Below are 115343 nucleotides of genomic sequence, written 5' to 3' on the forward strand. Positions count from 1 at the left end.
GCGGTCATCTCTTCTCCTCCGTGGTTCGGGTGCCTGCCATGACCTCAGCGATGGTGTCGGCGTCGACGCCCGCGCCCTGCAGGACCTCGACGGTGTGCTCGCCGAGGTCGGGCCCGAGGTGGTCGATGTCGACCGACCGGCCGTCGAGGACCGGGGTGATGCCCGGGAATGCGACTTCGCGCACCACCTCGGCGCCGGTGTCGACGTCGAAGTGCTGGAGCATGTTGCGGGCCCGGTACTGCTCGTCGGCGAGGATGTCCTCGGCAGTGTAGATCGGTCCGGCCGGCACCTCAGCGGCCTCGAGCGCTGCCAGCGCCTCCTCGGGACTGCGCCTGCGGGTCCATGCGGAGATCGCCTCGTCGAGCTCGTCGCGGCGCTCCCAGCGCTGCTGATTCGTCTGCAGGCCGGGGTCCGCGGCGAGGTCGGAGCGGCCGATGACCGCCATGTAGCGGCGGAAGATGCCGTCGCCGTTGCCCGCGATGACGATCGACTTCCCGCCCAGGCACGGATAGGCGTTGGACGGCGCGATGCCCTGGGTGCGCCCGCCGGTGCGCGTCCGGCGCACGCCGAACGCCGAGTAGTCGGGGATCAGCGATTCCATGACGGAGAACATCGCTTCGTGGAGCGCCACGTCGACCGTGCGCCCGGAACGCGGATCGAGGTTCGAACCGGCAGCGGCGCCGGACCCCGCGGCAGCGGTCCGGCTGCGCTCACGGTCGAACAGCAGCATGCACGCGCCGAATGCCGCCTGCATCCCCGCGATCGAGTCGCCGATCGACACGCCGACCCTGCTCGGCGGGCGGTCGGGATCGCCGACGAGTTCGCGGAAGCCGCCGTACGCCTCGGCGACGGCCGCGAAACCGGGACGGACCGAGAGCGGGCCGGTCTGTCCGAAGGCGGAGATGCGGACCAGGATGACCTCGGGGTTGAGCTGCTCGAGCACCTCGGGGCCCAGACCCCACTTCTCCAGAGTGCCCGGCCGGAAGTTCTCCAGCACGATGTCGGAGGCGGCGACCAGCTGCCTGGCCGCGCGCAGGCCGGCCGCGGAGCGCAGATCGAGGGCCACCGACTTCTTGTTGCGGTTGATCGTGCGGTACAGCATCGAGGTGGTGCCGCTGTGCAGGCGCCAGCCGCGCAGCTCGTCACCGGTGCCGGGCCGTTCGACCTTGACGACCTCAGCACCGAAATCGGCCAGCATCCGGCCGGCGGTGGGGGCTGCGATGTAGTTGCCGAGCTCGAGGACTCGGATCCCGGCAAGCGGGAGAGACGAGCGGTCAGTCATGTCGGCAGTGTGGCACAGGTCTCCGCGACCTGCTCGCGCGTCTCAGCCATCGGCCGGGTCGGCGTCCGACAGCACGCGGCCGGGCCGGCGCCCGAGGGCATCCGGCGGCAGGTGCGCCGGTGATAAGGTCCGATGGGATCATCGAGTCACTAGGAGAAGCCCTCATGCCCCTGCGGATGTCGACGCTGTTCGTGCGCACCCTCAAGGAAGACCCGGTCGACGCCGAGGTCGCCAGCCACAGGCTGCTGCACCGCGCCGGATACATCCGCCGCTCGGCTCCCGGCATCTACACGTGGCTGCCCCTGGGTCTGACCGTGCTGCGCCGGATCGAGAACATCATCCGCGAGGAGATGAACGCCGCCGGTTCGCAGGAAGTCCACTTCCCGGCGCTGCTGCCGGCGGAGCCCTACCAGACGACCGGCCGCTGGGTCGACTACGGCGACGACATGTTCCGCCTCAAGGACCGCCGCGACAACGACTACATCCTGGCACCCACCCACGAGGAGGTGTTCACGCTGCTGGTCAAGGACCTGTACTCCTCGTACAAGGATCTGCCGCTGTCGATCTACCAGATCCAGACCAAGTACCGGGATGAGGCGCGGCCCCGAGCGGGCATCCTGCGCGGACGCGAATTCATCATGAAGGACGCCTACTCCTTCGACATCGACGACGCCGGGCTCAAAGCCTCCTACGAGACGATGCGCCAGGCCTACATCCGCATCTTCGACCGGCTCGGGCTGGAATACCTCACCGTGAAGGCGACGGCCGGAGCGATGGGCGGTTCCGAGACCGAGGAGTTCCTCCATCCGTCCGAGGTCGGCGAGGACACCTTCGTCCGCTCCCCGGGCGGCTACACCGCCAATGTCGAAGCGGTGACGACCCCGACTCCCGAACCGCTCGACTGCTCCGACGTGCCGCCGGCGCGGGTCGAGGACACCCCCGACACTCCGACGATCGCGACCCTGGTCGACGCCGCCAACGCGCGGCACCCGCGCGCGGACCGCCCGTGGACGGCGGCCGACACGCTCAAGAACGTGATCGTCACGGTCGCGCACCCCAACGGTGAGCGCGAGCTCGTCGTCATCGGGCTGCCCGGTGACAGGGAGGTCGACCTCGACCGGGCCGCCGGCTCCGGAGCGCTGGGAGCCGGCGAGATCGAGGTCGCCCCTGCCACCGATGCGGAGATCGCAGCCCATCCGGGCCTGGTCAAGGGCTATGTCGGGCCGGGTAACTCCATCGACGCGCCCGTGCTCGGGCTGCAGGGCTCGACCGGCATCAGGTTTCTACTGGACCCGCGGGTGGCCCTCGGCTCCCGCTGGATCACCGGCTCCAATCAGCCCGGCCGGCACGTCTTCGACCTCGTCCACGGCCGCGACTTCACCGCTGACGGCACGGTGGAGGCCGCCGAGGTGCGTGCCGGGGATCCCGCACCGGACGGCTCCGGGCCGCTGGAGCTGGCGCGCGGAGTGGAGATCGGGCAGATCTTCCAGCTCGGTCGACGCTACGCCGAGGCGCTCGGCCTGCAGGTGCTGGATCCGAACGGCAAGCGCACCGTGGTGACCATGGGCTCCTACGGCATCGGGGTCACCCGCGTGATGGCCTGCATCGCCGAGGGCAATCACGACGATCGCGGACTGATCTGGCCCCAGCATCTGGCGCCCGCCGACGTCCATATCGTCGCGACCGGCAAGGGGGAGGAGATCCTCGCCAAGGCCGAGGAGCTCACCGCGGCGCTCGAGGACAGGGGCGTCCGCGTCCTCCTCGACGACCGGCCCAAGACTTCGCCGGGGGTGAAGTTCGGCGACGCGGAACTCCTCGGAGTCCCCACCATCCTCGTGGTCGGCCGTGGCCTGGCCGAGGGCACGGTGGAGCTGCGGGACCGGCGCACCGGACAGAGCCGGGACCTTCCGGTCGCCGACGCGGTCGCGGAGACGATCTCCTTCGTGGACGCCCGCTACTCCGAGCTCGGGGCGCAGCGGACCGGACGGTGACCGAGGTCGCGGCCCTCGTTCCGTTCGCCGCCCTCGACCTCGGCACGGTCGCCGGTGCCGCGACGTCGATCCTGCTGGTCCTGTTCGCCGCGGGGCTGCTCGCCGGCTGGATCGACGCGGTCGTCGGCGGGGGCGGTCTGATCCAGCTTCCCGTCCTGCTTCTGGTGCCCGGTGTCACGCCGCTGCAGGCGGTGGCGACGAACAAGATCGGGTCCATCGCCGGCACCGGGGTGTCGGCGGTGACCTATCTGCGGCGCATTCCCCCTGATCTCTCGGCGCTGCTGCCGGCGGCGGTCTTCGCCTTCTGCGGAGCGGTGCTGGGCGCCGTGCTCGCCGCCTCGGTCCCGCCGGAGCTGTTCACCCCGATCATCCTCGGCGCACTGATCCTGGTGGCCGGATTCACCATCCTCAAGCCCAGCCTCGGGACCGAGGCCCAGCTGCGCTTCCATGAGCAGAGCCGTCGCTATCATGCCTACTCCTGGCTGATCGGCCTGGTGATCGGAATCTACGACGGAATGCTCGGCCCGGGGACCGGCTCCTTCCTCGTCATCGCCTTCGTCTCCGTGATCGGACTGAGCTTCCTGCGCGCCTCGGCCCAGGCCAAGGTCATCAACCTCGCGACCAACATCGGGGCGCTGGCCTTCTTCATCCCGCAGGGTCACGTGGTGTGGCAGTACGGTCTCGCCCTGGCCGCTGGGAATGTGATCGGCGGGTGGACCGGCTCCCGCACCGCCCTGCGGCGGGGCAGCGGCTTCGTCCGGATCGTGTTCCTGATCGTGGTCAGTGCGCTGATCGTCCGGCTCGCCGTTCAGCTCGCATTCGGGGTGTGAGGCGTCGCCCGGGCGATGGGCAATCCCGCGCCGAGTGCCGGGTGCCGCCGTGCGCTCAGCCGAGGCGCTTGAGGGAGTGGGCGTTGACGCCCTGCACGCTGAGCCCGCACAGCGCCCGGCACACCCAGAGGGAGCGAGCGGCGTCGCCGAAGGCCTTGGCCGTCCCGCCGTACGCGGAGCGCAGATACCAGAACATGTTCTCGACCTCACGGGCGACTGCCGTGCCGATCCCGTAGGCCGCGTCGATATCGGCGTGAGAGCACAGGTCCGTCGCGAAGTCCCGCAGCCACTGGGCCTGGTCCTCCGGCGTGATCCCCGGCAGCTCGAACAGGCGGTTCCACAGCACCGGGGCCACCAGGTAGGCAGTCGGCCCGGTCAGCGGCTGCGGATCGATCGCCTTCCAGGTGGCGACCCCGTTGAGGTCCGGGTTGCCCGCCAGGATGTTGTAGTAGTGCAAGTCGGCGTGCAGGAGCCAGTTCTCCTCCGAGCGGGAAAGCCGCTCGATCCAGGCGCGAGCCGTGTCGAGCACGGCCCGGTCCTGGGTGAGGAACTGCGGGAAGTCCGCGACCAGCGCGGTGTCGGCGGCGTACTTCTCCAGCCAGCCGGCCGCGATGTCCTGGACCCGGACGAAGCCGGGTGCCCCGGGCACCGTGAGGGAGCGGGCGAGCTGTCCCCAGATCGGGGCCACCGTCTCCAGCGGCTCGCTCGACAGATTGACGTCGGTGCGCAGCCGCTCCTGCAAGGTCGCGCGGAACGAGGAATCGTCGCGGATCACCCGCACCGCGCCGTGGCCGCCCCATGCTCTGAGCGCCCGCAGCACCTGCAGATGGACATTCGGATTGTCCGTGTTCGGCCAGGCGAAGCGGATCACCGCCTGGTAGCCCTCCGCGGTCAGCACCGGGATCACCAGGCTCTCGGCACCTGCCCAGGGCGAGGACGGGAGCGGATCAGGGGTGACGTGCCACCGGTCGACGAGCTCGAACAGCATGAAGTCGAGCGCGTCCGCCCACGCCTGCGCGCGCGGCGCGCCGATGATCTCGGCCGCCGAATTGAACAGGACGGGTGGGACCTGCATCAGGACTCCGCACCCGGCCCGGCGGTGGGGCTCTCGGCTGCCAGGTCGTGGATCTGATAGCGCAGGGTCTGCGGCTGCCCGGCCTCGGCGCGGGCGCGGGCGGATCTCCACAGCTGGTCGACGGCCAGGTATTCGGCCGCCAGCGCGCTGAACAGACCGAGGACGGCGGCCGCCACCTGGTCCTCGAGAGCACGTGCCGTCTCCAGCGCCGAAGCGGCGTCGACGGGTTCCGGCTCGATCGCCCAGGCGGGGCGATTCGAGACCGAAGCAGCGGAATGCGTGCTGAGCAGCTCGTTGCCGAGGGTGGCGGCCTGATCGAGCTCGGTGACGCGATCGCGCGCGAAGGCGCCGTACGGGGAATCGGATTCGTGGAAGACCGCGAGCCGCTCATAGCCGTAGGCGGCCTGGTAGCACGTCAGCACGAAGTCCTCGACCAGCGCGGTCCCGAGCGCGGGGTCCTCCGGGTCGTCGGCCCGGTCCGGGCCCGTTCCGTCCTCGGCGTCCGGGACCGCGCCGCCTGCGCCGGGTCCGCCGTCGCCCGACCCCGCAGCCGGAGTGCTCGGTGCCGCCGAGGCGCCCGCGGGTTCGGCGAACCTGTCTCCGAGCGCGGCCGCGCGGCCCGCGTCGACCCGGGAGAGCGCCAGGGTGCAGCCGATCGCGACATCGACCAGCGCCGCGAGCCCGCTGCCCGGAAAGTCCTCGGACTTGGCGGCGACGAGCGAGCCGAGGCGGTCGAGCACGAGCTCCGCCGCGGCGGCCAGGCCGTCCTCGTAGTCATAGGAGGAGGGGCTGGGAGTCGCGGTCGGAGTGACCAGCTCCGTGGGCGGTGCCCATTCCGGGCCGACTGCCGCACGCAGCTCGGCGAGCAGCTCCGTCTGCGCGTCGGAGGACCGGGTGCTGCCCAGAATGCTGGCGAGTTCGCTGCGCGTCGCATCGGCGGCAGACGGCTGGGGCACCTCGGGCGGCAGATCGAGCCGCAGAGAGCAGGCGGAGAGGATGCTCAGACCGCCGGCGAGCCCCAATCCCAGAAGCGCTCGACGTCCGACGAGGGGACGGCTGCGGGCGGACTGCATGAGGACCATCGTAGCGTGGACTACCCTGGTCACAGACCCGAACCGCATCGAAGGAGGACCGCGTGGCACAGGATGTCGGCCCCGTCATCGAGGCCATCTCGGAGCCCTTGGAGGCCCGCGGAATCCTCGTCGAGGATGTCAGGGCGGTGGAGGCGGGCGTCCACCGCACCCTCACCGTGGTGATCGACCTGGCAGCCGACACCTCGGACCCGGTCTCCCTCGACCACATCGCGGAGGCGACCCGCATCATCTCCGAGGTGCTGGACCCGCTGCCGCTCTTCAAGGACCACCCGTACAGTCTTGAGGTGACCTCCCCGGGAGCCGATCGCCCGCTGACCGAGCCCCGTCATTTCCGGCGGGTGCGCGGGCGGACGATCGCCGTCCGGACCGCCGTCGACAAGCACCAGGGCGAGCTCGTGGAGGTCGAGGACTCGGCGATCACGATCCGCGATGCGAAGTCGCAGCAGGACCTGCGGCTCGAGCTGGCACAGGTCGAGCACGCCGAGGTGGTGCTCCGGTTCCGGTAGCGCACCCGCCGTTTACTATGGTGGTTCATCCACAGATCCATATTCGACAAGTGAACAGCTCGGCGGATCATCCGCTGCCGCAGTAAGGACAGGCAATGGACATCGATCTCAGCGCGCTTCGCCTGATCGAGCACGAGAAGGGCATCCCCTTCGACACGCTCGTGGAGCTCATCGAGCAGGCCCTGCTGGTCGCCTATCACCGCACCGAGGGTGCGTGGCCGGACGCCCGCGCCCAGCTCGACACCAAGACCGGCAAGGCTGCGATCCTCGCGGTCGAGTTCGATGACGACGACAACCCGATCGGCGAGTTCGACGACACCCCCGACGGCTTCGGGCGGATCGCCGCGATGACCGCGCGCAATGTCATCCATCAGCGGCTGAGGGACGTCGAGGACGAATCGGTCCTCGGCTCATTCAAGAACCGGGAAGGCGAGATCGTCTCCGGCATCGTGCAGCAGGGTCGCGACGAGCGCATGGTGCAGATCGACCTCGGCGAGGTCGAGGGTGTGCTCCCGCCGCACGAGCAGGTGCCGGGTGAGGAGTACGAGCACGGCAGCCGGATGCGGGTCTATGTCACCGATGTCCACAAAGGCCTCAAAGGCCCCTCCGTCACGGTCTCGCGTTCGCACCCCAACCTCGTGCGCAAGCTGTTCGCCCACGAATCCCCGGAGATCTCCGATGGCACCGTGGAGATTGTGTCGCTGGCCCGCGAAGCCGGCCACCGGACGAAGATGGCCGTGCGCGCCACCGTGCCGGGCGTCAACGCCAAGGGCGCCTGCATCGGCGAGCTGGGTTCGCGGGTGCGCTCGGTGATGGCCGAGCTCGGGCAGGAGAAGATCGACATCGTCGACTACAGCGAGGATCCGGCGAAGTTCGTCGCCAGCGCGCTCTCGCCCGCCCGTGCCCAGCGAGTCGAGGTCATCGATCCCGAGCTCCGGGTCGCGCGCGCCTGGGTCCCCGCCGATCAGCTGTCGCTGGCGATCGGCAAGGAGGGGCAGAATGCCCGCCTGGCGGCAAAGCTCACCGGCTGGAAGATCGACATCGTCTCCGACTCCTGAGGCGGGCGCGCGGGTGGCGTCGGCCGTGATGTAGAATAGAGCTCGTGCCGAACGCAGCTGATCCCATCCGGATGTGCATTGCGTGCCGGCGCCGCGAGTCGCAATCCTCCCTGCAGCGCCTGGTCGTGACAGAGGATGGCGGCACGCGCATCGTCGTGGACAGCAGTCGCAGCCTCCCCGGCAGGGGAGCCTGGATTCATCCTGCTGAGGAATGCTGGTCCGCGGCATACAAGAAGAATGCATTCGCAAGGGCATTCCGGGGGGCTCCAGCGGAGCCGCCGGATTCGCCGTGTCGGATCCACCATTCAGAGAAAAGCGGGTAAACCGAATGGAAACCAAGCAGTGAGTGCTCAGAAATGAGACTCCCAACAGACGGTCGTGAGCAGTGAGATGAACTCTGCTCGCCCCTAAGTGAGGTTCCTCCCTGTCCGGGATGGAGCCCGGACAGGAGAAACGTGGCAAAGCCCCGTGTCCATGAGCTCGCCAAGGAGCTCGGCACAACAAGCAAGGACGTGCTGGAGAAGCTGCAGAACATGGGCGAATTCGTTCGCTCGGCTTCCTCCACCGTCGAGGCCCCGGTCGTTCGCAAGCTGAAGGAAGCGTACGCGGACGGCGGCGGCAGCAATGACACCAAGCCGAAGCCTGCACCCAAGAAGGCCTCGCCCGCCGGTGCCGCCCGCTCGGGTTCGCGCACCGCCCCCAAGCCGGGTGCGAAGCCCGCTGCACCTGCTGCGCAGGAGGCATCGCCAGCACCGTCGAAGCCGGCCCCCAAGCCGGGAACGGCTGCCAAGCCCGCGCCGAAGAGCGACCCGAAACCGCGCCCGGCCGCACCCGAGTCGACTCTCAACGCGACCCCCGAGGCGCCCGAGCCCGCGGCTCGGACCTCTGCTGCGCGGCCCGGTCCGGCCGCCGCTGCGCAGCCCGGCCCGGCCGCGCCCAAACCCGGTTCCGAGCGACCGGCTGCCGGCAAGCCGGCTCCGAAGCCCGGAGCGGCTGCTCCCAAGCCGCGTGGCGGTGCTCGTCCGGGCAACAATCCCTTCGCTCCGGCGCAGGGAATGCCCAAGCCCGGTGGCAAGCCCGGTCCGAAGCCGCGTGGCGGTGCTCGTCCGGGCAACAATCCCTTCGCTCCGTCACAGGGAATGCCCAAGCCCGGTGGCAAGCCCGGTCCCAGGCCCGGTCCCGCCGACGCCTCGCGTCCGGGCGGTCCGAAACCCGCTCCCCGCCCGGGCGGAGCCAAGCCCGCTCCGCGGCCAGGCGCGCCTCGGCCCAATCCGGGACTGCTGAAGAACTCCGCACTGGCCAAGCCCGCGCCCTCGCGCGGCGGTGGCCGGGGAGCTCCCGGCGGCGCTCCCGGAGGTGCCGGCGCTCCCGGCGCCCCGGGTGGTCAGCGCGGCGGAGCCCGTCCCGGTGGTCCCCGCGGCTCCGGTCGGGGTCGCGGCGGCACCCAGGGTGCCTTCGGCCGTGGCGGCGGACGTGCGAGGGGACGCAAGTCCAAGCGCGCCAAGCGCCAGGAGCTCGAGCAGATGCAGGCGCCGTCAGTCGGCGGAGTCAAGGTTCCGCGCGGTGACGGGAACACCCCGCTGCGCCTGCGCCGTGGCTCGTCGCTGGCCGATTTCGCCGAGAAGATCAACACTGATCCGACGAATCTGGTGACCATCCTGTTCCACCTCGGTGAGATGGCGACGATCACCCAGTCCCTCGACGAGGACACCTTCCAGATCCTGGCGGAGGAGCTCGGCTACAAGCTGCAGATCGTGTCGCCGGAGGACGAGGACCGCGAGCTGCTGGAGAGCTTCGCCATCGACCTCGAAGCCGAAGAGGCGGAAGAGGACGACGAGAACCGTGTTGCGCGGCCGCCGGTCGTGACCGTGATGGGCCACGTCGACCACGGCAAGACCAAGCTGCTCGACGCCGTCCGCTCCGCGAACGTGGTGTCGAAGGAGGCCGGCGGCATCACCCAGCACATCGGCGCCTACCAGGTGCCGGTCGAGCACGAGGGCGAAGAGCGCCGCATCACCTTCCTCGACACCCCGGGCCACGAGGCGTTCACCGCCATGCGTGCCCGTGGTGCGGAAGTCACCGACGTCGCGATCCTCGTGGTCGCGGCCGACGACGGCGTGATGCCGCAGACGATCGAAGCGCTCAATCACGCGCAGGCCGCCGATGTGCCGATCGTGGTGGCGGTCAACAAGATCGACAAGGACACCGCAAACCCGGCCAAGGTCATGCAGCAGCTCACCGAGTACAACCTGGTGGCCGAGGAATACGGCGGCGACACCATGTTCGTGCCGATCTCCGCGCTCAAGGGCACAGGCATCGAAGACCTTCTCGAAGCCGTGCTGCTGACCGCCGATGCCGCTCTCGACCTGCGGGCGAACCCCGACAAGGCGGCGCGCGGCATCGCGATCGAGGCCAAGCTGGACAAGGGCCGCGGCGCGGTCGCCAGCGTTCTCGTCGAGTCCGGGACCCTCCGGCAGGGCGACGCGATCGTGTGCGGCACCGCGCACGGGCGTGTCCGCGCCATGTTCGACGAGAACGGCGATCAGGTCGAGGAGGCCGGACCCTCGCGGCCGGTTCAGGTGCTGGGCCTGTCGTCGGTTCCACGGGCGGGCGATTCGTTCCTCGCGACCGATGACGACCGGACGGCTCGGCAGATCGCGGAGAAGCGCGACGCCATCGAGCGCAACGCCGCTCAGGCACGCGGTCGCAAGCGGATCAGCCTCGAGGACTTCACCAAGGCGCTCGAAGAGGGCAAGGTCGACACGCTCAACCTCATCCTCAAGGGCGACGTGTCCGGTGCCGTCGAGGCGCTGGAGGACTCGCTGCTCAAGATCGACGTGGGCGCCGAGGTCGGTCTGCGGATCATCCACCGCGGAGTCGGTGCGATCACGGAGAACGACATCAACCTCGCGACGGTCGACAACGCGATCGTGATCGGGTTCAATGTTCGGCCGGAGTCCAAGGCGCGCGACGCCGCCGAGCGCGAAGGCGTCGATGTCCGGTACTACTCGGTGATCTACGACGCGATCGACGACATCGAGAGCTCGCTCAAGGGCATGCTCAAGCCCGAGTACGAGGAAGTCCACACCGGCTCCGCGGAGATTCGCGAGATCTTCCGCTCGTCGAAGTTCGGCAACATCGCCGGCTGTCTGGTCAGGGACGGGGTCATCAGGCGCAATGCCAAGGCCCGTGTCACCCGCGACGGCGTGGTGGTCGGAGACAACATCGCGATCGAGTCGCTGCGACGGTTCAAGGACGATGCCACGGAGGTCCGGGAGGGCTTCGAGTGCGGTATCGGACTCGGCAAGTTCAACGACATCCGTGAGGGCGACCTGATCGAGACCTTCGAAATGCAGGAGAAGCCGCGCGACTGATCGCACGGCCTCGCCCGAATTCGGCGCGGACAGTATGTGCTGTCCGCGCCGAATCGCTCTGAGGAAAGGACCACTCATGGCCGATTCCACACGCGCCCGCAAGGTCGCCGATCGCATCAAGGTGATCGTGGCTGAGACGCTCGAGAAGCGGGTCAAGGACCCGCGGCTGGGCTTCGTCACCATCACCGAGGTGCGCGTGACCGGGGACCTGCAGAATGCGACTGTCTTCTACACCGTCTTCGGTGACGATGATCAGCTGCAGGCGACCAAGTCTGCACTGAACTCCGCGAAGGGCCTGCTGCGCTCCGCGGTGGGCAGGGGCCTGCAGATCCGGCTGACGCCCACCCTGGAGTTCGTCGCTGATCAGGTCCCCGCTGCTGCCGCGGAGCTCGACGAGCTGCTGGCCCAGGCAGCCGCGCGCGACGCAGAGGTGGCGGCCCTGGCCGCGGGAGCAGCGCCGGCCGGGGATCCCGATCCCTACCGCAAGCCGAGGTCGGAGGAACCCGTGGGCGGGATGCTCCGGCATGGCGATGAGGACTCGGAGGTCGGCCCGGAAGAGCGCTGATCGCCTCTCGCTCCGATTCTGCTCTGCCCCGTTCCGCCGTGCCTGACCTGGTACGGAGGGACGGGGCAGAACTGTGTCCGAATGTCACGGAACGGTGTGAGGACAAACACCGTCGTTACCGTTTTGTCATAATCGCTCCCGCCACTACACTCGGAAAGGATTACGGAACGATTACAACTTTGTTAAGGGAAATTCGAATTGGGTAAGCACACGGATCCGCAGCCGAACTGGGGCGCGAACGCACGCACACTGCTGCGCGACCTCTCCAACGTCGGACGCAAGTCCTCCGGACGCCACAGCCAGGAGCCGAATACCGCGACAGGTGTTCTCAAGACCGTCCGCCGCCGCCCGATGGTCGCAGCGATCGCGCTGCCGGCTGCGGCGACCACTGCAATCGTGGCCTCCTCCATCGCCTTCGCGCCGAGCCAGAACGAGGGCGTCGTCAAGGCCGAGAACCAGACGAGCAGCGCGAGCGCCGAACCCGGCGCCGAGGACAGCCCGACGCAGAGCGAGGAGGCACTCGAAGAGGAGCGCCAGAAGGCCGCAGAGGAGTACTGGGACTCCCTCAAGGACGATCCCAAGTACACGTCGAAGTCCGAGGCCAAGGCAGCACTGCCCGAGCCCGAGCCGTCCGAGTCGGAGGACACCTCCGGCTCCGGTGCGGGCAAGTCCGGCGACAGCAAGTCCGGTGAGGGCAAGTCCGGCGAGGGCAAGTCCGACAAGGGCAGCGCCTCGGGAGAGGACGGCACCTCCGACCGGGGCAGCAAGTCCTCCCGGTCGGAAGCACGCGGCTCCGGTGGCTCCGGCGGAGTGTCGAACGAGCCGTGCTCGGTGTCCAGCTCGATCGAGTCCGGAATCTCGGCGAACGCCACGAAGGGATACCGCGCCGTGTGCGCCGAGTTCCCCGAGGTGAACTCCTACGGGGGACTGCGTGGCGGTTCGGGCTCCTCCGACCACCACAGCGGCAACGCCGTCGACATCATGATCACCGGCTCGACCGGGGACCGGATCACCGACTTCCTGATCAAGCACAAGTCCGAGCTCAACGTGAAGTACGTGATCTGGGAGCAGAAGATCTTCGCGCCGTACACCGGCTGGGAAGGTCGAGCGATGGAGGACCGCGGTTCGGCCACCGCCAACCACTACGACCACGTGCACGTCTCCTTCAACTGATCCGCCCGTCCTCGGGTCCGATTCGCAACCGCTGCGCTGATACTGTCGGCGCAGCGGTTGTCGCATTCACAGGAGAGCATTGAACGCAGGACGGATATGACCACGCCAACGGGAATCCTCGTCATCGACAAACCCACGGGCCTGACGAGCCACGATGTGGTGTCACGGGTGCGCAAATGGTTCGGCACCAAGAAGGTGGGACACGCCGGGACCCTGGATCCGATGGCCACCGGAGTCCTCGTCCTCGGACTGGGACGCGGCACCAAGCTGCTGACGTATCTGGTCGGGCTCGACAAGACCTACACGGCCACGATCCGCCTCGGCTCCTCGACCCCCACCGACGACGCCGATTCGGAACCGGACGTCTTCGCCGCCGAGGATGAGCTCCGCGAGGTCACGGACGCGCAGATCCGTTCGGGGATCGACGCACTGACCGGCGAGATCCAGCAGGTGCCCAGCTCCGTGTCGGCCATCAAGGTCGACGGCCGTCGTTCGTATGCGCGGGTCAGGGCCGGAGAGCAGGTCGAGCTGAAGCCGCGCCGGGTCACCATCGCTGAGTTCACCGCCGGTGAGATCCGTCGAGGCGCGGCCGATATCGACGTCGACGTCACCGTCACCTGCTCCTCGGGCACCTATGTCCGGGCACTCGCCCGCGACCTCGGCCGATCGCTCGGGATCCAGGGGCATCTCACGGCGCTGCGCCGGCTGCGGGTGGGGCCCTTCGACATCGGCAGATCTCACCGGCTTGCCGAGGACTTCGCGCAGGACGAGCGGCCCGAGCTCATCACCCTCGCCGCGGCGGCGGCCGAGGTGATGCCCGTCGTCGCGCTCGATGCGGCGCAGCGTCAGGCGGTGATGCAGGGCAGGTTCATCGAACCGGAGGCCGTTCCACCTGCGCCGGGGGGATTCTGGGCCGGAGTCAGCGAGGACGAGCTCATCGCGGTGCTGGAGCGCCGCGAGAGCCGGCTCAAGGCGGCCACCGGGATCGCGGTGAACGCGTGAGGAATAGTTCGAACCGTACTGTAATCTGTAGCGGGTACTGACGCAGGAAGGACGCACGTGGAGATTTTCTGGGAGCTCGATCGCATCCCGCCGGAGTTCGGTCCGACGGCTGTGACGCTTGGGAATTTCGACGGAGTCCACCGCGGTCACCGCGAGGTTCTCGGGGAGCTCGCGCAGCTGGCCCGTCGGCGCTCGCTCAGATCGCTGGCCGTCACCTTCGACCCGCACCCCCGGTCGGTCCATCAGCCGGATTCGCCGGTCGAGCTGATCACAGGTCTGACCGATCGGCTCGCACGAATGGCCGAGACCGGCATCGATGCGGTTCTCGTGCAGCACTACACGCTCGACTTCGCCGAGCAGTCGGCTGAGGAGTTTGTGCTGGACTACCTGATGGGCGGACTCGGCGCGCAGCTGATCGCCGTCGGCCACGACGTGCGGTTCGGCAAGGACAACAGCGGAAGCCTGGAGACGCTGCTGACGCTGGGGAGGAGCGCGGGCTTCGAAGTCGTGACCATCGACGACGTCGGCGTGCGGTGCCGCTACTCCTCGACAGCAGTGCGATCCCACCTGGGCCGCGGTGACGTCGCGGCGGCCGCGGACATGCTCGGGACCGCGCACACCGTGCGTGGCACGGTCGTCCACGGTGATGCGCGAGGCCGCGAGATGGGCTTCCCCACCGCGAACCTCGGCGGGACGATGGAGGGCCTGATCCCCGCGGACGGAGTCTATGCCGGCTGGGCCGCATTCGACGCCGACCCGGAGCGCTTCCCGGCGGCGATCTCCATCGGCACCAACCCGACGTTCCACGGAGACGAGCGCCGGGTCGAAGCGCATCTCATCGACGTCGAGTTCGGCAGCCTGAACGCGTACGATTCCACGATGACCCTGGAGTTCATCGGCCGGATCCGCGGGCAGGAGACCTACGCGGGAATGGACGAGCTCATCGCTCAGATGCACCTCGATGTCGACCGTGCGCGCGCTGTGCTAGGCTAGCGGATGCCGTTTTTTTGCCGGCCGCGGTTTCACAGTGCTTCGACAGCAGGTCGGGGCGCCGCGCAACGACCCCCGGAGGACATCCATGGCTCTTGATCCCAAGGTCAAGCAGGACATCATCAAGGAATACGCTATCCACGAAGGCGACACGGGTTCTCCCGAGGTCCAGGTCGCGGTGCTCACTCGCCGAATCAAGGACCTGACCGAGCACTTCAAGGAGCACAAGCACGACCACCACTCGCGTCGTGGCCTCCTGCTGCTCGTCGGCCAGCGCCGCCGGCTGCTCGGGTACCTGCAGCAGGTCGACATCGAGCGCTACCGTGCGCTGATCGCGCGGCTCGGCCTGCGCCGCTGACAAGCAGCTAGCCTGAATCGGGGTCGTCGCATTCGCGGCGGCCCCGGTCTGCATTCATGACGCTGGCGGATATCTGACGCTGGTGGATGCGGTCGGTCGCTGGTGGCGGATGCCGGACGCCGACCGATGGGATGCGGTTCGTCGCTGGTGGCGGAGCTGGACGCCGCCGATCTGCGATCCCCGGCGATCTTGGTAGACTGGTGCCGTCCATGGACCGCCCCCGGCAGGCCGGTGATCGGTAGTGGCCTCCGCAGACGAACGAATGCGTGGGCCTCGATCGATGACCGGGCCGGATCCCAGACCCCGGCGAACTCTTTCGCCTGGCGGTCCTCCACACGCGCGAACATCTTCGCGCAGCACGAATGGAGCTCACTTGGGACTCAATCCCGAATCAGCTGTTGCACATATCGACAACGGGCGCTTCGGCTCCCACACCATCCGCTTCGAGACCGGACGCCTTGCCCAGCAGGCCGCGGGTGCGGCCGTCGCGGTCCTTGATGACGAGACGATGCTGCTCTCAGCGACGACCGTCGGCAAGAACCCGAAGGAGCACTTCGACTTCTTCCCGCTGACGGTCGACGTCGAGGAGCGGATGTATGCCGCCGGTCGAATCCCCGGTTCGTTCTTCCGCCGCGAGGGCCGGCCGTCGACGGACGCCATCCTCACCTGTCGCCTCATCGACCGGCCCCTGCGCCCGTCCTTCGTGAAGGGACTGCGCAACGAGGTCCAGGTCGTCGTCACGGTGATGTCGATCCACCCCGACCACATCTACGACGCACTGGCCATCAACGCCGCCTCGATGTCGACTCAGCTGTCGGGTCTGCCGTTCTCCGGTCCGATCGGAGGTGTGCGGATCGCGCTCATCGACGATCAGTGGGTCGCGTTCCCGAACTACTCGCAGCTGGGGGACGCCGTCTTCGACATGGTGGTGGCCGGCCGAGTCGTCGGTGACGACGTCGCCATCATGATGGTCGAGGCCGAAGCGACCGAGCACGCGATGGACCTCATCGGCAGCGGTGCCGGCGCGCCGACGGAGGAGGCCGTCGCAGGCGGACTCGAGGCGGCCAAGCCGTTCATCCGCGAACTCGTCCGCGCTCAGCAGGAGCTCGCGGACCGCGCGGCCAAGCCCACCGCCGAGTTCCCCGTCTTCCGTGACTACGAGGACGATGTCTATGCGGCCGTGGAGGAGCTCGCTCTCGAACAGCAGACCAAGAACTTCCAGATCGCGGACAAGCAGGAGCGGGCCGCCGCCGGCGACGTGCTCCTGGACAGGCTCTTCGCGGACCTCGGCGAGCGATTCGAGGGGCGTGAGAAGGAGATCGCGGCCGCGCTCAACGCGCTCACCAAGCAGGTGGTGCGCAAGCGGATCCTCACCGAGCAGGTGCGGATCGACGGCCGCGGACTCAAGGACATCCGGCCGCTGACCGCGGAGACCGGAGTGGTTCCGCGCGTCCACGGCTCTGCGATCTTCGAGCGCGGTGAGACCCAGATCCTGGGAGTCACCACGCTGAACATGCTCAAGATGGAGCAGCAGATCGACTCGCTGGCCCCGGAGACGAGAAAGCGCTACCTGCACCACTACAACTTCCCGCCGTACTCCACCGGCGAGACCGGTCGAGTCGGCAGCCCGAAGCGCCGCGAGATCGGACATGGAGCGCTGGCGGAGCGGGCCATCGTTCCGGTACTGCCATCGCGCGAGGAGTTCCCCTACGCGATCCGCCAGGTCTCCGAGGCGCTGAGCTCGAACGGCTCGACGTCCATGGGCTCGGTCTGCGCCTCGACGCTGGCCATGCTCGACGCAGGCGTGCCGCTGCGCGCCCCGGTTGCCGGCATCGCGATGGGTCTGGTCTCGGATGTCATCGAGACCGACAGCGGCCCGCAGACCGCCTATGCGGCTCTCACCGACATCCTCGGTGCAGAGGACGCGTTCGGCGACATGGACTTCAAGGTGGCGGGCACCTCGGAGTTCATCACGGCGATTCAGCTCGACACCAAGCTCGACGGCATTCCCGCATCCGTGCTCGCGGCCGCCCTCAAGCAGGCGAAGGAAGCCCGTCAGGTCATCCTCGATGTCCTCACCGGCGCCATCGACGCCCCTGCTGAGCTCGCACCCACCGCTCCGCGCATCATCTCCGTGCAGATCCCGGTCGACAAGATCGGCGAGGTCATCGGCCCCAAGGGCAAGATGATCAACCAGATCCAGGAGGACACGGGCGCGGAGATCAGCATCGAGGACGACGGCACGGTGCTCATCGGCGCCACCGACGGGCCCGCCGCAGAAGCCGCCCGCAGCGCGGTCAACGCGATTGCCAACCCGCAGGTCCCGGAGGTGGGCGAACGCTACCTGGGCACCGTCGTCAAGGCGATGTCCTTCGGAGCCTTCGTGTCGCTGAGCCCGGGCAAGGACGGACTCCTCCACATCTCGGAGCTGCGCAAGCTCAACGACGGCAAGCGAGTCGAGGATGTCGAGGACGTCGTGTCGGTCGGGCAGAAGATCCAGGTCGAGATCACCAAGATCGACGATCGCGGCAAGCTCTCGCTGGTCCCCGTGATGGACGACGCGGATGCGGCGGACTCCGCTGACTCCGCCGACTTCGGCGACGAGGAGTAAGCAGGCGGTTGAACACCGAATATCTCATGGGGGAGGGCAGCAGCGCACAGCGCTCTGTCCTCCCCAATGGCATCCGGGTGATCACGGAGACGATGCCCGCGCTGGAATCGGAGACCGTGGGAATCTGGGTCGACTCGGGTTCGCGCGACGAAGCTCAGCCGGCCGCGGGTTCGACCCATTTCCTCGAGCACATGCTGTTCAAGGGGACGCCCACGCGCAGCGCACGCCAGATCGCGGAGGCATTCGACCGCACCGGCGGCGACTCCAATGCGGTGACCTCCAAGGAATACACCTGCTACTACTCGCGGTGCCTGGTGGACGACGTTCCGATGATCACTGAGCTCCTCTGGGACATGGTCCTGCGCTCGAAGCTGGATGAGTCGGAGTTCGAGCGGGAGCGGGGCGTCATCGTCGAGGAGCTCGCGATGGCAGCCGACGACCCCGTCGACGTGCTCTACGAGGCCTTCGACGCACTGGTGTACCGCGACCACCCGCTGGGCCGGCCGGTGGGAGCGACGAGGGAGCAGATCCGCGCCCTCGAGCACAGCACGCTGCTCGACCACTATTCCCACGATTACGTCGGTCCGCGGCTGGTGTTCGCCGCTGCCGGCGGTGCGTCCCACGACGAAGTCGTTTCTCTGGTGGACCGTGCAACCCGGCAGCTGCCGGAGGTCGGACCGGACAGCGGCAGGCAGCTGCGCCCCCACCGAGCGGTGCCCGAGTTCGCCGGGGGAGTGGAGACGATCCGGAAGGACACGGAGCAGCAGGGAATCATCTTCGGCGTGCCCGGGCTGCCGGAAGGCCACCCGGACCGCTTTGTGCTCACGGTGCTGTTCGCACTGCTCGGCGGCGGCATGTCGTCCCGGCTGTTCCAGACGATCCGCGAGGAGCGGGGACTCGCGTACACCGTGCACAGCATTGCCGGCAGATATACGGACTCCGGTCAGTTCGGGATCTACGCTGGAACCTCACCGGGGTCAGCGCAGCAGGTGGTGGATCTGGTGATCGACGAGTTCGCGCTGGTCGCCTCCGAGGTCCCCGGCGAAGCGGAGATCGCCGACATCGTCGCCCAGGTCGCCGGAGCGACGATCCTCGGACTCGAGAGCTCTGCCGCGCGAATGAACCGGCTAGCGCATGCGGAGCTGTCGAGGATTCCGCTCGAGTCCCCGCACGACCTGCTGCAGCAGGTCAGGAACGTCACTCCCGAACACGTGACGAAGCTCGCCGCGCGACTGTTCTCCGGCCCGCATGCCCTGGCCACCGTGGGTCCGAGCACTTCCCTGGTGCTTCCGGGCTGATCCGGGCACGCAGACGGCGGCCGACACTAATGCGGTGCCGGCCGCCGTTGTGCTTTCATCGGCGCATCATCGCGGAGCTCAGCCGCGCAGCTCCTCGAGAGCGCGCTGGGCGCCCGGATGCAGCTCGATCGGCTCCGTCTGGTCGGCTCGCTCAAGATCGATCTCGGCGGCGGCCGCATGCACCGATTCCAGGTCCGATTTCTTGTCGTAGATCAGCTTCGTGATCGCGCATGCCGTGCCCTCATCCATGTCCGAACGCACCATGAGGACGTTCGGCGTCACGAGGGTGTCGACGTCTGCGTCGGTGCCGTAGGTGTCGGCCGGGATGGTGGCGGTCTCGTACACCTCGTTGATCTCCTTCATCGGCGCCTCGAGATCGGTGATGTCGAGGATCTCGACATCGTTCGCCGAGGTGGTGAACAGATCGGTGATGCCGGCCGTCGGCAGGCCGCCGGACCACACCATGCCGTCGATCGAGCCGTCCTTCATCGATTCGACCGTCTTCGACAGGTCGATGCGTTGGGCGTTGACGTCCTCAGGGCTGAGTCCGGCGGCTTCGATGAGGCGGCCTGCGATCACCTCGGTACCGGACTTGGGGGAGCCCGTGGAGATCGTCTTGCCTGCGAAGTCCTCTATGGTCTCGATGCCGGCGTCCTTGCGGACGATGACGTGAGTGAAGTTGTCGTACAGGCGGGTGAGCGCGACGGTGTCCTGTGGCTGCTCGAATGATCCCTGTCCGGTGACTGCGTCTGCGGCTGTGTCGGCCAGGGAGAACGCGATGTCGTAGTCGCCGGACTCGAGCTGCTGCATGTTCTGGACGGATGCACCGGTCTCCGCCGCGGTCGCCTTGATGTCCGTGTTGTCGGAGATCAGCTGGGCGATGCCGCCTCCCATCACGTAGTAGACACCGGTCGAGTTGCCGGTGGCGATCGTCATCTGGCCCGAGGCGGCGGTGCACTCTGCCCCGCCCTCGCCCTCGGCGGCCGGAGTGGGTTCGCGCTTGCCGCCGCACCCGCTCAGCGCGAGCACGGAAGCCAGGGCGATTGCGGAGACGGAGCGAAGAGGTCTCTTCATCTGTTTTCAGCCTTTCAGGTCACCGGCTGCGGTGCCGGGTTCTTCTGGGTGGGGGTGACGAGATGGACGATGACGGCCAGCACCAGAGCGCTGAACCCGATGATCATGGACAGCGGCTGCAGATAGAGCAGAGCGGCGGCGGCGATGAGGCACAGGACCCGTTCCGGCCAGCGCGCGCGGTGGACGAGCCAGCCGCCGGCTCCGGCGGCCAGCGCGGCCACGGCGACGGCGGAGACGGCGAAGGTCCAGAGTCCGCCGAGGAACCCGTTCTGTGCGACCAGTCCCGCGCCCTCCGGCGTGAAGGTGAAGGCCAGCGGCACGAAGAACGCGGGGATGGCGTACTTGCAGGCCTGCCACATGGTGGGGATCACGCGCCCTCCGGTGATTGCCGAGGACGCCACCGCAGCCAGTGCCGTGGGTGGCGAGACCTCCGAGACCACCGCGTAGTAGAAGATGAACATCGCCGCCGCGGCAGCGGGGATTCCCAACTCGATGAGGGCCGGCCCGATGATGACCCAGGCGATGATGAACGACGCGGTGACGGGCACTGCGAGTCCGAGGATGGTCACCGCGATCGCCGACATGATGCACGACAGGATGATGATGACCGTCTCATTGGACGACAGCGCTGTCGCGATGCCGATGAGCATGTCCGCCAGCACCTGGCCGAGCCCGGTCTTGGTGATCGTGGAGACGATGATTCCCGCGGCAGCGCAGACGCTGACAACCGGAAGGACCGATCGGATGCCCGTGGACAGCGCGCCGAAGATCACCGACCAGAACTCGCGGACTGCGCCGGAGAGATCGGTGCGATGCTGTCGGAAGATCTCGATGAGGCCGAAGGCGATGCCGACCGCGGTGGCGTAGACGACAGCCTTGAACGGCGGGATCCCCAGCGCCAGGAACACCACGATGATGGCCAGGGAGATGAAGTGGTAGTAGCCCCGCTTGAAGATGGGCCAGGTCCTCATCACCGGCGGTGCGACCGGCTCGACGTCGATCTTGCGCGAATCGATCTCGATGGCCAGAAAGATGCCCAGGTAGTAGAGGAGCGTGGGGATGACTGCCCAGAGCAGGACGACCGCATAGGAGACGTTGAGCAGCTCCGCGATGATGAATGCGGCGGCCCCCAGCGTGGGCGGTGAGAGGATCGCGCCGATCCCGGAGGCGGCGAGCATGCCGCCGGCGTTCTCCCTCGGATATCCGGCCTTCTTCAGCACCGGCCACGTGACTGCGCCCAGCGAGACGGCGGTCGCTGTGCCCGAGCCGGAGACGGTTCCGAGCAGGAAGCCGGAGAGCGCAACCGTGCGCCCGGGAGCAGCCTTCGACTTCTTGAAGATCGAGAAGCTCAGGTCGATGAAGAACTCGGCGGCGCCGGTCCGGTCGAGCACGGCGCCGTAGATGGTGAACAGCACGATGTACGTGGCGGCGACGTCCAGCGGGATGCCGTAGAAGCCGCTGGCGTCGTTGTAGAACGCGTTGATGATCTGGTCGAAGTTCTGCCCCGCGTGAGAGCCGGGCCAGCTCACCGGGATATAGCTGCCGTAGTAGCTGTAGAGGAAGAAGAACAGACACACCGCCGGCAGGATCAGCCCAGTGGTCCGGCGAGTGGCCTCGAGGATCAGGATGGTCAGCAGAGCACCCATGACGACGTCCAGGGTGTTCAGCTGTCCCTGGCGGTCAAGGAATTCGTTGAAGCCGCCCGACAGGAAGGGCACGATCGGATACAGGCAGGTGACGAACGTGAGGGCGGTGAGCGCCCAGTCGAATACCGAGGGATCGTCCCTCTCTGTGGCCATCTGCGTGCCTGTGCGCCGGCGAGCGCTCGGTCGATAGCAGATGAAGACCAGCGGCAGCACCAGGGCCAGGAACCACATGAGGTAGTACTGGTTCCCACTGGTGAGCGGGAAGAACACCTGATTGAGGACGAACAGCGAGATGATGAAGCAGACGATAGCGACGCCCAGATCCAGTCTGTGCGAGAGCCGCCGCTGCGGGAGCTCCTCGTCGAACTCCGCGATCAGCGCATCGACGTCCGCTGTCTGCCGGTCGTCGTCCGCTGGTGCTGCCGGGCGGGACGTGGACATGGATTCCTCTCTGTGGCGCATCTCCGTCGATGCGTGATTCACCCCACAGAGCGTACGCCGCCGGCGGCTCCGGGGATCCGCATCCCGGGGCGCCTTTACCGATTCGTTATCCGCGGTCGGCGGTCGATGAAGAGATCGCCGTGGGGTGATGCCCCCACGGGTGAGGCGGCGCAGGACGTGGCCGGCCATGCCCACCATGAGCAGCCGGAATAAGGCCTCGACAATGCTCGTTGTCTGGAATAGGGCCCTGGGATAGGGTCGAATTCAGCGGCGGCAGTCAGCCGCCGGACTTGGATGTGATGTCCACATTAGGAGGAAACTCATGGTTGAGCAGTACACGCTCCCGGAACTGCCTTACGACTACGCGGCACTCGAGCCGCACATCTCCGCGAAGATCATGGAGCTGCACCACGACAAGCACCATGCAACCTACGTGAAGGGCGCCAACACCGCTCTTGACCAGATGGCAGAAGCCCGCGAGAAGGGCGACTTCGGCACCATCGGCAAGCTCTCCAAGGACCTGGCGTTCAACCTCGGCGGACACGTGAACCACTCGGTGTTCTGGAACAACCTGTCGCCCGAGGGCGGCGACAAGCCGACCGGTGAGCTCGCTTCCGTGATCGACGATCAGTTCGGCTCCTTCGACGCCTTCCGCGGACAGTTCGACGGCACCGCGACCTCGATCCAGGGCTCCGGCTGGGCTGTGCTCGCCTGGGACACCCTCGGTCAGCGGCTGGTCCTCGAGCAGCTCTACGATCAGCAGGGCAATGTGCAGCTCGGCGCGATCCCGCTGCTGCAGCTCGACATGTGGGAGCACGCGTACTACCTCGACTACACCAATGTGAAGGCCGACTACGTCAAGGCCTTCTGGAACATCGTCAACTGGGCCGACGTGCAGGCTCGCTTCGAGCGCGCACGCACCCAGACCGAAGGCCTGATCACCGGAAAGTGACCTGCCTGCGGCATCTGCCCTGAAGCGATCAGCGGGGCTCGGTTCGCCGGGCCCCGCTGTCGTGCCCGAGCGACTAGAATCGAGCGGGTTGACGAAAGGACATCGGATGAGTGATATCAGGGTTGCCGTGATCGGCGCCTCCGGGCGGATGGGCAGCGCAGCAGTCGAGGCGATCAGAGCCGCGGACGGGCTCGAGCTCGTCGCGGCGCTCGGCAGTTCCGACAGCCTGGGAGCCGTGATCGCCTCGGAGGCTGACGTCGCTGTCGAACTCACAGTGCCGAAGGCCACCGAGGACAACGTGCGGTTCCTCGTCGAGCGCGGAGTCGACACCGTGGTCGGAACCACTGGGTGGGATGCTGACCGGCTTGCGCGCCTGGCAGACCTGCTCGCCCAGCAGCCAGGCACCGCAGCGCTGATCGCTCCGAATTTCTCCATCGGCGCAGTGCTGGCCATGCACTTCGCCGAGCTCGCGGCCAGATACTTCGACTCGGCCGAAGTCGTCGAGATCCACCACCCGCGCAAGCTCGACGCTCCGTCCGGCACTGCGCTGCACACGGCTCAGAGGATCGCCCGAGCACGCGCCGAGGCCGGCTGGGAGGCGGTGCCGGATGCGACGGAGGCCGACCCTCACGGAGCTCGCGGGGCCGTGATCGACGGGATCCACGTCCACGCCATCCGACAGCTGGGGATGAACGCCAGCGAGGAGATCCACTTCGGCACCTCCGGAGAGGCCCTGACGATCCGGACCGACACCTTCTCCACGAGCGCGTTCATGCCGGGGATCATCACCGCCGTCAAGGAGATCGGCAGTCGCAGCGGCCTGGCTGTCGGCCTTGAGAATTACCTGACGCTCTGATGTCGAAGGCGAAGATCGGCGCGCTGGTGATCGCCGTGCTGCTTGCTGTGTACCTGGTCTTCACACTGCAGCGCGGATGGATCATGATCACCGACGAGAGCCCGGTGGCGAAGTTCCTGGGCATCGCCCTCATCGCGCTTCCGGTGATCGGAGCATGGGCGCTGATCTCGGAGCTGCTGTTCGGCACCAGGATGCAGCGGCTCGGCGGAATGCTCGAGGCTGAGGGCGGGCTGCCCGAGGACAACCTCCCGCGAACTCCGGGCGGTCGGGTCGACCGCACCGCCGCGGACGCGGAATTCGCCCGGTACCGAGCGGAGACCGAGGCGGCGCCGGAGGATTGGCGCAGCTGGTTCAGGCTCTCCTGCGCCTATGACGTCGCCGGCGACCGCCGCCGCGCCCGGCAGACGATGCGCAGGGCGATCTCCCTGGAGCGCACCGGCCGCTGACGCGACGCCAGGGCCGTGAGTCAGCGGGACTCGACGACGTCGCGCAGCACGGTCTTCTGAATCTTGCCGATGCCGGACCTCGGGAACGCTTCCACGATCCGCACGTCCTTCGGATGCTTGTACGAGGCCAGCCGGTCCTTCAGATAGGCGCGCACCGACTGGAGGTCGGGCGGACTCGTGGGATCCTTCGGCACGATGCAGGCGACCGGGACTTCGCCCCACTTCTCGTCGGGGCGGCCGACGATGCTGACTTCGGCGATGTCGGGATGCCATGCCAGGGCATTCTCGATCTCCGCGCAGTAGATGTTCTCCCCACCGGAGATGATCATGTCCTTGAGGCGGTCGACAACGTAGATGAATCCCTCATCGTCCCGCCGCACGAGATCTCCGGAATGGAACCAGCCGCCCCGGAAGGCCTCGGCCGTGGCGTCGGGATTCCTCCAGTAGCGGCTCATCACGCCGACGCCGCGATAGACGATCTCCCCGACTTCGCCCACCGCGACGTCGTTCATCTCGGCGTCGACCACCCGGACCGCCATGTCGTCGGCGGGCTTGCCGACCGAGCCGGGCTTGCGCAGCGAGTCCTCGAACTCGAGTCCCACACCGTAGCCGGTGGTCTCTGTCTGGCCGAATGACGCCTTGACCTCGGTGCTCGGCATGCAGACCTTCATGCGCTCCAGGAGCTTCTCACTCGCCGGAGCTCCACCCCAGTTCGCGTGCGTGAGGGCGAGGCCCTCAGCTCCTGTGCGCTCGATCTCCTCGCACAGCAGCTGCCACTGCTGGGGCACCATGAATGCGGCGGTCACTGCGAAGCGCTTCATCGTCTGCAGGGTCTCCGCAGGGTCGAAGCCGGCGCTCGGGATCACCAGCGAGGTCGCCCCGCCGGCGATCGCCCCGTGGCAGGCGAGGAAGGTGCCGATGTGGAACAGCGGAGGCGCGAGCATGACGACGCCGTCGCCGCTGGAAAGGGCCCAGCGGTTGGCCACCTGCGCCGAGCACGCGAAGATTCCGCCGTGGGTGATGACGGCGCCCTTGGGGTTCCCGGTCGTGCCCGAGGTGTGGATGATCGCGTAGTCGTCGCCCGCCTCGGGGACGAAGCACTCGTCATCGCCGAGCTCGCCGTCCGGATACTCGGAGACCGTGAGGAGGTCCACGTCATCACAGTCGATCACCACGGGGGAGCTCTGCGCATCCTGCACCGCGGCCGCGGCGAGGTCGCGGGCGCCGTGCTCGGTGAACAGGATCTCCGGCGAGACGTTGTCGATGATGTAGGCGACCTCGCCGCGGGTCAGGCGGAAGTTGATCGGAACGGAAATGGCCCCGAGCGCGGCTGCTGCGGCGGTGAGGACGAGGAATTCGGGTCGATTCGTCAGCAGGATTGCGACCCGGTCCCCGCGGCCCACGCCGCGGCGCTGCAGGTCGCGTGCGGAGCAGCGCACAAGCGAGCCGAACTCCTGCCAGCTGAAGGTCCTGTCACGGAAGCTCACCGCCGTCTCACCAGGCACCTCATGGGCGTGACGGAAGATCTTTGCTGTGATGGCGGGGGACCGGCTCAGGTCGAGCGCGGTGCTTCCGGTGAAAGTCGTCATCGACGTTCTCCTGCGGGTATTCAATCATGACTGATCGTTCGATTGGCTCTAATGAATGTAGGTCACGGATGTCTTAATGTCACGCTCCACCGGGGAATTTCGCGCAGCGGGTCGGCGAGGACGGATCAGGGTCACCGTGTGGGCTCTCCCTGTGCCTCCCGGTCGCGCTGAACTGCCTCCCGCGCGGAGGAGACTGCAGACGACACGAGCCCCTCCAGCGGGCCGCGGGGCGAGACTGTCAGCTTCCATACGATCGCGAATACGATCGCGAACACGATGTGGGTGATGAGATCGACCCCCGCGCTGAAGGGTGACAGCGCTGTGAACTCGAGGAAGACGATGTGACCGGCGTAGATCGTCAGCGGCATCGAGCCCGGGGCGCTCAACGGCGACAGGGCTGCGGAGCGGCGGCCGAGCACCATCGCCGCCAGGGTGCAGGCGCCGATCACTGCGACCGCCACACCCGAGGTATGGAGCAGGTCGAAAGGCGTCGCCGAGTGGGGGCCGGCGATCGCGAGCCACCACCAGGAATCGTTCGGCGTGACCCCGTAGCTGCCGGTGTGCAGCGCCTCCTCCAGCGAACCGCGATCGAAGGGCGCCACGGGGCCGATCACCGCCTCGAGTGCGCCGCGGCCGCCGGCGGTGAGCAGGAGCGAGGACACAGCCTTCGACAGCACTGCGGTGCCCAATCCGATGAGCACTGCGATGGCTGCCGCGGCCGCAGAGCGCCAGGGCAGTCGGGCCAGGAACATCCCGAGGAAGAGGTATCCCAGCCACGGCAGCACCGGGTAGTAGCCAGTCAGGACAAGATCGGTGAGCAGTGGGCCCGGGCTCAGCAGGTCACCGGGCGTCGGGACGATGTAGTTCGGATGCAGATCGAACGCCCGGCGCAGCCACATGCTGATCACCGGGGCGGCGATCATCCAGGTCGGGGCCAGGAGTCCGAGGGCGAGTGTCGGCAGCCGGAGGAACAGCGGAGCCAGGCAGAACATCAGGCCGTAGAAGACGAGGATCACCGCGATCGACGAAGTGATCACGCCAAGCAGCAGGCCGATGACGCTGATGAGCAGGCCGCGGACGACGAGGCCCAGACTTGCCGCTGCCCACCGGCGCTCTCCGCTGCCGGTGAGAATCCGGTCGGTGCTGAGGACCACGGAGAACCCGGCGAGGACGGCGAACAGGGCCGAGGAGCGGCCTGCGAACCAGACGGAGGGCAGAAGCTCGTCGCCGGGGCCGAGGAACGGCACGATATGCGTCACCATCATCCCGAACAGCGCGAGACCGCGGGCGGTGTCGATGCCCAGATTGCGCCCCGGCGGCGCCAGGCGCTGCGCTGGACTGCTGCTGTGGTCCATCCGACCTCCCGGGAAGTGCGCCAGATCGCTGGTGATGATTCTCGCACAGACCTGGGCCGGACCGGCGCCTGTCGGCGCTGGGACAGTGGCCCCACGCGTTAGACTTGGCGGCATGGCACTGATGACTGATGCTGCCGCAGCGCCTGCCCGCGAGGCGTTCGGCACCAACGGAACGGCGATGATCACGCCGTTCACCCGCGACGGCGCTGTCGACTACGCGGCCGTCGAAGCGACCGCCGCCCACCTGGTCGACCTGGGCAACGACATGCTGGTGGTCTCCGGCACCACCGGGGAGTCTCCGACCACCTCGGACGCGGAGAAGAAGCGGCTCATCGAAGTCGTTCTGTCCGCGGTCGGCGACCGCGCTCGCGTCGTCGCAGGTGCCGGCAACAACGACACCGCCCACACGCTCGAGATCGCCAAGCAGGCGGCCGCCGCCGGTGCGCACGGCCTGCTGGTCGTCTCCCCCTACTACTCGAAGCCTCCGCAGTCGGGCATTCAGGCGCACCTGAGAACGGTCGCCGACGCCACGGACCTCCCGGTGATGCTCTACGACATCCCCGGGCGCACCGGGGTCCCGATCGCCAGCGAGACCCTCATCGAGCTGTCGAGCCACCCCAACATCCTGGCGGTCAAGGACGCGAAGGGGGACCTGGCCGAATCCATGAGGGTGATGAGCGAATCCTCACTCGTCTACTACTCGGGCGAGGACGCGCTCAATCTGCCGCTGCTGGCCGCCGGAGCGATCGGCGTCGTCTCCGTCGTCGGTCATGTGTGTGCAGACCGGTTCGCCTCGATGGTGGCCGCGGTCGAGGCAAATGACCTCGACACCGCCCGCCGGGTCGCCCACGAGGTCCTGCCCGTGGTCGATGCGGTCATGAACCACATGCCCGGAGCCGTGTCGGCGAAGGCCGTGCTGGAGCTCCAGGGAGTGATCCCCACCCGCGCGACCCGCATGCCGCTGCTGCCCGCGGCCGACGACCAGGTGGAGTTCCTGCGCGATCGATTGAGAAGGAGCGGTTACCTCCAGTGACCACATTGCCTGTCGAACCCGGTGAGCCACCTGCAGTCGACTCCGAAGCGCTGCGCATCGTCGCCCTCGGCGGACTCGGCGAGGTCGGCCGCAACATGACGGTGTTCGAGTACCGCGGCAAGATCCTCATCGTCGACTGCGGTGTTCTCTTCCCCGAGGAGGAGCAGCCCGGTGTCGACCTTATCCTGCCGGATTTCAGCTACCTCGAAGGACGATTCGACGACATCGTCGGCATCGTGCTCACGCACGGGCACGAGGACCACATCGGTGCCGTCCCCTACCTGCTGAGACGACGCGCGAACATCCCGCTCCTCGGCTCTACGCTGACGCTGGCGCTGATCGAGGCCAAGCTCAAGGAGCATCGGATCCGTGCCACGACCCGAGTCGTCAGAGAGGACGACGTCGACCGGCTCGGTCCCTTCGACCTTGAGTTCGTCGCCGTCAACCACTCGATCCCCGATGCGCTCGCGGTGTTCATCCGCACCGGTGCTGGCAACGTGCTCCACACGGGCGATTTCAAGATGGACCAGCTGCCCCTGGACCGGCGGATCACCGACCTCCGCGCCTTCGCCCGGTTGGGCGAGGAGGGCGTCGACCTCTTCCTCACTGATTCGACCAACGCGGACGTGCCGGGATTCACTGCTCCGGAGAAGGGCATCGGCCCGGTCCTTGAGACACTGTTCGGCACGGCCGACCGACGGATCATCGTCGCCTCCTTCGCCTCGCACGTGCACCGGGTGCAGCAGGTGCTCGAGGCGGCCAGCGCCCATGGCCGCAAGGTGGCTCTGGTCGGACGGTCGATGGTGCGCAATATGAAGATCGCGCAGGACCTCGGGTACCTTCACGTTCCGCGCAATGTGCTGATCGACCTGCGCGAGGTCGACAAGCTGCCCGACGACCAGGTCGTGCTCATGTGCACAGGCTCTCAGGGTGAGCCGATGGCGGCGCTGTCGCGCATGGCCAGCGGAGACCATCGCATCGAGGTCGGCGAGGGGGACACCGTCATCCTCGCCTCGTCGCTCATCCCCGGCAACGAGAACGCGGTGTTCCGCGTCATCAACGGTCTGATGCGGCTCGGGGCGAACGTCATCCACAAGGGCACTGCCAAAGTCCACGTCTCCGGGCACGCCTCTGCGGGAGAGCTGCTGTACTGCTACAACATCGTCCGGCCCCGAGGCGTGATGCCTGTGCACGGCGAATGGCGTCATCTGCTCGCGAACGCCCAGCTGGCTGTCGACACCGGAGTGCCGGAGGACAGCGTCGTCCTCGCCGAGAACGGCTGGGTGGTCGATCTGAAGTCCGGGCGGGCAGAAGTCGTCGGTGCGGTCGACTGCGACTACATCTTCGTCGACGGCTCATCGGTCGGCGAGATCACCGAGGACGACCTCAAGGACCGTCGGATCCTTGCCGGGGAGGGCTTCGTGTCGATCTTCACGACAGTGGATGCGAAGCGCCGCGAGATCGTCGCCGGACCGGTGATCCACGCTCGCGGAGTAGCGGAGGACGACTCGGTCTTCGACTCGATCAGGCCGAAGATCGCCTCTGCGGTGCAGGAGGCGCTGGAGAACGGCACGCAGGACGAGCACAGGCTGCAGCAGGTGATTCGCCGCACGATCGGCCGCTGGGTGTCCTCGAAGCTGCGCCGCCGCCCGATGATCGTCCCCATGGTCGTCGTCGTCTGAGCAGCATGCTCGGCGTCTCAGGCGGCTGGAGCGGCTGCCCGTCAGCCGGCCCTCCGCCAGCCGTCGGCGAGATTCGCCGCCGTCGACCGCAGAGCCTGCGCCACCTCGGCGAAGGAATCCGGCACGAGCCGGGAGGTGGGCCCGGACACCGACAGGCCCGCAGGCGCCGGCCCACCCTCGACTGCCACGGCCAGGCACCGGACTCCGATCTCCTGCTCCTCGTCGTCGACGGCGTATCCGCGTTCTCGGGCCCGAGCGATCTCCGCGAGGACTGCGGGCACATCCGGCTTCGGCGCTGATCCTGGGGCGGGCTGGGAGAGAAGCGCGCGGACCTCGTCGTCGGGAAACGTCGCCAGCACGGCCTTTCCCACTCCCGTGTTGTAGAGCGGGACCCGCCTGCCCACTTCCGTGAACATCCGCATCGAGCGGGCCGCCTCGGCCTGGGCGACGTAGGTCATCGAATCCCGTGTGAAGAAGGCCAGGTTCACCGTCTCGCCCAGTGTCTCGGCGAGCTCGGCCAGCACCGGCTGCGCTTCGGATCCCACCTGGTGTGCGGCGACAGCGCCGAGGCGCACCAGGCGGGGGCCGAGCGAATAGCTCCGATCCGCCAGCTGCAGGACGAGCCCGCGCGCCGTCAGCGTGGTGAGGATCCGGTGCACGGTCGCGATCGGGAGTTCGATCGTCGCGGCCAGATCCTTGGTGCGGGCGGCTCCGCCCGCGTCCGCCAGTGCCTCGAGCACATCCACGGTGCGGTCGACTGACTGGACGCGGTGCGGAGAGGCCATAGGGCGATTATCGCTCAGTGACCGACTCGCCTGCCGCAGGCGGTCGCTGTCCGGCGCGCGTGCCGGTGCCGGCGGCCCTCGACGAGGCGTTGGTGCCTGCCGAGGAGGCGTCGGTCGTCGAGCCCGCTGAAGTCGAGCTGTCCGATTCGGGTGCGACGACCTCGACGGCCAGGGGAGCGGTGGCTGCCAGGGCGGCCTCCTGCTCGGGGTCGACCGGCGCGAGGTCGTGGTTGTCCTTGCCGGGAGAGCGCGAGATCGCGAATGCCAGGACCGCCAGCCCGACGACCAGGAGAACGAAGATCACCGTGCCCGCATTGAAGCCGATGCCGAAGATCATCATGTAGGCGATCGCGCCGGCACCCAGGCAGTACACGAGGGCGGGGATGATGGTCTTGCGGATGATGTCGCCCTCCCTGCCGAGGAGACCGACGGTGGCTGCGGCTGCGACGACGTTGTGCACGGCGATCATGTTGCCGGCAGCACCGCCGACAGCCTGTGCTGCGACGACGGTTTCGGGGGTCGATGCGCCGATGTTCACACCGGTCGAGAACTGGAACTGCGCGAACATGATGTTGGAGACCGTGTTGGAGCCCGCGACGAAGGCGCCGAGCGCTCCGACGAACGGCGCGACGAGCGGCCAATTCTGGCCCACGGACTCCGCGGCGGCGGCCGCGAGCGTGACCGGCATGGAGTCGAGGCCGGAGTCGTTGAAGTCCGGTCCGCTGTTGATGAACACGCGCACCATCGGCACCGAGCACAGCAGCGCGACAGCCGCGCCGGCGATCTGGCCGCCGGCAAGCTGCCACGATGCCGCGATCTGGCTGCCGCTCATCCGATGCAGCGCGTAGGTCGCGACGCTGGCAAGGATGAAGAGCGCGCCGGGCGAGTACAGCAGATCCATGTTCTGGTTGATCGGCGTGCCGAATATGCCCTCGACCTTGATCACGGCCGGCCCGGTGAGGAACGCCTTGATCGCCGGGATGTTGCGCGTGAGCAGCAGGAGCGCGACGACGATGAGGTACGGCGCCCATGCCTGGATCAGCGGCATCCGCTTGCGCAGATGGGCGGCCTCCTCCGCAGGGCTGACAGAACCCATCCAGCGCTCCGGCCAGCGGTAGCGCGGGGCGAATTCCCAGGTGTCCTTCGGAACGAGGAAGCCGGCTCGGGCGGCGGGGACGACGATGAGCAGGCCGATGAGCCCACCGATCATCGAGGGGAACTCCGGCCCGAGGAGGAACGCGACGAGCAGGTAGGGAACGATCATCGCGAGGGCGGCGAAGATCGCGAACGGCGCGACTGCCAGGCCGTCGGCGAAGCGGCGGCGAGCACCGAAGAAGCCGGTCATGAAGCAGCACAGGAGCAGCGGGATGAGGATTCCGCAGATGGCGTGGATCATCGCGACCTGGGTGGCGGTATGAGCGACGAAGCCGAGCTGGTCGAGACCCAGGGCTGAGGCCCGCTGGGCGACATCGGCCGACATCTGGCCCGTCTCGTCCGCCAGGCCGGTGCCGAGTCCCGTGAGCATCGGCGTGCCGACGGCGCCGAAGCTCACCGGGGTGGACTGGATGATGAGGCCGAAGAGCACCGCTGCGATTGCAGGGAATCCGAGCGCGAGCATGAGAGGGGCGACCACCGCGGCCGGCGTGCCGAAGCCCGCCGCGCCTTCGATGAAGCTGCCGAACAGCCACGCGACGATGACGACCTGGACGCGGCGGTCGGCGGACACCGAGATGAAGCCGGCACGGATGGTGTCGATGGCTCCCGACTTGGTCACCGTGGCGAGCATGAGCAGCGCGCCGAAGACGATCCACAGGAGGCCGATGGCGACGAGCGCTCCCTGGACGATCGAAGCGCCGATGGTGATGAGATCGACCTGCCAGGCGAAGAACGACACGGCTGCTGCGACGACGAGGCTGATAGGCATGGCGAGAGCGGCCGGCATCCGGAAGCCGAGCAGGAGCACACCTGCGACCAGGATCGGCAGCAGCGCGAGGAAGGCTGCGAGGAAGATGTTGTCCATGAAGGTTTCCTGTCTGGGGGAGCTGCGGAGCCGCGCCGAGGCACCGGCTTGAGGTGCGGCTTCAACGCCGCCGGCCCAAGCTGTGACTTTGATCACGGCAAGATTAGAGGATGCTGAGTGACGACGCAACCGAGGAGTAACCAAAAGATTTCGCTGTGTGGAATTTAGTTTCCATTATAGTTGTCAGTGACAGTCATCACCACATGCATTTCCGTTCGCGCCGTCGGGCCGCAGGGCGGATGCACCGGAAGGACCAACCGTGCCCACTGCGCAGACCCTCGACGAACTGGCAGCCCAGCTCCCGGACGGCGCCCTCATCACCGACCCGGTCAAGATGGAGGCCTACCGCTGGGACCGTGCCAACGACCCGGATGCCGGCGTCCCGCTGGCTGTCGTGCGCGCCGGCTGTGCCGATGACGTGCAGGCGACCGTGCGCTTCGCCGCCGCAACCGACACCCCGATCATCCCGCGCGGTGCCGGCTCCGGCCTGTCCGGCGGGAGTACCGCTCAGAACGGGGCGATCGTCCTCTCTGTCGAGCGGATGCGTGAGATCACCATCGACCCGGTGACGCTGACCGCGGTCGTCCAGCCCGGCGCGTTCAATGGTGAGGTCAAGGCAGCCGCCGCCCAGCACGGCCTGTGGTACCCGCCGGACCCCGCCTCGTTCGAGTTCTGCTCGATCGGCGGCAACATCGCCACCAACGCCGGTGGGCTGTGCTGCGTCAAGTACGGCGTGACCACGGACTACGTGCTCGGCATGAAAGTCGTGCTGTCGGATGGACGACTGGTCACCCTCGGCGGCCCGCGCCTCAAGGACGTCGCCGGCTTCTCGCTGACCAAGCTGTTCGTGGGAAGTGAGGGCCTGCTCGGAGTGATCACCGAAGTGACGCTGCGACTGGTGCATGCCCAGCGGCGCCCCTCCACACTGGTGGCGACCTTCAAATCCCTCGAAGCAGCCACGAACTCCGTGCTCGGCATCACCCAGAAGCTGCGGCCGTCGATGCTGGAATTCATGGACAACCCGACCATCAACGCAGTGGAGGACGAGACCCGCATGGGCCTCGACCGGGAGGCGGCGGCGATGCTCATCGTCCAGTCCGACGAACCCGCAGGGTTCGCCCAACACGAGATCGAGACGATCGCCGAGATCTGCACCGCCGGTGGAGCGACCGAATGCTACCACACCGACGACCCCGATGAGGGCGAGGCATTCATCGCCGCCCGTCGGATCGCGATCCCCGCGGTGGAGAAGAAGGGCACGATCCTGCTCGAGGACGTCGGCGTGCCACTACCCCACCTCGGCCGCCTCGTCGAGGGGATCGAGGAGATCAGCCGGCGGCGTGAGGTCCTGGTCGCCGTGATGGCCCACGCCGGCGACGGAAACACCCACCCACTGGTGGTATTCGACCCGACCGACGACGGACAGCGCGAGCGCGCTCACCTCGCCTACGGAGAGATCATCGATCTGGCAGTCTCGCTCGGCGGCACGATCACCGGGGAGCACGGCGTCGGGCGGCTCAAGCGGCCCTGGCTGGCCGACTACCTCGGCCCCGACGTCCTCGAACTCAACCACCGCATCAAGCGGGCACTCGATCCCCAGGGCATCTTCAATCCCGGATCGGTGCTCGAAATCCCGGAAGGCAGCTGAATGACCACCCACATCCACGTCCCCACCATCACCTACGCGACCGCAGCCCAGGCGGTGTCTCTCACCATCGAGGAAGGAGAGAAGGCCGGCGTCAAGGCGTGCGCGACCGTCGTCGACCCGGCCCTCGGGCTCGTCGCCTACGGACGCGCCGACGGCATGACCCCGCACAGCGTCGAGACCAGCAGGCGCAAGGCCGGCACTGCCGCCTCGACCCGACGGCCGAGCGCGCTGATGAATCCCGACCTCGCCCAGAAGCTGGAGCACGGCACCGGCGGGCTGCTGACCAGCATCGCCGGGGGTGTGCCGATCGTCTTCGACGGCGTCCTGGTGGGCGGTCTCGGCGTGGCCGGCGGCAAGCCGGACGACGATGCCAGGATCGCCGCGGCGGTCCTCGACCGGCTGGGCGCCGAACCCCCGGCCTCCGCCTGAAGCTCACCCGAACCCACCTGCACGTGAACCGGATGCACGAGAACCCGTCGTTCACGAGCGCCCGTCCCGCATCCGAACCACCCGCGCCACGCGCACTCACACAAGGAGAGATTTCATGGATTCGACCGCACTCGATCTGCCCGAAGGGCTGGAGATCACCGCTGAGATCACGCCCGAGTTCACCTCGGTCCTGACCCGCGAAGCCCTCGAACTCATCGTCTCCCTGCACCGGAAGTTCGAGCCGGTCCGGCAGGAGAGGCTGGCCGCCCGCAAGGAGCGGCAGACCCGCCTCGACGCCGGCGAGGAGCTCGACTTCCTCGAGGAGACCCGTGCGATCCGCGAGGACGACTCGTGGCAGGTCGCACCGCCCGCTCCCGGACTTGAGGACCGGCGCGTCGAGGTCACCGGACCGACCTACCGCAAGATGACGATCAACGCGCTCAACTCCGGCGCCAAGGTCTGGCTGGCCGATCAGGAGGACGCCAACACTCCGGCCTGGGACTCGGTCGTCGGCGGTCAGGTCAACCTCCTCGACTCGCTCAAGCGTGAGATCGACTTCGTCTCCGAGCAGGGCAAGGAGTACAGGCTGCGCCCCGACGAGGAGCTTCCCACCATCGTCGTGCGCCCCCGCGGGTGGCACATGGTCGAGAAGCACATGCTCGTCGACGGCGAGGTCGTTTCGGGTTCGCTGGTCGACTTCGCGCTCTACCTCACCACAGCCGGTCGCCTCCAGATCGAGAAGGGACGCGGTCCCTACTTCTACCTGCCGAAGATGGAGTCGCACCTCGAGGCACGCCTCTGGAACGACGTGTTCGTGCACGCGCAGGAGGCACTCGACATCCCACGCGGCACCATCCGCGCCACCTGCCTGATCGAGACCTACCCGGCGGCGTTCGAAATGGAGGAGATCCTCTACGAGCTGCGAGAGCACTCCGCCGGACTCAATGCCGGCCGCTGGGACTACATCTTCTCGGTCATCAAGACCCACCGCTCCAAGGGCGAGGACTGGATCCTGCCGGACCGCTCCCAGGTGACCATGACCGTGCCCTTCATGCGCGCCTACACCGAGCTGCTCGTCCGCACCTGCCACAAGCGCGGTGCCCACGCCATCGGCGGCATGAGCGCCTTCATCCCGTCGAAGGACGAGACGGCAAACGAGAAGGCGTTCGATCAGGTGCGGAGCGACAAGTCGCGCGAGGCCGGAGACGGCTTCGACGGCTCGTGGGTCGCCCACCCGGGCATGGTGGACCTCTGCCGGGAGATGTTCACCGAGGTGCTCGGTGACCAGCCCAACCAGATCGACAACAAGCGCGAGGACGTGCAGGTCGGGGCCGAGCAGCTGCTCGATGTCAAGTCGACGCCCGGCCAGGTCACCGAAGCAGGGCTGCGCGCCAACGTCTCCGTGGGCATCCAGTACGTCGCCTCATGGCTCGGCGGCAACGGCGCGGCCGCGATCAACGGCCTGATGGAGGACGCCGCGACCGCGGAGATCTCGCGCTCGCAGGTCTGGCAGTGGCTGCACTTCGGCGTCATCCTCGACGACACCGGCGAGAAGGTGACCAAGGAGCTCGTCGACCGGGTGATCGAGGAGGAGGTCGCCAAGCTGCCCGGCGAGGCCGCCGACTGGGAGACCTCGCGGAAGCTGTTCACCGAGATGGCCACCGCCGATGAATACCAGGACTTCCTCACCATCCCGGCCTACGAGCTGCTGGGCTGAGCCGAGGGCTCACGACACCGGCGTCCTGTCGTCGCCGGTGACCGTTGAAGGTCTGCAGGGGCCGTCCGATGCGAAGGCGTCGGACGGCCCCTGTGCTGTGCCCGGGCGGATGGACGGGCATCCTGCGGGCGGCGGGTCCAGGAGGCGCGGGCTCACGGGACACAGAGGCGCCGAAATCCCGGGTTCTCGACCGTGCCGGCCGTACGATGGTCATCATGGCGACCAGTACGACTTCCCCCGCTGCTGGCTCCGGCACCAGGCGACGTGGACGCAAGGCCACTTCCGACCGCACCGGCGTTGCGGGGGCACACGAGGTGGGCTCCGGCGGCGTGATGACCGGGGCATGGATAGGAGTGGCACACATGGCAGGCAACCGCACGCGCAGAGTGCTCACCGACAATTCGGACGATGACAATCCCATCAGGCGCGACGGCACCGCCTTCTTCCTCATCGGACTGGCGATCGTCGTCGCCGCCTTCGAGTGGTGGAACATCCCCGGCGCCTTCGGCAACGGTGTGCGTGCGGTCGTGGAGGGCACCATGGGCCGGGTCGCCCTGGCACTGCCGATCCTCCTCGTGGGCTACGCGGTGCGCCTCTTCCTGCACGGCGAGGACACCCGCGGCAACAACCGCATTCTGATCGGACTGCTCGCCTTCATCGCCGCCGCCGCCGGTCTCGCCCACGTCGCCGCCGGCAACCCGGGCTTCGTCAACTCCCGGGAGGCGATGGCCAACGGGGGCGGAGCGCTGGGCTTCGTCATCGCATCACCGCTGATCGCGGCCACCACCGTCTATGTCACCGTTCCGCTGCTGGTGCTCCTGGGGCTGTTCTCCGTGCTCGTGATGACCGCAACCCCCGTCAACGCCATTCCGGGTCGGGTGTACTCCCTCTACTGCCTGCTCGTCGGCAGGCGGGCCGATGACGGAGCCGACGGAGCCGACGCCGACTCCTCGCCCGACCTCGTGCGGGAGAACCGCACGACGAGCACCCTCAAGCCGATGGGCTCCAAGCGCCGCTCCCGGAAGAAGAAGGACGAGGCGCCGGAGTACGAGAAGGAGGATGAGAAGGCCTACGACAAGGCCTACATCCACGAACGTGACGTTCAGCCCGGATCCAAGCCCGCGCCGGAGTCCGAGCCCGAGCTGTACGACGTCTTCGCCGACGACGAGCCCAAGCCGCGCCCGGGCGAGCGCCGTCCGACCAAGGCCGAGAAGCACGCCGCCAAGCTCAAGAAGGACCTCGGAATGGAGGAGGCCACCCGGGTGATCGGCACTCCGGTCGACGAGGCGGCCGGCGCCGCTGCTGCCGCTACCGCCTCGCCGGCGGTGCCCGCTGCTGCTCCCGACCCGGAAGCGGCGGTGCCCGCCGTCTCCACCCCGGCACCGCAGGCCACCGGCGAGCTTCCGCAGCGCGTCGAGCAGCTGACCCTGGCCGGCGACGTCACCTACACTCTCCCGCAGTCGGACTACCTGCTCGCAGGCCCGCCGGCCAAGGAGCGCTCCGAGGCCAACGACCGGGTCGTCGAGGCGCTGCGCGACGTGCTCGACCAATTCAACATCGACGCCGAGGTCACCGGCTTCTCGCGCGGCCCGACTGTCACGCGCTACGAGGTCGAACTCGGAGCCGGCACCAAGGTCGAGAAGGTCACGGCGCTGAGCAAGAACATCGCCTATGCGGTCGCGAGCGCCGACGTCCGGATCCTCTCTCCGATCCCGGGCAAGAAGGCCATCGGCATCGAGATCCCCAACATGGACCGGGAAACCGTCGCCCTCGGCGACGTGCTGCGCTCGCAGGCGGCCCGCAAGACCGACCATCCCATGGTCGTCGGTGTCGGCAAGGACGTCGAGGGCGGGTTCGTGGTCGCCGATCTGTCGAAGATGCCGCACCTGCTCGTGGCCGGTGCGACCGGATCCGGCAAGTCGAGCTTCATCAACTCGATGATCACCTCGATCATGATGCGCGCCACACCGGACGAGGTCCGGATGATCCTGGTCGACCCCAAGCGGGTCGAGCTCACGGTCTACGAGGGCATCCCGCATCTCATCACCCCCATCATCACGAACCCGAAGAAGGCCGCCGAGGCGCTCGAATGGGTGGTTCGCGAGATGGACGCCCGCTACGACGACCTCGCGATGTTCGGCTTCAAGCACGTCAAGGAGTTCAACAAGGCCGTCCGCGAGGGACGCGTGCAGGTCCCGCCGGGCTCCGAGCGGGTGCTCCACCCCTACCCGTATCTGCTTGTCGTCGTCGACGAGCTCGCCGACCTCATGATGGTGGCGCCCCGCGACGTCGAGGCTTCGATCCAGCGCATCACGCAGCTCGCCCGTGCCGCGGGCATCCACCTGGTGCTGGCGACCCAGCGCCCCAGCGTCGACGTGGTCACCGGCCTCATCAAGGCCAATGTGCCGTCCCGCCTCGCGTTCGCGACCTCGTCGCTGGCCGACTCACGGGTCGTTCTCGACCAGCCCGGCGCCGAGAAGCTCATCGGCCAGGGTGACGCGCTGTTCCTCCCGATGGGCGCGGCCAAGCCGATGCGCGTGCAGGGCGCCTGGATCAATGAGAGCGAGATCGAGAAGGTCGTCGACCATGTCAAGGGGCAGCTGACCCCTGTCTACCGCGAAGACGTCGCGGTGGAGAAGCCCAAGAAGCAGATCGACGAGGAGATCGGCGACGATCTCGACCTGCTGCTGCAGGCGGCGGAGCTGGTCGTCACCACCCAGTTCGGCTCCACCTCGATGCTGCAGCGCAAGCTGCGCGTGGGCTTCGCCAAGGCCGGCCGGCTGATGGACCTCATGGAGTCGCGCGGCATCGTCGGACCGTCTGAGGGGTCGAAGGCTCGCGACGTGCTCGTCACGCCCGAGGACCTGCCTGCGACGCTGGCCGTCATCAGGGGCGAGGAACCACCGGCGGCTGCTGACGCCTCGGCGGGTGCCGGGAACACCAGTGGCGAGTACGACGAGGGGACCGGGCTGGAAGTGGTCGAGGCCGAGAGCGAAGACGCCTGGGAGCTCACCGGCAGGTAGTCTGGATCGGTGATGAATGAGCACTCCCAGCCCAGTCCCTGGAATCTGCCGAACGCGCTGACGATCCTGCGGATCCTGCTCGTCCCGGTGTTCCTGGTTCTGCTGCTGGGTCACGGGGGAGAGGACCCGGTGTGGCGACTGTGGGCCTTCATCGTGTTCGGGCTGGCGATGCTGACCGACAAGATCGACGGGGACCTGGCCCGGCGCTGGGGCCTGGTCACCGACTTCGGCAAGATCGCTGATCCCATCGCCGACAAATCCCTCATGGCCGCCGCGCTCATCGGCCTGTGGCTGATCGAGGTTCTGCCCTGGTGGATTCCGGTCATCATCCTCGTCAGAGAGTTCGGCATCACCGTCCTGCGGCTCGTCATCATCCGCTGGGTGGTGCTGCCGGCGTCCAAGGGCGGAAAGCTCAAGACGTTGCTGCAGACCCTTGCCATCGGGCTCTTCATCGTCCTGCTGCCGCTCGCCGGCGTCGTGCCCGAGCCGGTGATCGTCGGCCTCGTCATCACGGCCTGGGTCGTGATGACGGCGGCCGTGGTGGTCACACTCGTCACCGGCGTCGACTATTGCGTGAAGTCCTACCGGCTGGTGAGGCAGACCAGAAGGACCACTCCGTGAGCTCCGCGACGGTGCCGGCCGTGACGGAGATCGTCCACCGGCTTGCGGCTCACGGGCTCACGGTGGCGACAGCGGAGTCGCTCACGGCCGGCCTGATCGTGTCCACGCTGGTGACCGTCCCCGGCGCCTCTGCTGTCGTGCGGGGCGGGCTGGTGACCTACGCGACCGATCTCAAGGCCGAGCTCGCCGGAGTGGACCGGGAGCTGCTGGCGCGTTCGGGCGCCGTCGATCCTGAGGTGGCGCGACAGATGGCTCTCGGGGCCGCTCGGGTGTGCCGCGCCGATGTGGGGGTGTCCTGCACCGGCGTCGCAGGTCCCGATCCCCAGGACGGCAAGCCGGTCGGGCTGGTGTACCTCGGGCTCGCGAGCCCGGACGGCGTTGTCGTCCAGGAGCGCCGATTCGAGGGTGATCGAGCGGCGATCCGCTTGGCAACGGTCAACGCCGCGATCGACCTCCTGGGACGCGGGGCAGGGGAGCCGGCGTGAGGGGAAGGGTTGGGAGCGCGCGGTCCGGTCACAATTCGCTGTCAATCGCCCTCGGGCCCAGCCGGCCGATGGATGTCGGTAAGGCGACGCGCTACCCTAGGGGAACAAATTCGCTCAACGTTCGGTTGCTCAGGGTGTATGAGTAGGATTGCTGTTCACACTCCATCGGCACAGGGAGGATTCGGATGACGCTTCTGCGCATTGAGATCGGCGACTCCCTGCGTGCGGCGCGCCTCCGGCAGAATCGCACTCTCCGCGACGTCTCCACCGGAGCCAGTGTTTCGCTGGGGTACCTCAGCGAGATCGAGCGAGGTCAGAAGGAGGCTTCCTCCGAGCTGATCTCGGCCATCTGCGAGGAACTGGAGCTCCCGGTCTCGCTCCTGCTGCGCGAGGTCAGCGACCGGGTCGCGCTGAGCGAGGGCGTCGCGATTCCCGACACTGTTCCGCCAGAGATGTCCGAGCGCGTGCTGGCCGGCGAACAGGCGATGGCCGGAAACTCCTGAATGCGCCACACGCTCTACTGGACCCTCATGGCCGACGAGTTCGGGCGGGCACGTGCGGAGTCCCTGCACACCGACCTGGCTCTCAGCGGACTCGGATCCAGGACACCGGCCGAAGCCTTCGCCGCGGGCTTCGAGCCTCGTGAGGTCTGGCTCGCCGTCTGCGATGCGACCGGAGTTCCCGAGGAGAGGCGACTGGGCAGGGACAAGCCCCGTGCCACTCCGTTCTGAGTGCCTGCTCCGTCCGCGTGCCGATGCATCCGCGCTCAGGCCCGCAGTCATCGACGCGCGCGGTGCGGTAGGTGTGGACGACGGGAGTTCTCGCCACACCCGTGGTCAGTGCATGTGGACGACACGCCGCGTGTTTTCGAACAGGTGTTCCCATGGTCGGCTAGACTCGCTTCCAAGCCCACTGGACTGTGACCCGGCGAACGCGAAAGCCGCTCGCCGTCCCCAGACAGCCGGGCACAACCGGAACCGTGTCCGTGCTGCGTCCTAGAGTGCAGACTGACGGATCACACACAGGAGGAACCATGGCAGGCAGGACTCCGCGCTCGGCGCAGAACGCCGCGGACAACAAGGCGAAGGCGCTCGACGCCGCGCTCGGCCAGATCGACCGCCAGTACGGCAAGGGCGCCATCATGCGGCTCGGCGACGAAGCCCGTGCCCCCATCGAATACATCCCGACCGGCTCGATCGCGCTCGACATCGCGCTGGGCATCGGCGGCCTGCCGCGCGGCCGCGTCGTCGAGATCTACGGCCCGGAATCCTCGGGCAAGACGACGGTCGCCCTGCATGCTGTGGCCAACGCCCAGGCGGCCGGGGGGATCGCAGGATTCATCGACGCTGAGCATGCGCTGGACCCGGAGTACGCGAAGGCTCTCGGCGTGGACACCGACCAGCTCCTGGTGTCACAGCCGGACACCGGAGAGCAAGCGCTCGAGATCGCCGACATGCTCATCCGGTCCGGGGCCCTGGACATCATCGTGATCGACTCGGTCGCGGCCCTGGTGCCCAAAGCGGAGATCGAAGGCGAGATGGGCGATTCGCACGTCGGACTGCAGGCGCGCCTGATGTCCCAGGCGCTGCGGAAGATCACCGGCGCGCTCGCGCACTCGAAGACCACCGCGATCTTCATCAACCAGCTGCGCGAGAAGGTCGGAGTGTTCTTCGGCTCGCCGGAGACGACCTCGGGCGGCAAGGCGCTGAAGTTCTATGCCTCGGTGCGACTGGACGTCCGTCGGATCGAAACCCTCAAGGAGGCAGGTGAGGCAGTCGGCAACCGCACCCGCGTCAAGGTGGTGAAGAACAAGGTCGCCCCGCCGTTCAAGCAGGCCGAGTTCGACATGATCTACGGACACGGCATCTCCCGTGAGGGCAGCCTGATCGATATGGGCGTCGACAACGGCATCATCCGGAAGTCCGGCTCGTGGTTCACCTATGACGGGGACCAGCTGGGGCAGGGCAAGGAGAATGTGCGCAACTTCCTGCGCGACAACCCGGGCCTGGCCGAGGAGATCGAGCTGAAGATCAAGCACAAGCTCGGCCTCATCAAGGGCGAGGACGAGGAGGCCGCTCCGGCCGACGGTGCGGGTGCAGCCTCCGACGCCCCGGCGGCCCCGGCCTCCACGACCAAGACAGCGGCGCCTCCTGCTGGAGCGGCGAAGGCGAGCGGCGCGGCGAAGACTCAGGGTCCCGCGAAGTCCGCGCCTCCGACTCCGGCAGCAGGCGGAGTCGGTGCCGCCAGTGGGGCGCCGTCGGAAAAGAACAATGTCGACTTCTGACCGACAGGCTGAGGACCGCCCCCGACGGGCGGTCCTCGCCTCCCTCCAGCAGGCCGTCGATTCGATCACGCTCCATCCCGGAGGCTCTGCGCCCGGCGCGGGGATGCAAGTCTCATACGAGCGGCAAAGCCTGCCACTGCGGGAGGATTCCGCCGGCGCCGGCGCTGATGACATCGGTGCGGAGGACCCGGAATACCGGAAGGCCAAGAAGCGTGCACTGAACATGCTCGCCTCTCGGGATCATTCGTCGGCGGAACTGCGAGAGAAGCTGCTCAGAAGGGAGCATCCATCGGAGGTCGTCGATCGTCTGGTCGAGAAGCTGCAGGCATCGAAGCTGCTCGACGACAGCGCGTTCGCGGAGGCCTTCGTCCGATCGCAGCGCAGCAGTCGAGGCCTGTCGAAAAGTGCGCTGCGCCGCGAGCTCAGCAAGAAGGGCGTCCCGGAAGAAGCAGTGGAACCTGCGGTGGAAGCCGTGGACGACGAGTTCGGCGTGGCATACGAGGTCGCGCTCAAGAAGGCGCGAACTTCGGCGAACCTGCCGCGGGAGACCCGGATGCGCCGGATCCTCGGAATGCTCTCCCGGCGCGGCTTTCCACCGGGAGTCTCGATGGCGGCGGCGCAGCGTGCCCTCGATGACGTCTGACGCTCGGGGGCCTGCGCGACATCAGCGCGAGCCGTTCCGGCTGCCGGGAGCAGCAGTTCGGCGCTGGTGCGGATGCCTCGCTACACTTGAGGCCTCATGACTGATACTGCCGCCCGCCCCCTTCAGATCGGGGACTCCGACCACAGCGCCCGAACCTACGAGGTCAAGACCTACGGGTGCCAGATGAACGTCCACGATTCCGAACGTCTCTCGGGTCTGCTCGATGAGGCCGGCTACTCCCCGGCGCCGATCGGTGAGCAGGCCGATATCGTCGTCTTCAACACCTGTGCGGTGCGTGAGAACGCCGACAATCGCCTCTACGGCAATCTCGGACGACTGGCGCAGGTCAAGAGGGAGCGCCCCGGCATGCAGATCGCGGTCGGCGGCTGCATGGCACAGAAGGACCGCGAGACCATCGTCGAGCGCGCCCCGTGGGTCGACGTCGTCTTCGGCACCCACAACATGGGCTCGCTGCCGGCGCTGCTCGCCCGGGCGCGCCACAATGCGGAAGCCCAGGTCGAGATCCTCGAAAGCCTCGACGTCTTCCCCTCCACCCTGCCCACCCGACGGGAATCGACGCATTCGGGGTGGGTATCGATCTCGGTCGGCTGCAACAACACCTGCACGTTCTGCATCGTCCCCGCGCTGCGCGGAAAGGAGAAGGACCGCCGTCCGGGCGACATCCTGGCCGAGGTCGAGGCACTTGCGGCCGACGGTGTCATCGAAGTGACCCTGCTCGGCCAGAACGTCAACTCCTATGGTGCCGAATTCAGGGACCGCGGAGCGTTCGCCAAGCTGCTCCGAGCGGTCGGGAAGGTCGAGGGCATTGAACGGGTGCGCTTCACCAGTCCCCACCCGGCGGCGTTCTCCGACGATGTGATCCACGCGATGGCGGAGACGCCCACGGTGATGCCTCAGCTCCATATGCCGCTGCAGTCCGGATCGGACAGAATCCTCAAGGCCATGCGGCGGTCCTACCGGACGAGCCGTTTCATGGGCATCCTCGAGCGTGTCCGCAACCGCATTCCGGATGCGGCGATCACCACCGACATCATCGTCGGATTCCCCGGAGAGACCGAGGAGGACTTCGTGGGCACGCTGGAGATCGTGCGGCAGGCGCGGTTCGCCCAGGCGTTCACCTTCCAATACTCCAAGCGGCCCGGCACGCCGGCGGCTGCCATGCCTGACCAACTGCCCAAGGAAGTCGTACAGGAGCGGTTCGAGAGACTCGTCGCCCTGCAGGACCAGATCGCGTGGGAGGAGAATCAGGCGCACATCGGCAAGCAGGTGAACGTACTCGTCACCAGCCTGCCGGACTCCGAGCACGGTCGCGCCAGCGGCCGCGCGGCGGACAACCGGCTCGTCCATGTGGGTGCCGCCGGCACCACAGGACTGCTTCGCCCCGGCGATATCGTTGCCTGCACGGTCTCCGAGGCGAAGCCGTACTTCCTCATCGCCGACGGTCCTGCCGCAATCATCCCGACCCGCGCGGGCGACGCGTGGGAACGATCGCAGGCGGACAGCTGCGGTGCCGGCCCTGCACCTGTCGAGGGAGGGCCCACCCTGCTCGGCATGCCGACCATCCGCACCCGGAGCTGAGGTGCCCGACTCTCCGGGTGCGGATACGGTGATGGTGAGCCGACCGGTGATCAATCTCGTCGGAGCGACCGCGACTGGAAAATCCGACCTGGCGATCGGCCTCGCCCAGCGCCTCGACGGAGAGATCATCAACGCCGACGCCATGCAGTTCTACCGCGGCATGGACATCGGCACGGCGAAGCTCCCGCCCGAGGACCGCGGAGGGATCCCACATCACCTCATCGACATCCTCGATGTGGTCGATGACGCCTCCGTCGCGGAATTCCAATCGGCGGCCCGGCGGCTCATCCGCGAGATCGATGCACGCGGACACGTTCCGATCCTGGTCGGCGGTTCGGGGCTCTACGTCAGGGCCGCGACCGACGCGCTCTCCTTCCCTGGGACGGACCCGGTCGTGCGAGCTCGACTGGAAGTGGAAGCGGAAGAGCTCGGCTCCCCTCGCCTCCACGAACGTCTGCGCGGCATGGACCCCGCCGCCGGCGCGAAGATCTCCCCGGGCGACACCCGTCGCATCGTCCGGGCGCTCGAGGTCATCGAACTCATGGGGAAGCCCTTCTCCGCTCACCTGCCCCGGTACGAATACGTGGTCCCCACGGTCCAGATCGGTCTCCGGCTCGGGAGAGCAGAGCTGCATGAGCGGATCGCTGCGCGGGTGCAGCGGATGTGGCAGGCGGGCTGGACAGCGGAAGTCGAACGCCTCCTCGAGCAGGGGCTGGCCGCGGGGCGCACTGCCCGTCAGGCCATCGGCTACTCGCAGATCATCGAACTGCTCGCGGGCCGGATGGACCAGGCCACCGCCGTGGAGTCCACGATCACGCGCACCCGGCAGTTCGCCAAGCGGCAGGACACCTGGTTCCGACGCGACCACCGGATCCAATGGCTCGATGCTCCCGGCGGGGAGTCTTCAGATCACGGCGAGCTGATCTCCCGCGCCCAGCGAATGTATCGATCCGCCACCGGACTCTAGGTCGGGCGGTGCGCGCCGATAGACTGGCCGGGTGATGGGACGCGAACTGACCAAAGGACACGGCACTGCCAATGACTTCGTGCTTCTCCTGGACCCGAACGGGGACGTCGAGGTCTCGGCCGCCGAGGTCGCACTCCTGTGCGACCGGCGGCGCGGGATCGGCGGCGACGGCTTCATCCGAGTGGTGCGCACCTCGCATGCGAGAATCCCGGAAGCGCCCGCGGCTGCCGAAGCCGGCGCAGAGTGGTTCATGGACTACCGCAACGGCGATGGTTCCATCGCCGAGATGTGCGGCAACGGAGTGCGGGTGTTCGTCCACTTCCTCGCCGTGCGCGGTCTGGTCGACGTCGACTCCGAGGTCTCGGTGGGCACTCGCGCCGGCGTGAAAAGCGTGACTCGGATCGCAGACCCACTCGGGGGAAGCGCGCCCTGGTACCGCGTGGACATGGGACCGTGGCGCTTCCCTGCGCCGATCGCGGGCGGTGCCGACTCCCTCGTCACCACTGCCGGCATCGACGTGGCCAGGCCCGGCCTGAGTGTCGATCTCGGCAATCCGCACACTGTGGTCGCGCTGGCAGGTGCTGCCGACCTCGCAGCGGCCGACCTCACCCGGCGCCCTCAGGTCGAACCCGTCCCGGGCAATGGCACGAATGTCGAGTACATCGTCATCGAGCCCGACCATGACGGAGATCCCTCGACCGGCCGCCTGAGCATGCGGGTCCACGAACGGGGTGTGGGGGAGACCCAGTCGTGCGGGACCGGGGCATGCGCGGCCGCGCTGGCTGCCCGCTACTGGGCAGGGGACGCGGGGCCGAGCACCTGGTTCGTCAGCCTTCCCGGCGGAATCGTGCGCATCGAGATCACCGATGACGATGTCGCTCTGTCCGGGCCTGCTGTCCTGGTCGCCGACATCGCCCTCGAGCAGGAGTTCAGCCGGATTCTCGCCTGAGCCCGGGGCGGAACCCGAGGCGGAACCCGAGGCGGAACCGGAGCGTGACCGCGAGCCACTCAGGCTTCCCGGCGAATCAGGATGACTCGGAAGCCCTTGGCCGAAGAGTGCTTGGTCGCCGTGAATGCGTCGCCCAGGGTCTCCTCGATCCACTTCCGCAGTGAATCCGCGCCCAGGTTCTTCGAGACCACGAGCCATGCCTCCCCGCCGCGCCGGAGTCGCGGCAGCCAGGTCGTCAGGAGATCGTGGAGCACCTCCTTCCCGACTCGAATGGGAGGGTTGGACCAGATCGCGTCGAATTCGAGGTTTTCAGGCACCTGATCCGGCGTGACCGGTCGGATCGAGTCGAGACCGAGAGCGTGCGCGTTCTCCTCCGTCAACCCCAGAGAACGCCGATTGACGTCGAGGGCCCAGATTCGCACACCGACGCCCGCATCCTGGGCTTCGAGTCCGGCCTGCAGGGCGATCGGCCCCCACCCGGAGCCCAGATCCAGCAGATCGCCCGGCGGCGGGGCCGGCACTGCTCGCAGCAGCACCTGCGTGCCGAGATCGAGCCGGCCGGGGGAGAACACTCCCGAGGCGGTCGTCACCTCGACGTCGCGCCCGGCCAGGCGGACGGTGATGCGCCGCGGCTGCGCCTCGACGTCCGGCATCTCCGAGAAGTAGTGATCGGTCATCGGATCCATGGTAGTCGCGCGCCGCCCCACGCGCGCGACAGGACTCATCGCCTCACCATGGTGCTCTTTGCGCACCCTGCTCGGATGCCCCCGGAGACTTGCCTCGGGTGGCCTCCCCACACCCACCCGGATGTGGGAGAATGGAAGACCGACCGAGAGAGAAAGCGCCTGATGCCTGTGAACGAATCCGACCCGGATTCACCGATGCCCGAGAACCAGCCCGAGTCCGAACCGTCCAAGGACGAACGTCGCCGTGCCATGGTCGACCGAGTCCTCTCGCGGGCCGGCACCGCCCTGACCGACGACGAGCTCGTCCACGAGTCCGGCGCACAGGCGGATGTCCTCGACAGACAGGCGCTGCGCCGGATCGACGGGCTGTCGACCGAACTCGAGGATGTCACCGAGGTCGAGTACCGGCAGCTGCGGCTGGAGAAGGTCGTGCTTGCCGGCCTGTACTCGACGGGCACCGCTGCGGAGGCCGAAGCCTCTCTGCGGGAGCTCGCAGCACTCGCGGAGACCGCCGGGTCCACGGTGCTCGACGGGATGCTGCAACGTCGTGAGAACCCGGATCCGGGCACGTTCTTCGGCCGCGGCAAGGCGCAGGAGCTCGCCGAGGTCGTCGCCGCAGTGGGCGCCGACACCGTGATCGTCGACTCCGAACTCGCTCCGGGCCAGCGGCGCGGACTCGAGGACGTCGTCAAGGTCAAAGTCATCGACCGCGTCGCGCTCATCCTCGACATCTTCGCCCAGCACGCCAAGAGCCGCGAGGGCAAGGCGCAGGTCGAGCTCGCCCAGCTGGAGTACCTGCTTCCGCGGCTGCGCGGCTGGGGCGAGTCGATGTCCCGGCAGGCAGGCGGCCGGGTGGCCGGCGGCGAGGGCATCGGCTCCCGCGGTCCCGGTGAGACGAAGATCGAGCTGGACCGGCGACGAATCCGCACGCGGATGGCCAAGCTGCGCAAGCAGATCGCCGGGATGGAGCCGGCCCGGGAGACCAAGCGCGCCAACCGCACCCGCAACCATGTGCCGAGCGTCGCGATCGTCGGCTACACCAACGCGGGCAAGTCCTCGCTGCTCAACCGCCTCACCGACGCCGGGGTGATGGTTCAGAACGTGCTGTTCGCCACGCTCGACCCGACCGTGCGGCAGGCGGAGACCGAGGACGGTCGCACCTTCACCTACACGGACACGGTCGGATTCGTCCGGAACCTTCCCCACCAGCTCGTCGAAGCCTTCCGCTCGACGCTGGAGGAGGCGTCGTTCTCCGACGTCCTCCTGCACGTCGTCGACGCCTCGCATCCGGATCCCACGGGGCAGGTGGCGGCAGTGCGCGAGGTGCTCGCTGATGTCGACACCGCCGACATCCCGGAGCTCATCGTCTTCAACAAGGCTGACATCGCGGACTCCGTCGAACTCTCGGCCCTGCTGCAGCGCTACCCGGGCTCGATCGCGGTCTCTGCCGCGACGGGCGCGGGGTTCGAGGAGCTGCAGACGCGGATCGGCGAGCTGCTGCCCGTGCCGGCCCACGAGGTGACGGTGCTCGTGCCCTACGATCGCGGCGACCTCGTCTCCCGGATCCACGACGAGGGCACCGTCGTCGAGGAGAAGCACCTGCCGGACGGCACGGCGCTGCAGGCACGGGTGGACCCCGAACTCCTCAGCGAGCTGGAGGACTACCGCAAACCGGATATGTTCTCCGGCGGAACCGCTTGAGCCGCACGTCAGAGCTCCTCTCCACCGCTGTCACCTCCCTCGGAGGACAGCCGCGCGAGGGGCAGGAGACCATGGCCGAGGCGGTCGCCGGGGCGCTCGATTCCGGCACCCACCTGCTCGTCCAGGCCGGCACTGGCACCGGCAAGTCCTTGGCCTACCTGGTTCCAGCGGTCGAGTATGCCGTGCGCACCGGCGAGCGCGTCGTCGTGTCGACGGCGACCCTGGCGCTGCAGGCGCAGATCATCGACCGCGACCTGCCGCGGCTGCTGGGGTCGGTGAAGTCCGACCTCACCCAGAAGCCGCAGGCGGCGGTGCTCAAGGGCCGAAGGAACTACGTGTGCAAGCACAAGCTGGCAGGCGGTTACCCCGACGATTCCATGAGCATGCTGTTCGACCTCGGAGCCGACGATGCCGCCGGCCGCGGGGACGCGCAGAGCTCCGGCCTCGGCGAGGAGATCAGCAGGGTCCGCAGCTGGGAGCGGATCACTGAGACCGGAGACCGCGACGATCTGATCCCGGGGGTCTCCGACCGCGCCTGGGCGCAGGTGTCGGTCAACGCCTTCGACTGCCTCGGATCCCATTGCCCGCTGTACGAGGAGTGCTTCGCCGAGCGGGCTCGGATCAAGGCCTCGGAGGCCGACATCGTGGTCACCAACCACGCGCTCCTGGCCATCGACGCGTTCGGAGACAGCACTGTCCTACCCGAGCACGCGGCAGTGGTCGTCGATGAGGCCCACGAGCTGCGCGACCGAGTGACCAATGCGCTGTCGGGGTCCCTGACGACCACGATGATCAACGCCGCAGCACAGTCCGCCCGCAGGCACACCCAGGTTCAGGACGGAGTGATCGGTCTGCTGGAGACGGCGGCCTCTGCGTTCGACAAGGCTCTGGACGCGACGCCCGAGGGCCTGCTCGAGAAGTGGCCCGACGCCCTGGCCGACGCGGTCGTCGCGGTGCGGGACGCGGCTCGCCAGATCACCGCGGATTCGGGTCAGAGCCGCGAGGCGAAAGAAGCCGACGCCGGCCGCCAGATGGCGCGGGCGAGGCTGCAGGAGGTCTTCGAACTGGCCGAGCGGATGGCTGAGTCTGCCGAGAACGACGTGGTCTGGGTCAGCAGGTCGAGGTTCCGGGAGACGGAGACCGTTTCACTCGTCGTCGCCCCGTTGAGCGTTGCCGGCACCATGCGCAGCGGCCTGTTCGCCGATTCCACCGTGATCGCCACCTCGGCGACGCTGGCGCTGGGCGGACGCTTCGAACCGGTGGCCGCATCCCTGGGCCTCGCCGGGCCGGAGGCGCCCCGGTATGACGCCATCGACGTCGGCTCGCCCTTCGCCTACGAGCGGCAGGGAATCCTCTACGTCGCGTCGCGGCTTCCCAAGCCCGCCCGGAGCGGACTCACGGAGGAGGCGATCGAGGAGCTGCGTGAGCTGATCACTGCCTCCCGCGGCGGAGCGCTGGGTCTGTTCTCCTCCAAGTTCGCGGCCGTGCAGGCGGCCGAGGCCCTGCGGGACGTCGTCGACACGCCGATCCTGCTGCAGGGTGAGGACTCCCTCGGAGCGCTCGTGGCCCGATTCTCCGCGGAGGACGAATGCTCCCTGTTCGGGACCATGTCGCTGTGGCAGGGAGTCGATGTCCCCGGGCGGACGTGCCGGCTCGTCGTCATCGACCGGATTCCGTTCCCGCGTCCCGACGATCCCTTGGTCAAGGCTCGCACCCACGCGGCCGAACGCAACAGGGCCAATGGCTTCATGACCGTCAGCGCCACCCACGCGGCACTCCGCCTGGCCCAGGGGGCCGGCCGGCTCATCCGCTCCACGGCTGACCGGGGAGTCGTCGCGATTCTCGATTCCCGCCTCCGCACCGCCCGCTACGCCGGCTTCCTGCTGGGCTCGCTGCCGCCGATGTGGAAGACGGAGAACGGTGCGGCTGTCCGCGGAGCGCTCGCGCGGCTGGCACAGGACGGGCCCGCGGACTGACGTCCACGGGCCCGTACTGGTACCGCTCAGCCGCATGGCTCAGACGCGGCGGATCACCGCTACCACGATGCCCATGATGGTGGCCCGGTCGCCGTCGATCGGCTCGTAGAGGTCGTTCTGCGGGAGCAGCCACTGCTTGCCGTCCTTGCGGCGCAGCGTCTTGACCGTCGCCTCTTCGTCGAGGAGCGCCGCAACGATCTCCCCGTTCTCCGCCGCGTTCTGCCGACGGACCACAACCCAGTCGCCGTCGCAGATGGCGGCATCGATCATCGAGTCGCCGGCGACTCGAAGCAGGAACAGGTCGCCCGACCCGACGATCTGCTTCGGCAGCGCGAATACGTCGTCCACCGCCTGCTCCGCGGTGATGGGTCCGCCGGCTGCGATCCTGCCGAGCACCGGGACCATCGTGGTGTTCGCTGACTCCGGAACCGAGTGCGCCGTCTGCGCTGCCTCTTCTGCCGGGTTGACGATCTCGATCGCCCGGGGCCGCTTCGGATCCCGGCGCAGATAGCCCAGCCGCTCCAGCTGGGACAGCTGATGGGCCACGCTCGACAGGGAGGCCAGCCCGACAGCCTTGCCGATCTCGCGCATGCTCGGGGGATAGCCGTTGGTGTAGACGGCGGACTCGATGGTCTCGAGCACCAGCCGTTGGCGCGGGGTCAGCCGCGGGTCTCCCGCAGCCGCCGAACCCTCCGGCAGTTCGACCACGTCGGCCTGTGTCGCGCGGAACTCCTCGATCTCATCCGCGACGCTGTCGTTGCGCGGACGCCCTCTGGGACGTCGTGGCTGTGTGCTCATTCCTCTTCCCCTGTCTGCCAACGCTTGGCTCCCTGGCGGCGGAGCCGGCTCCGACCGCCGTGTCCGTGCCCGATGCAACACTGCGAACTGATCGATCACAACGTCGTTCTAATCCATTTTCACACACGCGTTCGAGATTCGGTGGACATTCGTTCGAATGTTGTGTTCAATAGTACATGAGTTCGATTACCTTGGTGGGTCCGTCTTCTCTTCGGCACCCGAAGCTCGACCAACTTCAGGAGGATGACATGGCTTCAGCTGCTCTTTCCCCAGCTCCTCGCGGGTCCCGGCTGACCTCGCGCGGCCGCCGCTTCGTGCGGCTGGCGAGGACTGTGGCGATCGTGATCGCAGCGCTGGCTGTCGGCATCGCAGTGGCCCTGTCCGCCTCACCGCAGGCGGCCGGTGCCTCGGAATCCGCTCTGGGCGGCACCGGGGAGTACTCGGTCGTCATCGTGGAGGACGGTGACTCGCTGTGGTCGATCGCCTCGGAGGTGTCCGGCGGGGTCGATACCAGGGATGTCGTTCTGGACATCGCTGAGATCAACAACCTGGGGGCTCATGTGGTGCACCCCGGCCAGAGGCTCGCGATTCCTGCGCGATAGACTTGTGCGGTGACTTCACTGCAGGATCTGCCCATCAGAGACGACTTGCGCGGCAAGGAGCCGTACGGCGCGCCACAGCTCGACGTGGCGGTTCCGCTCAACGTCAACGAGAACTCCTTCGCTGTTCCGGCCGACGTGGTGCGGGCGGTCCAAGAGTCGCTCGCCGCCGTGCTGGGCGATCTCAACCGCTATCCCGATCGCGAATTCACCGCACTGCGCGAGCGCCTGGCAGGGTACCTCGGGGATGTGCTCGAACGGCAGGGCGGCGGAACCGATCGCACGTCGATCGCTCCGGCCCAGGTCTGGGCGGCCAATGGCTCCAACGAGGTGCTCTCGCACATCCTGCAGGCCTTCGGCGGACCGGGGCGCAGTGCGCTCGGCTTCTCGCCCAGCTACTCGATGCACCCGCTCATCACCACGTCCACGGGTGCCGAGTGGATCTCCGTTGATCGCGCTGACGATTTCGGGCTGGATGCCGAATCGGCTGCGGCAGCGGTGCGCGACCATGACCCGGACGTCGTATTCCTGTGCACTCCGAACAACCCCACCGGCAACGGCCTCGACCTGTCCGTTGTCGAGGCTGTGCTGGCCGAGGCACACGGCATCGTCATCGTCGACGAGGCCTACGCCGAATTCGCCCGCCCCGGGTTCCGCACCGCCCTGACTCTGCTGCCGGACCATCCCCGACTGGTCGTCTCCCGAACCATGAGCAAGGCGTTCGCATTCGCCGGGGCGCGGTTGGGGTACGCTGCGGCGGACGCGGCGCTTATCGATGCGCTGCGCCTCGTGCGACTTCCGTACCATCTGTCTGCGCTGACCCAGGCTGCCGCGTGCGCTGCCCTCGACCACGCGCCCTCATTGCTGGCCAACGTCGATCGCCTGGTGGAGCAGCGCGATCGGATGAGCCGGGCACTGACGGAGCTGGGCTTCCGCGTCGTCCCCAGCGATTCGAATTTCATCCTGTTCGGCGGCGTGACGCGGCCGCCCGCGCTCTGGCAGGCGCTGCTCGAGCGAGGCGTTCTCGTGCGCGACAACGGAATCCCGGGCCATCTGCGGGTGAATGCGGGAACGGAGGCGGAGACGACCGCCTTCGTCGACGCCATCACCGCGGCGGTAGCCGCCGACCCGGGAATCGTCGCCGAATCATCTCAGACCGCTGTGAAGGGACAAGCATGACTGACCGCCGCGCCTCGGCGCACCGGGTGACGAGCGAATCCGACGTCACCGTCGAGATCGACCTCGACGGGACAGGCGCCTCGGAGATCTCGACCGGAGTGCCCTTCTACGACCACATGCTCACCGCGCTGTCGAAGCATTCGCTCATCGACCTCGAGGTGCGGGCCGAGGGCGATGTCCACATCGACGTGCACCACACGGTGGAGGACACTGCGATCGTGATCGGGCAGGTCCTGCGCGAAGCCCTGGGGGACAAGGCCGGCATCCGCCGTTACGGCGATGCGCTGGTCCCGCTGGACGAAGCTCTCGCCCGATGCGTCGTCGACGTCTCCGGTCGTCCGTACTTCGTCCACAGCGGGGAGCCCGAAGGCCAGCAGTACCACCTCATCGGCGGCCACTTCACTGGATCGATGGTCGCCCACTCCCTCGAGTCGCTGAGCTTCAACGCCGGGTTCACCGTCCACCTGAACCTGCTCGCCGGGCGCGACCCGCATCACATCGCCGAGGCCCAGTTCAAGGCGTTCGCGCGTGCTCTGCGCGCGGCAGTCGAATCCGACCCGCGCGTCAGCGGCATCCCGAGCACGAAGGGCGCACTGTGAGTCGGACGGTGATCGTGACCCCGTTCGGCCAGCCGGACCAGCTCGCCGCCGCCTGTGTGCTCTCGGACATCCGGGGTGCCATCGTGCCGATCGGCGACTTCTCCGCCATCGTGCAGGACGACACGGATATCGCTGCGGGCAACGCGGCTGCCGCAGCCATCTCCAAGCTCGCCGGCAAGCATGAGGTGCTGCTGATGGTGCGCAACGACGAGCAGATCGACGCTGCGCACTACCGGCACGGCACCCGCGAATCGGACGTGCCCGCAGGGCTGGCCCTGACCAACCTCCCCGAGGATCTGGAGAAGCTCCTCCTGGAGATCAAGGCGCCGCAGGACATCGAAGGCTGGATCGACACCTCCGCGATGACCAAGCTGCAGGCCAGCGCGGCGACGATGACGCCTGCCCGAGCGGCGCTGGCACGGACGGCGATCCTGTGGTTCGTCGTCGCGCTGCTGGCGGTGATCGCCATCGCCATCGGCGCGATAGCCGGGTTGCGAGGCGCCGCCGCGGGCTGGGCCGGCGCCGGATTGGGTGTTGTCGTGCTCGGATTCGGGCTCTACCGGATCAATGCGCTGCTGTCGGGGCGGCCGGCATGAGCCCGCGGGTGGTCGTCCTGGACTACGGATCCGGAAACGTCCGCTCGGCGGTGCGTGCTGTCGAACGGACCGGTGCGCAGGTCGAACTCACCGGGGACCTGCAGCGGGCCGCCGCGGCCGATGGTCTGCTCGTTCCCGGCGTCGGCGCCTTCGCGGCGGTGATGGCGGGGCTCACGCGTGCCGGAGCTGTCGAAGTCATCCGCGAGCGCCACGAGAGGCAGCTGCCCATGCTCGGGATCTGCGTGGGTCAGCAGGTGTTCTTCTCCGCCGGCACCGAGCACGGAGTCACCGCCGCCGGGATCGGGCTATGGCCCGGGGAAGTGACTCGCCTGGAAGCAGACGTGATTCCGCACATGGGGTGGGATCAGGTTCAGGTGCCTGCGGGATCGCGGATGTTCTCCGGCATCGAGAACGAACGGTTCTACTTCGTGCACTCGTACGCCGCCCACGTGAAGCCTGCCGGCTCCGTGAGCACCCTCTCCACTCACGGTCGGCCCTTCGTGGCCGCGGTGGAGGACGGCTCCACCTGGTCCACACAATTCCATCCTGAGAAGTCCGGGGACGCCGGAGCCGCACTGCTGACCAACTGGGTGAATGCTCTCGACTGAGAGGAATCAAGGAAGAGAAGATGACTGAACTTGTGACCGAACCCGCTCTCACACTGCTGCCCGCAGTGGACGTCGCCGCCGGCAAGGCCGTGCGTCTCGTGCAGGGAGCCGCCGGCTCCGAGACCGACTACGGCTCTCCTGTTGAAGCGGCCCAGCAGTTCGAGAGCGCAGGCGCCGAGTGGATCCATCTCGTCGATCTGGATGCGGCGTTCGGCCGCGGCTCCAACTATGACCTGCTCAAGCAGGTGACGAAAGCGCTGTCGATCAAGGTGGAGATCTCCGGGGGCATCCGCGACACCGAAAGCCTCGAGCGAGCCCTCGACACGGGTGCCGAACGGGTCAACATCGGCACTGCCGCGCTCGAGAACCCGGCGTGGACGGCCGAGGTCATTCGCGACTACGGCGACAAGATCGCGATCGGCTTGGATGTGCGCGGCACCACGCTGGCTGCACGGGGCTGGACCAAGGAGGGCGGTGACCTCTTCACCGTGCTGCAGCAGCTGGAAGAGGCCGGGTGCGCCCGATACGTCGTCACCGATGTCAACAAGGACGGGACGCTCAAGGGACCCAATGTGGAACTGCTGCGCGAGATGTGCACACGGACCGATCGGCCGATAGTCGCTTCCGGAGGAGTGTCCAGCTTGGACGACATCGCGGCGCTGCGCACCCTCGTGCCCGAAGGAGTGGAGGCCGCGATCGTGGGCAAAGCACTCTATGCCGGGAAATTCACCCTGGCGGAGGCGCTCGACGTCGCCGGTCGATGACCGACAGCACACGGCGGTCCCTGCCGGAGCACATGGCGCAGACGTCCGGCGCGCACAGGTCCGCTGCGCAGGCGGCGGACTCCGCCGGCACCCCGTGGGCTGGGCGAGACCTCAAGCCCAATCCCTTCTCCGGGGATACGGGTCAGGCGGATCCCTCGCTGCGAGCGGCGCTGCGGGCGGTCAACGTCTCGCCCATGGAACCGCAGGCCCACATCGGCGTCGTCGAAGCGCTGCGCGGGGCTCGGGTCTATGCTCCGGTGATGCCCACCGCCGTCGAGCACTCCACTGACGAGCGAGGTCTGGTCCACGACAACAGATCCGAGATGGCGATGGTGCGGCTCGCCTCGGAAGACGGGCGCGAATGCACTCCCTGCTTCGCCGACATCCCCGCGCTGACGAGTTGGGGAACCACCGCCAGGCCCGTCCCGATCGAGATGGAGCGGCTGGGCGTTGCCGCGATCCAAGAGGGCGCACAGCTCGTGGTGATCGACCCGGGAAGCACAGATCCCTTCCTCCTGCGGCGAACTGCTCTATGGGCTTTCGTGCAGGGGCACACGTGGAGGCCCGCTTGGGCCGATGCGCGCGTGGCGCGGCTCGCTGCTGAGATCGCAGGCAGATTCGGCTGGATCGAGGGGTTGGGGGTCGCCCCCGGCACGCGCAACGTTCACATCAGTGGTCCGGAAGTGGCCCTCGTGCTCCGGACAGCCGAGGCACCGGGCAGTGACAGGCTCAACGAGTTCAGACAGAGCCTGAGCGCACATGAGGAGTTCGTTGCGCTGGTCGACTCGATGGTCATCAGCTTCGCCGCCTGAGGCTCGAGCCGCGCACTCCGCCGGCCGCGCACTCCGGCGGCCGAGCTCGCGGTCGGCCGAGCCGCACGGCCTGCTCGCCTTCCTCGGTTCACGCCGAGTGAGCAGCGCGCGCCGATCGTCAGGGCGCAGCGGCGGCAGGCTCGCCTTCCGTGGCGCGGCACTCGGAGCAGCGGCCCCAGTACAGCACCTCGGCGATCTCGATCTCGAACCCGAAGGCGTCGTCGGGATGAAGGCACGGGGCGCCGGCGCCCAGGCAGGGCACGTCGAAGATCTGCTGGCACGACCGGCAGACCATGTGATGGTGATTGTCATGGCGCTGCAGCTCGTAACGAGCCGCTGACGCGCCCGCGGGCTCTATGCACCGCACCAGGTCGGCCCGCTCGAAGGCCGCGAGGACGTCGTAGACCGTCTGATGCGATACCTTGCCGATCCGCTCCCGAGTCGCGCTGGTGATCTCCTCGGCATCGGGATGGGACCTTACGGAGGTGAGCACCTCGAGCACGGCCTGCCGCGGAGCGGTCACCCGCAGCCCGGCAGCCCGAATGAGTTCGGCAGTGCTCGTTGTCGTCACGGCCGACAGCTTACTCCCTGTTTTGGAACCGTTCAAGAAAAGCGCGCGCTGTGCGTGTTCGACCAGACGTATCCGAGCGGGAATCAGTCGACGTGCAGGCATCCGCGCTCGGCCGAGCCTGGTGGCGGCGTCAGTGCGCAATAGTGTGGGGGCATGAGCGATCCGACCCGACCCACCGTCCCGAGCAGTGACTACATCGAGCACGCACGGCTGGAGGCCGCTCGTCGCGGCGCGGCGGCGCAGCCGCCCGAATCCGCCTTCAGCGGTGCGCCCGACGCGATCATCGACAGGGTCCGCGCCGAGGTCGCGGAAGCGCGGCTCCGACTCATCGGGCTGTCACACGCCGTCCACGCAGTTGCTGAACCGGCATTCGAGGAGCACGCATCCGCCGAGCTGGTGGCTGCCGCCGTGCGGAGTTCCGGAGTCGAGGCCGAAGTCGGCGTCGCAGGACTGGAGACCGCGGTGCGTGCGGAGTTCGGCAGCCCGGATGCCGGCAGAACGGTCGCGATCCTCGCCGAGTATGACGCGCTGCCGGACATCGGGCACGCCTGCGGCCACAATGTCATCGCCGCCTCTGCCGTGGGCGCCTTCTGCGCTCTGGTTGCGGCGCTCGACGGAGACGCACGTCGGCTGCCCGGTCGGGTCGTGCTCCTCGGCACGCCGGCCGAGGAGGGCCGGGGCGGCAAGGAGATCATGGCTCGCCACGGTGCTTTCGACACGATCGACGCGGCACTCATGCTGCATCCGTTCGGCTTCGACGCCTGCGAGCAGCTGTGGCTGGGCCGACGCGCACTCGAGGTCACCTTCACCGGCATCGCCGCTCACGCCTCCGCTCTGCCCTTCATGGGACGCAACGCCCTCGATGCGGCGTCCCTGATGTATCAGGGAATCGGTCTGCTGCGTCAGCAGATGCTTCCGGTCGACAGGGTGCACGCATCGCTGCCGGAGGGCGGAGACCGTCCCTCCGTCATCGTCGAGCGCTCGCAGCTGAACTTGTACGTGCGCTCCCCGTACCCGGAGACGCTGCGGGAGCTGTCGGGGCGCATCGCCGATATCGCTCACGGTGCGGCCTTGATGACCGGCTGCGGGGTCCAGCTCGACTGGGACATCCACCCGCCGAGCATGCCGGTCAAGGCGAACAGCGAGCTGGCGGCGCGGTGGTCTGCTTATCAGCGGGCCGTGGGACGAGCTCCCTTCCCGGCCGGCGTGGTGCCCGACACGCTTGCCGCCTCGACCGACTTCGGCAATGTCAGCTGGCTGGTGCCCGGCATCCATCCCACCATCGCCATCGCCGAACCGCGGGTCGCCTGGCACACCCGGGAGTTCGCCGATGCGGCGCGATCGCCGCAGGCCGACGAAGCAGTGGTCGATGGCGCGTTCGGACTGGCAGCAACTGCGCTCGACTTCCTGTTCGACGACGAGCTGGCCGATGAGGTGTCCCGGGAATTCGACCGGAATGGGGGCAGGATCCCTGCCGTTCGGTACTTCGGCGAGAAGGGAGCCCTCTAGGCCTCCGGTGTCACCGCACGGGGCCGGTGAACTTCTCTCCCGGGCCCTGTCCGGGCGCGTCCGGGATCGCCGAGGCCTCGCGGAACGCCAGCTGCAGGCTGCGCAGCCCGTCGCGCAGGGGGCGGGCGTGATGATCGCCGATCTCGGTGGCGCCGGCAGTCACGAGCCCGGCGAGCGCGGTGATGAGCTTGCGGGCCTCGTCGAGATCGGTGAGATCGGCGGCGCGCTCGGTCTCGGTGTCCTCAGCCAGGCCGCACTTGACTGCGGCCGCGCTCATCAGATGGACAGCCGCAGATGAGATGATCTCGACAGCGGGCACCTCCGCGATGTCGCGGATCGCCTGCTCTTCGCTGAACGCTGATGCGGAACCGGAAGCGGATTCGGCTGCGGGGTTCGACTGTGATTCGGTCATGCCCAACAGCATCCCACACCTCTCCCTGCAGGCCGGCGTCCGAAGAGCTGGGAAGCGCGGTTCGTGCAGATCTCAGCCGCTGATGTGCACGCGGGCAGGAATCGTAGTATCATGGACGTGTGCAAAGAGGAGCTCGGCTCCCACCTGGATCGTCACAGGCGATCGGGTTTCGAATGATCGTCCTTCTCGAAAGGGCGCATCGAGTGTCTCCATCGCTCGCATTCGTCTGGGCTCCCTTGGCATGTGCCGAAGGGAGCTTTTTCTTTTCGGCAGCATCGTGAATCATCGTCGAAGAAGGAGCGAGCACATCAGCGAGCCGCGCATCAATGATCGGATTCGAGTTCCGGAAGTCCGCCTGGTCGGCCCCAACGGCGAGCAGGTGGGGATCGTTGCCATTCACAAGGCACTCGAGCTGGCCCGTGACGCAGACCTCGACCTGGTCGAGGTGGCCCCGCAGGCCAAGCCTCCTGTGGCCAAGCTCATGGACTACGGCAAGTACAAGTACGAATCTGCTCAGAAGGCACGTGCCGCCCGGAAGAATCAGGCCAATACGGCGCTGAAGGAAATCCGGTTTCGCCTCAAGATCGACGAGCACGACTACGAAACCAAGAAGGGCCATGTCGAGCGGTTCCTGACCGGTGGCGACAAGGTCAAGGTCATGATCATGTTCCGCGGTCGTGAGCAGTCCCGCCCCGAGATGGGAATCAAGCTGCTCAACCGGCTTGCGGAGGACGTCGCGGAGCTCGGCTCCGTGGAGTCCCAGCCGCGGGTGGACGGGCGCAACATGGTGATGGTCGTAGCACCATTCAAGTCCAAGTCGGATGCCAAGGCGGAAACGCGACAGGCGAACCGCGGGGCGAAGGGAACCACCGTCGAGGCCAAGTCCCGGCGCGATCGAGCGGCCCAGGCCAAGGCAGAGCACAAGCCTGCCGACGCCGAAGCGTAAGTGTGCGCGTCCTCCCTGCTGTTCAGCGGGGCTGACGCATGACATCAAATCGACGTTGTGCGCCGGCGTGCGCCGGTCGACACGACACGAGAAGGAGAAGCGGCACCATGCCGAAGCAGAAGACTCACAGCGGCGCCAAGAAGCGTCTGCGCCTCACCGGCAGCGGCAAGGTCATGCGGGAGGGCGTCAACAAGCGCCACCTGGCTGAGCACAAGTCCTCGCGGCGCAAGCGCCGGATCTCGATGGACAAGGGACTCCCCAAGGGCGATTCCGCCAAGGCCCTGAAGCTGCTCGGCAAGCGCTGAGACTCCAGCGCCGGGTCCGAACCCGAGCTGTGCAGACAGCGATCACAATTTTCTAAGGAGTACACGTGGCACGTGTGAAGAGGGCGGTCAACGCCAAGAAGAAGCGCAGGGTCATTCTCGACCGCGCAAGCGGATACCGCGGTCAGCGGTCTCGCCTCTACCGCAAGGCAAAAGAGCAGGTCATCCACTCGCTGGTCTACAGCTACCGTGACCGCCGCGCTCGGAAGGGCGACTTCCGTCGCCTCTGGATCCAGCGCATCAACGCCGGCGCCCGCGCCAATGGCATGACCTACAACCGCTTCATCCAGGGGCTCAAGGCCGCCGGCGTCGAGGTCGACCGCCGCATGCTGGCCGAGCTCGCAGTGAATGACTCGGCGACCTTCGCAACGCTTGTCAAGGTCGCCAAGGAAGCGCTGCCGGCAGACGTCAACGCAGCCAAGTCCAGCGCCGCCTGATGCGAGCTGCCGCGTTCGCATGAGTGAGATCACTCAGCACGAGCGCCTGACCGGGCCGGTCATCCACTCCCCGCAGTCCAAGCGGGTGAGGGAAGCCGCCAAACTGGTCAGGCGCTCGTGGCGTACCAAGACCCGCCAGTTCCTGGCCGAAGGCCCCCAAGCCGTTCGCGAGGCTCTCTCCGCCCGAGCGGAGGCCGTGAGCGGTGCTGGTGCGGACGACCGCGTCGACGCATCTCCAATCCGGCTGGTCGACCTGTTCGCCACCGCTGCTGCCGCGGACCGCCACCCGGACATCCTCGAACTCGCTGAGCGTGCCGGGACTCCTGTCCGCCAGATCGACCCGGCTCTGCTCGCGCAGATCGCCGACACCGAGGCGTCACAGGGCCTGCTCGCCGTCTGCGAATTCCTCGATGTGGATCTGAGCTCCGCCATCAGCTCCGGTTCCAGGCTCGTCGTCGTGCTCTCCCAGGTGCGCGATCCCGGGAACGCCGGCACCGTGCTGCGCGTCGCCGATGCAGCGGGCGCGGACGCCGTCGTCTACACGGGGTCGAGCGTCGACGTCTACAATCCCAGGACAGTCCGCGCCACAGCAGGCAGCCTGTTCCATCTCCCCGTCGTCACGGGCGCCGACCTCGCCGAAGTCACCGAGCGAGGCCGGGCTTCCGGCATGCAGGTGCTCGCTGCCGACGCCCACCCGCCGGTGCACGACCTGCACAGTCCCTGGGCGACAGGTCTGGATCTGACCCGTCCTACGATGTGGGTGTTCGGCAACGAGGCCTGGGGATTGCCCGAGGCGGACCGGCAGCTGTGCGACGCCGCGGTGGCCATTCCGATCTACGGACGCGCTGAAAGCCTCAATCTTGCGACGGCCGCGGGCATCTGCATCTACGAGACCGCGCGCAACGTGCGGCTGTAGGCGAGTCCTCGGCCGACCGTCGGACTGGTTAGACTGATTGACGGTCCCCACCCACTCGACAGAAAGAAGGCCGATGACTGCGCATCCTGATCCGCGCGACGAGTCCTCGGTTGCGGCAGCCGTCGACGCTGCGCTGGCCGCATTCGAAACCGCTGCCACCCTGGACGAGCTCAAGACCGCCAGGATCGACCACACGGGCGACCGCTCCCCGCTCGCCCTGGCCAATCGTGCGATCGGCTCTCTCGACAAGTCGGAGAAGGCCGGAGCGGGCAAGCTCGTCGGTCAGGCTCGGGGACGGATCAAGAAGGCCCACGACACACGCCAGGCGGCACTTGAGGAGCAGCGCGAAGCCGAGGTGCTCGTCGCCGAGGCCGTTGACGTCACGCTCCCCACCGGCCGCCGGCCGATCGGGGCCCGGCACCCCCTCCAGCTGCTGCAGGAGCAGGTCGCCGACCACTTCATCGGGCACGGCTGGGAGGTCGCCGAAGGCCCGGAGGTCGAAGCGGAGTGGCTGAACTTCGACTCCCTGAACTTCGGTCCCGACCACCCGGCCCGACAGATGCAGGACACATTCTTCGTCGACCCGGCCGAGGCATCGCTCCTGCTGCGGACCCACACCTCTCCGGTGCAGTCGCGGTCGCTGCTCGAGCGCGGCGTCCCGCTCTACGTCGTCTGCCCGGGCAAGACCTTCCGCACTGACGAGCTCGACGCCACCCACACGCCGGTGTTCCACCAGGTGGAGGGCATCGCCATCGACCGCGGCCTGACGATGGCCCACCTCAAGGGCACGCTCGACGAGTTCGCCCGCGCGATGTTCGGCCCGGAGTCCCGCACTCGGCTGCGCCCCAGCTTCTTCCCGTTCACCGAGCCCAGCGCCGAGATGGACTTCTGGTTCCCGAACAAGGTCGGCGGGGCCGGCTGGATCGAATGGGGCGGATGCGGCATGGTGCACCCGAACGTGCTCCGCGCCGCGGGCATCGACCCCGATGTCTACCAGGGCTTCGCCTTCGGCATGGGCATCGAGCGCACCCTGATGCTGCGCGAGGGCATCAACGATATGCATGACATGGTCGAAGGCGACCTCCGTTTCTCTGCACGGTTTGGAGTGAATGCCTGATGCGCGTCCCGCTCGAATGGCTCGGCGACTACGTCGACACCTCGGTCGTCGATGACCCCCATACGCTGGCAGCCGAACTCGCCGGGATCGGCCTCGAGGAGGAGGACTTCCTCGGCCCGACCATCACCGGACCGCTGGTCGTGGCCCGCGTGGCGGAGATGGCCAAGGAAGAGCACTCCAACGGCAAGACCATCAGCTGGTGCCAGGTGGACACGGGTGAATCCGAGCCGCGCGGCATCGTCTGCGGCGCCCACAATTTCGCCGTCGACGATCTCGTCGTCGCGGCCCTGCCGGGTGCGGTTCTGCCCGGTGAATTCGCGATCTCCGCGCGCACGACGTACGGACACGTCTCCGACGGCATGATCTGCTCCGCCAAGGAGCTGGGCCTGGGCGAGGACCACACGGGCATCATCGTGCTCGGCGAATGGGGCCTGGACGGCACGCCGGGCGACGACGCCATGGAGCTCCTCGGCCTCGACCGGGTCACACTCGACGTCAACGTCACGCCTGACCGCGGCTACCAGCTGTCGATGCGCGGCATCGCCCGCGAATTCGCGATGCTCAAGGGCCAGCAGTACGACGACCCCGCAAAGCTCGAGGTCAACGAGCCCACCTGCGACGGCTTCCCAGTCGTGCTCGAGGACTCGGCACCGATCCACGGCGTGCCCGGGTGCAGCCGTTTCACGGCGCTGACAGTCCGCGGAGTAGATCCCTCGGCGCGCACGCCCTTCTGGATGCAGCGCCGTCTGCTCGAGGCGGGGATGCGACCCATCAGCCTCACCGTGGACATCACGAACTACGTCATGCTCGAACTCGGCCAGCCGCTGCACGCCTACGACCTCGACCTGCTCGGTGAGCGGATCGTGGTGCGCCGGGCGCAGCGCGGGGAGACGATCACGACGCTCGATGAGGTGAAGCGCACGCTGGATCAGGAGGACCTCCTGATCACCGACGAGGTCGCCGGCCGCAGCCGCCTCATCGGTCTGGCCGGGGTCATGGGCGGCGCCGAGCTCGAGGTCTCGTCCGAGACCCGCAATGTGCTCATCGAGGCCGCCCACTTCGATCAGATCTCCATCGCCCGGACTTCGCGCCGGCACCGTCTCTCCACCGAGGCGTCGCGCCGGTTCGAGCGGGGAGTCGACCCCGCCCTCGGCCCGGCCGCGGCCCGCCGTGCGGCTGACCTCCTGGTCGAGCTCGGCGGCGGCGCCCTCGATGAGGCGACCACCGTGGTCGGCGAGGAGCCGCCGCCGCGGGTCATCGACCTGCCGGTGACCATGGCCGCCGAGAAGGTGGGCGTGGACTACTCCACCGCCGAGGTGGTCGCCCTGCTGGAAGCAGTCGGCGCCTCGGCCGCCGAGCAGGGGGAGTCGGTGTCGGTGACCGTGCCGACCTGGCGGTCGGACCTCACCGATCCGATCGACCTGGTCGAGGAGATCGCGCGGGCTGGCGGCTACGACAGGATCCCCTCGGCGGTGCCCCAGGCGCCCGGCGGAAGGGGTCTCACCCGGGCGCAGCGCGCCCGCCGCCGGATCTCGAATCTGCTGACCGCGCTCGGCTGCACCGAGGTCCTCACCTACCCCTTCACCTCGGACAAGCGCAGCGACGCCCTGCTGATCCCGGCTGAGGATCCGCGCCGCCGGAATGTGCGGCTGGCCAATCCGATGGCCGACGACAACCCGCTGATGCGCACCCACCTGCTGGCGACCCTCGTCGACGCGGTCAGCCGCAATCTCGGGCGCGGCTTCAAGGACGTCGCAGTGTTCGAAGCGGGCCTTGTCACGCAGCCGGAGGAGGACCGACCCCGCCGCGGCCTCCGATTCGACCCGGGCTACCACCCGACCGAGGATGAGCTCGGAACGATCCTCGGCGCCGTCCCTCCTCAGCCCTACCATTTCGCGGGCGTGATCAGCGGACATGCAGAGCTGCCCGGCGTCTGGGGAGAGGGACGGCCCGCCGACACCGCCGACGCCATCGACATCGTCCACCGGATCGCCGAGGCCAACGGCATCGCCGTCGACGTGCGCGCCGCCAGGCACGCACCGTTCCATCCCGGCCGGTGCGCGGAGTTCGTGCTCGGCGACGGCAGCGTGCTCGGGCACGCCGGCGAACTGCACCCGAAGGCGCTGGAGAACCTCGGGCTGCCGGGCCGCACGGTCGCCTTCGAGATCGACCTGGATGCGCTGCTGCGGCAGGAGGATCAGCGGGAATGGGCCGGTGCACTGTCGACCTTCCCGGTGTCGCGGCAGGACGTCGCGCTGGTGGTCGACGAGCACGTCCCCGCCGCAGCCCTCGCGGCCGCCCTGCGCGAGGGGGCGGGCGCGGAGCTGGAGGCGCTCGAGGTCTTCGACGTCTACACCGGCGACCAGGTGCCCGAGGGCAAGAAGTCCGTGGCGTTCCGGTTGACGTTCCGGGCCGCAGATCGGACGCTGACCGCAGATGAGGCTTCCGCCCGCCGGGAGTCGGCCACCGCTGTCGCGGCGGAGCGCTTCGGAGCCGCAGTGAGGAGTTGAGATGCCGGATCGTTCGCTGAGTCTTGTCATCATCACCGGGGGATCCCGGGGGATCGGCCGCCGCCTGGCGCGGGGCTTCGCCCGGGAGGGCTTTCCGGTGCTGCTGACGGCCACCGATGAGGACCGAGCGAAGGACACCGCCCGTGAGCTCGCCTCGGGAACGGGGATGCGGATCGGCGGAGCCCGGCTGGATGTCACCGACGAGGACTCGATCGCCGCACTGCTGGATTCCGTGCGGAGCATCGAGCGCAGCTGGGGCGTCAGGCTCCGGGTCCTCGTCAACAACGCCGGTCGGATCGAATCGACCGAGGGGCCCCTGTGGGAGGCGAAGCCGGAGGACCTGCGCTCGGTGGTCGAGACGAACACGATCGGCCCACTGCTGCTCCTCAACGCCTTCGTGCCGCACCTGCTCGAGGTTGCAGAGAAGACCGAGCAGGCGGTTCGGATCATCGATCTCAACTCGGGATCGGGCGCCGTCGGCTCACCGCCCTACGCGGCGTACTCGGCCTCGAAGGCGGCGCTGTTCCGGATCGCGGACTCGGTGCACCATTACGGCTACGAGCGCGGCCTGCGCATCTTCGAGATGTCGCCGGGCGTGATCGAGACCGACATGACCCGAGCGATGCCGGTCCACGACTTCCGCACCGACAAGGACTGGACGAATCCGGCCGAGGTCGTGGCGCTGGCGCTGGCCCTGGCCGGCGGCGACCTCGACGCCTGGTCCGGCCGCTACGTCCGCGCCGGGGTGGACACGGCGGAGTCCCTGGCGCGTGCGGCTGATTCCCTCGAGCAGAACACGCGGAAGCTTCGCCTCGACGTGCGCTCGGAGTGAACGCCTAAGCTGAGACCGCGCGTGCACCGCGCACCGCACTTCGTACACTGCACACCGCACACCGATGACACGACGGGTGGTCACGTGAACTTGCTCTGGTCGATCCTGCTCGGACTGCTCAACGCACTCATCATGGGGGTGCTGGTCCGGCGGACCATCACCGTCGGCACCGGGGCCCTGCGCAACACGATCGTTTCGGTGGTGGTCGGGATGTCGCTGTGGCCGATCACGCTGGCGGCGTACCAGATGCTTCGGATCCCCCGGGGTGGGGACATTCCCTGGATCGAGACGAGCTTCCCCGCCGTCATGGTGTTCCTGCTGATCTTCGCGTGGCTCATCGTGATCCAGATGTTCGTGCTGCTCGCCATCGAGATCGTCCTGCCCAGCGGAACCTTCAGTCACGTCGTCCGCTCCGTCTCCCGGCTTCCCGTGTGGTACCGCCGCGTGACCCGCCTCGGACAGATCCAGCGGATCCTCCTGCAGTTCGGTCTGTCGCGCTACTTCCGTCCCCGCATCCCGACGCTGCGCGTGTCGATGCGGGAGGCCGCCAGGACCACGGCCGAGGCGTTCGCCGCCGCCGGGGTCACCTTCGTCAAGCTCGGGCAGTTCGTGGCCACGCGGGCCGACATCGTGCCCGTCGAGTTCGTCGACGAGTTCTCGAAGCTCCAGTCCGATGTCCCGCCCGTGCCCTTCGAGGATCTTCGCGGCGAGCTCGAGGAGTTCTGGGGCGCTCCGGTCGAGGAGCTGTTCGCCGAGTTCGACACCACGCCGCTGGCAGCCGCCTCGGTCGCGCAGGTCCACCGAGCAGTGCTGCCGAACGGCGCCGAGGTCGTCGTCAAGGTGCAGCGGCCCAGGCTCCGACGGCAGGTGCGCGCGGACTCCGACATCATCATGACGCTGGCCGAGCGCCTGGAGAATGCCGCCGGGTGGGCTCGCAGCATCGGCGTGCGGGCGATCGCCGGCAACTTCGTCGAATCGCTGCGCGAGGAACTCGACTACCGCGGCGAGCTGCGGCAGACGATCGCCCTGCGCGAAGCCGCAGGTCCGCACTCGGATTGCGCGGTCCGCATCCCCGAGGTGTACCCGGAGCTCAGCGGCGAGCGGGTCATCGTCATGGAGCGGATACGCGGTGTGCCGCTGGCGCAGGCCACCGGGACCCTCGACGGGCTGTCGCTTCTGGCTCGGCAGGACATCGCCCGCGATCTCTTCCTGCTCGTGGCACGACAGGTCCTTGTCAAGGGGATCTTCCACGCCGACCTGCATGCGGGCAATGTGATCATCGATGCCTCGGGTCGGGCAGGTCTCATCGACTTCGGGAACGTCGGCCGCATCGACAAGCGCGACCGGCGGGCGATCGCGCTGCTGCTGGTGGCATTCGAGCAGCAGAATTCGAACGCGGCGATGAATGCGGTCCTCGACATCTTCAGTCCCCCGTCCGGCCTCGACCTGCGAGCGCTCCAGCGGGATATCGGGCAGATCATGCTGCACTACGACGGAGGCATGCCCGGCGGCTCGTCTGCGCTGTTCACGGAGCTCCTGGGCTTCGTCGTCGACAAGGGCTTCGAGCTGCCGTCGGCTGTGGCGAGCGCGTTCCGCGCCATCAGCACGCTGGAGGGCAGCCTCAGGAAGCTCGATCCCGAAGTCGATCTGCTCGTCATGGTCCGCGACCACAGCGACGCGCTGCTGCATGAGACCCGGAGCATCGGGGAGACGGCGGAGAATCTCGGCCTCTACATCAGCACCACCGCGCCGATGCTGGCCAGTCTTCCCTCGGAAGTCAGCCGGGTGGTCCAGCACCTGCAGGACGGCACTCTCGACATCGGCACCAGCGGGCTGAACATCGATCTCATCAAGACCCTCGTGCAGCGCACGGTGGATCAGCTGATCCAGGTCATCATCGCCTTCGCGCTGATCCTCGGGGGAGTGTTCCTGATGGCCGCCGACCTCGGTCCGGCGCTCACCCCGGAGCTCAACATCTTCACGTACTTCGGAGCGTGGGTCCTGCTCGGCGGCTTCGTGCTGGCCGCCGTCGTGCTCGCGCCATCGCTGCGGGAGCGGCAGAGCCGCTGACCGGCATGAGCTGGGGCAGAAGCGCTGACCTGGGCTCAGGGGTGAGCCCAGGTCAGCACCAGACCGGGTCGAGGTTCAGGGGATGAGCACGACCTTGCCGGTGGTCCGACGTCCTTCGAGGGCCCGGTGCGCCTCAGCGGCCTCTGCGAGGGGGAAGGCGGCTCCCACCCGGAAGTCGAGCCAGCCGTTCTCCAGACCGTCGAACAGCATCTCTGCCCGTTCGGTGAGCTCGGTCGGATTCGTGACGAACCACTGCAGCGAGGGGCGGGACAGGAAGATCCCGCCCGAGGAGTTGAGGCGCTGGATGTCGAAAGGCGGAACCGGACCTGAGGCAGCGCCGAACAGCACCATCGAGCCGCGGATCCTCAGCGATGCCAGGGACGCGTCGAAGGTGTCCCTGCCGACTCCGTCGTAGGCGACGTCGACTCCTGCCCCGCCGGTGAGCTCGCGCACCTTCGCAGTGATGTCGACGCCCTCGCCGTAGAGGAAGACCTCGTCGGCGCCTGCGCCGCGGGCCAGCTCGGCCTTCTCCTCGGTGCTCACGGTCGAGATCACACGACCGCCCAGGTGCTTGACGAGCTGGGTCAGGAGCAGGCCCACGCCACCGGCGCCGGCATGGATCAGAGCAGTCTGCCCGGGCTCGATGCGGTGGGAGCCGGTCGCGAGGTACTGCGCGGTCAGCCCCTGCAGCGGGATCGCGGCGGCGGCCTCGGCGGACACGCCGGCCGGCACTCGCATCGCCATGTCGGCCCGGACCGCGACCTTCTCGGCGTAGGAGCCGTGAGCATCGTGCCAGGCGACCCGGTCGCCCGGCGAGAAGCCGGTCACGCCCTCGCCGATCGCCTCGACGACTCCGGATCCCTCGACGCCGACCACATGCGGGTATTCCATCGGGTAGGCGCCGGAGCGGCGATAGGTGTCGATGAAGTTGATGCCCGCGGCACCGACCGCCACGAGCAGCTCCCCGGCACCCGCTGACGGCTCTGGCACTTCCGCGTACTCGAGGACTTCGGGGCCACCTGCGCGGGTGGCCTGGACAGCGTGGATCATTGTGCCTCCTGCGGGCATCGACCGGGGTCGTCCACGATCCCGGAATGAATAAAGAACATGTGTGATGTATAGTTATTCACATGGCGGATTTCACTGTCGCAGTTTCAGGAGCCACCGGGTACGCCGGGGGAGAGATCCTGCGTCTTCTCAGCTCTCATCCTGACCTTCACGTTACAACGGTGTCCGGTCATTCGACAGCGGGGTCGAAGCTCGGCGAGCACCAGCCCCACCTCCTGTCCTATGCGGACCTGACCGTTCGGGAGTCCACGGCCGAGGTGCTCTCCGGACACGACGTCGTGGTGCTGGCACTGCCGCACGGCGCCTCCGGTCGGATCGCCGCCGAGCTGGCCGACTCCTCTCCGGAGACCCTCATCATCGATCTCGCCGCTGATCACCGCCTGCAGTCGGCCTCTGCATGGGAGAAGTTCTATCAGTCCGAGCACCCCGGCACCTGGACCTATGGGCTGCCGGAGCTGCTGCTGCCGGGCGGTGAGAAGCAGCGCGAGCACCTGCGCTCCACGAAGCGGATCGCGGTTCCCGGGTGCAATGTCACCGCGGTGACATTGGGCTTCCAGCCCCTGATCGCGGCGGGTGTCATCGACCCGAGCCGGCTCACCGCGGTGCTGGCCAACGGGGTCTCCGGTGCCGGCAAGGCGCTCAAGCCGCACCTGCTCGCCGCCGAGATCCTCGGCGATGCCAGTGCCTACGGCACCGCGGGCACTCACCGGCACGTGCCCGAGATCGAGCAGAATCTCAACGGGACCCTCGGGGAGCCGGCAGACTCCGGACCTGTGCGGATCTCCTTCACGCCGACTCTTGCGCCGATGTCCCGCGGCATCCTCGCGACGTTGACCGCGCCGCTGACCGGCACCGCCGCCGACGTTGCCGCCGCCTTCGCGCAGACCTACGGGGACGAGCCGTTCATCCGCCTGCTGCCGGCCGGCCAGTGGCCCCACACCGCGGCGACCACGGGAGCCAACACCGCGCACATCCAGTTCGCCGTCGACGATCGCGCCGGCACGGTGCTCGTCAGCGTGGCACTGGACAACCTCGTGCGCGGCACCGCCGGGCAGGCCCTGCAGTCGGCCCACCTGGCCCTCGGAATCGACGAGACCCAGTCCCTGCCCCGCGAAGGAGTCGCCCCGTGAGCGTGACCTATCCCAGCGGATTCACCGCAGCCGGCATCACCGTCGGGCTCAAGCCCAGCGGCAGCCCCGACCTCGCGCTGGTGCACAACCGCGGCCGCAGCGACGCAGTCGCCGCCGTCTACACCGCCAACCGGTGCAAGGCCAATCCCGTCCTGTGGTCCCAGCAGGCCTCCGCCGACGGGCGGGCCCGCGCCGTGGTCCTCAACTCCGGCGGCGCCAACTGCTACACCGGCGACTTCGGCTTCGAGACCACCCATCTGACGGCGGAGAAGGCCGCTGAGCTGCTCGGGCTCTCCGCCCTCGACGTGCTCATCTGCTCGACGGGGCTGATCGGCGTCGGGGGCCAGGACTTCCGTGATCGGATCGTCGGCGGACTGCCGGAGATCACCGCGGCAGCGGCGGAGGGTCCTGACTCCGGGAAGGCCGCGGCCGAGGCGATCATGACGACCGACACCGTGGCCAAGACCGTCGCCTGCGACGGTCCGGGCTACCGGATCGGCGGGATGGCCAAAGGCGCCGGAATGCTCGCGCCTGCGCTCGCGACGATGCTCGTCGTGATCACCACTGACGCCGACCTCGGCGCCGCCCAGCTCGACTCCGCCCTGCGGACTGCGACCGCGCGCAGCTTCGACCGCCTCGACACCGATGGCTGCATGTCGACCAACGACACAGTGATCCTCATGAGCTCCGGGGAAGCCGAGTCCGCAGACCTGACCGAGTTCACCGAACGGCTGACCGAGGTCTGCGTCGACCTGGCCGGGCAGCTGCACCGTGACGCGGAGGGCGCCCACCACGACATCGTCATCACCACCCGGGGTGCCGCCTCGGAGGACGAAGCGGTCGAGGTGTCCCGGGCAGTGGCCCGGTCGAACCTGTTCAAGGCCGCGATCTTCGGGGAGGATCCCAACTGGGGGCGGGTCGTCGCCCAGGTCGGGACCACCGCCGCCCGGTTCGAACCCGACGCGATCGACGTCACCATCAACGGCGTGCCCGTGTGCATCGCCTCGAGCCCGGGCGCGGACCGGGACGAGGTGCGCTTCGGACGCGAGGTGACCGTTGAGATCGACCTGCACGCCGGTGACCACCGAGCCAGCATCTGGACATCCGACCTGACCCACGACTACGTCGAAGAGAACAGCGCATACTCGACATGACCCCATCCCAATCGCCCACCGCCGCCGAACGCCTCGTCCGGGCCCAGTCCAAGGCGGAGACGCTGACGGAGGCCCTGCCGTGGATCAAGACCTTCGCCGGCGCCACCATCGTCATCAAGTACGGCGGCAACGCGATGATCTCCCGCGAGCTCCAGCAGGCCTTCGCCGACGACATCGCCTTCCTGCGGTTCGCGGGACTGCGGCCGATCGTCGTCCACGGCGGCGGCCCGCAGATCACCTCGATGCTCGACCGCCTGGGCATCCCGAGCGAGTTCCGGGGCGGGCAGCGGGTCACCTCGGAGGAGGCCGCCCAGGTCATCCGCATGGTGCTCGCCGGGCAGGTCAACCGGGAGATCGTGTCGCGGATCAACATGAACGGCGACGCCGCGATCGGACTGTCCGGTGAGGACGCCGACCTGCTCCTGGCGGTCCCGGCGACGACCCTGGTCGACGGCGAGGTCGTCGACCTCGGGCGGGTCGGGGATATCCGGCAGGTCAACACCACCGTGCTGCGCGAGATGCTCGACGCAGGCAGGGTGCCCGTGATCTGCTCCATCGCCGCGGAGCTCGGCGGAGAGGCCGGAAAGCCCCTCAACGTCAACGCCGACCTGGCCGCCGCGGCCGTGGCCCGGGAGATGAAGGCCGACAAGCTCATCATGCTCACCGATGTGCCCGGCCTGTACGCGAACTGGCCCGACCGGGACAGCCTGATCTCGCAGATCACCCCGACCGAACTCCGCGAGCTGCTGCCGCGGCTGGACTCCGGGATGATCCCCAAGATGACCGCCGCGCTCGACGCCGTGGACCACGGCGTCCGGCAGGCTCACATCGTGGACGGACGGATGGCGCACTCGATCCTGCTGGAGATCTTCACCACGCAGGGGATCGGGACGATGGTCCAGGATCTCAGCACCGCTTCGGACCATAGGAAGGACCCGCAGTGACCTTGCGCGAATCGACTGATCAGGCGGCTCAGACCGCTGACTGGCGCACCCACCACGAGCAGGCGATCCTGCCGGCGCTCGGGCGTCCGCAGCGCCTGCTCGTCCGCGGGAAGGGCGCCCGCGTATGGGACGAGACGGGCAGGGAATACCTCGATCTGCTCGCCGGGATCGCGGTGAATTCCCTCGGACACGCCCACCCGGCCCTCGTCGGCGCCGTCACCGCACAGCTGGAGACGCTGGGCCAGGTGTCGAACTTCTTCGCCTCGCCCCCGCAGATCGGGCTGGCCGAGAAGCTCCTCTCCGTTGCGCAGGCGCCCGCCGGCTCGTCGGTGTACTTCTGCAATTCCGGCGCCGAGGCGAACGAGGCCGCCCTGAAGATGTCCCGCCGGGTGGGCGAGGGGAGATCCAAGGTCGTCGCCGTCGAGGGCTCCTTCCACGGCCGGACCATGGGAGCGCTGGCGCTGACCTCGAAGGAGGCCTACCGCGCCCCCTTCGCACCCGGCGTTCCCGACGTTGTGCACGTGCCCTTCGGCGACGTGGCGGCGCTCCGGGCCGCCGTCGACGACAGCTGCGCGGCCGTCTTCGTCGAGACCATCCAGGGCGAATCGGGAATCCGCAACCATCCGGCGGGCTACCTGGGCGCCGCGCGTGAGGCGACGAGCGCTGTCGGAGCGCTGCTGATCCTCGACGAGATCCAGACGGGGATCGGGCGCTGCGGCAGCTGGTTCGCGTTCCAGGATCCGCAGCTCGGCGAGGGCATCGTCCCGGACATCGTGACGTCGGCCAAGGGGCTGGGCGGCGGACTGCCGCTGGCGGCGACCATCGCCTTCGGAGCCGCGACCACCGCGCTGCTGCAGCCGGGCCAGCACGGCTCCACCTACAGCGGCAACCCCGTGACCACCGCCGGCGGTCTGGCGGTGCTGGACACCATCGAGGCCGACGGCCTGCTGGCCCACGTCCGGGAGCTGGGAGGCTGGTTCGCCGAGCGCCTGCGCGCGATCGACGGCATCTCCGACGTCAGCGGGGCAGGCCTGCTGCTGGGCGTCGAACTGGCGGCAGGGAATGCCAAGCGGGTCGCCGACGCCGCGCTCGCCGCGGGATTCATCGTCAACCCCGTGACCGACACGCGACTCCGGTTCGCCCCGCCCCTCATCATCACCGCCGAGGAGCTCACCGAGTTCCTCGACGCACTGCCCGCCATCCTCGCCGCCGCGCAGGACTGAAGGAGAGCACATGACTCGACACTTCCTCAAGGACACCGACCTCTCGCCGGCAGAGCTGACCGAGGTCCTCGATCTCGCCGACGAGCTCAAGCGCGACCCGTTCTCGCGCCGGCCTCTCGCCGGTCCGCAGACCGTCGCGGTGCTCTTCGACAAGACCTCCACCCGCACCCGGGTGTCGTTCGCCTCTGGCATCGCCGCGCTCGGCGGCAGCCCGCTGATCATCAATCCGGGCGAATCGCAGCTCGGGCACAAGGAGTCGATCGCCGACACCGCCCGTGTCTTCGAGCGCATGGTGTCCGCGATCGTGTGGCGCACCTTCGCCCAGTCCGGGCTGGAGGAGATGGCGGCCCACGCCTCGGTCCCGGTCATCAACTCGCTGTCCGACGACTTCCATCCCTGTCAGCTGCTGGCTGATCTGCAGACGATCCGCGAGCACCGGCACACCGGTCACGGCAACGGACTGGCGGGGCTGACGCTGTCCTACTTCGGCGACGGCGCCAACAACATGGCCAACTCGTATGTGCTCGCCGGCGTCAACGCCGGCATGCACGTCCGGATCGCCGCTCCCGCAAGTCACCACCCCGCCGAGGCGGTGCTCGCCGAGGCACGCATCCTGGGGGAGACCACAGGCGGCTCCGTGCTCGTCACCGAGGACGCCCAGTCCGCAGCCGCGGGTGCGGACGTGCTCGTCACCGACACCTGGGTGTCGATGGGCCAGGACCACGCCGGCCGCGACGACGAGGCATCGCCGTTCGCGCACTACCAGGTCAACGCTGAGCTGTTGGAGGCCTCGAACGACGCGCTCATCATGCACTGCCTGCCCGCCTACCGCGGCAAGGAGATCACCGCGGAGGTCATCGACGGCCCGAACTCCGTGGTCTTCGACGAGGCCGAGAACCGACTGCACGCGCAGAAGGCGCTCCTGGTGTGGCTGCTGGAGCACTGAGATGACCGCCCAGCGCGCAACCGACGAGTACTCGGCACTGGCACCGGCGACGAAGGCCGCCCGGCAGCAGCTCATCGTCGACCTCATCCGGCGGGATCCCATCGGGTCGCAGTCCGAGCTGCTGCGAAGGCTGGCCGCCCGCGGCGTCTCCGTCACCCAGGCCACGCTCTCCCGGGATCTCCTCGAGCTCGGAGCGGTCAAGGTGCGCGGAGCCTCCGGGCCCGTCTACGCCGTTCCGGGCGAGGGCGGTGATCGCCGGCTGCAGCCGGCGGGCGAAGGCGAGGCGCTGGATGCCAAACTCCCGCGGATCCTCGAAGAGCTGCTGGTGAGCGCCACGAGCTCCGACAACCTCGTCGTCCTGCGCACTCCGCCGGGAGCTGCCCAGTACCTCGCCTCGGCGCTCGACCGGTCGGTCATCCCGGGGGTGCTGGGCACCATCGCCGGGGACGACACCGTCCTCGTCATCGCGGGCGAGGGCCATGCGGGCGAGGAGCTCGTCGACCGCCTGCTGGAACTCGCCGGCGACGGCAGCTGAGCTGCGACCTGATCTTCACCACCCGGAACTCGACCATCACCCGGAACTTCACCACCATCCTGAACTTCACCACCACACCGTAAGGAGAACCCCATGACAGAACGCGTCGTCCTCGCCTACTCGGGCGGACTGGACACCTCGGTCGCGATCGGCTGGATCAAGGAGGCGACCGGAGCAGACGTCGTCGCGATGGCCGTCGACGTCGGACAGGGAGGCGAGGACCTCGAGACCATCCGCCAGCGCGCACTGGACTGCGGAGCGGTCGAGGCCTACGTCGCGGACGCCCGCGACGAGTTCGCCGAGGAGTACTGCATGCCCGGCCTCAAGGCCAACACCCTGTACATGGACGCCTATCCGAACGTCTCGGCCCTGTCGCGGCCGGTGATCGTCAAGCACCTCGTCGCGGCCGCCCGCCAGTTCGGCGCCACCACGGTCGCCCACGGCTGCACCGGCAAGGGCAACGACCAGGTCCGGTTCGAGGTCGGCATCACTTCGCTGGCCCCGGACATGAAGTGCATCGCCCCGGTGCGCGACCTGGCCCTGACCCGCGAGAAGGCCATCGAGTACGCCGAGCGCAACAGCCTCCCGATCGTCACCACCAAGTCGAACCCGTTCTCCATCGACCAGAACGTCTGGGGTCGCGCAGTGGAGACCGGATTCCTCGAGGACATCTGGAACGGCCCCACCAAGGACGTCTACGACTACACGGACGACCCGGCGTTCCCGCCGCCGGCCGACGAGGTCATCATCACCTTCGAGAAGGGCATCCCGGTCGCGATCGACGGCCGGCCCGTGACCCCGCTGCAGGCGATCGAGCAGCTCAACCACCGCGCAGGAGCCCAGGGGATCGGACGCATCGACATCGTCGAGGACCGACTGGTCGGCATCAAGAGCCGCGAGGTCTATGAAGCCCCAGGCGCGATGACGCTGATCGCCGCGCACCGGGAGCTCGAGAACGTCACCCTCGAGCGCGAGCAGGCCCGCTTCAAGAAGCTCGTCGACCAGCGCTGGACCGAGGTCGTCTACGACGGTCAGTGGTTCTCGCCGCTGAAGAAGTCGCTCGACGCCTTCATCGACCAGACCCAGGAGTACGTCTCCGGCGACATCCGGATGGAGCTCCACGGCGGGCGCGCAACCGTGGTGGGACGCCGCTCGGAGACCTCGCTCTACGACTTCAACCTCGCCACCTACGACGAGGGCGACACCTTCGACCAGTCCTCGGCCCGCGGATTCATCGACATCTACGGACTGGCCTCCAAGCAGGCCGCAGCCCGCGACCACCGCTTCGGCAAGGGCCTCAAGCTCTGAACCTGGGGCATCGAACGCTGGGTCCGCAGCAGTGAGCTCCGGACCCGGCACACCCCGGCCGAGGCGGTCCGGCACCTTCCATGAGAAGGCGCCGGACCGCCTCGGTCCTCCCTCTAGACTGACATCGACCGCACCCTGATCTTGGAAAGCCTGGTACATCGTGACTGAACGCATCAGCCTGTGGGGAGGCCGCTTCGCCGGTGGCCCGGCCGAGGCGCTTGCCGCCCTGAGCAAGTCCACCGACTTCGACTGGCGACTGGCCGGCTACGATATCGCCGGCTCCCGTGCTCACGCCCGCGTCCTGCACCGGGCGGGCCTGCTCGACGAGGCAGAGCTCAGCGACATGCTCGCCGCCCTCGACACGCTCCAGGAGCAGGTGGACTCGGGCGAGTTCCAGCCGGAGCTCTCCGATGAGGACGTGCACTCCGCGCTCGAGCGCGGACTGCTCGAGATCGCCGGTCCCGAACTCGGCGGCAAGCTGCGGGCCGGCCGGTCCCGCAACGACCAGATCGCCACCCTCGGGCGGATGTACCTGCGCGACAGCGCCCGGATCATCGCCGGTCAGGTCCTCGACGTGGTCGAGTCCCTCATCGCGCAGGCGGAGGCTCACCCCGATGCTCCGATGCCAGGCAGGACACACCTGCAGCACGCGCAGCCGGTGCTGCTGGCCCACCACCTGCTCGCTCACGCCTGGCCCCTGCTGCGCGACGTCGACCGTCTCATCGACTTCGACGACCGTGCCGCGGTGTCCCCGTACGGGTCCGGCGCATTGGCCGGCTCGTCCCTGGGTCTCGACCCGCAGGCCGTTGCAGCGGAGCTCGGCTTCCGCGATTCGGTGGAGAACTCCATCGACGGCACCGCCGCACGGGATGTGTTCGCCGAATTCGCCTTCGTCACCGCGATGATCGGCGTCGATCTCTCGCGGCTGAGTGAGGAGATCATCCTGTGGGCGACCAAGGAGTTCTCCTTCGTGGTGCTCGACGATGCCTTCTCGACCGGCTCCTCGATCATGCCGCAGAAGAAGAACCCGGACGTGGCAGAGCTGACCCGGGGCAAGGCCGGCCGGTTGATCGGCGACCTCACCGGGCTGCTGGCCACCCTCAAGGCGATGCCGCTGGCGTACAACAGGGACCTGCAGGAGGACAAGGAGCCGGTGTTCGACGCCGTCGACACCCTGACGCTGCTGCTGCCGGCCTTCTCCGGGATGGTCGCCACCCTCGAATTCAACACCGAGCGGATGGCGCATCTGGCGCCGCGCGGATTCGCGCTGGCCACCGACGTCGCCGAGTGGCTCGTTCGTCAGGGGGTGCCCTTCCGCGTCGCGCACGAGCTGGCCGGCGCCGCCGTGAAGCTCGCCGAATCCCGCGACTGCGAGCTGTGGGATCTCACGGACGAGGACTACGCGGGCATCTCCGAGCACCTCACTCCGCAGATGCGGGAGGTGCTCTCCACCGAAGGCTCCATCGACTCGCGCAGCTCGAAGGGCGGGACGGCCAGATCCGCCGTCGCAGCGCAGCTCGACAGCGCTCGCGCCGAGCTGTCGCGCCTGCGGGAGTTCAGCGATTCGACCACCCGCTGAACCGCTAGGATGAGCCGAGACTCTGAAGAGAAAGGCGGATCGTGACCGATACCCTCAGTGAACTGCAGGCCCGAGACCTGGTGGCACTGTCCACCGATGAGCAGGCGCTGCGCGATGCGCTCGGCGCGGGCCCGGTGAACTTCTATATCGGCTTCGATCCGACCGCCCCGAGCCTCCACATGGGCAACCTCGTGCAGCTCCTGTTCGCCCGCCGTCTGCAGCTGGCCGGCCACAACCCCTTCGCACTCGTCGGCGGAGCGACGGGCCTGATCGGCGATCCCCGGATGTCGGGGGAGCGGACGCTCAACGAGCGCGACGTCGTCGAGGGGTGGGTCGAGCGGATCCGCGGCCAGATCGAGCGCTTCCTCGACTTCGACGGGGCTCATGCCGCGCAGGTGGTCAACAATCTGGACTGGACCGGCGGGCTGTCGGCGATCGATTTCCTGCGGGATGTCGGCAAGCACTTCTCCGTCAACCGGATGCTGGCCAAGGAGACGGTGTCGGCGCGTCTCAACAGTGAGCACGGCATCTCCTTCACCGAGTTCTCGTACCAGATCCTGCAGGCTCACGACTTCCTCCAGCTCTACCGCCGGCACGGCATCACCCTGCAGCACGGCGGCTCGGACCAGTGGGGAAACCTGACTGCGGGCACCGACCTCGTCCGGCGGGTCGAGCGGGTCGCGGTCCACGCGATGGCCACTCCGCTGATCACCAAGGCCGACGGCACCAAGTTCGGCAAGACGGAGTCCGGCACCGTATGGCTCGATCCGGAGCTGACCAGCCCGTACGCGTTCTCCCAGTTCTGGCTCAATGCCGACGACCGGGACGTCGTGAAGTACCTCAAGGTGTTCTCGCTGCGTCCACTCGAGGAGCTCGAGGCGATCGCCGAGGAGTTCCAGGCAGCACCGCACAGGCGCCTCGCCCAGCGCGTTCTCGCCGAGGACGTCACCACGCTGGTCCACGGCGAGCAGCAGACAGCTCAGGCCTTCGCCGCCGCCGAGGCGCTGTTCGGCTCCGGGGAACTGGCGGCACTCGAACCGGGCACCCTCGCCTCTGTCACCGCAGAGCTGCCGATCGCCGAGTTCCCCGAATCTGTGCTCTCCGACGGGCTGCCCGTCGTCGACGCGCTCGTGGACTCCGGACTCGTGACTTCCAAGGGCGCCGCGCGTCGGGCGATCAAGGAGGGCGGCGCCTACGTCAACAACTGCAAGGTGACCTCCGAGGACCAGGCCCTCACCGCGCAGGACGTCCTCGACGCCGGCAGGGCCGGCGTCGTCGTGCTGCGGCGCGGCAAGAAGACGCTCGGGGCCGCCCGCTTCACCCGATGACCCCATCATCTGCGACCCCGCACCGGTTCCCTTCGGATCCGTCGGCGGGGTCGCTGTGTTCTCGTCCTGCGAGTTCGGCGGCTGCACTGTGATGGAGAGCACGCCCCACCGATTTGCATCACCCCTGGTGGACCAGTAAGTTATTACTTGTCGCTCGAACGGAAACACCGAAGCGAGCGGGCCGGGCAGGTCGAATCAGACCACGCCGACGAGCCCCGCTTCCACTGGAACAGCAGCGAGCGACACCGCCCAATCAGATCTCGCAGCGGATTTCTCCGCGCAGAGAACGTGCGTGCGGGTCACTGAGAAGCGACTTGCCAAGCGCATGGGACTGGGTCTAAAGTTAATAACCGGCCGTCCCGCGGTGAACACGGTGGAAACATCGGGTAGCTGCGGTGTGCGTCTGTTCTTTGAGAACTCAATAGCGTGTTTGTTTGAAAATTTTTGTGATGCCAGTTTTTTTGTTTTTCTGGTTGATTGATTTTGGTGGAGAGCAGTTTTGTTTCTCTGTCTTTTTCTTTTGGCTGGGGTTGTATTTTCTTTTTATGGAGAGTTTGATCCTGGCTCAGGACGAACGCTGGCGGCGTGCTTAACACATGCAAGTCGAACGATGATGCGGTGCTTGCACCGTGGATTAGTGGCGAACGGGTGAGTAACACGTGAGTAACCTGCCCCTGACTTCGGGATAAGCCTGGGAAACTGGGTCTAATACCGGATATGACTTCCTGCCGCATGGTGGGGGGTGGAAAGTTTTTCGGTTGGGGATGGGCTCGCGGCCTATCAGCTTGTTGGTGGGGTGATGGCCTACCAAGGCGACGACGGGTAGCCGGCCTGAGAGGGCGACCGGCCACACTGGGACTGAGACACGGCCCAGACTCCTACGGGAGGCAGCAGTGGGGAATATTGCACAATGGGGGAAACCCTGATGCAGCGACGCCGCGTGGGGGATGACGGCCTTCGGGTTGTAAACCTCTTTCAGTAGGGGAGAAGCCCTTCGGGGTGACGGTACCTGCAGAAGAAGTACCGGCTAACTACGTGCCAGCAGCCGCGGTAATACGTAGGGTACAAGCGTTGTCCGGAATTATTGGGCGTAAAGAGCTCGTAGGTGGTTTGTCGCGTCTGCTGTGGAAACGCAAGGCTCAACCTTGCGCGTGCAGTGGGTACGGGCGGACTAGAGTGCAGTAGGGGAGTCTGGAATTCCTGGTGTAGCGGTGAAATGCGCAGATATCAGGAGGAACACCGGTGGCGAAGGCGGGACTCTGGGCTGTTACTGACGCTGAGGAGCGAAAGCATGGGGAGCGAACAGGATTAGATACCCTGGTAGTCCATGCCGTAAACGTTGGGCACTAGGTGTGGGGTCCATTCCACGGGTTCCGCGCCGTAGCTAACGCATTAAGTGCCCCGCCTGGGGAGTACGGCCGCAAGGCTAAAACTCAAAGGAATTGACGGGGGCCCGCACAAGCGGCGGAGCATGCGGATTAATTCGATGCAACGCGAAGAACCTTACCAAGGCTTGACATGCACCGGAATGGGCCAGAGATGGTTCAGCCCTTTGGGCTGGTGCACAGGTGGTGCATGGTTGTCGTCAGCTCGTGTCGTGAGATGTTGGGTTAAGTCCCGCAACGAGCGCAACCCTCGTTCTATGTTGCCAGCACGTGATGGTGGGAACTCATAGGAGACTGCCGGGGTCAACTCGGAGGAAGGTGGGGATGACGTCAAATCATCATGCCCTTTATGTCTTGGGCTTCACGCATGCTACAATGGTTGGTACAAAGGGTGGCGAGACCGTGAGGTGGAGCGAATCCCAGAAAGCCGATCTCAGTTCGGATCGTAGTCTGCAACTCGACTACGTGAAGTCGGAGTCGCTAGTAATCGCAGATCAGCAACGCTGCGGTGAATACGTTCCCGGGCCTTGTACACACCGCCCGTCAAGTCACGAAAGTCGGTAACACCCGAAGCCGGTGGCCCAACCCTTGTGGGGGGAGCCGTCGAAGGTGGGACTGGTGATTGGGACTAAGTCGTAACAAGGTAGCCGTACCGGAAGGTGCGGCTGGATCACCTCCTTTCTAAGGAGCGAACACATTGTGTGTTGCCATGTCCATGGCCGAGTGTGCTGTGGGTGGTTGCTCATGGGTGGAACATCACAGATTTTTTCTCCTGGCCTGCTGCTGTTGTGGTGGTGGGGTGGGGCGAGCACGCTGTTGGGTCCTGGGGGAACAGGCCGCCTGTGTGGTGGGTGTTCTTCTGCCGGCCCTGGTCATGGTCGCACCGGTTGGTGTGGGTGTGGGTGGGTGTCTGGTGGTTGTTTGAGAATTGGATAGTGGACGCGAGCATCTGGATGCCATGCCCTGTGGGGTGTGGTGTTCTGTGTGATTTTGTTGTTGTTGTGTTTCTTGTGTTATCTGACTCGGGCGCCTGCGTGTGTCCTGCTGCTGTTGTTGTGGTGGTGGGGTGTGTGGGTGTGTGAGTGTTCAAGAGCGCATGGTGGATGCCTTGGCATCAGGAGCCGATGAAGGACGTGGCAACCTGCGATAAGCCTCGGGGAGTTGGTAAGCGAGCGGTGATCCGAGGGTGTCCGAATGGGGAAACCCGGCGGCATGTTATGTGTCGTGACCCGTGTCTGAATGTATAGGGCATGTGGGGGGAACGCGGGGAAGTGAAACATCTCAGTACCCGCAGGAAGAGAAAATAAGAATGATTCCGTTAGTAGTGGCGAGCGAACGCGGAGGAGCCTAAACCGTGTGTGTGTGAGAGCGTGTGGGCGTTGCATGCATGGTGTTGTGGGGTCATCTGTCGGGGGTCTGCACGCCCCTGGCATCAGTTTCAGTGTGCGTAGTCGAATGGTCTGGGAAGGCTGACCGGAGAGGGTGAGAGTCCCGTAGGCGAAACGTGTGCTGCTGGTGTGGGATGGTGCCCGAGTAGGACGGGACTCGTGTAATCCCGTGTGAATCTGCCAGGACCACCTGGTAAGGCTAAATACTTCCTGATGACCGATAGCGGATAAGTACCGTGAGGGAATGGTGAAAAGTACCCCGGGAGGGGAGTGAAATAGTACCTGAAACCATGCGCTTACAAGCCGTCAGAGCCTTGCGGGGTGATGGCGTGCCTTTTGAAGAATGAGCCTGCGAGTTAGCGGCATGTGGCGAGGTTAACCCTGGTGGGGGAGCCGTAGCGAAAGCGAGTCCGAAGAGGGCGTTGAGTCGCGTGTCCTAGACCCGAAGCGGAGTGATCTAGCCATGGGCAGGGTGAAGCACGTGTAAGAGCGTGTGGAGGCCCGCACCCACCTAGGTTGAAAACTGGGGGGATGACCTGTGGTTAGGGGTGAAAGGCCAATCAAACTCTGTGATAGCTGGTTCTCCCCGAAATGCATTTAGGTGCAGCGTTGCGTGTTGCTTGCCGGAGGTAGAGCTACTGGATGGCTGATGGGCCCCACCGGGTTACTGACGTCAGCCAAACTCCGAATGCCGGTAAGTGTAAGCGTGGCAGTGAGACTGCGGGGGATAAGCTTCGTAGTCGAGAGGGAAACAGCCCAGACCATCAACTAAGGCCCCTAAGCGTGTGCTGAGTGGAAAAGGATGTGGAGTTGCGAAGACAACCAGGAGGTTGGCTTAGAAGCAGCCACCCTTGAAAGAGTGCGTAATAGCTCACTGGTCAAGTGATTCCGCGCCGATAATGTAGCGGGGCTTAAGTACACCGCCGAAGTTGTGGCAGCACCACGTGTGATGAGCCGCCGGACGTGTTCTGGTTGGTTGAGTTGTGGTGCTGGGTAGGGGAGCGTCGTGTGGCCGGTGAAGCTGCGGAGTGATCCAGTGGTGGAGGCTATGCGAGTGAGAATGCAGGCATGAGTAGCGAAAGACGGGTGAGAAACCCGTCCGCCGGATGACCAAGGGTTCCAGGGCTAGGCTAATCCGCCCTGGGTAAGTCGGGACCTAAGGCGAGGCCGACAGGCGTAGTCGATGGACAACGGGTTGATATTCCCGTACCGGCGAAGAACCGTCCGTACCGAGGCGCGTGAGACTAACCTCCCGCGACTGCCGCCGGCCCTTCGGGGCGGGTGTGTGGTCAAGGGTGGGACCTGAGCGTGTAGTAGGTAAGCGTGTTAACAGGTGTGACGCAGGAAGGTAGCCGGGCCGTGCGATGGTTGTCGCGGTCTAAGGTGGTAGGACGACAGGTAGGCAAATCCGCCTGTCATCAAGTCTGAGAGCTGATGGGCGCCCCACTTGGTGGGGTGATCCGGTGATCCTATGCTGCCGAGAAAAGCATCGACGTGAGGTTCCAGCCGCCCGTACCCTATTACCGACTCAGGTGGTCAGGTAGAGAATACTAAGGCGATCGAGAGAATCGTGGTTAAGGAACTCGGCAAAATGCCCCCGTAACTTCGGGAGAAGGGGGGCCCTCCTGGTGACACGACTTCGCGTTGTGGAGCTGGTGGGGGCCGCAGAGACCAGAGAGAAGCGACTGTTTACTAAAAACATAGGTCCGTGCGAAGTTGTAAGACGAGGTATACGGACTGACGCCTGCCCGGTGCTGGAAGGTTAAGAGGACCTGTTAGACCCTTTCGGGGGTCGAAGCGGAGAATTTAAGCCCCAGTAAACGGCGGTGGTAACTATAACCATCCTAAGGTAGCGAAATTCCTTGTCGGGTAAGTTCCGACCTGCACGAATGGCGTAACGACTTCTCTGCTGTCTCAACCACGAACTCGGCGAAATTGCACTACGAGTAAAGATGCTCGTTACGCGCAGCAGGACGGAAAGACCCCGAGACCTTCACTACAGTTTGGTATTGGTGTTCGGTGTGGCTTGTGTAGGATAGGTGGGAGACTGTGAAGCATGCACGCCAGTGTGTGTGGAGTCGTCGTTGAAATACCACTCTGGCCATAGTGGATGTCTTAACTTCGGACCCTGATCGGGTTCAGGGACAGTGCCTGATGGGTAGTTTAACTGGGGCGGTTGCCTCCCAAAGAGTAACGGAGGCGCCCAAAGGTTCCCTCAGCCTGGTTGGCAATCAGGTGTCGAGTGTAAGTGCACAAGGGAGCTTGACTGTGAGACGGACGTGTCGAGCAGGAGCGAAAGCTGGGACTAGTGACCCGGCCGTGGATTGTGGAATCGCGGTCGCTCAACGGATAAAAGGTACCTCGGGGATAACAGGCTGATCTTGCCCAAGAGTCCATATCGACGGCATGGTTTGGCACCTCGATGTCGGCTCGTCGCATCCTGGGGCTGTAGTCGGTCCCAAGGGTTGGGCTGTTCGCCCATTAAAGCGGTACGCGAGCTGGGTTTAGAACGTCGTGAGACAGTTCGGTCCCTATCCGCTGCGTGCGTAGGAAATTTGAGAAGGGCTGTCCTTAGTACGAGAGGACCGGGACGGACGAACCTCTGGTGTGCCAGTTGTACCGCCAGGTGCATGGCTGGTTGGCTACGTTCGGGAGGGATAACCGCTGAAAGCATCTAAGCGGGAAGCCTGCTTCAAGATGAGATTTCCATTGAGGCGCCCTAGAGACTATGGGGTTGATAGGCCAGATGTGGAAGCGCAGCAATGCGTGGAGCTGACTGGTACTAATACGCCGATCACTCACCCAATACCGCACATGTCGTGCGGGTGTTCGGGTCGGGTAACACAAGCACACACACGCAACAGGCTGTGTGTCACTGCAGAACATTTTCCAGCACTGCGTCGCGTCCACGATGATCCAACACTTGTTCTTGAACTGACTGTTCCCCCGCGGTTTTGCGGTGGTGATAGCGGTGGGGAAACGCCCGGTCCCATTCCGAACCCGGAAGCTAAGCCCACCAGCGCTGATGGTACTGCACTGTGAAGGTGTGGGAGAGTAGGACACCGCCGCAATCACACATGATGAATAGGTAAGGCCCCACCACCCGATGCCGGGTGGTGGGGCCTTACCCCATTCACCCAGCTTTTCCATTCACCGTCACTTGTTGTTTGAATGGGCACATGATGAGTGCGTCTCGAATTGCCTTCCTCACGGGTGCAGGCATCAGCACTGCGGCCGGCATCCCCGATTTCCGTGGTCCGCGGGGAGTGTGGACCAGGGACCCGGAGGCCGAGAAGACCTCCACATTGTCGTGGTACCTGCGCGACCCGGACGTTCGGCGTCGAGCGTGGCGAACGCGAGCGGAGTCGGCGATATGGGAACGCTCGCCGACGCCTGCGCACTATGCGATCGCGAGCGTCGAGAAGGCCGGTCGACTGCAGGGGATCATCACTCAGAACATCGACGGGCTTCATCAGGAGGCCGGTTCCGATCCCTCGCTGGTGCATGAGGTGCACGGCAACGCGCGCGAGTGGCGGTGCGAGGACTGCGGGGAGACCGGTGCGATGGCAGCTATGATCGCCCGCGTGAGGGCCGGTGAACCCGACCCGCGCTGTCCCGAATGCGAGGGCATCACTCGAGCGACCACGATCCTGTTCGAGGAGATGCTCGACCCGGACGTGCTCGATGCCGCGACTGCAGCCGCAGAGCGGTGCGACCTGATCGTCGCCGTCGGCACCAGCTTGTTCGTCCAACCGGTGGCGTCGCTGTTCCCGATGGCCCTCGACGCCGGCGCGATCGGCGTCATCGTGAACGCGCAGCCCACTCCATTCGATGACATGGCCGAGGTCGTACTGTCCGGGGATATCCAGGATGAGCTGCCGCGCTTCATCCGCAGCCTGCTGAGCTGATCGCGGCCTGCTCGCTGCCCGCAGCCCTATGAACCGACAGACACCGTGAGCGCTGGACGCAGATTCCGACCCGACAACCGAGAGGACCAGTGATGCTTCGACTATCCGATCTGGAAGTGCCCATTGTGCAGGCGCCCATGGCAGGAGGTCCCTCCACGCCTGGCCTCGTCGCGGCCGTCAGCACTGCCGGGGGCCTGGGGTCACTCGGGGGTGGCTACCAGTCACCGGAACGGATGCGCGCCGACATCGAGGCAGTGCGCGCCCTCACAGATCGTCCATTCGGTGTGAATCTGTTCGTCCCCGAGCACCGGCCCTCCGACGCCGGAGCCGTGGCCGCCTATGCCGCCGCGCTGGAGCCGTTGGCGACAGAGCTGGGCGTGGAACCCCCGGTTCCGGCACCCGCCGGAGACGATCACTATCGGGAGAAGGTCGCGGACCTGATCGCTGACCCGGTTCCGCTCGTCTCCTTCACCTTCGGTCTGCCGAGCCGGGAGGAGGTGCGGGCGCTGCAGGAGGCAGGCTCCGCCGTCGTCCTCAACGCGACGACCCCCGAAGAGGCGACTGCTTGTCTCGCGTTGGATCCCCAGGCCGTCGTGCTGCAGGGGCCGGCAGCCGGAGGGCATCGCGCCCAGCACGACCAGTTCGCCGAGTCGTCCGACGTCCCGTTGGCGATCCTGCTCGAGGCCATCGCCGGCCGAACAACAGTGCCGTTGATCGCTGCGGGAGGAATCGGGGCCTCCGCGGACGTGCGTGCGCTGCTGTCGGCAGGAGCATCTGCAGTTCAGGTCGGAACCCTGTTCCTCACCAGTGCGGAAGCCGGCACCAGACCCGTTCACCGGAAGGCGCTGCTGAGCGGGGAGTTCACCGAGACCGTGGTGACGCGCGTGTTCTCCGGTCGGCCGGCCCGAGCGCTGCGCAACCAGTTCATCGATCGGATGGCGGAGTCGGAAGTGGTGGGGTACCCGGAAGTCCACTACCTGACGTCACCTCTGCGGGCCGCCGCCCGCGACGGGCACGGGATCAACCTGTGGGCCGGCACCGGTTTCGTCTCCTGCCGTGAGGCTCCTGCGGCGGACATCCTGGCCCAGCTCGCGCCGTAGTCCTCGCCCGCACGGGGACGACAGCCGGCCTGACATGCGCCGAGGCGGTCGCCGGCACGCGGCGACCGCCTCGGCGGCGGAATGGGCGGACGACTCAGCCGCGGCTGCGACGAGCAAGCCAGATGGCCGCCGCTCCTATCATCGCAAGCACGGCGCCGACCCCGGCGATGACGCCGACGTCGGTGCCGGTTCGGGGGAGAGCGCCCGGCCGGTCGCCTGCGGCATCAGCTCCGTCGGAAGAGCCGCTGTCGGCCTTCTCACCCGGGACGGTGGACGGGGCCTCGTCGTCGGGGACAGGCGCGGCGCCTGCGTCCTCGCCGTCATCCTCAGCGGGAGCGCCTTCCGACCCATCGGCGGGCTCGCTCGGCGTCGCCGGTTCGCTCGGCTCAGCGGCGAGGAGGTCGCTGTGGACGTCGTAGAACGTGGTGCTGCCCGTGACTTCGTTGCCCACGATGAGCATCCCGGCCACACCCTCCGCCGGCGTGTTCAGCTCCGAGGCGGGCACGAACACCACACTTTCAGGCCCGGAGTCGCCGGCATCGGCAACGCCGGCGGAAAGATCCTCGACGGCGAAGTTGCGGTTGTTGAAGTAGGTGACGAACTCGGACTCCGCGGGCCGGGTGATGTCGTACACGGCGATGCCGCCGATCCGCTCGAATCCGACGAAGGCGAAGGTCCGGTCGCCGATCCGGCCCACTTCGACGGCCTCCGGTTCAGGACCCTTGTCGTCGGAGCGGTTGTCGAAGTTCGATTCGTCATTGGTCGAGTTGAAGAATTCGGGTGCCGCCTCGGCGGTGATCTGCTCGAACTCGTCCTCCGAGTTGAAGACGAGTTCGCCGGAGGTGTCGAGGATCGAGAAGGAGCGTCCGCCGAATCCGTAGATCTGCTCGTAGCAGCTGCCGTCGGCGGCGAGCCCCTGAGCGCTGGTCACCGTGAGGCGTCCGAGATTCTCGTCCGCCTGCAGCTCCTCGACGCTCATCCCGAAGTCCTCTGCGACGCTCTCACACAGCGGGGCCACTCCGTCCTGCCCGAAGTCCTTCACGCGCAGCTCCTCGGAATAGGCGTCCCAATCCCTGGAATCGCCTTCGTTGGCCGTCAGCAGATACTCGGTACCGCCGATCTCGACTGCCTTGATCGTGTCGGGCTGGAAGAACGTCTCCACCGGCCAGTTGGCGATGTTGACCGACCCGTCCTCATTGGAGACGTCGGCCGGAACGTTCATGAGGTCCTGAGTGCCGAGCGGCAGCAGCGACTCGACCGCTGCCGACGCGAGATCCACCACGGCGATGGCGTTGGCCTCCTGCAGCGTGACATATGCCTTGGAGCCGATCACGGCGCTGTACTCGGGCTCGAGGTTCTCCGACACCGGAAACTCCGGGTCGCCAGTGCCGGCATCCTCCCGACCGCCGTAGACGCGCACACCTTCGGGCAGATTGTCGTCCTCGAAGGCGTGGAAGCCCGCCAAGCGGACCGCATTCTGCTGAGGAGCCTCGACAGTGCTGGGCAGCGCGATCACTCCGACGGTGCCCTCCGGGTCGACCGAATAGTCCTCGGCGGGCTCGCCCTCATTGGCGACGACGGCGTAGGCGCCGTCAGGTGAGAACACGACAGAGTCCGGCAGCGCACCGGTGCGCACCGCTCCGAGGGCTGTCGGCTCGTCTTCGGACAGATCGAAGAAGGCGACCCAGCCGTCGTCGGTCTTGTTCGGGTTCTCGACGGCCACTGCGGCCAGGCCGTCCTCGCGCACGTCCACCGAGTTGGCGGTGCCGCCGGCGGGCACGGTGGAGCCGTCAGCCGAGGGGATGCCGCCGGTGGCGAGCTCGAACAGCTCCGAGGGTTCGGCAGGATCCGACGAGTCGAGCACCCGAATGGTGCCCGCGGCGGCGTTGACGACGAGCGTCTGCTGTCGGGCCGAGTAGTGGACGACGATCTCGGCTGCACCCTCGTCGAAGATGTCGGTGCGGTGGCTGCCGACGGGGTCGAGAGAGAGATCAGCACCTGGGGCGGAGTGCTCGACCGCACCGGGAACCGGTGCGGCAGCAGCAGGGGCGAGGGCGGTGAAGCCGGTCAGGCCGGCGATCAGCACGCCTGAGGCGATTGCACGTTGCATCGAGCGCCTTTCATGTCGGGACGAGTGGGAATCGTCGAGGGAGATGACCCGGCGGCGGCACAGGCGGCGGCCGCAGAACCCCGTCGACGTTAGGCAGACAACCCGGCCGGCCTGCGGCCTGCACACGACGAGGAGGTGAATTCTGGGAGCAGGCGCGGCCCGGTTAGAATTGAACGGATCAATCCGACAGTCGAATAGGGAGCATCGTGGCGAGTTCAGACGACCAGTCAGACAGCCGGCCTCAGCACAGGGGCGACGGGGGACGGCGTGGTGACTCGTTCGACGGACCGCGCAAGGACGGGCGCGGCGGTTCTGATGCTTCCGATCAGCGAGGCCGCGGGCGAGGCGCCGGCCGGTCCCATGCGGGCCGGGACTTCCGGCGGGACGACCGCAAGGGCGGCGACCGGCGATCGCAGGGGGACCCGAACCGTCGCCGAGACGACCGTGACGGCGCGCGCAGCCGTGACGAGGGCCGCGATGGTGACCGGCGCGGAAGCAGTCGCTCCTCCGGTGCCCGAGACTCCGGACGGAACGACCGGGGAGGAGACCGCCCCTACTCGAAAGGCCCCGGTCACCGCGGCGATGACCGGAAGGGCGGCGACGGGCGGCGCTCGGGCGGCGGCCGTGACTTCCGACGTGACGACCGCCAGCGGGGTGACGACCGCCGGCCACACGGCGGGCGCAATGACGGCCGCGAGGATCCCCGCCGTGAGGGGGAACGTCCCCGTGACGATCGAGGCCAGGGCACCGAGCGTCGGAGAGACGATCGCACTGACCGCTCCCGGGGCGACCATCCCGACCGTCGTGAGCACGGCGGTCGCGATTTCCGGCGCGAGGACTCGCGCCGGGAGAACTTCCGGCGTGACGATCGGCGTCGCGACGATCGCCGGCCGGACAGACGTGATGACCGTCGTCGGGATGATCACCGACGGGACGAGCGCCGGCCGGAGAGGCGCGACGACTTCCGGCGCGACGATCGGCGTCGCGACGATCGCCAACCGGACAGGCGCGATGACCGCCGTCGTGACGATCGACAGCGGAACGACAGGCGGCCGGACAGGCGCGACGACCAGCGTCCGGACACCCGCCGGGATGACCAGCGGCGCGGCGGTCGCGGCGGGCGCGACGACAGACGCTCGGATGCGCCTCGGCGTCGCAGCGATACCGGACGAGGGCGAGAGCGACGCATCGAGCCGGTAATTCCCGAGGGGATCACCGGCAGGGAGCTGTCCGGTCCGGTCCGCTCCCAACTGCGGCCGCTGACCAAGGACAACGCCGAGAAGGTGGCGCAGCACCTGGTTGTCGCTGCACAGCTGCTGGACGTGGATCCGGAGACGGCGTACCAGCATGCCCAGGCCGCGGTCAGCCGCGCAGGGCGGATCGGCGCTGTGCGCGAGGCGATGGGCCTGGTCGCGTATCAGCTCGGCAAGTACGAGGAGACGGTGCGCGAGCTGCGCACGCACCGGCGCATCACCGGCTCCGACGACAATCTGGCCGTCCTCGCCGATGCTGAACGGGGGCGCGGGCGGCCGGCAAAGGCGCTGGAGATCTTCGGAGAGGCCGACCGGGAGAAGCTGTCGGCTGAGCTCTACACCGAGCTGGTCATCGTCGCGGCGGGCGCTCACACCGACCTCGGCGACGTGAAGGCGGCCCGCAACCTCCTTGACCAGCAGAGCTTCACCGGTTCCGCCTCGGGGTCGACCGTCCGGCTGCTCTCGGCCTACGCCGACCTGCTCCGGATGGACGGAGACGAGGAGACCGCCGACAAGTACGAGGAGCTTGCCCGACGCACCGCCAAGGCGACGAACACCCTCTTCGGGGACGAGGAGCCCGACCCCAACGCAGACGCGGAGATCATCACGATCGAGGAGATCGACGACGAGATCAGTCAGGTCGAGGCTGAGGATGCCGACCAGATGACCGCCGATGAGCCCGACCGTGCTCAGGCTGATGATGCCGGTGACGAGGCTCGCGGCGAGCGGCGCCCGCAGACCTTCCACGAGGAGGTTGAAGCCGAACTCGATGAGATCCTCGCCGAGGCAGAGACCGGCCTCGAGCAGGAGGCAGAGGAACCCGTGGGTGAGGACGCGTCGGGTGACCGGGAAGGGCCGGTCCGCCCGGAGGAGGCCGACACGGAGGGGGAGCCCCGGGTCGCTGAGCGGCCGGTCCGCCCGGAGGAAGCCGACACGGAGGAGGAGCCGCCGGAGGAAGAGGCGACGGCTCCGCTGTTCGATCTGTGATGGTCATGCGCGAATTCGATTCGGTGCTCCTGGACCTCGACGGGGTCGTCTACGCCGGCCCGCACGCCGTGCCCGGCGCAGTCAGTGCACTCGACGCCCTGCTGCACGAGAACCTGCCGTACGGCTTCGTGACCAACAACGCCTCGCGCACTGCGGCTGACATCTCCGATCAGCTCGTCGACCTGGGCCTGTCCTCCCGGCCGGAGCAGGTGGTCACGTCGGGGATCGTCGCGGCCCGAGCGCTCGGCGAGGCGCTGCCGACCGGTAGTCGCGTGCTCGTGATCGGCAGTCCCGCGCTTGCCGACCTCGTCGCCGAGGCTGGGCTGGAGCCGGTGCACCGGTTCGCGGATGAGCCCGCCGCAGTCGTGCAGGGATTCTCCAAGGAGATCGGCTGGCACCAGATCGCCGAAGCCTGCCAGGCGGTCGCCTCGGGCCTGGCATGGTGGGCGACCAACCTCGACTTCACGATGCCCACCGATCGGGGCCTGCTGCCCGGCAACGGGGCTTTCGTGAGCATTGTGGCGGAGACCACCGGTCGTCGGCCCCAGGTTGCAGGAAAGCCGGGAGCGGCGATGCTGCGAACAGCGGCCGAGGTGATCGGGGGATCCCGGCCGATCATGGTCGGTGACCGCCTCGACACCGACATCGCCGCGGCAGTGGCGGCGGGCATCGATTCAGCGTTGGTGCTGACCGGCATCCATGATGTCCACGACGCTGTGCGCGCACCCCGAGGCCTTCGCCCGAGCCGCATCATCGGAGTTCTGCCGGAACTGCTCGACCCGGTGCCGGAGGTCACCGTCGACGGCGACACGGCGCGCTGCGGCGAAGCGTCGGCCCACCTGCGCGAGGGCGTGCTCACCGCGGCCGGTCCCGCAGTCCAGGCGGCCAACGCGGCGCTGGCGCTCGTGGTCGAGCTCTCCGATGACGAGAGCGCGAACCTCGTGATCGCCGATTCCGTCCCGCGGAGGACCGAGGCGGTTGTCGAAGGCGGGGCCGAGAGCGTGAGACACCGATGAAGCCGGGGGGAAATCCTGCGGCGGCAGCCGGTCGGCTGCCGACCGGGCAGTGGCAGTCGCGGCTCGAAGAGCTGCGCGAGCTGCCGCCCGCCGAATCGCTGGCGGCGGCCGAGGCCCTGCTCGGAGAGCTCGAGAAGGGCCTCGACTCCCTGTGACCCGCCTCGACGTCGCCCTGGTGGAGCGCGGACTGGTCCGCTCCAGGAACCGGGCGGTGCGCGAGATCGCAGCCGGGCGTGTGGCGGTCAACGGGTCGACTGCCCGCAAAGCCTCGGTCAGGGTCGCACCCGATGACGTCCTCGAGCTCACGAGCGCAGATCCCTGGGTGGCGCGCAGTGCACACAAACTCCTGGGCGCTCTCGGCGACTTCGGTCTCACCGACTTCCCGGCCGGCCTCGTGTGCCTCGACGCGGGAGCCTCCACCGGCGGCTTCACCCAGGTGCTGCTCGAACACGGGGCGCGCCACGTCTACGCAGTCGACGTCGGCCGCGACCAGCTCGCGCCGGAGCTGGCAGGGGACGCACGCGTCACCGACCTGTCCGGACACAACCTGCGCGAGCTCGAACCGGCGTGGTTCAGCGGTCCCCGGCCGATCGACCTCGTCGTCGCCGACGTGTCCTTCATCTCCCTGACTCTGCTCCTCGACCGCCTGCTCACGACGACACGCCCGGGTGGCCTGCTGCTGCTGATGGTCAAGCCGCAGTTCGAGCTCACCCGCTCAGCCCTCGACAAGCACGGGGTCGTCACCCGTGCCGTCGACCGCGCCGAGGCGGTCGTCTCCGTGGTCTCGGCCGTCGCCGGAGCCGGCGGTCAGCTGTTCGGCTGGACACCCTCCCGACTGCCCGGCCCGAGCGGCAATCGGGAGTACTTCCTAGGCGTTCGCAGAGCCGGATCGGTAGGATCGGGTCCAGCGCCGGTCGACCCGACCGCGCTCATGACCCACGTCCGCGCCCAGATCAGCCAGGAGGAATCATGACGCGCCGAATCGCCGTCGTCCTCCATCCCCACCGGGAGCAGGCCCGTGCCGCCGCGCTCAGCGTGTGCCGCACCCTCGACTCCGACGGCATCCGCCCGGTGATGCTCGAAACCGAATACCGCGCGCTCGTGGCCTACAACGGCATCCCCGACACCGAGATCATCGTCGTGCCCGACGCCAGCCCCCGGTGCTCCGAGATGGACTGCGAGCTCGTCATGGTGCTCGGCGGCGACGGAACCATCCTGCGCGCCGCGGAGCGGTTCCACAGCTCCGGCGTGCCGATCATGGGCGTCAACCTCGGTCACGTGGGATTCCTCGCGGAGAGCGAACGCGACGATCTCGACGAGGCAGTCCACCGCGCCTCGGCCCGCGACTACACCGTGGAGGAGCGGATGGCGCTCGACATCTCGGTCATCGACCGGGAGACGACGATCCACCGCGCATGGGCGCTCAATGAGGCGACCGTCGAGAAGAGCGAGGACTGCCGGATGATCGAGCTGGTGCTCGGCGTCGACTCGCGCCCGGTGTCGAGCTTCGGCTGCGACGGTGTCATCCTGGCGACCCCGACCGGCTCGACCGCCTACGCCTTCTCCGCCGGCGGACCCATCGTCTGGCCGGAGGTCGAAGCGCTGCTCATGGTCCCGATCAGCGCCCACGCCCTCTTCGCCAAGCCGCTCGTGGTGTCCCCGAACTCGCGCCTCGGCGTGGAGTTCCTGCCCTCCGGCCAGGATGTCGGCGCCGTGCTCTGGTGCGACGGCCGGCGGGAGATCGAGATCCCGCCGGGCGCCCGCGTCGAAGCCGTCCGCTCAGCCACCTCCGTGCCCCTCGCGCGCCTCAACATGAGCCCCTTCACCGATCGCCTGGTGGCGAAATTCCAGCTGCCGGTCACCGGCTGGCGGGGACCGATGGGGACGGCCGGATGATCGTCTCTCTGGGGATCGAGAACCTCGGTGTGATCTCCGGCGCCCGGCTGGAGCTCGGACCCGGCCTGACGGTGGTGACCGGCGAGACCGGTGCCGGCAAGACGATGTTCGTCACCGCGCTCAACCTCCTGACCGGCGCACGGGCGGACGCCCATGTGGTCCGCGCCGGCGCGCAGAAGGCGATCGTCGAGGGCGTATTCGACCTCGCAGCAGTCAGCGACTCGGTCGCCGAGCGGATCTCGGAGGCCGGGGGAGATGCCGACGAGGAGGCCATCATCGGCCGCGTCATCCCGTTGGCAGGCCGGGCGCGCGCCACCGCCGGCGGGCGGACTGTGCCCCTCGGGGTGCTCCGCGACGTCGGAGCCGAGCTCGTCAGCATGCACGGCCAATCCGAGCAGATCACCCTGCGCAGCCCCGCCAAGCAGCGCGAACTCCTCGACACCTATGCCGGCACCCCGCTGGCCGAGGCGCTCGCGGACTACCAGCAGGCGCATTCCGCATGGCGCGAGCTGCAGGCCAAGCACGAACGCCTGCTCACCACCGTCCAGGAGCGCGCCGAGCGCACCGCCTTCCTCACTGTCAGCCTCGAGGCGATCGACGCGGTGCGCCCGCTGCCCGGCGAGGACACCGAGCTCAAGGCGCTTGCCGCGCGGCTGGGAGCGGCCGAGGACCTCAAGGCCGCCGTCTCCGCCGCCCATGACCTGCTGGTCGGCAGCGACTGGGACGAGACCGCGAACGCCGCCGATCTGATCAACCGCGCCGCCGCGGAGGTCGGCCGCGCCGCTGCCGTCGACGACTCGCTGACCGCCCTGACCGCGGCGGTCACCGACGCCGGGCTGCGGCTGTCCGACACCGCCGCCGAGCTGTCGGCCTACCTGCAGGAGTTCGACGATCTCGGAGACATGTCGCTGGAGGACGCCGAGGCGCGGCGGGCCGAGCTCGGATCGCTGGCCGCATTCGGAGTCGACGTCGAAGCGGTCCTCGATTTCGAGCAGCGGGCCGGGCAGGAGCTGCTGGAGCTGCAGAACTCCGAGACCTCCCTGGCGGACATGGACGAGCGGGTCGGCCGAGCCGAGGATCAGGTCCGCGAGACCGGGAACCGTCTCATGGAGATCCGGCGCACAGCCGCCGCGGCCTTCGCCGCGGCGGTGTCCGCGGAGCTCTCGGCCCTGTCCATGCCGCGGGCCCGCATCGTGTTCGAGATCAGCCCGGCCGCACCGCATGCCCTGGGAGCCGACTCGGTCCGCATGCTGTTCAGCGCCCACGACGCCTCGCAGCCGGGTGACATCGGCCGCCTGGCCTCCGGCGGCGAGCTGTCCCGGGTGATGCTCGCGATCGAGGTCGTCAAGGCGGAGCGTCTGACGTTCCCGACCTTCGTGTTCGACGAGGTCGATGCCGGGGTCGGCGGCAAGGCCGCGATCGAGATCGGTCGCCGCCTGGCGCTGCTGGCCCAGCACTCGCAGGTCATCGTCGTCACCCACCTCGCGCAGGTCGCCGCATGGGCGGACCAGCACCTCACGGTCGTCAAGGACGACCGTGAGGGCGGCGCGGTCTCCGGGGTGGACTCCCTCGACCACGACGGGCGGATCATGGAACTCGCGCGGATGCTGGGCGGCATGGCCGACTCCGGCACCGCGCGCGCCCACGCCGCCGAACTCCTTCAGACCTCGGCCGAGGAGAAGGCTGAGTTCGCCTCGGGCCGGCCGCGCGCAGAGCTGGCGGGCAGTCGGCGTGGAAGAATGGGTGCACCATGAAGCTGCGCAGAGGCCGAGAGACCATCCCCACCGAAATCGTCATCGGACCAGCGGTGGCCCGCCCGGACCGCAGGACAAAGGACCTCGCCCAGCGCCTGCAGCCCGGTGAGATCGCGGTGATCCGGCACACCGACATCGATCGCGTGGCGGCCGAATCCCTCGTCGAACGCCGGCCAGCCGCTGTCGTCAACGCCTCGCAGTCGATCTCCGGGCGCTACCCCAACCTGGGGCCGGCGATCATCGTCGAAGCGGGCATCCCGCTGATCGACGACGTGGGAGATGAGGTTCTCGACCTCATCGCCGACGGTGAGGAGCTGACCCTGCGCGACGGCGAGCTGCTGCGCGGTGACGAACTGATCGCCTCCGGACGGGTGCACACCGCCGCCAGCATCGAAGAGGCCATGGAGGGCGCGCAGGCGGGGATGATGAGCGTCCTCGTCGACTTCGTCGACAACACCATCGAGTACATCCGCAAGGACTCCGATCTGCTCGAGGAGGAGATCGTCGTCCCCCATGTGCGGACCGACTTCACCGGCCGGCACGCCCTCATCGTCGTGCGCGGCTACCACTACAAAGAAGACCTCGCGATGCTCAAGACCTACATCCGCGAGTACCGGCCCGTGCTCATCGGCGTCGACGGGGGAGCCGACGCCATCCTCGAAGCAGGCCATACCCCGAACATGATCGTCGGGGACATGGACTCGGTGTCTGATGCGGCGCTCACCTCGGGTGCCGAGCTCGTCGTCCACGCCTACCGCAATGGCCGGGCACCGGGCGTCGAGCGCCTCAAGGAGCTCGACCTCGAATGCGTGCTGTTCCCCGCCTCGGGCACCAGTGAGGACATCGCCATGCTGCTCGCTGACGACAAGGGCGCCGAGCTCATCGTCGCCGTCGGCACTCACGACACGGTCATCGAATTCCTCGACAAGGGCCGCCGGGGGATGGCCTCGACCTTCCTCACCCGCCTGCGGGTCGGCTCGAAGCTCATCGATGCCAAGGGCGTCTCGCTGCTGTACCGCCAGCGGATCTCCAACTGGCAGCTCACCGTCCTCGCGCTGGCCGGACTGCTGGCGCTGTTCGTCGCGGTGTCCGCGACCTCCGCAGGCCAGACCTTCTTCGGCCTGATCGGAGCTCAGTTCGACGGCATGGTCCAATGGTTCCAGTCCCTCTTCGGCTCGCGCCCGGCGATCGACGAGTCCGCCGGCGCTCCGGTGCTCCCCTGGATGCAAGGAAAACAGCTCACGTGATCGACTTCCGCTACCATCTCGTCTCCCTCATCTCGGTCTTCCTCGCATTGGCCGTGGGCATCGTGCTCGGCGCGGGACCCCTGAAAGAGCCGATCGGCGACTCGCTCCAGAGCCAGGTCGAGGCGCTGCGCTCCGATCGCGACGGGCTGCGCGTCGAGCTCGAAGCTGCGCAGGGGGATGCCGAGCGGCTCAGCGAGTACGTCGTCGCCTCGGCTCCCGAGCTGTTGGCGGACACCCTGCCGGATACCTCGGTGACGCTGGTGGCCGGGCCCGGCGGCAGCGCCGACACGGTGACCGCCCTCAAGGACCGCTTCGAGGAGTCGGGAGCGAGCATCGCCACCGAGCTGCAGCTGTCCGAGAACGCGCTCGACCCGACCGACAGCGCCGAACTGCTCGAGTCGCTGCGCGAGGTCGATCCGACGCTGCCGGCGGGTGACGGCGACGCCCTCGTCCAGGCGCTGACGAAGGCGCTGGCGGCCGGAACGGGACAGGAGCCGGGCGGACCGGCCGCCACCGGCGAGCCGACTGACGACAGCGCCGAAGCGCCGGGCACGCCGCCGGCCGAGGACGCGTCGGAGGGCTACTCCCAGGATCAGGCGGCGCAGGTCATCGAGGTCCTCTCGGCCGCCGGCAGGATCAGCGGCGGTCGCTACTCGGCCGCGGACAGCGTTGTCCTGGTGGCGCCGGTCGTGCCGGACCCGCCGGCCGACGGCCAGCCCACCGCAACCCCGACCCCGGAGTCGGCCGAGCAGGACACCGCGTACGTGGACCTGTCGACGGGTCTGGCGCAGCGCATCCCGACCGTCGTGACCGGCACCACCGCCTCGGCCGAGCGCGGACTGGTCGCAGCCCTGCGCGAGGCGGAGTCCGCCGTGAGCACCGTGGACGGTCTGGAGCTCGCCGCCGGCCCCGTGATCACAGCTGTGACCGTCGAGGAGACCATCGCCGGTTCGCCGGGCGCCTTCGGGTTCGCCGGCAATGCGCAGGCCGTGCTGCCGGGGGTCCAGGAGTGATCCGGACGATCGTCCTCACCGCTGTCGCCGCCGCCGGCGGCTGGGGCGTGACCCGCGCAGTGCTCGCCGGCCGGGGCGTCATCGACCGGCGCGGGCGCCTCGACCGCACCAATCACGCCGGCTCGACGGTCTCGCTCATCGAGGGCCCCGCCGTCGCCGCCGGACTAACCACCGCCGCGGTGCTCGTCGCCGCTCCGTCGCACCGGACTGCGGCCGTGACCGCGACCGCGGTCTCCGGCATCCTCGGATTCGTCGACGACGTCGCCGAATCCGGGTCCGCGAAGGGCCTCAGAGGGCACCTCGGCGCTCTTGCGCGGGGTGAGATCACGACCGGCGCGCTCAAGGTGATCGGCATTCCGGCGGCGGCGCTGCTGGCGGCCGGAGTCGGCCGGCGCCCGGAGCCGCTGGGCGGTTCGGCAGCGCTGGGCGCTCTCACGGATACGGTGCTGGCCGCCGGCGTCATCGCCGGGACCGCCAACCTGCTCAACCTCCTCGATCTGCGGCCCGGGAGAGCTCTCAAAGCGGGACTGCTCGCGCTCGCGATCGGCGAATCGTCCCCGCGCACCGGCACCGTGCTCACCGGCGGCGCGCTCGGTGTCATCGCCGCAGCCTGGCCCGACGACCTCGCCGGGTCCTCGATGCTCGGCGACACCGGGGCCAACGCCCTCGGCGCCTATCTGGGAACGCGGTACGCACTGTCTGCCTCGCGTCCGCGCCTGGCCCTGGAGCTGACGCTGCTGGGCGCCCTCACGCTGGCCAGCGAGAAGGTCTCCTTCACCGCCGTCATCGCGCGGACTCCGGTCCTGCGCGAGCTCGACGCCTGGGGACGCCCCGCGGCGCTCGTCTCGCCGTGACGCCGCGCTGGCTGCGCCTCCTGGCCAGCGCCGCGCTGGCGGTCTCCATCGTGACCATGCTGTCGCGGCTCGTGGGATTCGCCCGGTGGCTGGTGTTCTCGCCCACCGTCGGCGCAGGTGCTGTGGGCACCGCCTACCAATCCGCCAATCAGGTCCCGAACATCCTCTTCGAGGTCGTCGCCGGCGGCGCGCTGGCCGGCTCCGTCGTCCCCCTGCTCGCCGCACCGTTGGCCCGCGGCGACATCCGCGAGGTGTCCCGGATCGCCTCGGCTCTGCTGACCTGGGCCGTCACGCTGACGCTGCCGCTGACCGTGCTGGTCGCAGTCTTCCACCAGCCGCTCGCCGAGCTGCTGGTGTCGCCGGATTCGGGCACCGGCGCGCTGGCCGGGCGCTTCCTGCTGATGTTCTCCCCGCAGCTGGTGCTCTACGCGATCGGCGCGGTCCTCACCGGTGTCCTGCAGGCCCACCGGAGGTTCCTGTGGCCGGCGTTCGTGCCGCTGCTGTCGAGCCTCGTCGTGATCGCCACCTACTTCGCCTACGGTGCAATGGCGACCGACACCGATTCCGCTGCGCCGAGCGCGCTGGCGGTCCTCGGCTGGGGCACGACTGCGGGCGTGGCGATGCTGGCCCTGCCCTTGGCGCTGCCGACGGCTCGCACCGGCGTCCGCCTGCGGGTGACGTGGCGCTTCCCGGTCGGGGTCGCCTCGCGCGCGGGCCGGTTGGCCGCGGCCGGGATGACAGCGCTGGTCGCCCAGCAGATCGCGGTCCTCGTCACCCTCGTGATCTCCAACCGAGTGGGCGGCACCGGCGTATTCGTCGTCTTCAGCTACATCCAGGCGGTCTATCTGCTGCCCTACGCCGTGCTGGCCGTGCCGATCGTGACCGTGGTGTTTCCGCGGCTCAGCCGTCAGGTCGCAGAGAAGTCCTCCGAGGTCACATCGACGGTGAGCACCACCACTGGCGCGATCATCCGGGTCGGCGTGCTCGGGGCCGTGATCCTCATCGCCGCGGCCCATCCGCTGCAGGTGTTCTTCAGCTCGTTCGACGCGGCTTCCGGCAGCTCCGAGGTTCCCTTCGACGCGATGGCCGCCGGCATCATGCTGATTGCCCTTGCCGTACCAGGGTGGTGCATGGTCGCGTGGGCCTCGCGGGTCTTCTACGCGGTGGAGCGCTCCCGCTACGCCGCGATCGGGACCACCACAGGCTGGGTGCTCGTGTCGCTCACGGTCGTCATCGGCGCCGGGTTCGTGCCTGCGGAGGGTCGCAGCACTGCGACGCTGCTCCTCGTGTGCGGCGCCTATGCTGTCGGCATGACCGCCGCCGGGGTCGTGCTGCTCATCCTGGTGCGGCGGGCGGCCGGACCCGAGGCGGTCGCCGGCCTGGCGGTCGGCGTGCTGATCACCTCCCTCCTCGGGGCGGCTGTCGCCTGGGGAAGCGCCGCGCTCTCGCAGCTCCTGCTCTCCGTGCTCTCGGAGGTGCCGATCCTGCTCGGAGCGGTGCTTTCCGGGATCGGCGCCGCCCTGGCCGGTGCCGCCGTGATGATCGGCGCGCTGCTCGCATTCGACCGGCGGCTGATCGCCCGCACGCTGGAACTGGCTTCCGGCCGGGGCATGTGACCGCCTCGCCGGCCGGGCCCCGCGATCGCCTCATCGGTTTCCGCCTGGACCCTTGTCCGCCTCGGGCAGGGGGAAGCTCACCGCAGCATTCGAACGAGGACGACCAGCACTCGGGGGGGGTGAGAATTGGATAGGCTGGAGACCTGAGGACGATCGGACGAGAGGAGCTCCCGTGAAGCCGCTGCGCATCCTGCTGGTGCTCGCCACATCCACCGGCGGCGTCGGCACGCATGTCGCATCGCTGGCCCGCGAATTCGCCGCCGCCGGGCATACGGTCGGTGTCATCGGCCCCTCCTCGACGGACGAGCAGTTCGGGTTCGTCGCCCATCGGAGGATCGCGTTCGCGCCGCTGGAGCTCGGTACCTCGCTGCGCCCGAATGATGTGGCGACGGTCCGCCGGCTGCGCCTCCTGATCACCACGTTCCATGCGGATGTGGTCCACGCCCACGGCTTTCGCGCGGGCTTCACGATGCTCACCGCGGCTGCCGGGATCCGGCGCGGGGACAGGCCCAGGACGGTGGTCAGCTGGCACAACAAGGCCATGGGCCGGGGAGTGCGCAGGCTGGCGGAGCGGACCGTCGAGAGCTACGTCGCCCACCGGGCCGACCTCACGCTCGGCGCGAGCAACGACCTCGTCGTCCGAGCGCAGGAGCTGGGGGCCGACCGGGCGGTGTTCGCACCGGTCGCGGCGCCGGAATGGCCGATTCTCGAAGACGTCAACAACTCGCTGCTGCGTTCCCAGAAGATTCGGGAGCTGGGACTGCCGCGCGGGTCGGTGCTCATGCTCTCCGTCGGCAGGGTCGCCCCGCAGAAGAACTACGGAATGCTGCTCGACGCCCTTGAGCTCGTCGCCCCGAAGCATCCCCGGCTGTGCGTCCTCATCGCCGGCAGCGCCGACCCGACCGAGCTCTCCGCGCTCAGGGACCGGGTGCGGGAGCGCGAGCTGCCGGTGCACTTCCTGGGCCAGCGCTCCGATGTGCGGGCGCTCAACCAGGCCGCGGACATCTTCGTCCTGACCAGCCTGTGGGAGGCGCGTGCGCTGGTGCTGCAGGAGGCCATGGTGGCGGGCAAGGCGATCATCGCCACTGCGGTGGGCGGCACCCCGGAACTCCTCGGCGACGCGGGCATCCAGATTCCGACCGGGGACGCGACCGCGCTGGCCGACGCCATCGACACTCTGCTGGGCAATCCCTCCGAGCGCGCCCGGCTGGGGCGGGCGGCGGCGCTCAAGGCGCTGGACCTGCCGCGCGAGCCCGAGGTCGCGGCAGCTGTCGAGAACCACTACCGGTCGCTGCTGAGCTGAACGATAGGGTTGAGTCCATCCACACAGACGAAGAAGGAAAGCGCCTGATGACTGAAACCGGTGGCAATCTGATCCTCGACCCGGACACCCGCATTCTGCACGTGCTCACCGAGTCGGCAGGAGTCGTCGCGGAAGTCGCCCGCGTCGCGATCCGGCGCCACCTGATCGCCGGCTTCAGGGTCGCGGTCGCCTCGCGCCAGGCCGTCTTCGCGGAGCTGGACCTGCCCGCGGGCCCGAACCTCGTGCACATCGACGTGCCGGTGCGGTCCGGACTGCGGCCGGGCGATGTCGGGCGGGCCTTCACCCTGCATCAGCACTACCGGCACGTCGACGTCGTGCACGCCCACGGCCTGCACGCCGCCGCACTCGCCGGTCTGGCGATGACGGGCCTGCCGGCCCATCTGCGGCCGGCTCTGGTGGCGACCGTCGGCCGGTTCTCGCCGGGCGGAGCGATCGATTCGGCTGAGGCCGCGCTCGTGTCCCGCTGGGCCGCTGTCGTCCTGGGAACCACCGATCCGGTCTGCGAGCGCTTCGTCGACGAGGTCCCGATCGTCGAGCGTGCCGAGCTGATCACGCCCGACATCGACACCGTCTGGGAGGCGCGGCGCACACGCCGGGAGGTCCGTGACGATCTCGGGCTCCGGGCCGGCACCTGGTTGATCGCCGCGCCCGTCGAACTCACCGACCACGATCCGCTGACCACCATCGTCGAGGCCGCCCTCGAGCTGCGTGCCCAGCGTCCGGACTGGCGGTGGGCGGTCGCGTTCACCGGCGCCGGCAGGCTGCGCGGCATCATCGACGAGGAGGTCGCCTCCCGCCGTCGCGACATCATCCTCGCCGACGGGGTGTCGACCGTGGACATCGTCAGCGCCGCCGACCTCGTCCTCGCGACCGAGCGCATGACGGCGATCGACGCCGAGGGCATCATGCAGCTGGCCCGGCCGGCCGTGTTCGTCGGCACCGAGCGTGCCGGCAGGGTGTGGGGCGACGCAGTGCCCCGGGTCGGCAGCACCGACACGCGGGCTCTGCTGCGTGAGATCGAGCGGCTCATCGACGACCCTGCCGAGCGCGCGCGCACGGCGATCGCCGGAAAGCGGCGGGTGATCGACGTCGACGGCGCGGACCTCATCGCCGGAGATCTGCTCGACGTCTACGCGGCCGCGCTCCCGGCTGCTCGCTGATCCCTCGAATCCTGATAGCATTGAATTCCGTGGTGAATCGACTGAGCACAAGCGAACAGCAGAACACACGGCACATCTTCGTGACAGGCGGTGTCGTCTCCTCGCTCGGCAAGGGGCTGACGGCGTCCTCCCTGGGACATCTCCTCTCGCAGCGCGGCATCAGAGTGGCGATGCAGAAGCTGGATCCCTATCTCAACGTGGATCCAGGCACGATGAATCCGTTCCAGCACGGCGAAGTGTTCGTCACCGACGACGGCGCGGAGACCGACCTCGACATCGGCCACTACGAACGCTTCCTCGACACTGATCTGGATGCCAGCGCCAACGTCACCACCGGCCAGGTCTACTCGACGGTGATCGCCAAGGAGCGTCGCGGAGCGTACCTGGGCGACACGGTCCAGGTGATCCCGCACATCACCGATGAGATCAAGACCCGGATGCGGGCGCAGGCCGCACGCACCGACGGCGAGGCACCGGATGTCATCATCACCGAGATCGGCGGGACCGTCGGAGACATCGAGTCGCAGCCTTTCCTCGAGGCGGCGCGCCAGATCCGCCATGATGTGGGCCGCGAGAACGTGTTCTTCATCCACGTCTCGCTCGTGCCCTACATCGGTCCGTCCGGCGAGCTCAAGACCAAGCCCACGCAGCACTCCGTGGCCGCGCTGCGTTCGATCGGCATCCAGCCCGACGCGATCGTGCTGCGCTCCGACCGGGAGCTGCCGGACTCCATCCGAGCGAAGATCGCCTCGTCCTGCGATGTCGACTTCGAGGCGGTCGTCTCCTGCGTCGACGCCCCCAGCATCTACGACATCCCCCGGGTCCTCTACGACGGAGGCCTGGACGTCTACGTGGTCCGCCGTCTCAACCTGCCCTTCCGCGACGTCGACTGGACGCAGTGGAACCGGCTGCTGGAGCGGGTTCACCAGCCCAAGCACACCGTCGAGGTGGGATTGGTCGGCAAGTACATCGACCTGCCCGACGCGTACCTGTCGGTCACCGAGTCGCTGCGCCACGGCGGATTCGGCAACGACGCGAAGGTCAACATCCACTGGATCCAGTCGGACAGCTGCGAGACGCCGGAGGGCGCCCGCGAACAGCTCGGCGGCCTCGACGCGATCTGTGTCCCCGGCGGCTTCGGGATCCGCGGCATCGAGGGCAAGCTCGGCGCCCTGACCTATGCCCGCACCGAGGGCATTCCCGCGCTGGGGCTGTGCCTGGGCCTGCAGTGCATGGTCATCGAATACGCTCGCAATGTCGTCGGCCTCGAGCACGCATCCTCGACCGAGTTCGACCCGGACACCACAGAGCCCGTCGTCGCGACGATGGCTGAGCAGCTCGACATCGTCGAGGGCGAGGGCGACCTGGGCGGCACCATGCGCCTCGGGCTGTACCCGGCCGATCTGGTCCCCGGCAGCGTGGTCGCGGAGACCTACGGCTCCGAGACGATCTCCGAGCGCCACCGCCACCGCTACGAGGTCAACAACGCCTACCGCGAGCGCCTCGAGGAGGCCGGACTGGTGGTGTCCGGCACGTCGCCGAACGGCCAGCTCGTGGAGTTCGTCGAGCTGCCCGCCGACGTCCACCCCTACTACGTCGCCACGCAGGCGCACCCCGAGCTGCGTTCCCGGCCGACGCGACCGCACCCCCTGTTCAGCGGGCTCGTCAAGGCGGCCCTCGACCGGCAGCAGGTCTGACCCCGTGGCCCGCGACGAGGACTCGATGATCCGCGACGAGTTCGTCGAACCGGAGATGCTCAGCACCGAGATCGTGTACCGCGGACTCGTGTGGAACGTCGTCCGGGACACCTTCCGCCTCCCGGAGTCCGACGAGCCGATCACCCGCGACTACGTCGAGCACCCCGGAGCAGTGGCCGTTGCCGCGGTCGACCCGGACGACCGCATCATGCTGATCCAGCAGTACCGTCATCCGATCCGTGCTCGCGAGTGGGAGGTCCCCGCCGGACTGCTCGACGTCGCCGGTGAGCCGGCCCACCTGACGGCCCAGCGCGAGCTCCACGAGGAGGTCGACCTGCGGGCGGCCACCTGGAACGTGCTGGCCGACCAGCTGTCCTCCCCGGGAGGTCTCAGCGAGACGCTCCGGATCTTCCTCGCCCGCGACGTCGCCGAGGTGCCCGAGGCCGAACGGTTCGCCCGGGACGCCGAGGAGAACGGGATCGTGCCCCGCTGGGTGCCGCTGGCCGAGGCGAAGGAGGCTGTGGTGGCCGGCAGGATCACCAACGCCACCGCGGTGATCGCGATCCTGCAGGCGGAGCTGGCTCGACAGCGGGGCTGGGACGGCCTGCGGCCCGCCGATGCCGCCTGGCCGGCCCGCCGCGGCTGAGATGGCCCGCCACGGCGCAGACCTGCTGCCGGAGGCGCCGGCGGGCCTGCTCCGACCGACTGCCGACTACCTCGTCCACCTCGAACTCGAGCGCGGGCTGTCGCTCAACACGCTCGACGCCTATGCGCGCGACCTCGCAAAGTACCTGAGCTGGCTGTCGGAGCAGGACACTGCCGACTTCACCGCGGTCACCGCCGAGGACCTCCGCACCTTCACGGCCACACTGGCCGACGCCGGACTCGCGGTGCGCAGCCGGGCGCGAGTCGTGGTCGCGGTGCGGCGCCTGCACGCCTTCCTCCATGCCGAGGGCCTGACACCCGATGACCCCGCCGCCGAGATCCGCCCGCCGAGCGGCGCCGAGCGGCTGCCCAAGGCGCTGAGCATCGCCCAGGTCGAGGGCCTGCTGGGCACCGTGACCGGCGACAGCCCGCCGGAGCTGCGCACGGGGGCGCTCCTGGAGTTCCTCTACGCCACCGGTGCCCGGATCAGTGAGGCCGTCGGCCTCGACCTCGACGACCTCGACCTCGACGCCCGGATCGCCCGCCTCTACGGCAAAGGCAGCAAGGAGCGGCTGGTGCCGCTCGGCTCCCACGCCGTAGCCGCGCTCGAGTCCTGGCTGGTGCGGGGACGGCCGGTGATGAGCGCTGCCCGCGCCTCGGGAGCTCGCGCTGCCGAGCGGGCGGGCGCCGTGTTCCTCAACCAGCGCGGCGGCCGGCTCAGCCGGCAGTCGGCGTGGCAGACCATCCGCACCGCCGCCGCGGGTGCAGGACTGGCCGATCACGTCACGCCGCACACGCTCCGCCACTCCTTCGCCACCCACCTGCTCGAGGGTGGTGCGGACATCCGGGTGGTGCAGGAGCTGCTGGGGCATTCCTCGGTGACGACGACGCAGATCTACACCCGCGTGACTTCCGAGACTCTCCGCGAGGTGTATGCCACATCACACCCGCGAGCGCGATAGGCTGGACAGCATCTCAGCAACAGAAAGGTGTCGATCCGCGTGGCCGATTCGCAGCAGAAACTGGACATTCCCGGGACCGAGGCGCAGCTGGGACCGACCGGGCGTCCGGTGAGGGATTACCCGGAGCCCGCTCCGCTGTCGCAGCACGGGCCCGCTCGCATCATCGCCATGGTCAATCAGAAGGGCGGAGTCGGGAAGACGACCTCGGCGATCAACCTCGGCGCCGCGCTGGCGGCCTACGGGCGCAAGGTCCTGCTCGTGGACTTCGATCCGCAGGGTGCGCTGTCGGTGGGGCTCGGCATCAACCCCTACGAGATCGACCTGAGCATCTACAACGTGCTGATGAACTCGAAGCTCGACCCGCACGAGGTCATCTCGACCTCCGGGGTCGAGAACATCGACATCATGCCGGCCAACATCGACCTGTCCGCCGCCGAGGTGCAGCTGGTCAACGAGGTGGCCCGCGAGCAGGTGCTGGCACGGGCCCTGGCAAAGGTGTCGGGGGAGTACGACGTCGTGCTCATCGACTGCCAGCCCTCGCTGGGCCTGCTCACCGTCAACGCGCTGACGGCTGCCCACGGCGTCATCATCCCGCTCGAGACCCAGTTCTTCGCGCTGCGCGGAGTGGCGCTGCTGGTCGAGACGATCGAGAAGGTCCAGGACCGGCTGAACCCCGGACTGCAGATCGACGGCATCCTCGCCACGATGTTCGACGGCCGCACCCTGCACGCCCAGGAGGTCATCGCCCGGGTGGTGGAGGCCTTCGACGACAAGGTGTTCGACACCGTCATCAACCGCACCGTCAAGTTCCCCGACGCCTCCGTGGCCGCCGAGCCGATCACCTCCTTCGCCCCGACCCACGCGGGCGCCGAGGCGTACCGCAGGCTGGCCAGGGAACTCGTGGCCCGCGGAGGAGCCCCCTGAGCTCCAGCAGCTTCGTCGTCGAGCTGGAGAACTTCTCCGGACCCTTCGATCTCCTGCTCGGACTCATCAGCAGGCGCAGGCTCGATATCACCGAGGTCGCGCTGTCGGAGGTCACGGACGAATTCCTCGCCTACGTCTCCGCGCTCAGAGGTCGCACCGAGCTCGACGAGCTGTCGAACTTCCTGCTGGTCGCCGCGACCCTGCTCGATCTCAAGACCGCCCGGCTGCTGCCCAGCGGCGAGGTCGAGGACGAGGTCGACCTCGAGCTGCTCGAAGCCCGCGACCTGCTGTTCGCCCGGCTCCTCCAGTACCGTGCCTACAAGTCGGTCTCCGCGGTCTTCGCCGCCCGGATGACCGAGACCGCGACTGCCGTCGCCCGCTCCGTCCCGCTCGAACCGCAGTTCGCCGAGGCGCTGCCGCCGCTGATCATGACTGCGACGCCCGAGGTGCTGGCCGCCCTGTTCGCCACGGTCCTGCAGCGGGACCACACGCCGCCCACCGTCTCCCTGGAGCATCTGCACCTGCCCCAGGTCAGCGTTCCCGAGCAGCGGTCGCTGATCCTGTCGCGGCTGCGCGCCGACGCGGCCATCGACTTCACGGCCCTGGTCGCCGACGCTGAGAACACCCTCGTCGTGGTGGGGCGGTTCCTGGCGCTGCTGGAGCTGTTCAAGGCCGGGCTCTGCCGCCTGGAGCAGTCCGAGCCGCTCGGCATCCTGCTGGTGAGCGGAACGGATCGCGCGGCTGCCGGCCGACCCGGCGGCTCAGCACCAGTCGGGCTCGACACTGCGGACCACTGGGAGGCCGCGGATGGATGAGCAGCTGCTGGCCGGCATCGAGGCGGTGCTCATGGTCGCCGACCAGCCGGTCGCTCCGGCAGAGCTCGCCGAGGCGCTGGGGCTGGGCACCGCGGATGTGACCGCGGCCCTGGAGGAGCTCGCCGCGGACTACGGCGGAGCCCGCGGCGGACGCGTGCGCGGCTTCGAGCTCAAGCAGGTCGCCGGCGGCTGGCGGCTCTTCTCCCGGGCCGAGTTCCACGAGATCGTCAGCGACTTCGTCACCGCCGGGCAGTCGGCCAAGCTCTCGCAGGCCGCGCTGGAGACGCTGGCCGTGATCGCCTACCGGCAGCCGGTGACGCGCGCCCGGATCTCCGCCATCCGCGGCGTCAACGTCGACGGCGTCGTCCGCACCCTCCTGCTGCGCGGTCTGATCGTCGAGGCCGGGACCGACGAGACATCCGGCGCTGCGCAGTTCGTCACCTCTCGCGTGTTCCTGGAGTCGATGGGCCTGCAGAGCCTCGACGAGCTGCCCGACATCGCGCCCTTCCTGCCGGCCGGCGAGGACGTTCCGACCCTCGACTGACAGGCGACCTGCAGAGGGTCGGCCGGCGGAGAGCCGGTCCCGCTCCGGCGCGGGCTGCCGGCCCCGTTCCGACCCGGACCGCCGTCCCGTTCCGGCACGGATTGGCTGTCGCGCACCGATGCGGGCGGCCTGTCACATCTGCCCCCGGGAGTTTGAGAGAATGGACCCCATGAATGCCAAAGATCCGCGCTCCCCGGGACACCCCTCCCGACGACCCACGCGGCGACAGCGGGCCCAGCGGTCCGGACAGCCAACCGCCGACGCCCATCGTCCCGACGGCGTGCGCCTGCAGAAGGTGCTGGCCGAGGCCGGGCTGGGCTCGCGGCGCGCCTGCGAGCAGCTCATCGCCGATGGCCGCGTCATGGTCGACGGCGTCACGGTCCGCGAACTCGGCACCCGCATCGACCCCGAGACCCAGTCCGTCTCCGTCGACACCATGCCGATCACCACTCACACCGGCAAGGTCTACCTCGCGTTCAACAAGCCCGCCGGGGTCGTCTCGGCGATGTCGGACCCCGAGGGCCGCCCGAGTCTCCAGGACTACCTGCGCGACCGGCCCGAGCGGCTGTTCCATGTCGGCCGCCTCGACGCCGAGACCGAAGGCCTGCTGCTGATCACCAATGACGGCGAGCTCTCCAACCGGCTCACCCATCCCTCCTACGAGGTGTCCAAGACCTACCTCGCCGAAGTGCGGGGACCGGTCGCCAGGGATGTCGGCGCACGGCTGAAGTCCGGCATCGAGCTCGACGACGGCATCGCCCACGTCGACTCGTTCCGCCTGGTCGACTCGACCCCCGGCTACGCGCTCGTCGAGATCGTCCTCCACTCCGGTCGCAACCGCATCGTGCGGAGGATGCTCGACGCGGTCGGCAATCCCGTCCAGCGCCTCGTGCGCACCCAGTTCGGTCCGATCGCGCTGGCCGAGCAGCGCCAGGGCAAGGTGCGGGAGCTGCGCCCCGACGAGCTCGGCAAGCTGATGGAAGCCGTCGGTCTGTGAACCGTCCCGCCGTGCACGTCATCGGCACCGGTCTGCTCGGCACCTCGCTGGGCCTGGCGCTGCGCAGAGCCGGCTACGAGGTGACCCTGGCGGACCTCTCGCCGACTGCCCGACGCCTGGCCGCCGACATGGGCGCCGGCACCGCAGCCGAGCCGGAGGACCCCGGGATCGTCGTGGTCGCCACGCCACCCGATGTCGCCGCGCCCACCATCGTCGAGGCGCTGCGACGCTGGCCGGAGGCGACGGTGACCGACGTCGCGAGCGTCAAGACCGCAATTCTCGTGCGCGTGCGCGAGCAGACCACCGCCCGCGAGCTCGACCGCTACATCGGCAGCCATCCGATGGCGGGCCGGGAGAAGTCGGGCGCAATCGCGGCTCGCGAGGACCTGTTCGCCGCCCGGCCCTGGGTGGTCTGCTCCGACGAGGACACCCCGTCGGAACGGCTGGCCCAGGTGGTTGCGCTCGCGGAGGCGACGGGCGCCTCGGTGATCCACCTCGATCCGGACTTCCACGACTCCTCGGTCGCGCGCGTGTCCCACGCCCCGCAGGTCCTCGCATCGCTGATGGCCGCCCAGCTCAAGGACATGCCCATCGACGGCGTCGGGCTGGCAGGGCAGGGACTGCGCGACGTCACGCGCATCGCCGCGTCGGATCCGGGCCTGTGGACGCAGATCCTGACGGGGAACGCCGCCGAGGTGCGCGAGGTGCTCGCGGCGATCCGCGGCGACCTCGACACAATGATCGATGCCTTGGAGCTGGCGCCCGGGGCCTTCGCCTCGATCGCCTCGCTGCTGGCGGCCGGCAACGAGGGCCGCGACCGGATTCCGGGCAAGCACGGAGCCGCCCCCGCCAAGTACGCCGAGGTGACCGTCGTCGTCGACGATACGCCGGGCACGCTCGGCAGGCTGTTCGCCGACGTCGGCGAGCTGGGCGTCAACATCGAGGACATCCGCATCGACCACGCCACCGGCATTAGGCTGGGCAGCGTGGACATCTCCGTGATCCCCGCCGCCCAGCTGACCCTGACCGAGGGGCTGCTGGAGCGCGGCTGGAGAGTGCCTGAAGCTGCTATCGAACAAGAAGGACGAGAATGACAGTCATCGCGATCGACGGGCCCAGCGGCGTCGGGAAGTCCAGCGTGTCCCGCGAGGTTGCTCGGCGCTGGGGCTTCGGCTACCTCGACACCGGGGCGATGTACCGCGCCATGGTCTGGCTGTGCCTCAACCGGGGGGTGACCGATCCAGGTGATGTGGTCGAGCTGGTGCGTGGGGCGGACCTCGAGATCTCCACCGACCCCGACCACGAGGAGATCAGCGTCGACGGGATCGACGTCACCGCGGAGATCCGCACCACGGAGGTGTCCGAGAACGCACAGCTCGTCTCCTCGGTCCAGGACGCCCGCGACGAGCTCATCGAGCTGCAGCGCGCGATCATCGCCGCGGCAGCCGATGGGATCGTCGTCGAAGGGCGGGACATCACCACCGTGGTCGCACCGGAGGCCGAGGTCCGGATCCTCATGATCGCCGACGAGAGCGTCAGGATCGCCCGGCGCTCGAAGGAGCTCCACGGCACCGCCGACGAGGCCGCCGTCGCGGCCACCCGGGCGCAGGTCGCCGACCGCGATGCGAAGGACTCGAAGACGACGAGCTTCCTCACCGCAGCCGACGGCGTCCACACCCTGGACACCACCGACATCGATTTCGCCCAGTCCGTGGAAGCGGTCATGGGCCTGGTCGAGAGAGCACGGGTATGACCGAGAATCAGCAGCCTGGCGGTGACGAGCGACCTGGCGGTGACGAGCGGTTCGTTCCCCAGCCGGATGAGGACCTCACCGCGCGTGTGGCCGAGATCGCCGACACCGAGGCGGAGCAGCGGGCGGCATCGCTGCGTGCCGGGCTCGAGACCTACGAGCTCGCGGACGAGGACCGTGCGCTGCTCGCGGAGTACGAGGACGGCGAGGGGGCGGCGGGCCGGACCGGGCCGGCTCCGGTGCTCGCGATCATCGGACGGCCCAACGTCGGCAAGTCGACCCTGATCAACCGGATCCTGGGTCGCAGGGAGGCCGTCGTCGAGGACGTGCCGGGAGTGACCCGCGACCGGGTGAGCTATCCGGCCGAGTGGAGCGGCCGTCAGCTGACGCTCGTCGACACCGGCGGCTGGGACATCGACGCCAGGGGCATGGCCTCGCGCATCGCGGAGCAGGCGGAGATCGCCGTCGAGCTCGCCGACGCCGTGGTCTTCGTGGTAGATGCCACGACCGGTCCCACCGCCACCGATGAGCACATCGTGCGCATGCTGCGCAGGTCGCGCAAGCCGGTTGTGCTCGTCGCCAACAAGGTCGACGACGAGCGCGGCGAGCTGCTGGCCGCCGAGCTGTGGTCCCTCGGCCTCGGCGAGCCGCATGCGGTGTCGGCGATGCACGGCCGCGGAGTCGCGGATCTGCTCGACGTCGTGATCGACGTGCTCCCGGAGGTGTCCGGCGTCGAGGCGCTGGAGGAGGTCGGAGGCCCGCGCAGGGTCGCTCTGGTCGGGCGCCCCAACGTCGGGAAGTCCTCCCTGCTCAACAAGCTGGTCGGCAGCGAGCGCGTGCTGGTGGACAACGTCGCCGGCACCACCCGCGACCCCGTGGACGAACTCGTGGAGCTCGGCGGACGGCAATGGCGCTTCGTGGACACCGCCGGCATCCGGAAGCGTGCCCGGCAGGCCACCGGCGCCGACTTCTACGCCGCGCTGCGCACCCAGACCGCGCTGGAGCGTGCGGAGGTCGCGGTCGTCCTGCTGGAGGCCGACCAGCCGCTCAGCGAGCAGGACGTGCGCATCGTCAAGATGGTCACCGAGGCGGGGCGGGCGCTCGTGCTCGCGTTCAACAAGTGGGACCTCATGGACGACGAGCGCAGGCACTTCCTCGAGCGCGAGATCGAACAGGATCTGCAGCACGTCGACTGGGCGCCGCGGGTGAACATCTCCGCCCGGACCGGTCGCCACGCCGAGCGGCTGGTTCCCGCGATGGAACGGGCACTCGAGAGCTGGGACACGCGCATTCCCACCGGACGACTCAACGCGTTCCTCGGAGAGCTCGTCGCCGCCAATCCGCATCCCGTGCGCGGCGGCAAGCAGCCACGGATCCTGTTCGGCACGCAGGCATCGAACCGACCGCCGAAGTTCGTGCTGTTCACGACCGGCTTCCTCGATCCGGGGTACCGTCGGTACATCACACGCCGACTGCGGGAGACCTTCGGCTTCGAGGGCAGCCCGATCGAGATCAGCATGCGGATCCGGGAGAAGAGGCAGCGGCGGTGAGCTCCGCGGGCGGCGACCCAGCGGCCGTTCACAACCCGGCACTCCTTCAGGCGGAGTCGTCGGCGACGGGCTCCTCGGAGACGTGGCCGCGGTTCCTCCTCGTCGTGCTGGGAATCGCCGGGCTCGCCTACACCCTGCATTTCTTCCAGGGCCTGCAGGACATCATCGCGCCGGTGTTCCTGGCGATCAACCTCGTCATCGTGGCGTATCCGCTGCAGGGGTGGCTCGTCGCCCATCGCACGCCGAGGTTCATCGCCGCGATGGTGACGGTCGTCGTGGTGCTCATCGTCATCGTGGCCTTCTTCGGGCTGACCGCCTGGTCGATCGCCGAGCTCATCATGGTGATTCCCGACTACGTCGACGAGCTCACCCGGACCTACACCGATATCCTCGCCTGGCTGTCAACGGTGGGAGTGACGAGCGGAGTGATCGAGGAGCAGCTGGCGAGCTTCGATGTGGGCACGATCTTCTCCACTCTTGCGCCTGTGCTGTCGAACGCCTCGCTCGTGGTCTCCTTGCTCGTGACGGTCGTGATGGCTGTGTTCTTCGTCGCGGTGGACTCGATGTCCTTCCCGCGCCGGCTGGACCTCACCTCACGGGTGCGCCCGCGATTCGCCACGGCGATGCACACCTTCGCCCAAGGTGTTCGCCGGTACTGGGTAGTCGCCACGATCTTCGGCCTCATCGTCGCGGTGCTCGACATCGCAGCACTGTGGATCATCGGGGTCCCGATGGCCCTCGTGTGGGGAGTCCTGGCGTTCCTGACCAACTACATCCCCAACGTCGGGTTCCTCATCGGTCTGATCCCGCCGGCGATCATG

General features: G+C 68.0%; 101 protein-coding genes and 3 rRNA genes (2 of these 104 only partly in view). 87 read left to right on the top strand and 17 right to left on the bottom strand.

Annotated elements, in window-relative coordinates:
- On the bottom strand, nt 1-8 hold the 5' portion of the coding sequence (locus LXN01_RS02400) for a hydroxymethylglutaryl-CoA lyase-like TIM-barrel protein (protein ID WP_236862935.1). It extends 925 nt beyond the left edge of the window; 8 of the gene's 933 nt are visible here — the first part of the coding sequence; its start codon is at nt 6-8; its stop codon lies off the left edge, out of view.
- Nucleotides 5-1282 carry a CaiB/BaiF CoA transferase family protein gene (locus tag LXN01_RS02405; RefSeq protein WP_236862936.1) on the bottom strand — a complete coding sequence of 426 codons (1278 nt, stop codon included), beginning with the start codon at nt 1280-1282 and terminating at the stop codon, nt 5-7. Before LXN01_RS02405 ends, LXN01_RS02400 begins: the two co-directional genes overlap by 4 nt.
- A 164-nt stretch (nt 1283-1446) precedes the next feature.
- On the opposite strand from LXN01_RS02405, the gene LXN01_RS02410 reads away from it, so the two are divergent.
- Both LXN01_RS02410 and LXN01_RS02415 read left to right on the top strand, forming a co-directional pair.
- Nucleotides 1447-3273 carry a proline--tRNA ligase gene (locus LXN01_RS02410; RefSeq protein ID WP_236862937.1) on the top strand — a complete coding sequence of 609 codons (1827 nt, stop codon included), beginning with the start codon at nt 1447-1449 and terminating at the stop codon, nt 3271-3273.
- Nucleotides 3270-4103, top strand: coding sequence for a TSUP family transporter (locus LXN01_RS02415; RefSeq protein ID WP_425547673.1), 834 nt, complete (start codon nt 3270-3272; stop codon nt 4101-4103). Before LXN01_RS02410 ends, LXN01_RS02415 begins: the two co-directional genes overlap by 4 nt.
- A 55-nt stretch (nt 4104-4158) precedes the next feature.
- Here the strand turns inward: LXN01_RS02415 and LXN01_RS02420 are convergent, their stop codons facing one another.
- Together LXN01_RS02420 and LXN01_RS02425 are read right to left on the bottom strand one after the other, a co-directional pair.
- A complete protein-coding gene (locus LXN01_RS02420; protein ID WP_236862938.1) occupies nt 4159-5178 on the bottom strand; it encodes an aminoglycoside phosphotransferase family protein in 1020 nt (339 codons plus the stop codon).
- Nucleotides 5178-6251 (bottom strand): hypothetical protein, encoded by a 1074-nt coding sequence (locus LXN01_RS02425; RefSeq protein WP_236862939.1) that lies wholly within the window; start codon nt 6249-6251, stop codon nt 5178-5180. Before LXN01_RS02425 ends, LXN01_RS02420 begins: the two co-directional genes overlap by 1 nt.
- A 62-nt stretch (nt 6252-6313) precedes the next feature.
- Between LXN01_RS02425 and rimP the strand changes: the two genes are divergently transcribed.
- From rimP to LXN01_RS02475, 11 genes are all read left to right on the top strand, one after another.
- On the top strand, nt 6314-6778 hold the full coding sequence (gene rimP, locus LXN01_RS02430; RefSeq protein WP_236862940.1) for a ribosome maturation factor RimP: 465 nt from the start codon (nt 6314-6316) through the stop codon (nt 6776-6778).
- Between the two features lie 95 nt (nt 6779-6873).
- Entirely contained in the window at nt 6874-7836 is a 963-nt protein-coding gene (gene nusA / locus LXN01_RS02435) for a transcription termination factor NusA (protein WP_236862941.1), read from the top strand.
- A 71-nt stretch (nt 7837-7907) separates the two neighbouring features.
- Complete coding sequence (locus tag LXN01_RS16465) at nt 7908-8159, top strand: YlxR family protein (protein ID WP_369127329.1); 252 nt, start codon at nt 7908-7910, stop codon at nt 8157-8159.
- A gap of 132 nt (nt 8160-8291) precedes the next feature.
- Nucleotides 8292-11210 carry a translation initiation factor IF-2 gene (gene infB / locus LXN01_RS02440; protein WP_236862942.1) on the top strand — a complete coding sequence of 973 codons (2919 nt, stop codon included), beginning with the start codon at nt 8292-8294 and terminating at the stop codon, nt 11208-11210.
- 76 nt (nt 11211-11286) lie between these two features.
- Nucleotides 11287-11775, top strand: coding sequence for a 30S ribosome-binding factor RbfA (gene rbfA / locus LXN01_RS02445; protein WP_236862943.1), 489 nt, complete (start codon nt 11287-11289; stop codon nt 11773-11775).
- Nucleotides 11776-11973: 198 nt separating this feature from the next.
- On the top strand, nt 11974-12948 hold the full coding sequence (locus LXN01_RS02450; protein ID WP_236862944.1) for a VldE C-terminal domain-containing protein: 975 nt from the start codon (nt 11974-11976) through the stop codon (nt 12946-12948).
- Between the two features lie 96 nt (nt 12949-13044).
- Nucleotides 13045-13950 (top strand): tRNA pseudouridine(55) synthase TruB, encoded by a 906-nt coding sequence (truB, locus tag LXN01_RS02455; protein WP_236862945.1) that lies wholly within the window; start codon nt 13045-13047, stop codon nt 13948-13950.
- A gap of 57 nt (nt 13951-14007) precedes the next feature.
- A complete protein-coding gene (locus tag LXN01_RS02460; RefSeq protein ID WP_236862946.1) occupies nt 14008-14943 on the top strand; it encodes a bifunctional riboflavin kinase/FAD synthetase in 936 nt (311 codons plus the stop codon).
- A gap of 85 nt (nt 14944-15028) precedes the next feature.
- Nucleotides 15029-15298, top strand: a complete 270-nt coding sequence (rpsO, locus tag LXN01_RS02465) for a 30S ribosomal protein S15 (protein ID WP_236862947.1) — start codon at nt 15029-15031, stop codon at nt 15296-15298.
- Between the two features lie 373 nt (nt 15299-15671).
- A complete protein-coding gene (locus LXN01_RS02470) occupies nt 15672-17909 on the top strand; it encodes a polyribonucleotide nucleotidyltransferase (RefSeq protein WP_236862948.1) in 2238 nt (745 codons plus the stop codon).
- 8 nt (nt 17910-17917) lie between these two features.
- Nucleotides 17918-19207, top strand: coding sequence for a M16 family metallopeptidase (locus tag LXN01_RS02475; protein WP_236862949.1), 1290 nt, complete (start codon nt 17918-17920; stop codon nt 19205-19207).
- A gap of 78 nt (nt 19208-19285) precedes the next feature.
- Here the strand turns inward: LXN01_RS02475 and LXN01_RS02480 are convergent, their stop codons facing one another.
- Together LXN01_RS02480 and LXN01_RS02485 are read right to left on the bottom strand one after the other, a co-directional pair.
- Nucleotides 19286-20281, bottom strand: a complete 996-nt coding sequence (locus tag LXN01_RS02480; protein WP_236862950.1) for a TAXI family TRAP transporter solute-binding subunit — start codon at nt 20279-20281, stop codon at nt 19286-19288.
- A gap of 14 nt (nt 20282-20295) precedes the next feature.
- Entirely contained in the window at nt 20296-22368 is a 2073-nt protein-coding gene (locus LXN01_RS02485; protein ID WP_236862951.1) for a TRAP transporter permease, read from the bottom strand.
- Between the two features lie 322 nt (nt 22369-22690).
- On the opposite strand from LXN01_RS02485, the gene LXN01_RS02490 reads away from it, so the two are divergent.
- From LXN01_RS02490 to LXN01_RS02500, 3 genes are all read left to right on the top strand, one after another.
- Nucleotides 22691-23320, top strand: coding sequence for a superoxide dismutase (locus LXN01_RS02490; protein ID WP_236862952.1), 630 nt, complete (start codon nt 22691-22693; stop codon nt 23318-23320).
- 106 nt (nt 23321-23426) lie between these two features.
- Entirely contained in the window at nt 23427-24176 is a 750-nt protein-coding gene (gene dapB, locus LXN01_RS02495; RefSeq protein WP_236862953.1) for a 4-hydroxy-tetrahydrodipicolinate reductase, read from the top strand.
- Entirely contained in the window at nt 24176-24622 is a 447-nt protein-coding gene (locus LXN01_RS02500; protein WP_236862954.1) for a hypothetical protein, read from the top strand. The genes dapB and LXN01_RS02500 overlap by 1 nt, the downstream gene beginning before the upstream one ends.
- A 20-nt stretch (nt 24623-24642) precedes the next feature.
- Here LXN01_RS02500 and LXN01_RS02505 read toward each other — a convergent pair whose 3' ends face one another.
- Nucleotides 24643-26211, bottom strand: a complete 1569-nt coding sequence (locus LXN01_RS02505; RefSeq protein ID WP_236862955.1) for an AMP-binding protein — start codon at nt 26209-26211, stop codon at nt 24643-24645.
- A gap of 131 nt (nt 26212-26342) precedes the next feature.
- Nucleotides 26343-27566 (bottom strand): heparan-alpha-glucosaminide N-acetyltransferase domain-containing protein, encoded by a 1224-nt coding sequence (locus tag LXN01_RS02510; protein WP_236862956.1) that lies wholly within the window; start codon nt 27564-27566, stop codon nt 26343-26345.
- A gap of 112 nt (nt 27567-27678) precedes the next feature.
- Here LXN01_RS02510 and dapA point away from each other — a divergent pair, with 112 nt between their 5' ends.
- Together dapA and LXN01_RS02520 are read left to right on the top strand one after the other, a co-directional pair.
- A complete protein-coding gene (gene dapA, locus LXN01_RS02515) occupies nt 27679-28599 on the top strand; it encodes a 4-hydroxy-tetrahydrodipicolinate synthase (protein WP_236862957.1) in 921 nt (306 codons plus the stop codon).
- Nucleotides 28596-30281 carry a ribonuclease J gene (locus LXN01_RS02520; RefSeq protein WP_336885217.1) on the top strand — a complete coding sequence of 562 codons (1686 nt, stop codon included), beginning with the start codon at nt 28596-28598 and terminating at the stop codon, nt 30279-30281. The genes dapA and LXN01_RS02520 overlap by 4 nt, the downstream gene beginning before the upstream one ends.
- Nucleotides 30282-30322: 41 nt before the next feature.
- On the opposite strand, the gene LXN01_RS02525 is transcribed toward LXN01_RS02520, so the two are convergent.
- Both LXN01_RS02525 and LXN01_RS02530 read right to left on the bottom strand, forming a co-directional pair.
- Nucleotides 30323-31066: an IclR family transcriptional regulator gene (locus tag LXN01_RS02525; protein WP_236862958.1), complete on the bottom strand. Its 744-nt coding sequence runs from the start codon at nt 31064-31066 to the stop codon at nt 30323-30325.
- A 7-nt stretch (nt 31067-31073) separates the two neighbouring features.
- Nucleotides 31074-33086, bottom strand: a complete 2013-nt coding sequence (locus LXN01_RS02530) for an L-lactate permease (RefSeq protein ID WP_236862959.1) — start codon at nt 33084-33086, stop codon at nt 31074-31076.
- 259 nt (nt 33087-33345) lie between these two features.
- Here LXN01_RS02530 and LXN01_RS02535 point away from each other — a divergent pair, with 259 nt between their 5' ends.
- The 13 genes from LXN01_RS02535 to dapF all read left to right on the top strand — a co-directional run bounded on the left by LXN01_RS02535 (nt 33346) and on the right by dapF (nt 47451).
- Nucleotides 33346-34734, top strand: coding sequence for an FAD-binding oxidoreductase (locus LXN01_RS02535; protein WP_236862960.1), 1389 nt, complete (start codon nt 33346-33348; stop codon nt 34732-34734).
- A complete protein-coding gene (locus tag LXN01_RS02540; RefSeq protein WP_236862961.1) occupies nt 34735-35163 on the top strand; it encodes a GlcG/HbpS family heme-binding protein in 429 nt (142 codons plus the stop codon).
- Nucleotides 35164-35278: 115 nt separating this feature from the next.
- A complete protein-coding gene (aceB, locus tag LXN01_RS02545; protein ID WP_236862962.1) occupies nt 35279-36880 on the top strand; it encodes a malate synthase A in 1602 nt (533 codons plus the stop codon).
- Between the two features lie 362 nt (nt 36881-37242).
- Nucleotides 37243-39903, top strand: a complete 2661-nt coding sequence (locus LXN01_RS02550) for a DNA translocase FtsK (protein WP_236862963.1) — start codon at nt 37243-37245, stop codon at nt 39901-39903.
- A gap of 12 nt (nt 39904-39915) precedes the next feature.
- The gene (gene pgsA, locus LXN01_RS02555) at nt 39916-40524 is read left to right on the top strand and encodes a CDP-diacylglycerol--glycerol-3-phosphate 3-phosphatidyltransferase (protein ID WP_236863135.1); all 609 of its coding nucleotides are present in this window, start codon (nt 39916-39918) and stop codon (nt 40522-40524) included.
- Nucleotides 40521-41009 carry a CinA family protein gene (locus LXN01_RS02560; protein WP_236862964.1) on the top strand — a complete coding sequence of 163 codons (489 nt, stop codon included), beginning with the start codon at nt 40521-40523 and terminating at the stop codon, nt 41007-41009. The genes pgsA and LXN01_RS02560 overlap by 4 nt, the downstream gene beginning before the upstream one ends.
- Before the next feature lie 185 nt (nt 41010-41194).
- On the top strand, nt 41195-41512 hold the full coding sequence (locus LXN01_RS02565; protein ID WP_236862965.1) for a helix-turn-helix domain-containing protein: 318 nt from the start codon (nt 41195-41197) through the stop codon (nt 41510-41512).
- Nucleotides 41513-41740 carry a DUF3046 domain-containing protein gene (locus LXN01_RS02570; protein WP_236862966.1) on the top strand — a complete coding sequence of 76 codons (228 nt, stop codon included), beginning with the start codon at nt 41513-41515 and terminating at the stop codon, nt 41738-41740.
- A 302-nt stretch (nt 41741-42042) separates the two neighbouring features.
- Nucleotides 42043-43293, top strand: a complete 1251-nt coding sequence (gene recA / locus LXN01_RS02575; protein ID WP_236862967.1) for a recombinase RecA — start codon at nt 42043-42045, stop codon at nt 43291-43293.
- 103 nt (nt 43294-43396) lie between these two features.
- Nucleotides 43397-43936 carry a regulatory protein RecX gene (locus LXN01_RS02580; protein ID WP_236862968.1) on the top strand — a complete coding sequence of 180 codons (540 nt, stop codon included), beginning with the start codon at nt 43397-43399 and terminating at the stop codon, nt 43934-43936.
- A gap of 96 nt (nt 43937-44032) precedes the next feature.
- On the top strand, nt 44033-45535 hold the full coding sequence (gene miaB, locus LXN01_RS02585) for a tRNA (N6-isopentenyl adenosine(37)-C2)-methylthiotransferase MiaB (protein WP_236862969.1): 1503 nt from the start codon (nt 44033-44035) through the stop codon (nt 45533-45535).
- Nucleotides 45536-45566: 31 nt separating this feature from the next.
- Nucleotides 45567-46502: a tRNA (adenosine(37)-N6)-dimethylallyltransferase MiaA gene (gene miaA / locus LXN01_RS02590; RefSeq protein ID WP_236863136.1), complete on the top strand. Its 936-nt coding sequence runs from the start codon at nt 45567-45569 to the stop codon at nt 46500-46502.
- A gap of 34 nt (nt 46503-46536) precedes the next feature.
- The gene (gene dapF / locus LXN01_RS02595) at nt 46537-47451 is read left to right on the top strand and encodes a diaminopimelate epimerase (protein WP_236862970.1); all 915 of its coding nucleotides are present in this window, start codon (nt 46537-46539) and stop codon (nt 47449-47451) included.
- A gap of 59 nt (nt 47452-47510) precedes the next feature.
- On the opposite strand, the gene LXN01_RS02600 is transcribed toward dapF, so the two are convergent.
- Nucleotides 47511-48128: a class I SAM-dependent methyltransferase gene (locus LXN01_RS02600; protein ID WP_236862971.1), complete on the bottom strand. Its 618-nt coding sequence runs from the start codon at nt 48126-48128 to the stop codon at nt 47511-47513.
- A 204-nt stretch (nt 48129-48332) separates the two neighbouring features.
- Between LXN01_RS02600 and hflX the strand changes: the two genes are divergently transcribed.
- Both hflX and LXN01_RS02610 read left to right on the top strand, forming a co-directional pair.
- Nucleotides 48333-49838: a GTPase HflX gene (gene hflX, locus LXN01_RS02605; RefSeq protein ID WP_236862972.1), complete on the top strand. Its 1506-nt coding sequence runs from the start codon at nt 48333-48335 to the stop codon at nt 49836-49838.
- Entirely contained in the window at nt 49835-51814 is a 1980-nt protein-coding gene (locus tag LXN01_RS02610) for an ATP-dependent DNA helicase (protein WP_236862973.1), read from the top strand. The genes hflX and LXN01_RS02610 overlap by 4 nt, the downstream gene beginning before the upstream one ends.
- A 39-nt stretch (nt 51815-51853) precedes the next feature.
- On the opposite strand, the gene lexA is transcribed toward LXN01_RS02610, so the two are convergent.
- Nucleotides 51854-52612, bottom strand: coding sequence for a transcriptional repressor LexA (lexA, locus tag LXN01_RS02615; protein WP_236862974.1), 759 nt, complete (start codon nt 52610-52612; stop codon nt 51854-51856).
- Between the two features lie 248 nt (nt 52613-52860).
- Here lexA and LXN01_RS02620 point away from each other — a divergent pair, with 248 nt between their 5' ends.
- Genes LXN01_RS02620 through LXN01_RS02650 form a run of 7 tightly spaced genes read left to right on the top strand, consistent with a single transcriptional unit; the run spans nt 52861 to nt 57769 of the window.
- Complete coding sequence (locus LXN01_RS02620) at nt 52861-53214, top strand: LysM peptidoglycan-binding domain-containing protein (RefSeq protein ID WP_236862975.1); 354 nt, start codon at nt 52861-52863, stop codon at nt 53212-53214.
- 9 nt (nt 53215-53223) lie between these two features.
- Nucleotides 53224-54390 (top strand): histidinol-phosphate transaminase, encoded by a 1167-nt coding sequence (locus LXN01_RS02625; RefSeq protein ID WP_236862976.1) that lies wholly within the window; start codon nt 53224-53226, stop codon nt 54388-54390.
- Nucleotides 54387-54989 carry an imidazoleglycerol-phosphate dehydratase HisB gene (gene hisB / locus LXN01_RS02630; protein WP_236862977.1) on the top strand — a complete coding sequence of 201 codons (603 nt, stop codon included), beginning with the start codon at nt 54387-54389 and terminating at the stop codon, nt 54987-54989. Before LXN01_RS02625 ends, hisB begins: the two co-directional genes overlap by 4 nt.
- A complete protein-coding gene (locus LXN01_RS02635; protein WP_236862978.1) occupies nt 54986-55585 on the top strand; it encodes a hypothetical protein in 600 nt (199 codons plus the stop codon). The genes hisB and LXN01_RS02635 overlap by 4 nt, the downstream gene beginning before the upstream one ends.
- Complete coding sequence (gene hisH / locus LXN01_RS02640; RefSeq protein WP_236862979.1) at nt 55582-56193, top strand: imidazole glycerol phosphate synthase subunit HisH; 612 nt, start codon at nt 55582-55584, stop codon at nt 56191-56193. Before LXN01_RS02635 ends, hisH begins: the two co-directional genes overlap by 4 nt.
- Before the next feature lie 20 nt (nt 56194-56213).
- Nucleotides 56214-56957, top strand: coding sequence for a bifunctional 1-(5-phosphoribosyl)-5-((5-phosphoribosylamino)methylideneamino)imidazole-4-carboxamide isomerase/phosphoribosylanthranilate isomerase PriA (gene priA / locus LXN01_RS02645; protein ID WP_236862980.1), 744 nt, complete (start codon nt 56214-56216; stop codon nt 56955-56957).
- Nucleotides 56958-56989: 32 nt separating this feature from the next.
- The gene (locus LXN01_RS02650) at nt 56990-57769 is read left to right on the top strand and encodes an SseB family protein (RefSeq protein WP_236862981.1); all 780 of its coding nucleotides are present in this window, start codon (nt 56990-56992) and stop codon (nt 57767-57769) included.
- A 118-nt stretch (nt 57770-57887) separates the two neighbouring features.
- Here the strand turns inward: LXN01_RS02650 and LXN01_RS02655 are convergent, their stop codons facing one another.
- On the bottom strand, nt 57888-58340 hold the full coding sequence (locus LXN01_RS02655; RefSeq protein ID WP_236862982.1) for a Fur family transcriptional regulator: 453 nt from the start codon (nt 58338-58340) through the stop codon (nt 57888-57890).
- A 153-nt stretch (nt 58341-58493) separates the two neighbouring features.
- On the opposite strand from LXN01_RS02655, the gene LXN01_RS02660 reads away from it, so the two are divergent.
- Nucleotides 58494-59849 (top strand): M20 family metallopeptidase, encoded by a 1356-nt coding sequence (locus LXN01_RS02660; protein WP_236862983.1) that lies wholly within the window; start codon nt 58494-58496, stop codon nt 59847-59849.
- Nucleotides 59850-59859: 10 nt separating this feature from the next.
- On the opposite strand, the gene LXN01_RS02665 is transcribed toward LXN01_RS02660, so the two are convergent.
- The gene (locus tag LXN01_RS02665) at nt 59860-60261 is read right to left on the bottom strand and encodes a DUF1844 domain-containing protein (protein ID WP_236862984.1); all 402 of its coding nucleotides are present in this window, start codon (nt 60259-60261) and stop codon (nt 59860-59862) included.
- Nucleotides 60262-60538: 277 nt separating this feature from the next.
- On the opposite strand from LXN01_RS02665, the gene infC reads away from it, so the two are divergent.
- From infC to LXN01_RS02705, 8 genes are all read left to right on the top strand, one after another.
- Nucleotides 60539-61207 carry a translation initiation factor IF-3 gene (gene infC / locus LXN01_RS02670; RefSeq protein ID WP_236862985.1) on the top strand — a complete coding sequence of 223 codons (669 nt, stop codon included), beginning with the start codon at nt 60539-60541 and terminating at the stop codon, nt 61205-61207.
- Between the two features lie 107 nt (nt 61208-61314).
- Entirely contained in the window at nt 61315-61512 is a 198-nt protein-coding gene (gene rpmI, locus LXN01_RS02675; protein WP_236862986.1) for a 50S ribosomal protein L35, read from the top strand.
- 65 nt (nt 61513-61577) lie between these two features.
- Nucleotides 61578-61967 (top strand): 50S ribosomal protein L20, encoded by a 390-nt coding sequence (gene rplT, locus LXN01_RS02680; RefSeq protein WP_236862987.1) that lies wholly within the window; start codon nt 61578-61580, stop codon nt 61965-61967.
- A 19-nt stretch (nt 61968-61986) separates the two neighbouring features.
- On the top strand, nt 61987-62883 hold the full coding sequence (locus LXN01_RS02685) for a TrmH family RNA methyltransferase (RefSeq protein ID WP_236862988.1): 897 nt from the start codon (nt 61987-61989) through the stop codon (nt 62881-62883).
- Between the two features lie 73 nt (nt 62884-62956).
- Nucleotides 62957-64000 (top strand): phenylalanine--tRNA ligase subunit alpha, encoded by a 1044-nt coding sequence (pheS, locus tag LXN01_RS02690; protein WP_236862989.1) that lies wholly within the window; start codon nt 62957-62959, stop codon nt 63998-64000.
- Nucleotides 64000-66510, top strand: a complete 2511-nt coding sequence (gene pheT, locus LXN01_RS02695) for a phenylalanine--tRNA ligase subunit beta (RefSeq protein WP_236862990.1) — start codon at nt 64000-64002, stop codon at nt 66508-66510. The genes pheS and pheT overlap by 1 nt, the downstream gene beginning before the upstream one ends.
- A gap of 1 nt (nt 66511) precedes the next feature.
- Entirely contained in the window at nt 66512-67342 is an 831-nt protein-coding gene (locus LXN01_RS02700) for an SDR family NAD(P)-dependent oxidoreductase (protein WP_236862991.1), read from the top strand.
- An 84-nt stretch (nt 67343-67426) separates the two neighbouring features.
- A complete protein-coding gene (locus tag LXN01_RS02705; RefSeq protein WP_236862992.1) occupies nt 67427-69412 on the top strand; it encodes an ABC1 kinase family protein in 1986 nt (661 codons plus the stop codon).
- 75 nt (nt 69413-69487) lie between these two features.
- Here LXN01_RS02705 and LXN01_RS02710 read toward each other — a convergent pair whose 3' ends face one another.
- Complete coding sequence (locus LXN01_RS02710) at nt 69488-70462, bottom strand: quinone oxidoreductase family protein (protein WP_236862993.1); 975 nt, start codon at nt 70460-70462, stop codon at nt 69488-69490.
- An 80-nt stretch (nt 70463-70542) separates the two neighbouring features.
- On the opposite strand from LXN01_RS02710, the gene argC reads away from it, so the two are divergent.
- From argC to LXN01_RS02780, 14 genes are all read left to right on the top strand, one after another.
- The gene (gene argC, locus LXN01_RS02715; protein ID WP_236862994.1) at nt 70543-71610 is read left to right on the top strand and encodes an N-acetyl-gamma-glutamyl-phosphate reductase; all 1068 of its coding nucleotides are present in this window, start codon (nt 70543-70545) and stop codon (nt 71608-71610) included.
- On the top strand, nt 71607-72764 hold the full coding sequence (argJ, locus tag LXN01_RS02720; protein ID WP_236862995.1) for a bifunctional glutamate N-acetyltransferase/amino-acid acetyltransferase ArgJ: 1158 nt from the start codon (nt 71607-71609) through the stop codon (nt 72762-72764). The genes argC and argJ overlap by 4 nt, the downstream gene beginning before the upstream one ends.
- Nucleotides 72761-73708, top strand: coding sequence for an acetylglutamate kinase (gene argB / locus LXN01_RS02725; RefSeq protein ID WP_236862996.1), 948 nt, complete (start codon nt 72761-72763; stop codon nt 73706-73708). Before argJ ends, argB begins: the two co-directional genes overlap by 4 nt.
- A gap of 2 nt (nt 73709-73710) precedes the next feature.
- Nucleotides 73711-74931, top strand: a complete 1221-nt coding sequence (locus LXN01_RS02730) for an acetylornithine transaminase (protein WP_236863137.1) — start codon at nt 73711-73713, stop codon at nt 74929-74931.
- Nucleotides 74932-74941: 10 nt separating this feature from the next.
- A complete protein-coding gene (gene argF / locus LXN01_RS02735) occupies nt 74942-75877 on the top strand; it encodes an ornithine carbamoyltransferase (protein ID WP_236862997.1) in 936 nt (311 codons plus the stop codon).
- Nucleotide 75878: 1 nt separating this feature from the next.
- Entirely contained in the window at nt 75879-76412 is a 534-nt protein-coding gene (locus tag LXN01_RS02740; protein WP_236862998.1) for an arginine repressor, read from the top strand.
- Nucleotides 76413-76505: 93 nt separating this feature from the next.
- Nucleotides 76506-77720, top strand: coding sequence for an argininosuccinate synthase (locus LXN01_RS02745; RefSeq protein WP_236862999.1), 1215 nt, complete (start codon nt 76506-76508; stop codon nt 77718-77720).
- Nucleotides 77721-77880: 160 nt separating this feature from the next.
- On the top strand, nt 77881-79299 hold the full coding sequence (gene argH / locus LXN01_RS02750) for an argininosuccinate lyase (RefSeq protein WP_236863000.1): 1419 nt from the start codon (nt 77881-77883) through the stop codon (nt 79297-79299).
- Nucleotides 79300-79340: 41 nt separating this feature from the next.
- Nucleotides 79341-80627: a tyrosine--tRNA ligase gene (gene tyrS / locus LXN01_RS02755; protein WP_236863001.1), complete on the top strand. Its 1287-nt coding sequence runs from the start codon at nt 79341-79343 to the stop codon at nt 80625-80627.
- Between the two features lie 542 nt (nt 80628-81169).
- Nucleotides 81170-82693, top strand: a 16S ribosomal RNA gene (locus LXN01_RS02760).
- Between the two features lie 395 nt (nt 82694-83088).
- A 23S ribosomal RNA gene (locus LXN01_RS02765) occupies nt 83089-86206 on the top strand.
- Between the two features lie 149 nt (nt 86207-86355).
- Nucleotides 86356-86471 (top strand): 5S ribosomal RNA (gene rrf / locus LXN01_RS02770).
- The 16S, 23S and 5S rRNA genes sit together here, the layout of an rRNA operon.
- A gap of 108 nt (nt 86472-86579) precedes the next feature.
- Nucleotides 86580-87308, top strand: coding sequence for an SIR2 family NAD-dependent protein deacylase (locus LXN01_RS02775; protein WP_236863002.1), 729 nt, complete (start codon nt 86580-86582; stop codon nt 87306-87308).
- Nucleotides 87309-87400: 92 nt separating this feature from the next.
- Nucleotides 87401-88408: an NAD(P)H-dependent flavin oxidoreductase gene (locus LXN01_RS02780; protein WP_236863003.1), complete on the top strand. Its 1008-nt coding sequence runs from the start codon at nt 87401-87403 to the stop codon at nt 88406-88408.
- A gap of 94 nt (nt 88409-88502) precedes the next feature.
- Here LXN01_RS02780 and LXN01_RS02785 read toward each other — a convergent pair whose 3' ends face one another.
- Together LXN01_RS02785 and LXN01_RS02790 are read right to left on the bottom strand one after the other, a co-directional pair.
- Nucleotides 88503-90518: a choice-of-anchor I family protein gene (locus LXN01_RS02785; protein ID WP_236863004.1), complete on the bottom strand. Its 2016-nt coding sequence runs from the start codon at nt 90516-90518 to the stop codon at nt 88503-88505.
- Nucleotides 90519-90745: 227 nt separating this feature from the next.
- Nucleotides 90746-91330 (bottom strand): hypothetical protein, encoded by a 585-nt coding sequence (locus LXN01_RS02790; RefSeq protein ID WP_236863005.1) that lies wholly within the window; start codon nt 91328-91330, stop codon nt 90746-90748.
- A gap of 49 nt (nt 91331-91379) precedes the next feature.
- Between LXN01_RS02790 and LXN01_RS02795 the strand changes: the two genes are divergently transcribed.
- The 24 genes from LXN01_RS02795 to LXN01_RS02910 all read left to right on the top strand — a co-directional run.
- The gene (locus tag LXN01_RS02795; protein WP_236863006.1) at nt 91380-91718 is read left to right on the top strand and encodes a hypothetical protein; all 339 of its coding nucleotides are present in this window, start codon (nt 91380-91382) and stop codon (nt 91716-91718) included.
- An 83-nt stretch (nt 91719-91801) separates the two neighbouring features.
- Complete coding sequence (locus LXN01_RS02800; RefSeq protein WP_236863007.1) at nt 91802-92758, top strand: hypothetical protein; 957 nt, start codon at nt 91802-91804, stop codon at nt 92756-92758.
- 5 nt (nt 92759-92763) lie between these two features.
- Nucleotides 92764-93774, top strand: coding sequence for an HAD-IIA family hydrolase (locus tag LXN01_RS02805; protein WP_236863008.1), 1011 nt, complete (start codon nt 92764-92766; stop codon nt 93772-93774).
- On the top strand, nt 93771-93929 hold the full coding sequence (locus tag LXN01_RS02810; RefSeq protein WP_236863009.1) for a hypothetical protein: 159 nt from the start codon (nt 93771-93773) through the stop codon (nt 93927-93929). Before LXN01_RS02805 ends, LXN01_RS02810 begins: the two co-directional genes overlap by 4 nt.
- Nucleotides 93926-94747: a TlyA family RNA methyltransferase gene (locus LXN01_RS02815; protein ID WP_236863010.1), complete on the top strand. Its 822-nt coding sequence runs from the start codon at nt 93926-93928 to the stop codon at nt 94745-94747. The genes LXN01_RS02810 and LXN01_RS02815 overlap by 4 nt, the downstream gene beginning before the upstream one ends.
- A complete protein-coding gene (locus LXN01_RS02820; RefSeq protein WP_236863011.1) occupies nt 94744-95670 on the top strand; it encodes an NAD kinase in 927 nt (308 codons plus the stop codon). The genes LXN01_RS02815 and LXN01_RS02820 overlap by 4 nt, the downstream gene beginning before the upstream one ends.
- A complete protein-coding gene (gene recN / locus LXN01_RS02825; RefSeq protein WP_236863012.1) occupies nt 95667-97424 on the top strand; it encodes a DNA repair protein RecN in 1758 nt (585 codons plus the stop codon). The genes LXN01_RS02820 and recN overlap by 4 nt, the downstream gene beginning before the upstream one ends.
- On the top strand, nt 97421-98671 hold the full coding sequence (gene steA / locus LXN01_RS02830) for a putative cytokinetic ring protein SteA (protein ID WP_236863013.1): 1251 nt from the start codon (nt 97421-97423) through the stop codon (nt 98669-98671). Before recN ends, steA begins: the two co-directional genes overlap by 4 nt.
- On the top strand, nt 98668-99684 hold the full coding sequence (locus tag LXN01_RS02835) for a copper transporter (protein ID WP_236863014.1): 1017 nt from the start codon (nt 98668-98670) through the stop codon (nt 99682-99684). The genes steA and LXN01_RS02835 overlap by 4 nt, the downstream gene beginning before the upstream one ends.
- Entirely contained in the window at nt 99681-100538 is an 858-nt protein-coding gene (locus tag LXN01_RS02840; RefSeq protein WP_236863015.1) for a hypothetical protein, read from the top strand. The genes LXN01_RS02835 and LXN01_RS02840 overlap by 4 nt, the downstream gene beginning before the upstream one ends.
- Entirely contained in the window at nt 100535-102154 is a 1620-nt protein-coding gene (murJ, locus tag LXN01_RS02845) for a murein biosynthesis integral membrane protein MurJ (RefSeq protein WP_236863016.1), read from the top strand. Before LXN01_RS02840 ends, murJ begins: the two co-directional genes overlap by 4 nt.
- Before the next feature lie 172 nt (nt 102155-102326).
- Nucleotides 102327-103457, top strand: coding sequence for a glycosyltransferase family 4 protein (locus tag LXN01_RS02850; protein ID WP_236863017.1), 1131 nt, complete (start codon nt 102327-102329; stop codon nt 103455-103457).
- 47 nt (nt 103458-103504) lie between these two features.
- The gene (locus LXN01_RS02855; RefSeq protein WP_236863018.1) at nt 103505-104638 is read left to right on the top strand and encodes a glycosyltransferase family protein; all 1134 of its coding nucleotides are present in this window, start codon (nt 103505-103507) and stop codon (nt 104636-104638) included.
- A 32-nt stretch (nt 104639-104670) separates the two neighbouring features.
- Nucleotides 104671-106335 (top strand): CTP synthase, encoded by a 1665-nt coding sequence (gene pyrG, locus LXN01_RS02860; protein WP_425547680.1) that lies wholly within the window; start codon nt 104671-104673, stop codon nt 106333-106335.
- A 4-nt stretch (nt 106336-106339) separates the two neighbouring features.
- On the top strand, nt 106340-106981 hold the full coding sequence (locus LXN01_RS02865; protein WP_336885220.1) for an NUDIX domain-containing protein: 642 nt from the start codon (nt 106340-106342) through the stop codon (nt 106979-106981).
- A 1-nt stretch (nt 106982) separates the two neighbouring features.
- Nucleotides 106983-107942 (top strand): site-specific tyrosine recombinase XerD, encoded by a 960-nt coding sequence (gene xerD / locus LXN01_RS02870; protein WP_236863020.1) that lies wholly within the window; start codon nt 106983-106985, stop codon nt 107940-107942.
- A 39-nt stretch (nt 107943-107981) separates the two neighbouring features.
- Nucleotides 107982-108866 carry a ParA family protein gene (locus LXN01_RS02875; RefSeq protein WP_236863021.1) on the top strand — a complete coding sequence of 295 codons (885 nt, stop codon included), beginning with the start codon at nt 107982-107984 and terminating at the stop codon, nt 108864-108866.
- Between the two features lie 101 nt (nt 108867-108967).
- On the top strand, nt 108968-109681 hold the full coding sequence (locus LXN01_RS02880) for a segregation and condensation protein A (protein ID WP_236863139.1): 714 nt from the start codon (nt 108968-108970) through the stop codon (nt 109679-109681).
- On the top strand, nt 109674-110225 hold the full coding sequence (gene scpB, locus LXN01_RS02885; protein ID WP_236863022.1) for an SMC-Scp complex subunit ScpB: 552 nt from the start codon (nt 109674-109676) through the stop codon (nt 110223-110225). The genes LXN01_RS02880 and scpB overlap by 8 nt, the downstream gene beginning before the upstream one ends.
- A 169-nt stretch (nt 110226-110394) precedes the next feature.
- A complete protein-coding gene (locus tag LXN01_RS02890) occupies nt 110395-111222 on the top strand; it encodes a pseudouridine synthase (RefSeq protein WP_336885221.1) in 828 nt (275 codons plus the stop codon).
- Nucleotides 111219-112316 (top strand): prephenate dehydrogenase, encoded by a 1098-nt coding sequence (locus LXN01_RS02895; protein WP_236863023.1) that lies wholly within the window; start codon nt 111219-111221, stop codon nt 112314-112316. Before LXN01_RS02890 ends, LXN01_RS02895 begins: the two co-directional genes overlap by 4 nt.
- On the top strand, nt 112313-112975 hold the full coding sequence (gene cmk, locus LXN01_RS02900; protein WP_236863024.1) for a (d)CMP kinase: 663 nt from the start codon (nt 112313-112315) through the stop codon (nt 112973-112975). The genes LXN01_RS02895 and cmk overlap by 4 nt, the downstream gene beginning before the upstream one ends.
- Nucleotides 112972-114522 carry a ribosome biogenesis GTPase Der gene (der, locus tag LXN01_RS02905; protein WP_236863025.1) on the top strand — a complete coding sequence of 517 codons (1551 nt, stop codon included), beginning with the start codon at nt 112972-112974 and terminating at the stop codon, nt 114520-114522. Before cmk ends, der begins: the two co-directional genes overlap by 4 nt.
- A protein-coding gene (locus tag LXN01_RS02910; RefSeq protein ID WP_236863026.1) for an AI-2E family transporter crosses the window boundary here: on the top strand, nt 114519-115343 show its 5' portion. It continues 537 nt past the right edge of the window; 825 of the gene's 1362 nt are visible here — the first part of the coding sequence; it begins with the start codon at nt 114519-114521; the stop codon falls past the right edge of the window. Before der ends, LXN01_RS02910 begins: the two co-directional genes overlap by 4 nt.

The organism is Brevibacterium daeguense (assembly GCF_021729135.1).
Classification (GTDB): domain Bacteria; phylum Actinomycetota; class Actinomycetes; order Actinomycetales; family Brevibacteriaceae; genus Brevibacterium; species Brevibacterium daeguense.

What these genes read in the sequence shown, in the direction of transcription:
- pgsA (WP_236863135.1), top strand. Translation starts at nt 39,916, where the DNA reads ATGAATGAGCACTCCCAGCCCAGTCCCTGGAATCTGCCGAACGCGCTG.
- LXN01_RS02650 (WP_236862981.1), top strand. Translation starts at nt 56,990, where the DNA reads ATGGCGCAGACGTCCGGCGCGCACAGGTCCGCTGCGCAGGCGGCGGAC.
- LXN01_RS02620 (WP_236862975.1), top strand. Translation starts at nt 52,861, where the DNA reads ATGGCTTCAGCTGCTCTTTCCCCAGCTCCTCGCGGGTCCCGGCTGACC.
- LXN01_RS02855 (WP_236863018.1), top strand. Translation starts at nt 103,505, where the DNA reads ATGACTGAAACCGGTGGCAATCTGATCCTCGACCCGGACACCCGCATT.
- dapF (WP_236862970.1), top strand. Translation starts at nt 46,537, where the DNA reads ATGGGACGCGAACTGACCAAAGGACACGGCACTGCCAATGACTTCGTG.
- LXN01_RS02660 (WP_236862983.1), top strand. Translation starts at nt 58,494, where the DNA reads ATGAGCGATCCGACCCGACCCACCGTCCCGAGCAGTGACTACATCGAG.
- LXN01_RS02500 (WP_236862954.1), top strand. Translation starts at nt 24,176, where the DNA reads ATGTCGAAGGCGAAGATCGGCGCGCTGGTGATCGCCGTGCTGCTTGCT.
- LXN01_RS02785 (WP_236863004.1), bottom strand. Translation starts at nt 90,518, where the DNA reads ATGCAACGTGCAATCGCCTCAGGCGTGCTGATCGCCGGCCTGACCGGC.
- recA (WP_236862967.1), top strand. Translation starts at nt 42,043, where the DNA reads ATGGCAGGCAGGACTCCGCGCTCGGCGCAGAACGCCGCGGACAACAAG.
- LXN01_RS02580 (WP_236862968.1), top strand. Translation starts at nt 43,397, where the DNA reads ATGCAAGTCTCATACGAGCGGCAAAGCCTGCCACTGCGGGAGGATTCC.
- LXN01_RS02665 (WP_236862984.1), bottom strand. Translation starts at nt 60,261, where the DNA reads ATGACCGAATCACAGTCGAACCCCGCAGCCGAATCCGCTTCCGGTTCC.
- LXN01_RS02480 (WP_236862950.1), bottom strand. Translation starts at nt 20,281, where the DNA reads ATGAAGAGACCTCTTCGCTCCGTCTCCGCAATCGCCCTGGCTTCCGTG.
- LXN01_RS02700 (WP_236862991.1), top strand. Translation starts at nt 66,512, where the DNA reads ATGCCGGATCGTTCGCTGAGTCTTGTCATCATCACCGGGGGATCCCGG.
- cmk (WP_236863024.1), top strand. Translation starts at nt 112,313, where the DNA reads ATGACAGTCATCGCGATCGACGGGCCCAGCGGCGTCGGGAAGTCCAGC.
- rpsO (WP_236862947.1), top strand. Translation starts at nt 15,029, where the DNA reads ATGGCTCTTGATCCCAAGGTCAAGCAGGACATCATCAAGGAATACGCT.
- LXN01_RS02710 (WP_236862993.1), bottom strand. Translation starts at nt 70,462, where the DNA reads ATGATCCACGCTGTCCAGGCCACCCGCGCAGGTGGCCCCGAAGTCCTC.
- LXN01_RS02505 (WP_236862955.1), bottom strand. Translation starts at nt 26,211, where the DNA reads ATGACGACTTTCACCGGAAGCACCGCGCTCGACCTGAGCCGGTCCCCC.
- LXN01_RS02540 (WP_236862961.1), top strand. Translation starts at nt 34,735, where the DNA reads ATGACCACCCACATCCACGTCCCCACCATCACCTACGCGACCGCAGCC.
- LXN01_RS02530 (WP_236862959.1), bottom strand. Translation starts at nt 33,086, where the DNA reads ATGGACAACATCTTCCTCGCAGCCTTCCTCGCGCTGCTGCCGATCCTG.
- LXN01_RS02490 (WP_236862952.1), top strand. Translation starts at nt 22,691, where the DNA reads ATGGTTGAGCAGTACACGCTCCCGGAACTGCCTTACGACTACGCGGCA.
- der (WP_236863025.1), top strand. Translation starts at nt 112,972, where the DNA reads ATGACCGAGAATCAGCAGCCTGGCGGTGACGAGCGACCTGGCGGTGAC.
- rbfA (WP_236862943.1), top strand. Translation starts at nt 11,287, where the DNA reads ATGGCCGATTCCACACGCGCCCGCAAGGTCGCCGATCGCATCAAGGTG.
- hisH (WP_236862979.1), top strand. Translation starts at nt 55,582, where the DNA reads ATGAGCCCGCGGGTGGTCGTCCTGGACTACGGATCCGGAAACGTCCGC.
- pheT (WP_236862990.1), top strand. Translation starts at nt 64,000, where the DNA reads ATGCGCGTCCCGCTCGAATGGCTCGGCGACTACGTCGACACCTCGGTC.
- LXN01_RS02805 (WP_236863008.1), top strand. Translation starts at nt 92,764, where the DNA reads ATGCGCGAATTCGATTCGGTGCTCCTGGACCTCGACGGGGTCGTCTAC.
- LXN01_RS02820 (WP_236863011.1), top strand. Translation starts at nt 94,744, where the DNA reads ATGACGCGCCGAATCGCCGTCGTCCTCCATCCCCACCGGGAGCAGGCC.
- pheS (WP_236862989.1), top strand. Translation starts at nt 62,957, where the DNA reads ATGACTGCGCATCCTGATCCGCGCGACGAGTCCTCGGTTGCGGCAGCC.
- LXN01_RS02685 (WP_236862988.1), top strand. Translation starts at nt 61,987, where the DNA reads ATGAGTGAGATCACTCAGCACGAGCGCCTGACCGGGCCGGTCATCCAC.
- priA (WP_236862980.1), top strand. Translation starts at nt 56,214, where the DNA reads ATGACTGAACTTGTGACCGAACCCGCTCTCACACTGCTGCCCGCAGTG.
- LXN01_RS02565 (WP_236862965.1), top strand. Translation starts at nt 41,195, where the DNA reads ATGACGCTTCTGCGCATTGAGATCGGCGACTCCCTGCGTGCGGCGCGC.
- hflX (WP_236862972.1), top strand. Translation starts at nt 48,333, where the DNA reads ATGCCCGAGAACCAGCCCGAGTCCGAACCGTCCAAGGACGAACGTCGC.
- LXN01_RS02510 (WP_236862956.1), bottom strand. Translation starts at nt 27,566, where the DNA reads ATGGACCACAGCAGCAGTCCAGCGCAGCGCCTGGCGCCGCCGGGGCGC.
- LXN01_RS02600 (WP_236862971.1), bottom strand. Translation starts at nt 48,128, where the DNA reads ATGACCGATCACTACTTCTCGGAGATGCCGGACGTCGAGGCGCAGCCG.
- hisB (WP_236862977.1), top strand. Translation starts at nt 54,387, where the DNA reads ATGACTGACCGCCGCGCCTCGGCGCACCGGGTGACGAGCGAATCCGAC.
- LXN01_RS02740 (WP_236862998.1), top strand. Translation starts at nt 75,879, where the DNA reads ATGACCGCCCAGCGCGCAACCGACGAGTACTCGGCACTGGCACCGGCG.
- LXN01_RS02405 (WP_236862936.1), bottom strand. Translation starts at nt 1,282, where the DNA reads ATGACTGACCGCTCGTCTCTCCCGCTTGCCGGGATCCGAGTCCTCGAG.
- LXN01_RS02745 (WP_236862999.1), top strand. Translation starts at nt 76,506, where the DNA reads ATGACAGAACGCGTCGTCCTCGCCTACTCGGGCGGACTGGACACCTCG.
- LXN01_RS02780 (WP_236863003.1), top strand. Translation starts at nt 87,401, where the DNA reads ATGCTTCGACTATCCGATCTGGAAGTGCCCATTGTGCAGGCGCCCATG.
- LXN01_RS02570 (WP_236862966.1), top strand. Translation starts at nt 41,513, where the DNA reads ATGCGCCACACGCTCTACTGGACCCTCATGGCCGACGAGTTCGGGCGG.
- miaA (WP_236863136.1), top strand. Translation starts at nt 45,567, where the DNA reads ATGGTGAGCCGACCGGTGATCAATCTCGTCGGAGCGACCGCGACTGGA.
- LXN01_RS02550 (WP_236862963.1), top strand. Translation starts at nt 37,243, where the DNA reads ATGGCAGGCAACCGCACGCGCAGAGTGCTCACCGACAATTCGGACGAT.
- scpB (WP_236863022.1), top strand. Translation starts at nt 109,674, where the DNA reads ATGGATGAGCAGCTGCTGGCCGGCATCGAGGCGGTGCTCATGGTCGCC.
- LXN01_RS02425 (WP_236862939.1), bottom strand. Translation starts at nt 6,251, where the DNA reads ATGCAGTCCGCCCGCAGCCGTCCCCTCGTCGGACGTCGAGCGCTTCTG.
- steA (WP_236863013.1), top strand. Translation starts at nt 97,421, where the DNA reads ATGAAGCTGCGCAGAGGCCGAGAGACCATCCCCACCGAAATCGTCATC.
- dapA (WP_236862957.1), top strand. Translation starts at nt 27,679, where the DNA reads ATGGCACTGATGACTGATGCTGCCGCAGCGCCTGCCCGCGAGGCGTTC.
- argC (WP_236862994.1), top strand. Translation starts at nt 70,543, where the DNA reads ATGGCGGATTTCACTGTCGCAGTTTCAGGAGCCACCGGGTACGCCGGG.
- LXN01_RS02485 (WP_236862951.1), bottom strand. Translation starts at nt 22,368, where the DNA reads ATGTCCACGTCCCGCCCGGCAGCACCAGCGGACGACGACCGGCAGACA.
- miaB (WP_236862969.1), top strand. Translation starts at nt 44,033, where the DNA reads ATGACTGATACTGCCGCCCGCCCCCTTCAGATCGGGGACTCCGACCAC.
- LXN01_RS02775 (WP_236863002.1), top strand. Translation starts at nt 86,580, where the DNA reads ATGATGAGTGCGTCTCGAATTGCCTTCCTCACGGGTGCAGGCATCAGC.
- argF (WP_236862997.1), top strand. Translation starts at nt 74,942, where the DNA reads ATGACTCGACACTTCCTCAAGGACACCGACCTCTCGCCGGCAGAGCTG.
- argB (WP_236862996.1), top strand. Translation starts at nt 72,761, where the DNA reads ATGACCCCATCCCAATCGCCCACCGCCGCCGAACGCCTCGTCCGGGCC.
- aceB (WP_236862962.1), top strand. Translation starts at nt 35,279, where the DNA reads ATGGATTCGACCGCACTCGATCTGCCCGAAGGGCTGGAGATCACCGCT.
- LXN01_RS16465 (WP_369127329.1), top strand. Translation starts at nt 7,908, where the DNA reads ATGTGCATTGCGTGCCGGCGCCGCGAGTCGCAATCCTCCCTGCAGCGC.
- rpmI (WP_236862986.1), top strand. Translation starts at nt 61,315, where the DNA reads ATGCCGAAGCAGAAGACTCACAGCGGCGCCAAGAAGCGTCTGCGCCTC.
- lexA (WP_236862974.1), bottom strand. Translation starts at nt 52,612, where the DNA reads ATGAGCACACAGCCACGACGTCCCAGAGGGCGTCCGCGCAACGACAGC.
- LXN01_RS02410 (WP_236862937.1), top strand. Translation starts at nt 1,447, where the DNA reads ATGCCCCTGCGGATGTCGACGCTGTTCGTGCGCACCCTCAAGGAAGAC.
- LXN01_RS02810 (WP_236863009.1), top strand. Translation starts at nt 93,771, where the DNA reads ATGAAGCCGGGGGGAAATCCTGCGGCGGCAGCCGGTCGGCTGCCGACC.
- LXN01_RS02525 (WP_236862958.1), bottom strand. Translation starts at nt 31,066, where the DNA reads ATGGCCTCTCCGCACCGCGTCCAGTCAGTCGACCGCACCGTGGATGTG.
- recN (WP_236863012.1), top strand. Translation starts at nt 95,667, where the DNA reads ATGATCGTCTCTCTGGGGATCGAGAACCTCGGTGTGATCTCCGGCGCC.
- LXN01_RS02420 (WP_236862938.1), bottom strand. Translation starts at nt 5,178, where the DNA reads ATGCAGGTCCCACCCGTCCTGTTCAATTCGGCGGCCGAGATCATCGGC.
- xerD (WP_236863020.1), top strand. Translation starts at nt 106,983, where the DNA reads ATGGCCCGCCACGGCGCAGACCTGCTGCCGGAGGCGCCGGCGGGCCTG.
- truB (WP_236862945.1), top strand. Translation starts at nt 13,045, where the DNA reads ATGACCACGCCAACGGGAATCCTCGTCATCGACAAACCCACGGGCCTG.
- dapB (WP_236862953.1), top strand. Translation starts at nt 23,427, where the DNA reads ATGAGTGATATCAGGGTTGCCGTGATCGGCGCCTCCGGGCGGATGGGC.
- nusA (WP_236862941.1), top strand. Translation starts at nt 6,874, where the DNA reads ATGGACATCGATCTCAGCGCGCTTCGCCTGATCGAGCACGAGAAGGGC.
- LXN01_RS02890 (WP_336885221.1), top strand. Translation starts at nt 110,395, where the DNA reads ATGAATGCCAAAGATCCGCGCTCCCCGGGACACCCCTCCCGACGACCC.